This window comes from Pseudomonas sp. GD03903, from assembly GCF_029840045.1.
Classification (GTDB): domain Bacteria; phylum Pseudomonadota; class Gammaproteobacteria; order Pseudomonadales; family Pseudomonadaceae; genus Pseudomonas; species Pseudomonas pseudonitroreducens.
Map to the genome: position 1 here is coordinate 55934 of NZ_JAOCBT010000005.1, position 110065 is coordinate 165998.

General features: G+C 64.6%; 116 protein-coding genes, 1 tRNA gene and 3 pseudogenes (1 of these 120 only partly in view). 29 read left to right on the forward strand and 91 right to left on the reverse strand.

Translation table 11 applies throughout. The annotated features are described in order from the left end of the window. Window positions 1–4: 4 nt before the first annotated feature. Both N5C91_RS09185 and N5C91_RS09190 read left to right on the forward strand, forming a co-directional pair. Window positions 5–422: pseudogene (locus tag N5C91_RS09185) on the forward strand (structural protein P5). Window positions 423–1120: 698 nt separating this feature from the next. After that, window positions 1121–1492, forward strand: a complete 372-nt coding sequence (locus N5C91_RS09190) for a hypothetical protein (RefSeq protein WP_279829247.1) — start codon at window positions 1121–1123, stop codon at window positions 1490–1492. 120 nt (window positions 1493–1612) lie between these two features. On the opposite strand, the gene N5C91_RS09195 is transcribed toward N5C91_RS09190, so the two are convergent. After that, window positions 1613–1777: a hypothetical protein gene (locus N5C91_RS09195; RefSeq protein WP_279829248.1), complete on the reverse strand. Its 165-nt coding sequence runs from the start codon at window positions 1775–1777 to the stop codon at window positions 1613–1615. Between the two features lie 781 nt (window positions 1778–2558). Here N5C91_RS09195 and N5C91_RS09200 point away from each other — a divergent pair. From N5C91_RS09200 to N5C91_RS09225, 6 genes are all read left to right on the forward strand, one after another. Then, on the forward strand, window positions 2559–2822 hold the full coding sequence (locus tag N5C91_RS09200) for a hypothetical protein (RefSeq protein WP_236202093.1): 264 nt from the start codon (window positions 2559–2561) through the stop codon (window positions 2820–2822). Between the two features lie 523 nt (window positions 2823–3345). Further along, window positions 3346–3990, forward strand: coding sequence for a UvrY/SirA/GacA family response regulator transcription factor (gene uvrY / locus N5C91_RS09205; protein WP_017517075.1), 645 nt, complete (start codon window positions 3346–3348; stop codon window positions 3988–3990). Between the two features lie 2 nt (window positions 3991–3992). Further along, window positions 3993–5819: an excinuclease ABC subunit UvrC gene (uvrC, locus tag N5C91_RS09210; protein ID WP_236202094.1), complete on the forward strand. Its 1827-nt coding sequence runs from the start codon at window positions 3993–3995 to the stop codon at window positions 5817–5819. A gap of 33 nt (window positions 5820–5852) precedes the next feature. Continuing rightward, window positions 5853–6413, forward strand: a complete 561-nt coding sequence (pgsA, locus tag N5C91_RS09215) for a CDP-diacylglycerol--glycerol-3-phosphate 3-phosphatidyltransferase (RefSeq protein ID WP_279829252.1) — start codon at window positions 5853–5855, stop codon at window positions 6411–6413. A 68-nt stretch (window positions 6414–6481) separates the two neighbouring features. Beyond that, window positions 6482–6557: transfer RNA gene (locus N5C91_RS09220), tRNA-Gly, on the forward strand. 228 nt (window positions 6558–6785) lie between these two features. Then, the gene (locus N5C91_RS09225; protein ID WP_004350679.1) at window positions 6786–8717 is read left to right on the forward strand and encodes an integrase arm-type DNA-binding domain-containing protein; all 1932 of its coding nucleotides are present in this window, start codon (window positions 6786–6788) and stop codon (window positions 8715–8717) included. Window positions 8718–8916: 199 nt separating this feature from the next. On the opposite strand, the gene N5C91_RS09230 is transcribed toward N5C91_RS09225, so the two are convergent. Then, entirely contained in the window at window positions 8917–9573 is a 657-nt protein-coding gene (locus N5C91_RS09230; protein WP_003149848.1) for a substrate-binding domain-containing protein, read from the reverse strand. Between the two features lie 119 nt (window positions 9574–9692). On the opposite strand from N5C91_RS09230, the gene N5C91_RS09235 reads away from it, so the two are divergent. Further along, window positions 9693–9986: a helix-turn-helix transcriptional regulator gene (locus tag N5C91_RS09235; RefSeq protein ID WP_003149846.1), complete on the forward strand. Its 294-nt coding sequence runs from the start codon at window positions 9693–9695 to the stop codon at window positions 9984–9986. Between the two features lie 21 nt (window positions 9987–10007). Here the strand turns inward: N5C91_RS09235 and N5C91_RS09240 are convergent, their stop codons facing one another. From N5C91_RS09240 to ccmA, 16 genes are all read right to left on the reverse strand, one after another. Continuing rightward, the gene (locus N5C91_RS09240) at window positions 10008–10898 is read right to left on the reverse strand and encodes a LysR substrate-binding domain-containing protein (RefSeq protein ID WP_004350675.1); all 891 of its coding nucleotides are present in this window, start codon (window positions 10896–10898) and stop codon (window positions 10008–10010) included. Window positions 10899–10935: 37 nt separating this feature from the next. After that, the gene (locus N5C91_RS09245; RefSeq protein WP_003149844.1) at window positions 10936–11259 is read right to left on the reverse strand and encodes a hypothetical protein; all 324 of its coding nucleotides are present in this window, start codon (window positions 11257–11259) and stop codon (window positions 10936–10938) included. 31 nt (window positions 11260–11290) lie between these two features. After that, on the reverse strand, window positions 11291–12667 hold the full coding sequence (locus N5C91_RS09250; protein WP_004350672.1) for a dihydrolipoyl dehydrogenase: 1377 nt from the start codon (window positions 12665–12667) through the stop codon (window positions 11291–11293). A 42-nt stretch (window positions 12668–12709) separates the two neighbouring features. After that, window positions 12710–13516 (reverse strand): sulfite exporter TauE/SafE family protein, encoded by an 807-nt coding sequence (locus N5C91_RS09255; protein WP_004350669.1) that lies wholly within the window; start codon window positions 13514–13516, stop codon window positions 12710–12712. A 90-nt stretch (window positions 13517–13606) separates the two neighbouring features. Continuing rightward, the gene (gene dsbG / locus N5C91_RS09260; RefSeq protein WP_003149839.1) at window positions 13607–14380 is read right to left on the reverse strand and encodes a thiol:disulfide interchange protein DsbG; all 774 of its coding nucleotides are present in this window, start codon (window positions 14378–14380) and stop codon (window positions 13607–13609) included. Between the two features lie 2 nt (window positions 14381–14382). Next, on the reverse strand, window positions 14383–15219 hold the full coding sequence (locus tag N5C91_RS09265) for a TlpA disulfide reductase family protein (protein WP_004350666.1): 837 nt from the start codon (window positions 15217–15219) through the stop codon (window positions 14383–14385). After that, the gene (gene dsbD, locus N5C91_RS09270) at window positions 15219–17072 is read right to left on the reverse strand and encodes a protein-disulfide reductase DsbD (protein WP_004350664.1); all 1854 of its coding nucleotides are present in this window, start codon (window positions 17070–17072) and stop codon (window positions 15219–15221) included. Before dsbD ends, N5C91_RS09265 begins: the two co-directional genes overlap by 1 nt. 82 nt (window positions 17073–17154) lie before the next feature. Further along, the gene (gene ccmI, locus N5C91_RS09275) at window positions 17155–18036 is read right to left on the reverse strand and encodes a c-type cytochrome biogenesis protein CcmI (protein WP_003149835.1); all 882 of its coding nucleotides are present in this window, start codon (window positions 18034–18036) and stop codon (window positions 17155–17157) included. Beyond that, the gene (locus N5C91_RS09280; RefSeq protein WP_003149833.1) at window positions 18033–18488 is read right to left on the reverse strand and encodes a cytochrome c-type biogenesis protein; all 456 of its coding nucleotides are present in this window, start codon (window positions 18486–18488) and stop codon (window positions 18033–18035) included. Before N5C91_RS09280 ends, ccmI begins: the two co-directional genes overlap by 4 nt. Beyond that, complete coding sequence (locus N5C91_RS09285; RefSeq protein WP_003149830.1) at window positions 18485–19009, reverse strand: DsbE family thiol:disulfide interchange protein; 525 nt, start codon at window positions 19007–19009, stop codon at window positions 18485–18487. Before N5C91_RS09285 ends, N5C91_RS09280 begins: the two co-directional genes overlap by 4 nt. Further along, a complete protein-coding gene (locus tag N5C91_RS09290) occupies window positions 19006–20967 on the reverse strand; it encodes a heme lyase CcmF/NrfE family subunit (RefSeq protein ID WP_003149828.1) in 1962 nt (653 codons plus the stop codon). The genes N5C91_RS09285 and N5C91_RS09290 overlap by 4 nt, the downstream gene beginning before the upstream one ends. Before the next feature lie 3 nt (window positions 20968–20970). Continuing rightward, window positions 20971–21417, reverse strand: a complete 447-nt coding sequence (ccmE, locus tag N5C91_RS09295; RefSeq protein WP_003149827.1) for a cytochrome c maturation protein CcmE — start codon at window positions 21415–21417, stop codon at window positions 20971–20973. Then, window positions 21401–21592: a heme exporter protein CcmD gene (gene ccmD, locus N5C91_RS09300; protein ID WP_003149824.1), complete on the reverse strand. Its 192-nt coding sequence runs from the start codon at window positions 21590–21592 to the stop codon at window positions 21401–21403. The genes ccmE and ccmD overlap by 17 nt, the downstream gene beginning before the upstream one ends. Further along, complete coding sequence (ccmC, locus tag N5C91_RS09305; RefSeq protein ID WP_003149822.1) at window positions 21589–22326, reverse strand: heme ABC transporter permease CcmC; 738 nt, start codon at window positions 22324–22326, stop codon at window positions 21589–21591. Before ccmC ends, ccmD begins: the two co-directional genes overlap by 4 nt. A 12-nt stretch (window positions 22327–22338) precedes the next feature. Next, the gene (gene ccmB / locus N5C91_RS09310; RefSeq protein WP_003149819.1) at window positions 22339–23025 is read right to left on the reverse strand and encodes a heme exporter protein CcmB; all 687 of its coding nucleotides are present in this window, start codon (window positions 23023–23025) and stop codon (window positions 22339–22341) included. Continuing rightward, entirely contained in the window at window positions 23022–23645 is a 624-nt protein-coding gene (ccmA, locus tag N5C91_RS09315; RefSeq protein ID WP_003149817.1) for a cytochrome c biogenesis heme-transporting ATPase CcmA, read from the reverse strand. The genes ccmB and ccmA overlap by 4 nt, the downstream gene beginning before the upstream one ends. A 168-nt stretch (window positions 23646–23813) precedes the next feature. Between ccmA and N5C91_RS09320 the strand changes: the two genes are divergently transcribed. Beyond that, entirely contained in the window at window positions 23814–24482 is a 669-nt protein-coding gene (locus tag N5C91_RS09320; RefSeq protein WP_003149815.1) for a response regulator, read from the forward strand. Then, the gene (locus tag N5C91_RS09325; RefSeq protein ID WP_003149813.1) at window positions 24479–25864 is read left to right on the forward strand and encodes an ATP-binding protein; all 1386 of its coding nucleotides are present in this window, start codon (window positions 24479–24481) and stop codon (window positions 25862–25864) included. The genes N5C91_RS09320 and N5C91_RS09325 overlap by 4 nt, the downstream gene beginning before the upstream one ends. 153 nt (window positions 25865–26017) lie before the next feature. On the opposite strand, the gene lnt is transcribed toward N5C91_RS09325, so the two are convergent. From lnt to N5C91_RS09375, 10 genes are all read right to left on the reverse strand, one after another. Further along, window positions 26018–27553 (reverse strand): apolipoprotein N-acyltransferase, encoded by a 1536-nt coding sequence (gene lnt / locus N5C91_RS09330; protein WP_023120491.1) that lies wholly within the window; start codon window positions 27551–27553, stop codon window positions 26018–26020. 87 nt (window positions 27554–27640) lie between these two features. Beyond that, window positions 27641–29899, reverse strand: coding sequence for a cation-translocating P-type ATPase (locus tag N5C91_RS09335; protein WP_011517003.1), 2259 nt, complete (start codon window positions 29897–29899; stop codon window positions 27641–27643). Then, window positions 29880–30977, reverse strand: a complete 1098-nt coding sequence (locus tag N5C91_RS09340) for a c-type cytochrome (RefSeq protein WP_004350647.1) — start codon at window positions 30975–30977, stop codon at window positions 29880–29882. Before N5C91_RS09340 ends, N5C91_RS09335 begins: the two co-directional genes overlap by 20 nt. Continuing rightward, window positions 30961–31767 carry a c-type cytochrome gene (locus tag N5C91_RS09345; protein WP_023120493.1) on the reverse strand — a complete coding sequence of 269 codons (807 nt, stop codon included), beginning with the start codon at window positions 31765–31767 and terminating at the stop codon, window positions 30961–30963. Before N5C91_RS09345 ends, N5C91_RS09340 begins: the two co-directional genes overlap by 17 nt. 8 nt (window positions 31768–31775) lie before the next feature. Continuing rightward, entirely contained in the window at window positions 31776–32417 is a 642-nt protein-coding gene (locus N5C91_RS09350) for a cbb3-type cytochrome c oxidase subunit II (RefSeq protein ID WP_003149800.1), read from the reverse strand. Continuing rightward, on the reverse strand, window positions 32414–33970 hold the full coding sequence (locus N5C91_RS09355; RefSeq protein ID WP_003149798.1) for a cbb3-type cytochrome c oxidase subunit I: 1557 nt from the start codon (window positions 33968–33970) through the stop codon (window positions 32414–32416). The genes N5C91_RS09350 and N5C91_RS09355 overlap by 4 nt, the downstream gene beginning before the upstream one ends. A 518-nt stretch (window positions 33971–34488) precedes the next feature. Then, window positions 34489–36159 carry a bifunctional protein tyrosine phosphatase family protein/NAD(P)/FAD-dependent oxidoreductase gene (locus tag N5C91_RS09360; RefSeq protein ID WP_004350643.1) on the reverse strand — a complete coding sequence of 557 codons (1671 nt, stop codon included), beginning with the start codon at window positions 36157–36159 and terminating at the stop codon, window positions 34489–34491. A 48-nt stretch (window positions 36160–36207) separates the two neighbouring features. Next, a complete protein-coding gene (locus tag N5C91_RS09365; protein ID WP_003149790.1) occupies window positions 36208–37086 on the reverse strand; it encodes an MBL fold metallo-hydrolase in 879 nt (292 codons plus the stop codon). 187 nt (window positions 37087–37273) lie between these two features. Continuing rightward, the gene (locus N5C91_RS09370) at window positions 37274–37801 is read right to left on the reverse strand and encodes a rhodanese family protein (RefSeq protein ID WP_004350638.1); all 528 of its coding nucleotides are present in this window, start codon (window positions 37799–37801) and stop codon (window positions 37274–37276) included. A gap of 22 nt (window positions 37802–37823) precedes the next feature. Next, window positions 37824–38132, reverse strand: coding sequence for a metalloregulator ArsR/SmtB family transcription factor (locus tag N5C91_RS09375; protein ID WP_227492951.1), 309 nt, complete (start codon window positions 38130–38132; stop codon window positions 37824–37826). Window positions 38133–38284: 152 nt separating this feature from the next. On the opposite strand from N5C91_RS09375, the gene N5C91_RS09380 reads away from it, so the two are divergent. The 3 genes from N5C91_RS09380 (at window position 38285) to N5C91_RS09390 (ending at window position 40447) form a co-directional block, all read left to right on the forward strand. Beyond that, window positions 38285–39511, forward strand: a complete 1227-nt coding sequence (locus tag N5C91_RS09380) for an MFS transporter (protein WP_004350634.1) — start codon at window positions 38285–38287, stop codon at window positions 39509–39511. Window positions 39512–39587: 76 nt separating this feature from the next. Further along, window positions 39588–39965 (forward strand): carboxymuconolactone decarboxylase family protein, encoded by a 378-nt coding sequence (locus N5C91_RS09385; RefSeq protein WP_004350630.1) that lies wholly within the window; start codon window positions 39588–39590, stop codon window positions 39963–39965. 110 nt (window positions 39966–40075) lie between these two features. After that, a complete protein-coding gene (locus tag N5C91_RS09390) occupies window positions 40076–40447 on the forward strand; it encodes a DsrE family protein (protein WP_003149783.1) in 372 nt (123 codons plus the stop codon). A gap of 59 nt (window positions 40448–40506) precedes the next feature. Here N5C91_RS09390 and N5C91_RS09395 read toward each other — a convergent pair whose 3' ends face one another. Beyond that, window positions 40507–41331, reverse strand: a complete 825-nt coding sequence (locus N5C91_RS09395) for a crotonase/enoyl-CoA hydratase family protein (protein ID WP_276554013.1) — start codon at window positions 41329–41331, stop codon at window positions 40507–40509. Between the two features lie 234 nt (window positions 41332–41565). On the opposite strand from N5C91_RS09395, the gene N5C91_RS09400 reads away from it, so the two are divergent. Beyond that, complete coding sequence (locus N5C91_RS09400) at window positions 41566–42708, forward strand: AraC family transcriptional regulator (RefSeq protein WP_023120494.1); 1143 nt, start codon at window positions 41566–41568, stop codon at window positions 42706–42708. Window positions 42709–42755: 47 nt separating this feature from the next. Here N5C91_RS09400 and mobH read toward each other — a convergent pair whose 3' ends face one another. Then, a complete protein-coding gene (mobH, locus tag N5C91_RS09405; protein WP_004350623.1) occupies window positions 42756–44648 on the reverse strand; it encodes a MobH family relaxase in 1893 nt (630 codons plus the stop codon). Between the two features lie 315 nt (window positions 44649–44963). On the opposite strand from mobH, the gene N5C91_RS09410 reads away from it, so the two are divergent. The 3 genes from N5C91_RS09410 to N5C91_RS09420 all read left to right on the forward strand — a co-directional run bounded on the left by N5C91_RS09410 (window position 44964) and on the right by N5C91_RS09420 (window position 46668). Then, on the forward strand, window positions 44964–45590 hold the full coding sequence (locus N5C91_RS09410) for a hypothetical protein (RefSeq protein ID WP_003149774.1): 627 nt from the start codon (window positions 44964–44966) through the stop codon (window positions 45588–45590). Window positions 45591–45602: 12 nt separating this feature from the next. Then, window positions 45603–46235: an RES family NAD+ phosphorylase gene (locus N5C91_RS09415; protein WP_003149772.1), complete on the forward strand. Its 633-nt coding sequence runs from the start codon at window positions 45603–45605 to the stop codon at window positions 46233–46235. A gap of 73 nt (window positions 46236–46308) precedes the next feature. Continuing rightward, entirely contained in the window at window positions 46309–46668 is a 360-nt protein-coding gene (locus N5C91_RS09420) for a DUF3742 family protein (protein ID WP_003149770.1), read from the forward strand. Between the two features lie 15 nt (window positions 46669–46683). On the opposite strand, the gene N5C91_RS09425 is transcribed toward N5C91_RS09420, so the two are convergent. The 16 genes from N5C91_RS09425 to N5C91_RS09500 form a co-directional block, all read right to left on the reverse strand. Then, window positions 46684–48231 carry a conjugal transfer protein TraG N-terminal domain-containing protein gene (locus tag N5C91_RS09425; RefSeq protein ID WP_004350620.1) on the reverse strand — a complete coding sequence of 516 codons (1548 nt, stop codon included), beginning with the start codon at window positions 48229–48231 and terminating at the stop codon, window positions 46684–46686. A 15-nt stretch (window positions 48232–48246) separates the two neighbouring features. Next, the gene (locus N5C91_RS09430) at window positions 48247–48603 is read right to left on the reverse strand and encodes a hypothetical protein (protein WP_003149767.1); all 357 of its coding nucleotides are present in this window, start codon (window positions 48601–48603) and stop codon (window positions 48247–48249) included. Then, the gene (locus N5C91_RS09435; RefSeq protein WP_003149765.1) at window positions 48600–49994 is read right to left on the reverse strand and encodes an integrating conjugative element protein; all 1395 of its coding nucleotides are present in this window, start codon (window positions 49992–49994) and stop codon (window positions 48600–48602) included. The genes N5C91_RS09430 and N5C91_RS09435 overlap by 4 nt, the downstream gene beginning before the upstream one ends. Window positions 49995–50003: 9 nt before the next feature. After that, complete coding sequence (locus N5C91_RS09440) at window positions 50004–50954, reverse strand: TIGR03756 family integrating conjugative element protein (protein ID WP_004350617.1); 951 nt, start codon at window positions 50952–50954, stop codon at window positions 50004–50006. Beyond that, complete coding sequence (locus N5C91_RS09445; protein ID WP_004350615.1) at window positions 50951–51397, reverse strand: TIGR03757 family integrating conjugative element protein; 447 nt, start codon at window positions 51395–51397, stop codon at window positions 50951–50953. Before N5C91_RS09445 ends, N5C91_RS09440 begins: the two co-directional genes overlap by 4 nt. A 164-nt stretch (window positions 51398–51561) precedes the next feature. Further along, complete coding sequence (gene radC, locus N5C91_RS09450; RefSeq protein ID WP_003149760.1) at window positions 51562–52056, reverse strand: DNA repair protein RadC; 495 nt, start codon at window positions 52054–52056, stop codon at window positions 51562–51564. Window positions 52057–52231: 175 nt separating this feature from the next. Next, window positions 52232–52996, reverse strand: coding sequence for a thioredoxin domain-containing protein (locus N5C91_RS09455; RefSeq protein ID WP_003149757.1), 765 nt, complete (start codon window positions 52994–52996; stop codon window positions 52232–52234). A 24-nt stretch (window positions 52997–53020) separates the two neighbouring features. Beyond that, a complete protein-coding gene (locus N5C91_RS09460) occupies window positions 53021–55912 on the reverse strand; it encodes a conjugative transfer ATPase (RefSeq protein WP_011516996.1) in 2892 nt (963 codons plus the stop codon). Further along, entirely contained in the window at window positions 55912–56352 is a 441-nt protein-coding gene (locus tag N5C91_RS09465; RefSeq protein WP_003149753.1) for a TIGR03751 family conjugal transfer lipoprotein, read from the reverse strand. Before N5C91_RS09465 ends, N5C91_RS09460 begins: the two co-directional genes overlap by 1 nt. Further along, window positions 56333–57751 (reverse strand): TIGR03752 family integrating conjugative element protein, encoded by a 1419-nt coding sequence (locus N5C91_RS09470; RefSeq protein WP_004350605.1) that lies wholly within the window; start codon window positions 57749–57751, stop codon window positions 56333–56335. Before N5C91_RS09470 ends, N5C91_RS09465 begins: the two co-directional genes overlap by 20 nt. Beyond that, window positions 57741–58652 carry a TIGR03749 family integrating conjugative element protein gene (locus N5C91_RS09475; protein WP_004350604.1) on the reverse strand — a complete coding sequence of 304 codons (912 nt, stop codon included), beginning with the start codon at window positions 58650–58652 and terminating at the stop codon, window positions 57741–57743. The genes N5C91_RS09470 and N5C91_RS09475 overlap by 11 nt, the downstream gene beginning before the upstream one ends. Beyond that, window positions 58649–59341, reverse strand: a complete 693-nt coding sequence (locus N5C91_RS09480; protein WP_004350603.1) for a PFL_4703 family integrating conjugative element protein — start codon at window positions 59339–59341, stop codon at window positions 58649–58651. Before N5C91_RS09480 ends, N5C91_RS09475 begins: the two co-directional genes overlap by 4 nt. Continuing rightward, window positions 59338–59736 carry a TIGR03750 family conjugal transfer protein gene (locus N5C91_RS09485; RefSeq protein ID WP_003153632.1) on the reverse strand — a complete coding sequence of 133 codons (399 nt, stop codon included), beginning with the start codon at window positions 59734–59736 and terminating at the stop codon, window positions 59338–59340. The genes N5C91_RS09480 and N5C91_RS09485 overlap by 4 nt, the downstream gene beginning before the upstream one ends. Window positions 59737–59748: 12 nt before the next feature. Beyond that, entirely contained in the window at window positions 59749–60108 is a 360-nt protein-coding gene (locus N5C91_RS09490) for a TIGR03745 family integrating conjugative element membrane protein (RefSeq protein ID WP_003153634.1), read from the reverse strand. 16 nt (window positions 60109–60124) lie between these two features. Next, window positions 60125–60358, reverse strand: a complete 234-nt coding sequence (locus tag N5C91_RS09495) for a TIGR03758 family integrating conjugative element protein (RefSeq protein WP_003050225.1) — start codon at window positions 60356–60358, stop codon at window positions 60125–60127. Further along, window positions 60355–60738, reverse strand: a complete 384-nt coding sequence (locus N5C91_RS09500; protein ID WP_003090167.1) for an RAQPRD family integrative conjugative element protein — start codon at window positions 60736–60738, stop codon at window positions 60355–60357. Before N5C91_RS09500 ends, N5C91_RS09495 begins: the two co-directional genes overlap by 4 nt. Window positions 60739–60941: 203 nt before the next feature. Between N5C91_RS09500 and N5C91_RS09505 the strand changes: the two genes are divergently transcribed. From N5C91_RS09505 to N5C91_RS09540, 8 genes are read left to right on the forward strand one after another with little or no spacing between them, the layout of a single operon-like run. Then, the gene (locus N5C91_RS09505) at window positions 60942–61412 is read left to right on the forward strand and encodes a helix-turn-helix domain-containing protein (protein WP_003050245.1); all 471 of its coding nucleotides are present in this window, start codon (window positions 60942–60944) and stop codon (window positions 61410–61412) included. Continuing rightward, window positions 61409–61984, forward strand: coding sequence for a PIN domain-containing protein (locus N5C91_RS09510; protein WP_003153636.1), 576 nt, complete (start codon window positions 61409–61411; stop codon window positions 61982–61984). The genes N5C91_RS09505 and N5C91_RS09510 overlap by 4 nt, the downstream gene beginning before the upstream one ends. 17 nt (window positions 61985–62001) lie before the next feature. Beyond that, window positions 62002–62916, forward strand: coding sequence for an AAA family ATPase (locus N5C91_RS09515; protein WP_003050256.1), 915 nt, complete (start codon window positions 62002–62004; stop codon window positions 62914–62916). Further along, a complete protein-coding gene (gene cap8 / locus N5C91_RS09520; RefSeq protein WP_003153638.1) occupies window positions 62913–63383 on the forward strand; it encodes a type III CBASS phage resistance system CD-NTase-associated protein Cap8 in 471 nt (156 codons plus the stop codon). Before N5C91_RS09515 ends, cap8 begins: the two co-directional genes overlap by 4 nt. Then, the gene (cap7, locus tag N5C91_RS09525) at window positions 63380–63880 is read left to right on the forward strand and encodes a type III CBASS phage resistance system CD-NTase-associated protein Cap7 (RefSeq protein ID WP_003090159.1); all 501 of its coding nucleotides are present in this window, start codon (window positions 63380–63382) and stop codon (window positions 63878–63880) included. The genes cap8 and cap7 overlap by 4 nt, the downstream gene beginning before the upstream one ends. Continuing rightward, entirely contained in the window at window positions 63880–64782 is a 903-nt protein-coding gene (locus N5C91_RS09530; protein ID WP_003153640.1) for a CBASS oligonucleotide cyclase, read from the forward strand. The genes cap7 and N5C91_RS09530 overlap by 1 nt, the downstream gene beginning before the upstream one ends. A gap of 38 nt (window positions 64783–64820) precedes the next feature. Beyond that, window positions 64821–65546 carry a CBASS effector endonuclease NucC gene (gene nucC / locus N5C91_RS09535; protein ID WP_003050273.1) on the forward strand — a complete coding sequence of 242 codons (726 nt, stop codon included), beginning with the start codon at window positions 64821–64823 and terminating at the stop codon, window positions 65544–65546. A 9-nt stretch (window positions 65547–65555) separates the two neighbouring features. Beyond that, entirely contained in the window at window positions 65556–68180 is a 2625-nt protein-coding gene (locus N5C91_RS09540) for an AAA family ATPase (RefSeq protein ID WP_003153642.1), read from the forward strand. A gap of 40 nt (window positions 68181–68220) precedes the next feature. On the opposite strand, the gene N5C91_RS09545 is transcribed toward N5C91_RS09540, so the two are convergent. The 24 genes and pseudogenes from N5C91_RS09545 to merT form a co-directional block, all read right to left on the reverse strand. Beyond that, the gene (locus N5C91_RS09545; protein WP_003153644.1) at window positions 68221–68970 is read right to left on the reverse strand and encodes a TIGR03747 family integrating conjugative element membrane protein; all 750 of its coding nucleotides are present in this window, start codon (window positions 68968–68970) and stop codon (window positions 68221–68223) included. Beyond that, window positions 68967–71156 (reverse strand): type IV conjugative transfer system coupling protein TraD, encoded by a 2190-nt coding sequence (traD, locus tag N5C91_RS09550; protein WP_004350569.1) that lies wholly within the window; start codon window positions 71154–71156, stop codon window positions 68967–68969. The genes N5C91_RS09545 and traD overlap by 4 nt, the downstream gene beginning before the upstream one ends. Window positions 71157–71160: 4 nt before the next feature. After that, entirely contained in the window at window positions 71161–71709 is a 549-nt protein-coding gene (locus tag N5C91_RS09555; RefSeq protein ID WP_003109779.1) for an integrating conjugative element protein, read from the reverse strand. Further along, window positions 71706–72296, reverse strand: a complete 591-nt coding sequence (locus N5C91_RS09560; RefSeq protein ID WP_003109780.1) for a transglycosylase SLT domain-containing protein — start codon at window positions 72294–72296, stop codon at window positions 71706–71708. The genes N5C91_RS09555 and N5C91_RS09560 overlap by 4 nt, the downstream gene beginning before the upstream one ends. After that, window positions 72278–73015 (reverse strand): TIGR03759 family integrating conjugative element protein, encoded by a 738-nt coding sequence (locus tag N5C91_RS09565; protein WP_003098886.1) that lies wholly within the window; start codon window positions 73013–73015, stop codon window positions 72278–72280. Before N5C91_RS09565 ends, N5C91_RS09560 begins: the two co-directional genes overlap by 19 nt. Before the next feature lie 12 nt (window positions 73016–73027). Then, window positions 73028–73672, reverse strand: coding sequence for a hypothetical protein (locus N5C91_RS09570; RefSeq protein ID WP_003098888.1), 645 nt, complete (start codon window positions 73670–73672; stop codon window positions 73028–73030). Further along, window positions 73669–74268: a PilL N-terminal domain-containing protein gene (locus N5C91_RS09575; RefSeq protein ID WP_003098890.1), complete on the reverse strand. Its 600-nt coding sequence runs from the start codon at window positions 74266–74268 to the stop codon at window positions 73669–73671. Before N5C91_RS09575 ends, N5C91_RS09570 begins: the two co-directional genes overlap by 4 nt. A 138-nt stretch (window positions 74269–74406) precedes the next feature. Further along, complete coding sequence (locus N5C91_RS09580) at window positions 74407–76686, reverse strand: helicase-related protein (protein ID WP_004350563.1); 2280 nt, start codon at window positions 76684–76686, stop codon at window positions 74407–74409. A 136-nt stretch (window positions 76687–76822) separates the two neighbouring features. Further along, window positions 76823–77128 carry a hypothetical protein gene (locus N5C91_RS09585; protein ID WP_003116817.1) on the reverse strand — a complete coding sequence of 102 codons (306 nt, stop codon included), beginning with the start codon at window positions 77126–77128 and terminating at the stop codon, window positions 76823–76825. Between the two features lie 89 nt (window positions 77129–77217). Next, window positions 77218–77538 carry a hypothetical protein gene (locus N5C91_RS09590; protein ID WP_003116818.1) on the reverse strand — a complete coding sequence of 107 codons (321 nt, stop codon included), beginning with the start codon at window positions 77536–77538 and terminating at the stop codon, window positions 77218–77220. Window positions 77539–77588: 50 nt separating this feature from the next. After that, window positions 77589–78722: a DUF6094 domain-containing protein gene (locus N5C91_RS09595; protein WP_223224654.1), complete on the reverse strand. Its 1134-nt coding sequence runs from the start codon at window positions 78720–78722 to the stop codon at window positions 77589–77591. 40 nt (window positions 78723–78762) lie between these two features. Then, complete coding sequence (locus tag N5C91_RS09600) at window positions 78763–79410, reverse strand: hypothetical protein (protein ID WP_003116820.1); 648 nt, start codon at window positions 79408–79410, stop codon at window positions 78763–78765. A gap of 76 nt (window positions 79411–79486) precedes the next feature. After that, window positions 79487–79747 (reverse strand): hypothetical protein, encoded by a 261-nt coding sequence (locus tag N5C91_RS09605; RefSeq protein WP_003090124.1) that lies wholly within the window; start codon window positions 79745–79747, stop codon window positions 79487–79489. 16 nt (window positions 79748–79763) lie between these two features. Continuing rightward, on the reverse strand, window positions 79764–80171 hold the full coding sequence (locus tag N5C91_RS09610) for a hypothetical protein (RefSeq protein WP_003116821.1): 408 nt from the start codon (window positions 80169–80171) through the stop codon (window positions 79764–79766). Window positions 80172–80275: 104 nt separating this feature from the next. Next, window positions 80276–80617, reverse strand: coding sequence for a hypothetical protein (locus tag N5C91_RS09615; protein ID WP_003116822.1), 342 nt, complete (start codon window positions 80615–80617; stop codon window positions 80276–80278). Window positions 80618–80711: 94 nt separating this feature from the next. Then, on the reverse strand, window positions 80712–81401 hold the full coding sequence (locus N5C91_RS09620) for a DUF3275 family protein (protein ID WP_003116823.1): 690 nt from the start codon (window positions 81399–81401) through the stop codon (window positions 80712–80714). A gap of 94 nt (window positions 81402–81495) precedes the next feature. Continuing rightward, entirely contained in the window at window positions 81496–82323 is an 828-nt protein-coding gene (locus N5C91_RS09625; protein ID WP_003116824.1) for a DUF932 domain-containing protein, read from the reverse strand. A 145-nt stretch (window positions 82324–82468) separates the two neighbouring features. Further along, window positions 82469–83374 (reverse strand): DUF3577 domain-containing protein, encoded by a 906-nt coding sequence (locus tag N5C91_RS09630; RefSeq protein ID WP_003116825.1) that lies wholly within the window; start codon window positions 83372–83374, stop codon window positions 82469–82471. Window positions 83375–83684: 310 nt separating this feature from the next. Then, window positions 83685–84135: pseudogene (locus N5C91_RS31880) on the reverse strand (XF1762 family protein). Between the two features lie 141 nt (window positions 84136–84276). Continuing rightward, window positions 84277–84561, reverse strand: a complete 285-nt coding sequence (locus N5C91_RS09640; RefSeq protein WP_031629745.1) for a DUF3085 domain-containing protein — start codon at window positions 84559–84561, stop codon at window positions 84277–84279. Between the two features lie 45 nt (window positions 84562–84606). Continuing rightward, window positions 84607–85598 (reverse strand): annotated as a pseudogene (locus tag N5C91_RS09645) (Tn3 family transposase); the annotation flags it as partial. 24 nt (window positions 85599–85622) lie between these two features. Then, a complete protein-coding gene (merA, locus tag N5C91_RS09650; RefSeq protein WP_003098932.1) occupies window positions 85623–87311 on the reverse strand; it encodes a mercury(II) reductase in 1689 nt (562 codons plus the stop codon). Window positions 87312–87321: 10 nt separating this feature from the next. Next, window positions 87322–87609, reverse strand: coding sequence for a mercury resistance system periplasmic binding protein MerP (merP, locus tag N5C91_RS09655; protein ID WP_003116826.1), 288 nt, complete (start codon window positions 87607–87609; stop codon window positions 87322–87324). 12 nt (window positions 87610–87621) lie between these two features. Then, window positions 87622–87972 (reverse strand): mercuric ion transporter MerT, encoded by a 351-nt coding sequence (gene merT, locus N5C91_RS09660; protein ID WP_003116827.1) that lies wholly within the window; start codon window positions 87970–87972, stop codon window positions 87622–87624. 71 nt (window positions 87973–88043) lie between these two features. On the opposite strand from merT, the gene merR reads away from it, so the two are divergent. Continuing rightward, entirely contained in the window at window positions 88044–88451 is a 408-nt protein-coding gene (gene merR, locus N5C91_RS09665) for an Hg(II)-responsive transcriptional regulator (RefSeq protein ID WP_003098939.1), read from the forward strand. Window positions 88452–88712: 261 nt separating this feature from the next. Here the strand turns inward: merR and N5C91_RS09670 are convergent, their stop codons facing one another. From N5C91_RS09670 to N5C91_RS09710, 9 genes are all read right to left on the reverse strand, one after another. Then, on the reverse strand, window positions 88713–89537 hold the full coding sequence (locus N5C91_RS09670; RefSeq protein WP_003098941.1) for a hypothetical protein: 825 nt from the start codon (window positions 89535–89537) through the stop codon (window positions 88713–88715). Between the two features lie 288 nt (window positions 89538–89825). Further along, window positions 89826–90104, reverse strand: a complete 279-nt coding sequence (locus N5C91_RS09675) for a hypothetical protein (protein WP_003116828.1) — start codon at window positions 90102–90104, stop codon at window positions 89826–89828. 97 nt (window positions 90105–90201) lie between these two features. Further along, window positions 90202–90939: a hypothetical protein gene (locus tag N5C91_RS09680; RefSeq protein WP_003116829.1), complete on the reverse strand. Its 738-nt coding sequence runs from the start codon at window positions 90937–90939 to the stop codon at window positions 90202–90204. A gap of 83 nt (window positions 90940–91022) precedes the next feature. Further along, on the reverse strand, window positions 91023–91709 hold the full coding sequence (locus N5C91_RS09685; protein WP_003116830.1) for a hypothetical protein: 687 nt from the start codon (window positions 91707–91709) through the stop codon (window positions 91023–91025). Window positions 91710–91891: 182 nt separating this feature from the next. After that, window positions 91892–92284 carry a hypothetical protein gene (locus tag N5C91_RS09690; RefSeq protein WP_003116832.1) on the reverse strand — a complete coding sequence of 131 codons (393 nt, stop codon included), beginning with the start codon at window positions 92282–92284 and terminating at the stop codon, window positions 91892–91894. A gap of 21 nt (window positions 92285–92305) precedes the next feature. Next, window positions 92306–92518, reverse strand: coding sequence for a hypothetical protein (locus N5C91_RS09695; protein WP_003116833.1), 213 nt, complete (start codon window positions 92516–92518; stop codon window positions 92306–92308). Between the two features lie 337 nt (window positions 92519–92855). Continuing rightward, the gene (locus N5C91_RS09700) at window positions 92856–93167 is read right to left on the reverse strand and encodes a hypothetical protein (protein WP_003108988.1); all 312 of its coding nucleotides are present in this window, start codon (window positions 93165–93167) and stop codon (window positions 92856–92858) included. Between the two features lie 336 nt (window positions 93168–93503). Then, window positions 93504–94004: a signal peptidase II gene (lspA, locus tag N5C91_RS09705; protein ID WP_003098955.1), complete on the reverse strand. Its 501-nt coding sequence runs from the start codon at window positions 94002–94004 to the stop codon at window positions 93504–93506. Window positions 94005–94007: 3 nt separating this feature from the next. After that, window positions 94008–96920, reverse strand: coding sequence for a heavy metal translocating P-type ATPase (locus N5C91_RS09710; protein WP_003098961.1), 2913 nt, complete (start codon window positions 96918–96920; stop codon window positions 94008–94010). 91 nt (window positions 96921–97011) lie between these two features. Here N5C91_RS09710 and cadR point away from each other — a divergent pair, with 91 nt between their 5' ends. Next, on the forward strand, window positions 97012–97410 hold the full coding sequence (cadR, locus tag N5C91_RS09715) for a Cd(II)/Pb(II)-responsive transcriptional regulator (RefSeq protein ID WP_003098965.1): 399 nt from the start codon (window positions 97012–97014) through the stop codon (window positions 97408–97410). Between the two features lie 454 nt (window positions 97411–97864). Here cadR and N5C91_RS09720 read toward each other — a convergent pair whose 3' ends face one another. Next, entirely contained in the window at window positions 97865–98068 is a 204-nt protein-coding gene (locus tag N5C91_RS09720; protein ID WP_023657334.1) for a hypothetical protein, read from the reverse strand. 417 nt (window positions 98069–98485) lie between these two features. Between N5C91_RS09720 and N5C91_RS09725 the strand changes: the two genes are divergently transcribed. Next, window positions 98486–99121, forward strand: coding sequence for a cation transporter (locus N5C91_RS09725; RefSeq protein ID WP_003098972.1), 636 nt, complete (start codon window positions 98486–98488; stop codon window positions 99119–99121). A 723-nt stretch (window positions 99122–99844) separates the two neighbouring features. Here the strand turns inward: N5C91_RS09725 and N5C91_RS09730 are convergent. The 11 genes from N5C91_RS09730 to N5C91_RS09780 all read right to left on the reverse strand — a co-directional run. Continuing rightward, a complete protein-coding gene (locus tag N5C91_RS09730) occupies window positions 99845–101875 on the reverse strand; it encodes a DNA topoisomerase III (protein ID WP_003116834.1) in 2031 nt (676 codons plus the stop codon). A 283-nt stretch (window positions 101876–102158) separates the two neighbouring features. Continuing rightward, complete coding sequence (locus tag N5C91_RS09735) at window positions 102159–102599, reverse strand: single-stranded DNA-binding protein (RefSeq protein ID WP_003098976.1); 441 nt, start codon at window positions 102597–102599, stop codon at window positions 102159–102161. A gap of 73 nt (window positions 102600–102672) precedes the next feature. Next, window positions 102673–103200 carry a DUF3158 family protein gene (locus tag N5C91_RS09740; RefSeq protein WP_003098978.1) on the reverse strand — a complete coding sequence of 176 codons (528 nt, stop codon included), beginning with the start codon at window positions 103198–103200 and terminating at the stop codon, window positions 102673–102675. Beyond that, a complete protein-coding gene (locus tag N5C91_RS09745) occupies window positions 103197–103988 on the reverse strand; it encodes a PFL_4669 family integrating conjugative element protein (protein WP_003116836.1) in 792 nt (263 codons plus the stop codon). The genes N5C91_RS09740 and N5C91_RS09745 overlap by 4 nt, the downstream gene beginning before the upstream one ends. 429 nt (window positions 103989–104417) lie before the next feature. After that, window positions 104418–105656 (reverse strand): STY4528 family pathogenicity island replication protein, encoded by a 1239-nt coding sequence (locus N5C91_RS09750; RefSeq protein ID WP_003116837.1) that lies wholly within the window; start codon window positions 105654–105656, stop codon window positions 104418–104420. A gap of 3 nt (window positions 105657–105659) precedes the next feature. After that, window positions 105660–106220: a DUF2857 domain-containing protein gene (locus N5C91_RS09755; protein ID WP_003090097.1), complete on the reverse strand. Its 561-nt coding sequence runs from the start codon at window positions 106218–106220 to the stop codon at window positions 105660–105662. Between the two features lie 14 nt (window positions 106221–106234). Continuing rightward, a complete protein-coding gene (locus N5C91_RS09760) occupies window positions 106235–107914 on the reverse strand; it encodes a ParB family protein (protein ID WP_004350508.1) in 1680 nt (559 codons plus the stop codon). Then, window positions 107907–108176: a hypothetical protein gene (locus N5C91_RS09765; RefSeq protein WP_003050422.1), complete on the reverse strand. Its 270-nt coding sequence runs from the start codon at window positions 108174–108176 to the stop codon at window positions 107907–107909. The genes N5C91_RS09760 and N5C91_RS09765 overlap by 8 nt, the downstream gene beginning before the upstream one ends. Beyond that, window positions 108160–109035 (reverse strand): ParA family protein, encoded by an 876-nt coding sequence (locus N5C91_RS09770; RefSeq protein WP_003098988.1) that lies wholly within the window; start codon window positions 109033–109035, stop codon window positions 108160–108162. Before N5C91_RS09770 ends, N5C91_RS09765 begins: the two co-directional genes overlap by 17 nt. Before the next feature lie 42 nt (window positions 109036–109077). Further along, the gene (locus tag N5C91_RS09775; RefSeq protein ID WP_003090093.1) at window positions 109078–109290 is read right to left on the reverse strand and encodes an AlpA family transcriptional regulator; all 213 of its coding nucleotides are present in this window, start codon (window positions 109288–109290) and stop codon (window positions 109078–109080) included. A gap of 118 nt (window positions 109291–109408) precedes the next feature. Continuing rightward, a protein-coding gene (locus tag N5C91_RS09780; RefSeq protein WP_003098991.1) for a hypothetical protein crosses the window boundary here: on the reverse strand, window positions 109409–110065 show its 3' portion. Its footprint extends 90 nt past the window's final position; only the last 657 of its 747 coding nucleotides appear in the window; its start codon lies beyond the right edge, outside the window; its stop codon occupies window positions 109409–109411.

Genomic DNA, 110065 nt, shown 5'->3' on the forward strand with positions numbered 1-110065 from the left:
GTGAGTGGCGGCTACTCGCGGCGTGCGAAATAATGATCTCGGAAACATCGATTACACCTCGTGCAACGCCTGGCAAGGCCGGCTCGGTCTTGCGCTAGGCGTGACCAAGCCTCGCTTCTCCCGCTTCGCCCCCCGCCCCCGAGAAAGGCATCTACGCGCTGGGCAAACCGCTGCTGGCTTGCAGCGGCAAAAACGGCATGCCAGGTGTGGGCGGCCCAGGCATCGACGCCGAGCGCGAGAAGATCAGTCGCTGGGCTCCTGGCTACGAAAACGACACCGAGGCGTACATCGGAACTGAGGCCAAAGCCCTTGGCGGGCAGCGCAACCATGTTGTCGACGTCCGCCTGCTGACGACCCTGAGTGGCGTAGTGGTTGCGATCATCCGACACGAAAATGATGGTGTGACGTACCCGGCGATGTGATCGATGGGGTTGTGCGTGGGCGCTTCCACGTGAAGGGGAGCTGTCCTGATGTTGGCCGTCCTGGTGTTACTCGCCGACGGCGCGGGCCTGGGCGTTTGGCTGGCCGCTGAGTATTACTCACCACAATTCAATATTGCCCAGAAGTAGATCGCCGACGGCTCCGCTGCTGCAGCCAGTTGCATGACTACTCGCGAGGCCTTAGCCGCTGGAGTGGAGATCCAGAAACAGGCACTGGTCAGTCTGCTGGGGGCCGCAGCACAACCGGCGGATCGTGCTCGAGCACAGCGGGGGGCTGCCGAGGGTGGGGCGTTTGCTGCTGGGCGGGAAGTCCACACTTGGACTTCCACCACGCGCAGCTCAGGCACGGGCCTCTGATGCAGGGGGCCAGCACCACGGCAAGATCATCCTCACCGTGCTCGCTCCGGTGCCAGTTCCAGGCTGAATGCCTGACGTACCGCTGAGCATGCTTCGGGGCCTGCCGGCGTGCGCTCGATCTGTACTGCCTGGACGGCGATGCCGTGCAGGACCGCTCCAGTGGTGAAGCGAGCGTTTGCCGTCGGCTTGCTTCCCCAGGGCGCAGCGATCGACGAATAGATGTGGCCTCTGCGCGCCGAGCGAATGCAGCGCCAGGCCTACAAGATGAGGCTGGAAACGGCCGTTCAGGCCTGCCAGTAGGGAGATTGCTGTAAAAGTAAAAAGTGGTCAGCGATATCATCACGACAGTTACGACAGGTAATGCGGTGGAGTCCATTCCTGTCCGGCAGGTCGACGGCCCGAAACTAGGCCTGGGTGTACTACCTGGGTCCATACCCGCTGAGCTCGATGAAAATGGCGTGCGTGTTCGAGCTGTAGATGCAATGAAGGCCCAGAACAGTGCCGGCGCACCGGCTCAAGGCGGAAGCACGCAAGCCCCGGCGGGCGCTGCGATGAAGGTCGCGCTCGCCTATACCGCCGAGGACGCGGTGGTTGACCGTCATTGGATGGGCGACAGTATCGTCGACTGTGTCCTAGTGTCTCGACTTTTCCGCGTTCACCACCTTGGGCATCACGAGATCATCTGGACTGATTGATGAATTGATGTCTGGGTGGATTCGCTGGACCAAGTGCTACCCGCTCTGGATGAGCGACGCGGATCGGCAGGCGATGAGAGTTTGACGGTTAAAGTGGCTTGATCATTCCCCTGGGTACGGCTAGCGCTTGTCGCCGGCGCCGACCGGAATCACTTCGCGCAACTCAAAGAGCTCTTTCTCGTCGCGCATGATCTGCAGGCCAACAATATCGCCGGCGTATTCGCGGTCGAAACTACCCTCGCGCAGGCTCAGCTTCGGTGGCTGCCCGTTGATGTTGCCAAGCACGTCCCTCTGCAGGTCCTGATAGTGCCCTTCGGTCCAGATCGTCCTCACCACCTCACCAGGGCATGGTAGTAGCAAACCAGGCACCAGTGGAGCTCCCTTGTGCTGTTGTGCTCGGCATTCAACAAGTATGCGCCGAGCGCGTGGATGGCCTTCGCCTGCCGCTCTGAGAGGGAGATCAGCCCGAACTGGCAGGCCTCGTCAGCCTGTGCAAGTAAGTAGTGGTAGTGATCGTCAGTGCTGTAGAGGAAGGCAACTTTGTCGTACAGCGCGACTTCAGCAGGCGTCGCTGATCATCGATAATTTCGTGTCACTGGTATGTCGAACGAGTCAGGTGACATTAAGGGAGGTGGACAGGGTGCTCAGAGCGGACGAGAAGGGGCGAAAATCAGTTCCAGAAGGTATTTCGCGCCCTCAGTAATATCGGGTCTCGTATAGGGTTTATTTCCTGTTAGAATCGGAATGCTTTCACGGCTGAGCGCAGCACCTTTGCGGGATTTGTATGATGGTCTTGAAAGCCGCCGACGGGCAACTGTCCTAGAGTTCGAATCTCTACGCTTCCGCCACTATTGCAACGTTGAAAGCCCCGCACTGCGGGGCTTTCGCGTTTCTGCCGGAGGAAGTGCCTCGTCTCGGCCTTTCGTCCAATCAGGTATCGCGCAGATTGCGATTGCCTTGTACAAGTTGAACAACGTCAGAAAAGGCCGATCATCCCGATAGATGATTCTGTAGGACATTGATCCGCTCAGTTAAACTTCAAGTACCAACCTCCGGAAAATCCTGAATGAATCAAGTCGAAGATCTCGAGCGGCAGATGCGCGAAGCGCTGGGCGTTGCTCCGAAAAAGATCAAAACCACTCGGGAAGTCAGCAACCCCATGCGGGGCTACCTGATCGTTCTCAGTGTGCGTGGCGATAGTGGGCCCGCATTTCGTTTCGAGCATCGCTCGCGCTCGCTGAGTCGCACCGAAGCCATCCTGGAGGCGGAGAAAGCAGCGCGCAGCGCTGGCTACAAGCCCTGGGCACTGCTGGATGCCGTCGAGGCCTGAGGCCTGTCGATAAGGAGTTCGACGGTGACGGCTGCATCAATCCTCTGTGGAATCCTGTTGGTCGCCGGTACCGCATGGCTGGCGTTACGCAAAGCACGGCGAGCCGTAGGCAAGCACCAGGGGGACGGTTCCAGCTACGACTTAATCAACTCGTCTGTCGCAACTGACGATAGCGATTCGTTCCGCAGAGGCGATCACGCCGACTGTGGCAGTGCGGATACGGATTCGGGTGGTGGATGCGAGTCCGCTGGCAGCAGCGCCGATTGAGCGCACGATCGGTAGGGCAGTGGCTGCGTGATTGCCATCGATATTTCCAGAGCGGGATCTCTCCGGTACGGCCGTCCTAGACGTGCCAGCGGGCATCTGTCAGCATTTATTCCGCCTGTGCTGCATTTCTCTGGCGCTTGCATTTTGGCGAACGGCTTCCAAGCTAGGTCGTAGAGCCGCTTTCTGTTAAGGTTCGGCAATTGTTCGGGGCTTCTTTTGCGAGGCTCGTCATTCCATTCTGCTCAAGGGGTGCTGCGTGATTAAGGTGCTGGTGGTCGATGATCACGATCTGGTGCGCACCGGAATTACCCGCATGCTGGCTGATATCGACGGCCTGCAGGTTGTCGGGCAGGCCGACTCCGGCGAGCGAGGGCTGCAACTGGCTCGCGAGCTGAAGCCCGATGTCGTCCTGATGGATGTGAAGATGCCCGGCATTGGCGGCCTCGAAGCCACCCGCAAGCTGCTGCGCAGCCAGCCGGACGTCCGCGTTGTGGTGGTGACGGTGTGCGAAGAAGATCCGTTCCCCACTCGCCTGATGCAAGCCGGCGCGGCTGGTTACCTCACCAAGGGCGCGGCCCTCGACGAGATGGTCCAGGCGATTCGCCAGGTGTTTGCCGGCCAGCGCTACATCAGCCCGCAGATCGCGCAGAACCTGGCATTGAAATCCTTCGAGCCGGAGCGGAATGCATCGCCGTTCGACACACTTTCCGAGCGTGAAATCCAGATCGCACTGATGATCGCTAACTGCCACAAGGTGCAGAGCATCTCGGACAAGCTGTGCCTCTCGCCCAAGACCGTGAATACCTACCGCTACCGTATCTTCGAGAAGCTCTCGATCACCAGTGACGTCGAACTGGCGCTGCTGGCTGTCCGGCACGGCATGGTCGACGCCAGCAACTGATCATGGTGCAACCGTTCGATTCGGCGGCCTTCCTGGCGACCTGCAGCGGGCGGCCGGGCGTTTATCGCATGTTCGACGCAGACGCCAAGCTGCTGTACGTCGGCAAGGCGAAAGACCTCAAGAAGCGTCTCTCCAGTTATTTCCGCAAGTCCGGCCTGGCGCCGAAGACAGCCGCGCTGGTGGCGAAGATCGCCCAGGTCGAGACCACCATCACCGGCAACGAGACCGAGGCGCTGCTGCTGGAGCAGACGCTGATCAAGGAGTGGCGCCCGCCTTACAACATCCTGCTGCGCGATGATAAGTCGTACCCCTACGTCTTCCTGTCGAGCGAGGATCAGTACCCGCGTCTGACCATCCATCGTGGCGCAAAGAAGGCCAAGGGGCGTTATTTCGGCCCGTACCCGAGCGCCGGGGCGATTCGCGAAAGCCTCGCGCTGCTGCAGAAGGCCTTCTTCGTGCGGCAGTGCGAGGACAGCTACTACCGCAACCGCACGCGTCCCTGCCTGCAGTACCAGATCAAGCGCTGCAAGGCACCATGCGTCGGGCTGGTGAGCGAAGAGGAATACGCCGAGGACGTGCGCCACTCGATCATGTTCCTCGAGGGGCGCAGTAACGTACTGGCCGAGGAGTTGTCCACCAGCATGGAGCAGGCGGCGATGCGCCTGGACTTCGAAAAGGCCGCCGAGCTACGCGACCAGGTCCAGATCCTGCGCCGTGTGCAGGACCAGCAGAGCATGGAGTTCGGCACCGGCAACGTGGATGTGGTGGCAGCCATCGTAACGCCTGGTGGAGCTTGCGTGCACCTGATCAGCGTGCGTGGCGGGCGAGTGCTGGGTAGCAAGAATTTCTTCCCGCAGGTGGCGATCGAAGAAGAGGTGGGGGATGTCCTGCTGGCCTTCCTTGGGCAGTACTACCTCAGCCACCACGAGCGCGACCTGCCGAATGAACTGATCGTCAATGCCGTGCATGAGGACTACCCGATCCTCGCCGCGGCTATCGAGGAGTCCCGAGGTCGCCTGCTGGAAATCACCCCGCGGGTGCGTGGCACACGTGCGCGCTGGCAGCAGCTGGCAGTGACCAATGCCGAACAGGCTCTGGCGGCGCGTCTAGCCAACCGCCAGCATATGGCTGCGCGCTTCGATGCGCTGGGTGAGGCGCTGGATCTGCCCGAGGCGCCGCAGCGCCTCGAGTGCTTCGACATCAGCCACTCCAGCGGCGAAGCGACAGTGGCTTCCTGTGTGGTCTTCGGCCCGGAAGGTGCGCTGAAGTCGGACTATCGCCGCTTCAATATCGAAGGCATTACCGGTGGCGACGATTATGCTGCCATGCACCAGGCGCTGACCCGTCGTTTCAGTCGCCTGAAAGAGGGCGAGGGCAAGATGCCCGACATCCTCCTGGTGGACGGCGGCAAGGGACAGTTGGCGATGGCTCAGGAAGTGCTGCAGGAACTGGCTGTGGTCGGCCTGACCTTGCTGGGCGTAGCCAAGGGTGTCACCCGCAAGCCTGGGCTTGAAACGCTCTACCTCAACGACGCCGAGCACGAATTCACCTTACCCGCCGACTCGCCTGCGCTGCATCTGATCCAGCAGATCCGTGACGAGGCACACCGCTTTGCGATCACCGGCCACCGCGCCCGGCGCGGCAAGGCCCGGCGCACCTCGACACTAGAAGACGTCGCTGGCGTCGGGCCCAAGCGCCGCCGTGACCTGCTCAAGCATTTCGGCGGATTGCAGGAACTGGGCAGAGCCAGTATCGATGAAATTGCCAAAGCCCCCGGTATCAGCAAAAAGCTGGCAGAGCAGATTTATGCTGCCCTGCACAGCGAGTAGAATGCCGGCTCAACTCGAAGACCTTCCGACCCGATGAATATCCCGAACCTGCTCACACTGCTCCGCGTTCTGCTCATTCCGATCTTCATCCTGTTGTTCTATCTCCCGTTCCCGGCCAGCCACCTGGCTGCCAGCGCCGTGTTCGCGCTTGCCGCCGCTACCGACTGGCTGGATGGCTACCTGGCGCGTCGATTGGGGCAGAGCACGCCGTTCGGGGCCTTCCTCGACCCGGTGGCGGACAAGCTGATGGTCGCCACTGCGCTGGTGCTGCTGGTGGAGGAGCATGCGAACCTGTGGCTGACGCTTCCCGCCGCTATCATCATCGGGCGCGAAATCGTGGTATCGGCGTTGCGCGAGTGGATGGCGGAGATCGGGGCGAGGGCGCATGTCGCCGTTTCCAGCCTGGGCAAGTGGAAGACCGCGGCGCAGATGCTGGCGCTGGTGATTCTCCTGGCCAATCCGCCGCTGATGACGTTCTGGGTCCTGGTTGGCTATGCGCTGCTGATCGTTGCCGCGATCCTTACCCTGTGGTCGATGCTGCACTATCTGCTGGCGGCCTGGCCGCACCTGAACACGACCCCGAAAGAGAAATAAGTTTTTTTGAATCAAGGAGTTGACAGGCATTTCCAAATCGTTAGAATGGCGCCCGTCAACACGACAACGCGGGAATAGCTCAGTTGGTAGAGCACGACCTTGCCAAGGTCGGGGTCGCGAGTTCGAGTCTCGTTTCCCGCTCCAAGTTTTGATCTACAGACTTCCACTGACGTCTGTAAGTCATTGAAATTAGGGGCTTCGGCCCCTTTTTTCATTCCAGCCAAAGCCACGGAAATCCACCGACAGCCAGCGTTTTTGAGGCCAAAATTGAGGCCAGAGAATGCGGGTGGTGCCGGTTCCGGGTTGTTGCTGGGGTTGGATCGGGATGACCAGCAGCATTGAGCCTAAGTCTCACGACTTAGGAGTTTGATGATGGCACTCTCTGATCTGACCGTGCGGCAAGCCAAGGCCGCCAAGAAAACCTACAGCATCCCCGATACCGATGGCCTCGGCCTGGTGGTCGCCCCCACCGGCGGCAAATCGTGGCACCTGCGCTACTACTGGCTCGGCAAGCAAAAACGCATATCCCTGGGCAACTATCCCGAGATCGGCCTGCGCGAAGCCCGCACCTTGCGCGACGAAGCCAGGGCGCTCCTGGCCCAAGGCATCAACCCCCACACCGACCGCAAGCAGAAACGGCATGCGGTCAAGCTGGCCTCGGACTACACATTCAAGGCAGTCTTCGATGCTTGGGTCGAGCACCGCGCCAAGGAACTCAAGGAAGGCCGGAACAGCACACTGTCGCAGATCAAGCGGATCTTCGAGAAAGACGTGCTGCCCAGCCTCAAGCAGATGTCGATCTATGACATTCGCAGGCCGCAACTCCTGGGCGTCCTGGCGCGGATCGAGAAGCGCGAGGCCTTCACCACTGCCGAAAAGGTCCGGACCTGGCTGGGGCAGCTATTCCGCTATGCGCTCGTCATCGTCGAGGGCATGGAGGCCAATCCGGCCACGGACCTGGACGTAGTGGCCGAGCCCAAGCCCGCGGTGACCCATAACCCCTACCTGCACCTGCCCGAGCTTCCCGAGTTCCTCCAGAAGCTCAGGCTCTACAACCCGCGCGGCTGGCAAACCCAGCTCGGTATCCGCCTGCTGTTCTTGACCGGCGTGCGCACCGGCGAACTGCGGCTGGCGACCCCGGATCAGTTCGACCTCGACCGTGGGCTTTGGATCATCCCCCCGCAGATCGTCAAGCAGCTTCAGGACGAGATGCGCAAAGCGGGGAAGCGGCCGCAGGACGTACCGCCCTACATCGTGCCGCTGTCCCTTCAGGCCATCGAGATCGTGCGCTACCTCCTGGGGGTGATGCGGCCCGCCCAGCGCCACCTGCTGACGCACCGCAGCGAACTCAAGAAGCGCATCAGCGAGAACACGCTCAACGCCGCCTTGAAGCGGATGGGCTACGAGGACAAACTGACCGGCCACGGTATTCGTGGAACCATCTCGACGGCACTCAACGAGATCGGCTATCCCAAGATTTGGGTGGACGCGCAGCTTTCGCATTCCGACCCAAACAAGGTGAGTTCGGCCTACAACCACGCCAAGTACGTGGAACCGCGCCGCCGGATGATGCAGGACTGGGCCGACCGCCTCGACTTGCTCGAACAGGGCCAAGTCGAAGCGGCCAGCGCGCACCTCACTATCCACATCGAGGGCGTACCGGCCATGGCGGAGGAGGACAAGCCCGACGCCATCGTTGCAGCTTCCTCTGCGCCTCCCGTTCCGCCGGTGGTGGCCACCCCCATCGTCGTGACGCCGAACGAAGGGGGCATCACCTTCCAACGGTTGTCGCAGGTGCCGCCATCCCCGACTCATGCGCCAGAACCCGAGGTGTCGGCCATCCAGCGCGAGCGCGAGGAAATGCTGGCCATCTACGAATCGCCGAGCAGTCTGCCGGTGCCCCTGTTCGGCAAGTTGGCTGGAAAGTCCAAGGACCAGATCAACCGCGAGTTGAAGGCGGGCAAGCTGCTCTCCATCAGCCTGGGCAACCGGGGGCAGCGAGTTCCCGATTGGCAACTGGTGCCGCTCAAACACAAGCTGGCCCAGGTGCTCATGCGCCAGTACCCCCAGGCGGATTCATGGGAGCTTTACCGCATGCTGACCCAGCCACATCCCGACCTGGGTGACCGCGCGGCCATCGACATCGTGACGCCAAGCAATCTGGGCATGGTGGTACAGATCATCGCAGGCAGCGAGCCACATGCGAATGCTCCCGAGGTCGTACCGCCGCGGCCTATCTCCGAAGAGGTGCGCCAGAGTGTTCGCCGGCTGATGGAGAGCGCTGTCGCCTTGGACGGCGCATAGGGTTACAGCCCTCGCGGGGGCCTTACGGCCCCCGCGCTACATCTGCACCGCCTGCATGAGTTCGCTCAGCACGCTGTGCGGGAGCGAAGGACACGGCGCCGGTATGCGCCGTCGAGAAATCGAGCAGACGATCATGCATGTCCAGCAGATCGCCGGACGCCTGGCGTCTGCACATCAGGGAACGCTCAGCGCGGGCGCGCTATCGGGTATTCGATTGGACTGCACTATCCTTGGCTACCTGCATCGCTCTGCGCTCGAACCGCTCAGAAACCGCGTTAGTTCGTCCTTTGAGGCGCTGCAGATGAGTCACGACCTCGTAGGGCCCCTCGGCCAGCGGCCGGGCGGTGATCCCCCATGCATCAGCGCGCTCGATGCGCGATTGCGCGGTGATCCCGACACCATAGCCAGCGCCGACCCATAGCGCCAACATGTCGAACGAGGTCACATGCTGGACGCTCTGCCGGCTTAAAGACGGGAGGGATGACAGCCGCTGATCCAGTAGTGAGCAGCTTTCTGCCGGCCAGCGAAACACGGGGTAGTCCAAAAGTTCGGCGATCGTAAGCTTTGTCTGGGCGAGCAAGGGGGACCACAATGGCATGGCAACAGCGATGTTCTCGATCCACAAGGGTTGGCTTTTCAGAGACGGAGCGCTTACGGCCCGAAGCGACATTCCTGCGTCGTAACGACCTTCATCAATGCCCGTCACCAGGTCGTCACTTGATGTCTCAAAGAACGCGATAGTGATTTCCGGCTCTTCCGCGCGTTGCAGGGCGAGAAGCGAGGAGAAGCATGAGGATGGCACCCCAGGTGCTATCGCAAGCCTGAGATGGGGAAACTGGCTGGTGGCATCATGCATGCGAGCCCCCAAAAAGTGTTCTGGCCGAGTAGGTGAACTTGCATCGTGGTCAAGAGTGAAGTTTAACGCCGTTATCTTTAACGTGGTTAATTTTGGCAGATTGTTTGACGCTTCTGCTAATGCAGAAATCAACCATTCAGCCAGGCCGTCCTTCTGGCACAACAACGTATGAATCCGCAGCGGCGACAGCTTTCGGACAGGCCGTGCGCGCTGCGCGCGTCGCACAAGGAGTCGCGCAAGACGAGTTCGCATCTCGGGCAGGCATTTCGCGCTCGCACATGGGCAAGATCGAGCGTGGAGAGCACGTGCCCACGCTGCCCCTCATACTGAAAATTTCAGTAGCACTTGGGATAAGCGCGGCTGAATTGATGGCGGCCACCGAGCGCAATCTTCGTGCCGAAACCGATCTTTGAGGGTGTCTGCCAGCGGGGCCTTCAGCCGCTCGCAGAGTCACGTAGGCGAACGATGAACCGCTCCAGCGAAGCCGACAAATCACTGCTGTCGGCCCGCAGCAAGTAAGTCGTGATGACGGCTGAATCGATGGCCAGGGGACGGATCACCACGTCCGGGCGTTGGCAAACCGGAATCTTGCTCGCCGCGAGAAAGCCGATACCGTAACCAGCACCGACCAAGGTGAGCATCATGTCCAGCGAGGACACCTCCTCGACGACGTTCAACTTGTGCTCAAGCACCTGCAGCAGTCGTGTCAGTTCCCGGCAGTAGCCCTCGCACGCATGGGGATCGCACAAGACCAGTGGATGGATCCCGACTTCTTGGAGCGGGACCTTTTTGTGGGCGAGCAGTGCGTGCCGTGCCGGCACGGCAATGACCAATGGATCTCGCCAGATGGGCTCAGCCCGTATGTCGTCGCCGACGTCGGCCGTATGCGCGAATCCGATCATGAAATCCCCGGACCGCAGGCCGCGCAACTGCTCGGCCAGCGGAACCTCGGACAGCCGTATCTCGATCTCCGGCTCCTCCGCGCGGCACCGGGCCAGAAATGCCGACAGGCGAGCATCGATTGCCCCGTCGGAAATCGCGATGCGCAGACTGCCTCGCAAACCTGCTGCCACGGCCTGGGCGTTTTCGCGTGCCTGTTCGAGCACGGTGAACAATCTGCGGATATCTTGAAGAAAGACAACACCCGCCGACGTCAGCACGGTTCCACGGCGGTTCCGGTCGAACAGCACGACCCCTAGCTCGTCCTCCAGTTCTTTGATGGCACGGGACAAGGGGGGCTGTTCGATGTGCAGGCGCTCGGCGGCGCGCGTGAAATGCAACTCTTCAGCCAGGGCCATGAAATAGCGCAGATGTCGTAATTCCATGGTCTCAGCCCCCCCATGCCGAACCGGCAGTCGCGTGCTACGCCCGTATGTAGATCCATCCCGCTTGCTGCATGCGCGCCATCTCGATAACAGCAGGCCCGTCCAGTACTTCGAGCGGCTCTCTGTTGTCCCTGCCGATCCGCGAAAGTGTGTTCGGGCATACCCAGGTGAGCGCGTCGAGGTCGGAAGGTGCCGTGTCCAGGGCGGCGGCGACGGCTTGCGCGTTCGCAACGATGCGCACATCGGCATCGGGCGCCGCGCGCTTGAGATTGGTTGCATTGCTTCGCGCACGCTCAAAGGCTTCTGCCGTCGGTGCGTGGAGGATCACTTTCAATGTGGGGCGCTGGGTGTCTTGGGTCATGGTCGGTCGGTGGTGCAGTCAGAAGGGTTGTTCACGGGCGCATCTGCTGGGATGCGGATTTCAAGGCGCTTTGCAGCATCTCCTCGATGGAGGGGTGGTAGTACGGCATGGCCAGCAGATCGTTGACGGTCTGCTTCGCCTGGATCGCCCAAGCGATCAGGTGCGCCAGGTGCTCGCCTTGCGTCAGGAGCATGCTGGCACCGAGCAAGGCGCCTGAGCCGGGGTCGGCATAGATGTGCAGCAGGTTTTCCGGAGCACCAAGAATCTTGGAGCGCCCGTTGCCGCTGCCTTCCGCGGTGCCGACGACCGCGCCTTCCTGCACCGCCGCCTCGTAGGTCATGCCGACTGCGCACGCATCCGGGTCGGTGAACAGGATCGTGATCGGCACGCGCCGGGATGCGCCCGGCCAACTTTCGCCGCGCAAGCTCGCCAGTGCGGCTTGCGCTGCCATCTGACCCTCGTCCGCGGCCTCGTGCATCAGAGGGCGATCCGGCTGCACATCGCCTGCGAAGAAAATCGGCACCTGGGACGGCCCGCAGGCCTGCATGGTCGCGGGGTCGATGCTCGGTCGGCCAGCCTGATCCAAGGAGATGCCGGCCGCGGCGAGATCGAGCGCCTCGGTATTGGGTTGTCGTCCCGTCACGACGAGAAGCCGATCCACGAGCGCGTCGCGCTCGCCGGCGCGCATGCGCACCTGGTCGCCTTCAAGGCTGACTTCGACGGCGGCGCCCAACCACATCGGCAACTCGGTCTCGAACCTGGCGATCGCCCGCTCCAGGACATCGGGGTCCTGGATGCCGCCGATGGCGTCTTTCTGGTCTGCCGCGACCACCTGCACATCCAAGCGAGACAGGGCCAGGCCGAGTTCCAGCCCGATGGCGCCCAGTCCCAGGATTCCCATCCGTGCGGGCAGGACGCCCAGGTCGAACAGGGTATCGGTGGTCAGGATGCGGGAGGCAACGCCGTCGAGCGCTTTGGGGACCACCGGGCGAGAGCCCGTCGCCACGATGAAGGCGCTGGCCTCGATCCGTTGTTCACCTGCCTGCAAGATGCCCGGCGCGACGAAGCGCGCTTCGGCCATGATCAGGCTCTCGCCAGCCGCCTTGCGCGTGCGCTCCGCGGCGGCGCCGGCCAGCGCATCCCTGGTCTGGCGGGCGTGGGACCATAAGGCCTGCGGCCCTTGGGTCGATGGCGTGGCGCTCGCTGCCAGTGCCTTGGCGACCTTCCAGTGCATGCCGGCATGCAGGGCCGCCTTCGAGGGCATGCATCCGACGCGCGCGCAGGTCGTCCCCAATGGCCCCCGATCGATCAGAACCACCTGTTTGCCTGTCGCTTTCAGCGCATGGAATGCGGTGCTGCCAGCGGTTCCCGCGCCAATGATGGCGACATCTACTTTCCTTGTCTGCATTGAATTTTCCCGTCCACAATCAATTAATCGAACATCGGACCTCTAGCCAACATTGCGCATGAGCATGAGGGCCGCCACGGCCACGCAGGTGATCGAAAACACCCGCTGGAGCATCTTTGAGGGAATCCTGCGTGCCAGAACACGGCCGAGCGACATGCCCACGAGCGCCGTGAGAACGAATGTCCAGGCGGGCGCGGTGAGCGTCATGCCATGACTCCACGCGATGAACACGGTTACAGCGGACAGCAGCGCGATCACCATGAGCGAGGTCGCGACGATGCTGTGCATGCGCAGCTCGCTGAAATGCGCCAGAGCCGGGACGATGATGAATCCGCCGCCCACCCCCAACATGCCCGTGGCCAAACCGGAGACGATGCCGATGCTCCCCAGCGTGGTCGCTGTTCGCACGTTCCAGACGAAGCGGCCGGTGTCCTTGGAGATCTTGCAGACCCGGGCTGGCTCGTCAGCCAGATCGTCCTGCGTCTGGCTGCCGCGAGATGACATGAACATCCGGTAGGCCACCACGAGCATGATGGCGACGAAGATCAGGTTCAGCCATCGAGGCGAAAGCCAGTGGGCAAACTGCACGCCCAGCGGAGCCGTCACGGCGCCGGCAGCCGCCAACATCATCGCTGCCTTGTACCGAACTACCCCCTGGCGCAAGCCCTGCAAAGCGCCCAGGGTCGCCGCTGCTCCCACGGCGAGCAGCGCCACGGGCGCGGCCTGACGGATGTCCATGCCCAGGCCGAACACCAGCGCCGGCACCGCGAAGATGCCGCCGCCGGCGCCAGTCAATCCCAGCACGGCTCCGATGATGAGGCCCAGCACTCCACCCGTCAGCGAGAGCATAGTGAATGATCCTTTGTGCAATTTCCGTTGAGCAGCCTGAGATGCGGGCTGAGAGAAGCGGCCATCAGGTTCGGCGCCTGGGCGGCTGGTTCAGCGCGGCCCCAGCACTTCACCCAATTGCGCCCCTCGCGGCATGCCGTTGTACTTCTTGAGGATCCCATTGGGGCCGCGTACAACGATGCCGGGCGTCCCCCGGAAGCCGGTGCTCGCCATGAGTGCCAGGTTGTCATCGAGGATCTTGCGCACATCGGCAGGCACGCTCTTGGCTGGCGTAATCCCGCCCTGGCCAAACTGCCGCTCGTTCGTCAACAACGCCGCACTCCGGTCAGGCGCGCCAAGAATGGCCGCGGCTTTGGCCGGGCTGTCATCCTTGATGATGCCTACCAGAATGTGCCGCAACTGGACCTTGCCGGAATCCACCCAGGGGCGTGCAGCTTCCCAGAAGGCGTTGCAATAGGGGCAGTTGGCATCGCTGAAGGTGTAGATGACGCGCGGCGCATCTGCCTTGCCGTCCAGCACCCAGGTGGACGACTGCAGCTGCGACCATTCCTTGTCGCTGACCGGCTTGGCGGCCAGCTTTTCCAGGTCCGCTTCGTCCATTGGCTCGCCCTTGGCGTTCAGGCGAGTTCCCACGATGGCATTGCCATCGCTCGTGATGTACACGGCAATGGGCCGGTCACCCGCGACGGCAGCGAAGGCGCGCAGACCGCCGCCGACCTTGAATTCCTGCGTGACGGTCAGGCCCTGACCTTCCAGCGCCTTGAGGACGGCCGGCTTGTCAGCCGTCTCTGCCTTGCTGCAGCCGGTGACCACCATGAAGCTGGCGGCCAGCAGGAACGAAATGTGCGAGCGTTGTGCAAACATGGTTACTCCTTGTCTGTCTTGATCTGTTGGGCTGGCGCGAATCGGCGCGACACCGTGTGTTTGAGGCTGGCCATCGTGAGTTCGCCCAGATGGGTATCCACCAGGCGTCCTTGCTCATCGAAGAACAAGGTGGTGGGCAGGCCTCGCGATGCGACGGCCTGCATGGTCTGGGAAGCGGGGTCGAGCAGCACATCCTTGAGATGCAGGCGTTCGCTCTCAAGAAAGGCGCGGGCTTGCTGGGCGCTCTCTCCCTGGTTGACCATGACAAAAGCGATATCGGGATACTGCGCTTGTGCCTGCTCGAACACCGGCATCTCGCGACGGCATGGTGGACACCACGACGCCCAGAGGTTGAGCACGACGGGCCGCCCAGCATAGGAATTCAGGACGACTGGCTGTTCATCGAGCGTTGCGAGCGTCAACGCTGGCAACGGCGGTGCCGAGCGCTGCAGCAGAGCCAGTACGCCCCCGGTAGCAAACCAGGCTGCGAGTCCGACCGCAACTCCCGCCAATACAGGCCGGCGCAATGCCCGAACCGCACGGGTGCGCCACCAGATGAGCGCCAGCGCTGCCAGGACACCGACCCACCACGAAAAGCCTTGGTCGCCAATGGAAATCATGGACATCGGCGACTGCGCGTACTCTTCCCACCATTGCGCGATGTAGCCGAGGCGAGCCGCCACAAACCCCACAAAAGCGGCGTCCAGCAACATTCCGCCGGCCGCCTTGTACGGAGAGTCGGGCAACCGCTTGGCAACCATGCGCGCCACCGCCCAGGCCAGCAGGACGGCCAGGAAGACGGCAACGACTTGGACGGAGAACGGACCTACGCTGATCATCAGGAACCTGCCTTGTCCAAGCGCACCAGGAAGGCGCGGGCATCGATCTCACCGACGACGCGCAGGTCCCGGCGTTCCGTACCGTCCGGGCCAACCAGAATGAGCGTGGGCGGCCCCATGACACCCCAATGCTTGAGCAAGGCCTGATCGGTCGCATCATTGCGCGTCACATCTGGTCGCACGACCTGCATCCGGGCCAGGCGGGACGCGACGGCGGGGTCGCCGAATACGTTGCGTTCGATCACATGGCAACTGACGCACCAGTCGGCGTAGAAGTCGATCAGGGTCCATTGGCCGCGCGAAGCGGCCTGTGCCAAATGCGCATCCACGTCCTCGACCGATTTCGCCTGCAGGTAAGCGACGCCGCCCGCCGCCGGTGCTGGCGAAGTCGAACCACCGCGCAGGTGGGCCAGCGGCTGCAATGCCGATTCGCCGCCAGAGGCCGCGCCGACCAGCATCAGGATGGACCACAAGCCGGCGAAGACGGCGCCGGACCGCAGCGACCATGCCAGCCGATGCTTCGCTGCCACGGCCTGGCCCCACGCGATCAGGCCAATCGCCACCGACAAGACCCATGCGCCCCACAGAACCAGGCTGACCGTGCCGGGCAGGAAGCGCGTCAGCATCATCACGGCCATGCCCACCATGACGTAGCCGAATGCCACGCGCACGCGGTCCATCCACGCGCCAGGCCGTGGCAGGACCCGGGCACCGAACACGGCGATGGCCAGCAGGGGCAGTCCCATGCCCAAACCCAGCGCGAACAAGGCCATGCCACCGTAGACCGCGCTGCCGGTCTGCCCGATGTACAGCAATGCGCCTGCCAATGGAGCGGTCATGCAAGGCCCGACCAGAAGCGCCGAGAGGAAGCCCAGCGCCGCCGCGCCGGAGATGCTCCCGCCCGAGCGATCTCTACCGGCGGATTCGACCCGATTGATCAGCGCCGAGGGCATCTGCAGCTCGAACAGGCCGAACAGTGAACTCGCCAGGACCAGGAACAAGGCTGCAAACGCTCCGAGCAGCCAAGGCGATTGCAGTGTGGCTTGCAGGTTGGCCCCGGCCAAGCCAGCGGCCACGCCCACCGCGGCGTAGGTGCCCGCCATCGCCAGGACATAGGACAGAGAGAGGAAGAAAGCCCGCCGCGGCTTGGCCTGGCTGCCGACGACCATGGTGGAGACGATGGGGATCATCGGGAGCGAGCATGGTGTGAAAGCGAGCAGCAAGCCGAAGCCAAAAAACAGCAGTGTTCCCCACACGGGGCCCAATGCTGCTAGGCGCTGCGCTGCCGCTTGATCCTCTGCCACCTCGGTAGCTCCGCCCAAGCTGACTGTGTTGGTGGAGGTCAAAGCCGAACTCCGCTGTACGGAGTCATTGCCGGTCGGGGATGTGCCGGCCACCACTGCCGGCAATGCCACATTCATGGTCTGCGGCGGATAGCAGATACCTGCCTCCGCGCACCCTTGCCAATGCAGTGTCAGCGGGCCGGGGGCGGTGGCGGGAAAGCGCAGATTGAGGGCATCGCCCGTATAGATTTCCGTATCGCCAAAGAATTCGTCGTGTTTGGCTGTTCCTGCCGGAAGCGTCAGGCTGACTTCATGGCCCTGCGCATCGACCAACTTGATGGCATGGCGATAAACGTAGTAGCCATCGGCAACGTGTCCAGCGGCCGAGAACGAATCGCCCTGCTGCTGCACAGCGTCCAGCTTGAGAACTTCGGCAACGTCCAGAAATTGCCGCTCGCTGCGGCCCCAGGAGGGAAAAAGGCCGTCCGCCCACGCACTGCCGACCGCACAACCACACAGGAGAAAGATCGCTACGATGCGCCGATAAAAAGCCAAATCCGAGTCCTCCAAGCAAAGCTGCCTGGATCATGCGATGACCCGATTAAGCGAAACTAAAGGTCCCCCCAATGGCCCGTGGGGGACGGGGATGCCATCAAGGCTTTGCGCTTGGCTCTGGTGATCGACCATGGGCGAGTTCCGCCTGCTCCGTCCGGGCCCGTTCAATCCCGGCCGCGACGACTTTCGCCGCCTCGGAATCGGGGGGCATCATCCCGAGCAGCTTCTCCCAGTGCGCGATGGCCGTTTGATAGTCCCGGCGCTGCACCGCAGCAGCGCCGGCCAGAGTCAGAGGCAGGGCTGCATTGGGATCGAGCGACAAGGCGCGCTCAAGCAGACGAGTGGGCTCTCCCTCAAAACCGGAGCCACGGATTCTGGACAGCGACTCCGCGTACTCCGCCAACGCCTGTGGATCGTTCTGGACCAGCTCATTGGCGTGGGTGAAGGCATTGACGGCTTGCTCATGATCGCCGAAGTAACGGTAGGAACGCGCCAGCATGAGCCAGCCTCCAGGATCATCGGGGTGCTGGGCCAGCCGTGCCTGAAGAGAGGCCACCATTGCTTGCACATCGGTTTGCGTCGTCATGCTCGCGCTGCGAACCTGTGACGGGTCCGTGGCGGCCGGATTTCCCAGGTACGAATAGGTGAGCGCTGTCGCGATCGGCAGCAGAATGGCGACAGTGATCGCTGCCCGCTTGCTTCCAGCAGGCGGCCCCAATTTCAACGGAGGAGCAGCAGTTTCATTCAGCGCTCGCCGCTGAAGATCAGATCTTGCATCGGCCAATTCATTGGCCGACAACGTGCCATTGATGTGGTCTCTCTCCAACTCCGCCCATTGATCGCGCAGTACCGCGACGTTCACGCTTTCAGGGGCAACTTGGTCGCTCGCACCATGTCCCCCTCGCCAGAGAACGAAAGAAAGCCATATCGAGACGCCTCCCACGAGCACCGACGCCAGAGTCAGGAAAACGATGCTCATGTTTCGTCCAGTACATTGTGTGGCGGAGCCAGCAGCGCGTCCGCGTGTCTGCGCTCCTCTTCATTGAGTGCAGCATGCTTCGGCTTGCGGTTTCGGCTGCGCAGATTCATGACCAAGACCACAATGCCCAAGGCAAGCACCACGAACGGGCCAAACCAAAGCAACATCGTTGTCGGCTTCAAGGGCGGGCGATAGAGCACGAAATCGCCGTATCGCTCGACCATATAAGTCCGGATGTCGTCATCGCTCTTGCCGGCACGGATCTGCTCGCGGATCTGTTGGCGCAAGTCAGCGGCAAGATCGGCCTGCGAAGCTGCAATCGATTCATTCTGGCAAACCAGGCAACGTAACTCGGATGCAATGCCCAGCATTCGGTCCTCGGCCGCTTGGTCGCTGGCCCAGACCGGAGCCGTGAACAGAAAGAAAAACAATGCCACCCGCCAGAGAATCATTTCTCAAGCTCCCGCACCAGCGGCAGCAGCTCGCCGCGCATTTCCCCCGCGTCAATCGCCCCGGTGTGCTTGTAGCGAATGATGCCTGCCTTATCGATCACATAGGTTTCCGGCACGCCGTACACCCCGAAGTCGATGCCGACCGCCCCATGCGCATCGGAGACCGTCGTTTCAAAGGCATTGCCATTGCGCCGTAGCCAGGCGATGGCGTTCTGGGGCGTGTCCTTGTAGTTCATGCCGACCACCGAAACAGCATGCCTGCTGGCCAATTCGGTGATGACAGGATGCTCCTCAAGACAGGGCGCGCACCAGGAAGCCCACACGTTCAGTACCCAAACTTTCCCGATCATGCTCTCGGATGAGAAGGTCAGGTCCGGAGCTTGCAGTTGCGGAAGGCTGAAGCGCGGCGCGGGCTTGTTGATCAAGGGCGATGGCACCTCGCTGGGCTTGAGCGTCAGGCCCACTGCGAGGAACGACACCAAGACAAGGAATCCGAGCAGCGGCCATAGGAAACGGTTCATGATGCGGCCTCGGGCAATGGCGGAGCGACGTGTTGACGGCGAGGCTTCAGACGGTATCGACGATCGCTGATGGCCAAGCCACCGCCAAGCGCCATCAGGATGCAGCCGATCCAGATCCAGTCAACGAATGGCTTGTGGTAGACACGAACGCTCCAAACACCGTCGCCGAGCGGTTCGCCGAGCGCCGCGTAGACGTGGCGCAGTCCGTTTGCATCGATCGCCACCTCGGTCATCGGCATCTGCGAGGCCGGGTAATTGCGCTTTTCCGGATGCAGCCGACGCAAGACCTTGCCGTCGCGCGACAGTTCGATATCGCCTATCTGCGCCACGTAGTTGGGCCCCCGCGTGCTTCTGACGCCGATCAAAGTGAGGTCGTAGCCGCCGATGCTGACGGACTCGCCCTGGGCCAATCGAACGTCTCGCTCGGTCTCATACCCACTGACGATGGTCACGCCAGTCACGAATACCGCGATGCCCAGATGCGCCATATGCATCCCAAGCCAACTGCGTGGCTGGGCACGCAACCCGCCGCGGGTGGCGCGCATTCGGCCGAAGATGCCCGTCACCACCGACACCGCAATCCACGTGGCGAGCATCAAGCCCAACGCCGCAGAAGCTGACCAGTGCCCCAGCACGAACGGGGCGGTCAGGCCCACCAGGGGTGCAGCAATCATCGGCACGCGCAACTGCCTGAAGATGGCACCGAACTGGGCGGCCTTCCAATTGGCGGCGGGTCCTACCGCAATCAGAAGCAACGCGGGGATCATCAATGGCACGAACACCGCATTGAAGTATGGCGGCCCCACGGAGAGCTTGCCCAGGCCCAGCGCATCGACGAGCAGTGGGTACAGCGTACCGAGCGCGACAGCGCCGGCAGTGACGACCAACAGCACATTGTTGACCAGCAGCAAGGACTCCCTGGAGACCATGTCGAACCGTCCTCCCATGCCGACCTTAGGGGCTCGCCATGCGAACAAAGCGAGCGACGTGCCCACAATGACCGTCAGCAGAATCAGAATGAATAACCCGCGTCGCGGATCGGTGGCAAATGCATGCACAGAAGTCAGTACGCCCGAGCGCACCAGAAAGGCACCCAAAAGCGAGCAAGAAAATGCGCCGATCGAGAGCAGCACCGTCCAGTTCTTGAAACTGGCCCGCTTTTCCGTCACCGCCAAAGAGTGGATCAAGGCGGTGCCCACCAGCCAGGGGATGAACGACGAGTTCTCGACCGGGTCCCAAAACCACCAGCCCCCCCAGCCCAACTCGTAGTAGGCCCACCAACTCCCCAAGGCGATTCCGACCGTCAGATTTGCCCAGGCTGCGGTGGCCCAGGGACGAGACCAGCGTGCCCACGTCGAGTCCAGTTGTCCGGCAAGCAATGCAGCAATCGCGAATGCGAAGGCCACCGAAAATCCGACGTACCCCATGTAAAGCAGCGGTGGATGAAAGATCAAGCCGATATCCTGCAGGAGCGGATTCAGATCCCATCCATCTTGCGGTACCGGGAAAAGTCGCTCGAAGGGATTGGAGGTCAACAGGACGAACAGCAGGAAGCCGGCCGTCACCAGGCCGAGCACGCCCAGAACGCGCGCCACCATGGCATCCGGAAGCTGTTTCGACAACCGGCTGACCGCATAGGCCCAGCCGGTCTGCATCAGCAGCCAGAGCAGGAGCGAACCCTCATGTCCGCCCCAGACCGCGGCCATTCTGTAGCCCAGCGGGAGCTGAGAATTGGAGTTTTGAGCGACGTAGGCGACCGAGTAGTCCTTCGCGACAAAGGCCCAGGTGAGCGCGGCAAAACCGACCATCACCAACAGGAATTGAGCGCGTGCAGCGGGGCGGGCGAACGCGATCCAGGTGAGGTTGGCTCGCGCCGCGCCGGCCAGGGCAAGAACACCTTGAGCGAGTGCCACGAACAAGGCAGCGATGAGGGCGAGGTGGCCGATTTCTGGAATCATGGGTCAAGGCTTCCTTGAAGCCGGCTTCTTCTGGACTTCGTCCAGCGCATGCTGGGCCTCGGGCGGCATGTAGTTCTCGTCGTGCTTGGCCAGCACCTCCTCGGCGCGAAAGAGGCCGGCACTGTCCAGCCGTCCTTGAACAACCACCCCTTTTCCTTCACTGAACAGGTCAGGCAAGATGCCCGAATACGTGACCGGGATTGCTTTGACCGTATCGGTGATGACGAACTGCACGGCAAGCTCACCACGCTGGCGCTTCAGACTACCTCGTTCCACCATGCCGCCGACTCGAAAGGTGCGCTCCAGTGGTGCCTCCCCGGCACTGACCTGCGAGGGCGTGAAGAAGAACACAAGGTTGCTCTGAAAGGCATTGAGCACCAGCGCGGTGGCGATGCCGAGGGCGGATAGCCCGGCGACGATGAGTGCGATGCGTCTATTTCGTGGCTTCACGCCGCGCCTCCTTGCCCAGCAATTCCGACTGGATGCGCCATAGCGCTGCTCGGCGCCGGCGCCGGAGCATTCGGCATTCAGTCCAGAGCAACACCACCGTCGTCAGGACGGATCCCCAAACGTACACGCCATATCCGCCCATCGCCAGGAACTCACCCACACTGGCCCAGTTCATCGCTTCACCTCCTCGATGTCCTGCAGCCAGCCGGCGTGATGTTCGCGTTCCAGGATGATGCAGCGCACACGCGCCAGCGCCGCCGCAGCCGTGTAAGCCCAGGCCGCAAGAACCATGATCAGCATGCCCAACAACATGACCGTCGCCATGGAGGGCGAACGAGTCAGCGATACCGAGGCGCCCTGGTGCAAGGTGTTCCACCACTGCACGGAGAAATAGATCACAGGGATGTTCACCACGCCGACCAGTGCCAGCACGGCGCCTGCCCGGTCGGCACGGCGACGATCTTCGATCGCCGACTGGAGTGCGATGAAACCGATGTACAGAAACAGCAGGACTAGTTCAGAGGTCAGCCGCGCATCCCAGACCCACCAGGTTCCCCACATCGGCTTTCCCCACAAGGCGCCGGTCCACAGAGAAAGGAAGGTGAACAGTGCACCCGTGGGGGCCAGCGCCGAGGCCATCATTGCCGACAGGCGGCTGTTGAACACCAGGCCAATGCCGGCCCAGAACGCCATCGCCAGATAGATGACCATGGACATCCATGAAACCGGCACGTGCAGGAAGATGATGCGATACCCCTCTCCCTGCTGGGCGTCGGTGGGTGCCAAGAAGAACCCCACATAGACGCCCGCGAGCGACAGCGCCGCGGCGGTCACGCCGAGCCAAGGGACGAGCTTCCCCGCGAGTGGGTAGAACGCCTTGGGAGATGAAAACTTGAACCAGTTGACCATACGCTTCGCTCCTCAGTACTCCAGTGCGATGCGCAGCGATGCACTCGCTGCGAATGGCGTGAAGAACGCCGCCAAGACGAACACGGCGGCGAGCAAAGAGAGGTTGGCCGACGCTCCCTGACCGATGATCGACGCATCGACCGCGCCGGCACCGAAGATCAGCACCGGGATGTAGAGCGGCAGCACCAGCACAGCAACGAGGACACCCCCTGCGCGTACGCCCAGCGTCAGCCCCGCGCCGACGGCGCCGATGAGGCTGAGCACCGGCGTACCGATAACGAGCGATGCGGTCAAAATCCAGAGGGACAAGGCAGGCAGGTCGAACTGCAATGCCAGCGCGGGCGCAAGCAAGGCCAAGGGCAAACCGGACAACAGCCAATGCGCCGCGATCTTGCCGACGACCAACATGGCCAACGGCGCTGGCGACAGCATCATCTGCTCCAGCGTGCCATCGGCGTGATCCTGCTCGAACAGGCGATTGAGCGAAAGCATGCTGGCCAGCAACGCCGATACCCACAGGACGCCCGGAGCGATCCGTCGGAGCATTTCGCGCTCGGGGCCGATACCCAATGGAAACAGACTGACGACCACGACAAAGAAGCAAAGAGGTATCAGCGCGTCTGACCTTCGGAGCAAGGCGAGCTTCAAGTCCCGGCGCATCACGACAAATACCGGATTGGCAACGAGGGGCCGGCTCATGCCCCCATCCGGACGGTCTGAGAAGTTTTCAAGGCCAGCTCCTGGTGACTCGTCAGAACGACCATGCCGCCGCGTGACTGGTGCCGATGGATCAGTTCACCAAGCCATCGCGCACCGAATTGGTCCAGCGCTGTGGAGGGCTCATCGAGAATCCACAACTTCCTCCTGTAGAGGAGCAATCGAGCCAGGCTTGCACGACGCTTTTGGCCTTGTGACAACATCCGGAACGGCAAGTGCCTGTGCTCGGCCAAGCCAACTTCGTCCAACGCTGATTCCACGCATTCCGTGGTGACCGGCTCACCAGCGATGGCGGCCGCGGCAAGCAGGTTGTCCAAGGCATTCAGGTCTTCTTTGAGTCCAATGCCATGGCCGTTGTAAACCAGTTCGCGTTGGTATTCACTCCACTGGTTGCGCAGCGGCTTTCCTTTCCACAAGACTCTGCCAGCAGCAGGCGTAGCGAACCCTGCAAGCGTTCGCAATAGCGTGGTCTTCCCGCTGCCGTTCTCGCCGTGCACCGACAGGCACTCGCCCGGCACGATCCGGAAAGTCAAATGGTCAAACAGGCGGCGCTCCCCGCGAACGCCCGCGAGATCGAGAGCTTCAAGCATGGGCCGGGTCATAGTTCATGCACATGGGCATCCCTGGAAGGTGCGCCCTCAAGGGGCAATCTTCAAAATCATGTCTTCTCCCGATTAACTGAGAATTAGCGGGAACTTGCGTCCTACCTTGCTGTCATTTCTGGCCTAACATGAGCGTGTCAAACAAGCAAATTCAGGTTGGTAGGCGCCATGCGAATACTGTTGGTGGAAGACGACAAACTGATCGGACGGGGGATCGTGGCCGGTCTGCACAAGCACGGCATCGCGGTGCATCACGTCGGCACCGCAGAAGAAGCCGAAGCCACGCATGCGGAAGACACCTTCCATGCCCTGGTGCTCGATCTCGGGCTGCCTGACCGGGACGGCATGGAGTTGCTGGCCAGCATGCGGGCCGTCGAACCTCAATTGCCCGTCCTGATCCTCACGGCGCGGGACGCCATCGAACACAGGCTCAAAGGGCTGCATGAAGGTGCCGACGACTACATGATCAAACCGTTCGACCTGCGTGAACTCGCAGCCCGGTTGCATGCGCTGGTCAGACGCACGCAAGGCCGTGCGGCCCAGGTCATCTCGGCCGGTCCCCTGCGGCTGGAGCCGGAGAGCGGGCTGGCCTGGTTCCAGGGCGAGCCCGTCTCCTTGTCGCGCCGCGAGGTCGATCTGCTGGCCCATCTCGCCAACGCCGATGGCCGGTGGGTCCCGCCCGACATGCTCAACGAGCGCTTGTACGGCCTCGGGGAAGAGATCGGCAGCAACGCGCTGAATGTGCATATCCACAACATCCGCCGCAAGCTCGGCGCCGAAGCCATCGAGACGGTCCGTGGGCTCGGCTATCGGCTGGGCTGGAGGCTTGCATCATGAGCCTGCGGCTGCGCGCCGTTCTGATCGCCGGCATTTCGCTGTTGGTTCTGTGGGGCGCTGCCGCCGGCTGGATGATGCGCGGCGTTCATTCCAATCTCGACCGGACCCTCGACGGTCGTCTTGCCATGTCGGCACGCATGGTGTCGGGGCTTCTTGAACGCGCCGCGCTGGCTCCGAATGCAGCGTCCAACGACTTCACCGAGGCGGTGCGCGTCAGCGGCAAGGAGGGCATCGCATGCGAAATCCGGTCTTTGCAGGGAGAGATCCTGGCACGAACGACCACCGGACCTCACTCGGAGTTCGAGTCACTGCCGGCCGGCTTCAGCACGCGGGACGTTTTGGGACATCAGTGGAGGGTCTACGTTCTTCGTGCCAATGGCTACCAGATCACGACGGCGGATCGCGTGGATCAGCGGGATATGCTGATCAACGAATTGCTAAGCGTGGCTGGCGTGCCCTTCTTGATTGCCTTCCTGGGCGGCCTGGCTGCCCTTTGGATCGGCATCGGACGGGGGCTCGCCCCCCTGGAGGCTCTGTCGCAGCAATTGCGCGACAAACACGCGGACGACACGTCCCCGATCGCCGTCAACCATTCACCCTCGGAACTGCGCCCGGTTCTGGACGCAATGAATGGGCTTCTCAAGCGCCTGGCACGGACACTCGCCAGCCAACGGGCATTCACCGACGCCGCGGCGCACGAGCTGCGCACGCCGTTGACCGTGATCGATACGCACCTGCAGGTGGCCCGGATCAGTGAAGGCGACGAGGTGGCGTCCTCTCTTTCCAGTGCAGAGGAAGGCGTGAAGCGGCTGAGGCGCACCTTGGACCAGATGATGATACTGGCCCGCGCCGAGACGTCTGCCGACAAGGCGGATGGTTGCACTTCGGTGGTCGCTTCCGTCGGCGGCGTGCTGGAACAGTGGAAGGCCGCAGAAAAAGAGCGCTTGTCGTTGAACGTCAGCGGCGAGGACATCGGAACCCCGGTGCCCAAGTCGATGCTGGAAACGGCGGTTCGCAATCTGGTTGACAACGCGATGCGCTATTCGCCGCGAGATACGGCCATCGAGGTGGGCGTGTTCCTGGATCCGAATGCACAGCAGTGTGTGATTAGCGTGTCGGACCGTGGCCCCGGGCTGACTGCCGAGCAGGCATGCCAAATTGGCCAACGTTTCTGGCGCGGTGATCAGGGCCGAAAGAGCAAGGACGGGGCGGGCCTGGGCATTTCGATCGTTCGGGCCATTGCAGAGAGATTTGGTGGGGCCCTGAATCTCGAACCCCGGGAAGGCGGAGGCCTGGTTGCGAAATTTCTCGTGCCCACCGACCCCGCACCCAAAAAAGGTCAAGCTAGGCCTGCAGGGCGTGGCTTGGATTCAAAACCGTAGGTTCGGACCCTGCCAGGGATAGCGCGGTCACAGCCAATGGACGCAGGCGTGCTGATGTGGTTCGCCTTCGTTCGATCCAGCGCCTGACTTCGGAGTAGGCATCCGCCAGGGATCAGGCGCATGGCGGTGCTCGTGCGGCTGCCGCTCTTGCGACTACCGTGGGGTCGGGCGCCGTACGAGAGCAGCCAATACTATCCCTACCAGCAACAGGACCGGCTGGTCGCCATAGCGAACATACGGCGTCAGGCCGCTCATGCCTTGTACGGTCGCGGACAACACGCCCGGCCGATGTGGCGGCAGAGCGGCAACGACCCGTCCTTTCGGATCGATCGAGGCCGTGATGCCTGTATTCGTGGAGGTCACCATAGGCCGAGCGGTCTCGATGCTGCGCAACCGCCCGATCTGCAGATGCTGGCGAAGCGCCCAGGTCTGGCCGAACCAAGCGAGGTTGCTCAAGTTCACGAGCACGCTCGCGCCGGGTCCTGCGCCTGGGGTCGGCAGGAGCGACGGGAGCAGCTCGGAACCGAAAACATCCTCGTAGCAAATGTTGAACGCCAAATGCTGATCATTCACCGAGAATGGTCTCTGGACCGGGGCTCCACGATCGAAGTCACCCAGCGGCATTTTCAGCATCCGCGTGAACCACTCGAACCCAGCCGGTACATATTCGCCCCAGGGCACGAGGTGGTGCTTGTCGTAGCGTAGCGGCACGGAGGCGTCGACAAGCTGCTGCAACGGCGTGCCGGAGTCGAAGCCGATGGCGCTGTTGGTGTAGCGCGAACTGCCGTCGGCCGCCATGCTGTGCAAAGGGACGCCCATCGCGATCGTGCTGCGCTGGTTCGCCGCTACGTCGAGCCAGGTTTTCCAAATCATCGGGTCGAGCTGGTCTTGGAATACGGGCACGACGGTCTCTGGCAAGACGATCAGGTCCGGATGCGGCTCTCCGGGGCCCGGTGGCTGTGCGGCCAGCCGCAAGTGACTGGCGATGCCGTCTTCAAGCAGGGTCGGGTCGAACTTCTGCGATTGATCGATGTTTCCCTGCACTAGCCTCAGATGCAGCGGCTCGCCTTCGGCCGTCGACCAATCGAGGCGAGTAAGTGTCCATCCCGTGGCGATCAGGATCAGCACCGTCGCCAGCAAAGACACGTTCGAGCGCATGGAAGCCGCGGCCGGACGCGACAGGAACGCCACGGTCCCCGAGGCGCACGCCGCGAGCAGCGCGACGCCATGCACGCCCAGCAACGGCGCCCAGCCGACCAAGGGGCTGTCCACATGGGCGTAGCCAATGTTCAGCCACGGAAAGCCCGAGAACAGCACGCCGCGCAGCCATTCCGAGGCGGCCCAGACAGCTGACCAGACCAGCACTTGTGACAGCGCTGCTCCCCGCCGAGTGCGAGACTGCAGCCACTTGCTGATCGCGCAGGCAAGAGCGGGAAACAGCGCGAGAAAGGCAGACAGCGCCACGACGCTCGCACCGGCCAGTGGCGCGGACAAACCACCGTAGTCATGGATGCTGATGAACAGCCAGTACAAGCCGACCGCAAAATTGACGAAGCCGAACGCCCATCCGCGAAGGAATGCCTGCCGGCCGCGCTCGGCGGCAAAGCTGGCGCGTGCCAGCACCGCCAGCGCGAGGATTTGAACGATGGGCAGCGACCACTGGGGCAACGGATCCGGGGCGAACGTCAACGCATGTGCGCTACCGGCAAACGCCAAGGTCGCGGCATTTCGCCACCGCGCAAGCCTGCTCACAGCCTGAGCATTCCAGTGCTCCTTTCAGGACGCAGCCGGCTTGGCCTGCATCGACTTGTCACAGACGACGCGGCCCTGCAGCAGCCTGCAGGTGTTCAGGAGCACCGACGCGCTGCTGGCCAGCATGGCGAGCGCGGCGGCAAAGGGCGTCACGCCTGCTTCGAACAGCACGACAATCACGGCGAGGTTGTACACGACGGAAAATGCGAGATTCTGCCGGACGATGCGATCAAACTTGCGAGCCAACTCACGGGTCTCGACGACAGCGCCCACGCTGCCGTGCGCGATCACCACCCCGGCTGCGGAAACAGCCACGGAACTCGATCCTGGGATGGCGATTCCGCAGGCTGCCTGGGCCAGGACCAGGCCATCGTTGGCGCCGTCGCCCACGAATGCGACAGGCGCTGGGCTCTTTGCCACGATGTCGGCTTTTTCTTCCGGAGAGCAATCGGCCTCGACCCGGTCGAAGTCTATGCCCAGGTCAGCCGTCAGGCGTTCGGACGCTGCGCTGGAATCCCCGGTCAGCAACCAGAGTTTCAATCCCTGCGCACGTAACCGCTGCAGTGACGAACGGGCGTCGTCGCGAGGGGCATCCTGCAGACGCAAGGAGCCGAGCCAATCCCGGCCATTGGCTACGTGTACCAGCCCTGGCAGGCCATCTTCCGGCGGCATGCCCTCGACTCCCGCGGCGAGCAGCCAATGCCTTTCACCCACCCACACGGTCTCGCCGCCGGGGACATGCATCGTCACGCCTTTCGCGCACGCCGTCACCTGGCATCCGTCGGGCTCGCACGCGCTGCTCATTCCAGACTGCCGGGCCGCGAGGACCACCGCGTGTGCAATGGGGTGCGCGACGCCGGCCTCGGCCCTTGCCGCAAGGTCGATGAGGTCCTGTTCGGCCCCCCCGTGCCGCGTCTGGATGCTGACGATACGCATCTGACCGCACGTCAATGTGCCGGTCTTGTCGAACGCCATGATCCTTGCCCTGGCGAGCGCTTCGACGCTCGCGGAGTCTCTCAGGAGGACGCCGCGCCGCGCGGCCTCGCGGCAGGTAAAGGCGTAGGCCAGCGGCATCGCCAGACCGACCGCGCAAGGGCAGGCTGCGACCAGAAGGCTCAGCGCACCGAGCAACGCCTGGTCTGCGCTTGAGCCGTTCCACAGGTAATGGACGAAGGCGAGCAGAGATGCCGTCACCACGACCGGGAGCAGTATCCGGACGAAGCGCTCGGCCGTCTCGGACAACGACGAACGAGCGCCAAACAGCTCAAGCATGCGCAGGCCGAGCACGTCCAATCGTCGGTCCCCCGCACCGGCGGTCACGTGGACCGTCAGAGGTCCGCGCAGGTTCACGGACCCGGCGAAGACCCGTTCGCCAGGCTGAACGCTGCGAGGCGCGGACTCGCCTTGCAGCAGCGAGAGATCGACGGCCGACTGTCCCGCTACGACGATGCCATCGACCGCGATGCGCTCGTTGGCGCGTATCAAAACGGTATCACCGGGCGCGAGCTCTGCCAGCAGGACGGTGCTCTCGGCCTTTTCGCCGCCGGCAGAAGTCAGCTTCGTCGCGGTTTCCGGCGCAAGGCTGCGCAATGCTTGTACGGCAAGTCCGCTCTCCTGCCGGGCATGGATTTCGATCAATCTTCCGATCAGCAGAAAAGTGATCAACATGGTGGCGGCGTCGGTGTAAATCGCCACGGACCCCATGGCCAGGGACCCGACCGACACAAAGAGGGAGCCAAGGACAGCAACAGAGGCAAAGACGTCCATCCCTGCGATCCCGGCGCGCAGCGAACGGGCGGCGGCGCGGTAGAAATCCCACGCCGAATATCCGACGACGGGAAGGCTTGCTACGACGCTGGCCCAGGCGATGACGAGCGCCGCCGCCTCGTCGGCGTTCAGGTAAAGCACCCATGAGCCCAGCATGCTCCACATCCCGAAGACGACCGCGACGGTCAACTGCAAGCGGATCTTCCTGGCCTGCCGCTGCAGGGCCGCTTCCAGCTCGTCGCTGCCTTTCAACGGGGACAGTGCGTAGCCCAGACCCTCGGCCTTTCGCAGCAGCAAGGGGAAGTCGATCGACTCCGGGACCCAGGTCACCAGCGCCGAACCGGAGGTGAAATTCACCGTCGCCGAGACCACGCCGGGCACACGCTGCAGGACGCGCTGCAAGGCCATCGCACAGCTCACGCACCAAAGCCCGTCTACGAAAAACACCATCCGGCCCGCCACACGGGCCTGCTCATAGTCGAAATCCCCACCGGAACTACGGTCCGCTCTTGGCATCCGTTCCAACCCCAAGCAGTTTTCCGCCCACGACCTTCCCGTAGTAGCTTTGCTCACCTTCGTGGTATTTCTCCAGCGCCTCAGCCACGGTTCCGGTCTGGCGTGTGTCCTTGGGGCGTTCGTGGCTGTTGATGAATGCCGCCACGTCCCAGGCCTCCTGTTCTGTCAGACTGTATGGCTTTCCAAGCGGCATGTTCGCCCAGATAAAGCCCGCTGCAGTATCGATGCGGGCCATGCCGGCGCCCCAGTTGTACGACTCGGGTCCCCAAAGCGGGGGAAATCTCATCTTGCCGTTTTCCTCCCGCGTGCCCTGTCCATCAGGACCATGGCACAGTGCGCAATTTTGTTGATAGACCGCCAGACCTCGGCCCACGTCGTAGTCGTCCTTTGGTTTCGGCACCTTGGGATAGAGCGCTCCGCGCGGCTTGTTGCCGGCGGGCAGCCCATCGGCCATCCAGGCCATATAGGTCATGAGATCGCGGTACACATCGCTGCCAGCGGGCGGCGGTTTCCCGGAGGACGACGCCTGGGCGTTCATCGAATAGGTGAAACAGCCCATGATCCGGTCTTCGAGCGTGCTGATGGTCCCGGTCTTGCTGCGAAAAGCGGGGTAGGACGCATAGGCCGCCCACATCGGTGCGGCATTCTCTCGCCGTCCCGAGTCGAGGTGGCAGTTCGCGCAGGCCAGCGAATTGCCCACGTGGTCTTTGACCATGGCGCCAGTGTCGGTGAAGATTTTCATTCCTCGCCGGATGGCATCGCCATAGGGTCCTTTCGGAATGTCATCCTCCGCAGGCGGGAGGTAGTAGCCGTCCGCACCGACGGGCATACCGGGCGGAGACGCCTTGGCGTCTTTTGCGTAGGCCTTGCGAGCAGCTTCCATATCTGCTCTCGAATAGGGCGCGGCCGAAGGAATCGTGACCGTTTTGCCGCTGATCGCGCTGTACAGATACCCCATCACGCCGCTCTCGTAGACGCCGTAACCTGCCGAAAACAGCAGGAGACCCAGCGCCGCAGCATAACCGGCACGCCGGAGTGTCCCCGTGTGCGCAGAGCGGCGATCACCGTTGTTCGTCATGATTGCCTCCTTTGCTGCCCGGACGCAAAGATCCGAAATACTGAGCCACATCGCGCATGTCTTGGTCCGACATGCGCGACGCGATGTCATCCATCAAGGATTGCGGCGAATTGTGGCGATGGCCGCCTTTCCATGAGACCAACTGGTGGAAGATGTACTCGGGCTGCTGACCCGCCAGCGCAGGGAAATGGCCGCCGACACCCTCACCCTGCTGGCCATGACAGGTCACGCACGCCGGGATATCCTTTTTCCAGTCGCCCGTTCGGCTCAGTGCCTCTCCACGCGCCGCGTCTCCGCCCAGATCGACGGGCGGCCCGGCAACGTGCGGCAGCGCAGCGTAATAGGCCGAGACTTGCCCGATCTCCTCGGCGCTCATTGCACTGGCCACGTACCGCATGGACTCGTTGGGGCGGCTTCCGGTAGCGAAGTCGTGGAGTTGCTTCGCGATGTAGGCTTCGGACAGGCCGGCCAGCGCGGGCGTCAGCCCCGCGCCAGCACCGTGGTCGCCGTGACATGACGCGCAGGCCCAGACGATGTCGTTGCCCTGAAAGACGAGCACCGGCGCGTCATCGGGAACTGCGGGCGCCTGCTGCTTCGGCGCAACGGTCCCGCCAATCGCCGCCCCGCGATTCGGCGCCAGGTCGGCGATGTAGCTCAAAGCGCCCCAGATCGCCAGCGCCAGGAAGATGGCCAGCACAAACAAGGGAATGGGACGCGATTGCTCCCAGGGGTCGAATGTCGGGTCTACGTCTTGAACACGACGCCCCTTGCCGCTCAGCTCGGATTTCATCTCGCCCCTCATTGACGCGGGCCCTTCTGAGTTTTCGGATCGTAGCCACGATCACGCAATGTCGCCTCTTTGGCGCTGACGGGGTAGGAACGGTCCAGGCTCAACAGGTACGCGACCAGGTCGAGCGCCTCCTGTCGGGCCACCACCACTTTCCCGTCCGCGGGACGGTACTCCTGCGGCAACTTGACCACGACCTCGCCGGGCGCGGCCTTCTCCTTGACCTCGAAGAGGAAGGGGTACGAAGGCATGATGCTCCAGTCGAAGATGGCCCTGGGCTGGTACAGGTGGGTCAATTGCCAGTCCCGGCTCGGCAGGCGCACCCCGACATTCAGCAAATCGGGGCCGGTGCGCATCGTCCCGAGCAGTTGGGGAGCGTCGTAGGCGTAGTCGCCCGGCGTGGACGGCCTTCCCCAGCCCCGGGCCTGATCCGCCAGCGTCTGGCCACTCGAACGAGGCTGCTGGCTGTGACAGTAGACACAGCCATTGGCCACGTACTGCGCACGGCCTCTTAGCTGTTCGATCGTGTAGTTCTGCAACTGCGCAGGTGCCTGGACCGTACGGACCTGCAGGCCGGGGAGCACCACGAGCATGACGGTCGCGAACACCAAGATTCCGACAGCGCCGACGAACAATGGAATCAGCCGGTTCATGCGTCACCTCGCCGTTTCGACCAGAGTAGGGCCATCGCATGGAAGGCAAAGACGAAGTGTCCCAGCGTCATCATGCCGCCGCCCACCGATCGACCTTCGAGATACGGCACGATGTTGCGGGTGATGTCAGCGAAACTGGTCTGTGGATCGAGCAGCGACATGCCTTGCAGGAAACCGCCGATGGTCAATGACAGGAAATAGATCAGAAAACCCAGGACCGTCAGCCAATAGTGGATGGCGATGAGTCGCGGACAGGGCCAGTTCTTGCCCGTCAGGTAGGGCAAGAGATAGTAGAAGGCGCCGAACAGCACGATGGAGACGAATGCGTAAGCTCCCAGGTGCGCATGCCCCACCGTGTAGTGCGTGAAGTGGGTGATCGAGTTGATGGCCCGTACAGCCTCCAGCGATCCCTGGAAGGATGCGGCCGTGTACATCAATGCGCCCGTGGACACGAAGCGCAGCGCCATGGACTCCTTGAACGCCCAGAAATTCTGCGCGACCGTCACGTGCTGATTGATCGCCACCGCGATGACAGGAATGAACATCATGACGCTGTGCACGATCGACAGCGTGACCACCCACGTCGGCACGGGCCCACCGATCAGGTGATGAATACCCACCTGGCTGTAGAACAAGGCAAGGCCCCAGAAGCCCAGCAGCGAAACGCTATACGAATAGATCGGCTTGCCGATGATCTTGGGAATCAGGTAATAGGCAGCACCCAGCCCCAGCGGTGTCAGCCAGAGGCCAAGCACGTTATGCGCGAACCACCAGTTGGTGGTGGCTTGCTGCACGCCTGAATGCAGGCCCGGGATATTCGCGATGAAGAACAGAATGGGGAACCATGCCAGTCCCGCGAGGTAGTACCAGCCGCTGACGTAGATGTGGTGAACGTTGCGTTTTCGGGTCGTCGCGATGGCGGACCATGCGATGAAGAAGCCGCCGAGGGCCAGGACGATGTCGATCTGCCATGGGATTTCGAGCCACTCCAGGCCGTCGCTCCATCCATTGGCAATGGCAATGGCACCGGCCGCCACGCCGAGGGCCCACAGCACCGCGCCCACCATCGCCATTGCGGGCCTTCGCAGGGGCGTATGAAACATGCGAGGGATGATCCAGAGCGCGACCGCTATGCCCCCTGTGGACAGCCAGCCGTACGCGACCAGATTCAGATGGACGGTGCGCGCGCGCCCGAAGGTGGTGAACGCCTGACTCGCCAGCCAGTCGGGCCAGTGCAACTTCAGCGAGGCGATCATCCCGAACAGCGAGCCAACGATCAGGAACAGGAAGGAAGCGATGGACAGGACCAGTACGACGTTCCGACCCGGGGCGTCGACGCCGGCACGCAAGGCGTCGAATCGATGCTCGGCCGCCCCTTCATCGAATGAAGATGGATCATCCGGGGAGCCGGCCTCGCCCTCCAGAAATATGGTCGAAGCCTCCTTCTTTCCCGCATGGATCTGGCGCGTCACGATGGACCAGATCAACGCGCCCAGAGCCGCCAGCGAGACGATAAAGCTCAGAGCAAGGAGAAACCCTAGGCTTTCATTCATGGGCGCTCCAGAAATGGCGCGCAACCATCCGAATTGGTTCCGATGCCAACCACTGGTGTTGGCGATAGTGTTCCATCAGGGCTTGCCTCAGCATTGTTTTTATGAATGTCGCATGTGAATCACGGGAATGATGGTCAGCCTCGATTAAGCGAAAGTTAAGAGTGTTTTTCGAGGTGCCCCGCGCTCTTTGACCGTGGACTGTCTGGATGGCGAGATCCAAATACAGTCGGCCCGGATATTCGAATCGTCGTGACGCGAAGGTCTCGGCCGCCTCGCGGCAGACACCGGCGCTGCGCCTGGGGTCAGCATCGGCAGGGGGCGGGACGATCGCTTGTTCGCCTAGTGCCAGGAAATCACAGTGGACGCACGTATCCGTTATAACCACCCGCATCCCGAAGGACAGTCTCCCCTGGCAGGGATAGCCGCTGTTGAGGCTCGGAGGGCCGAATGCCGCTCCTCCTTTCGCCCGCACTATGAGCGTCGGTTTCCCATGTCCCGGCGATGACGCATGCGGCGGCTCACCCGTCCGAGAGGACAGGATGCGCGAGCCATTCGCGGCCCTTGAGCATGCCGTCCCAATAGACCGGCGGCAGGATGCGTTCCTTCAGCAGCCACGCCAGCGATGACGGCCGCTTGCCGTCGATGAACCATTTCGGAAACGAAGGCGCCAGCTTGCCGCCGTAGGCAAATTCCGCCAGCACGATCTTGCCGCGCTCGACAGTGAGCGGGCAGGAGCCATAGCCGTCATAGCTGGCCAGGCGCGTGGACCCGCTCCGGGCGGCGAGCAGGTTGTGCGCGACCACCGGCGCCTGCTTGCGTGCGGCCGCAGCAGTCTTGGCATTGGTGGTGTTGGTGCAGTCGCCGAGTGCGAAGACGTTGGCGTACTTCTTGTGGCGCAGGCTCGACGGGTCCACGTCCACCCAGCCCGCAGCGTCCGCCAGCGGGCTCACTCGGATGAAGTCCGGCGCCTTCTGTGGCGGCACGGCGTGCAGCAGGTCAAATGGACGGGTGACGCGCTCCTTGGTGCCGTCGGCGTTCGTGCGGATGAAGGTGGCTTCATGCGCTGCGCCATCGACGGCCACGAGCTGGTTGCTGAATTGCAGATCGATGCCATAAGCCTTCACGTACTCCATGAGCGCGGGCACGTAGTCCGGCACGCCGAAGAGCACGCCTCCCGCGTTGCAGAACTCGATGTGGATGTTCTTGAGCACGCCCTGCCGCTTCCAGTGATCGGCCGAGAGGTACATCGCCTTCTGCGGCGCACCCGCGCATTTGATGGGCATGGGCGGCTGCGTGAACAGGGCCTGGCCGCTCTTGAGGTTCTGCACCAGTTCCCAGGTGTAGGGCGCGAGGTCGTAGCGGTAGTTGGAGGTGACGCCGTTGCGGCCCAGTGTTTCAGGTAGGCCCTCGATGCCGTTCCAGTCGAGTTTCAGGCCCGGGCAGACCACGAGCTGCTGGTACTTGACGACGCGGCAGCCATCGAGCACGAGGGCGTCGCGCTCGGGCTCGAACGCGGCGACGGCCATCTTGATCCACTTGACGCCGCGCGGAAGCACGCTCGCCATCGTGCGCGCCGTGTGCGCAGGCGGAAAGATGCCCGCGCCCACCATCGTCCACCCCGGCTGGTAGTAGTGCACATCCGCCGGGTCGATGACGGCGATGTCCGCGTCCGGCTTGCGCGCGAGCAGGCTGGACGCCACCGCGATGCCCGCCGCGCCCGCGCCGACGATCACGATGTCATGCGTGGCGTCCACGACTTCGGTGGGTGTGCGCCCGCCGTTGGCGATGCGCCGGGCCACGCCGGACAGGTCGTAGCCGGCACCGCGCGCGGCTTCGAGGATGGAGGCCAACGGCTGACGCTGCGCCTGGCTCAGCGCCCACAGCGTGGCCGAGCGCGTGCCGGTGCGGCAGTAGGCGAACACCGGGCCGGGCAGTTGCGTCATCAGCGTCCCGAAGGCCTGGGCCTGCTGGTCGGTCACTTTGCCGGACTCGACGGGCAGGTAGGTCGCCGCCATACCCAGTGACTGGGCGGCCTGCTCGATTTCGCTGAAGCCGGGCTGATCGCCCGCTTCTCCATCGGGCCGATTGCAGATCACCGAGCGGTAGCCAGCCTCGGCGATGGCCTGCAGGTCGGTGGCAGCGATCTGGCCGCTGACGGCCAGTCCCTGGTCCAAGGCTTTGATGTCCATGAGGGTCTCCTGCCCGGAAATTGTCCTTTCAGCCGGTCGGTGCCGCTCTCAGAGGGCATCGATGGGAATCTTGAGGTAGTGGACGCCGTTGGATTCGGCAGGCGGCAACTCGCCGGCCCGCATGTTCACCTGCACGGAGGGCAGCAGAAGCACGGGCATCGCCAGCGTGGCGTCGCGCTGCTCGCGCGTGGCCGCGAAGTCATCCTCGCTGATGCCGTCACGCACATGGATGTTGTGCGCACGCTCCTCGGCCACGGTGGTCTTCCATTGAAGCTCGCGCCCCCCGGGGCGGTAGTCGTGGCACATGTAGAGCACGGTCTCCGGCGGCAGCGACAGCACGCGGCCGATCGAGCGGAACAGTGTGCGCGCGTCGCCACCCGGAAAGTCGCAACGCGCCGTGCCATAGTCGGGCATGAACAGCGTGTCGCCCACGAAGGCTGCGGCAGGCGCTTCAGGTGTGGCGTTGTCCTGGACCAGATAGGTCATGCAAGCGGGCGTATGGCCGGGGGTATGCATGGCCCGCACCTGCAGCGTGCCGAGCATGAAGGTCTCGCCGTCGTCGAACAGACGATCAAACTGCCGGCCGTCACGCGCGAAGGCCGGCTCGGCGTTGAAGAGCTGGCCGAACACCTGCTGTACGGTACGGATGTTCGCCCCAATGCCGGTTCGGCCGCCCAGGCACGAATGGAGATACGGCGCGGCGCTCAGGTGATCTGCGTGCACATGCGTCTCCAGAATCCACTGGACGCTCGCCCCCAGTTCCCGCACGCGCTCGGCCATGCGGTCCGCGCCGGCGCGCGAGGTGCGGCCGGATTTAGGATCGTAGCCGAGCACGCTGTCGATGATGGCGCACTGACCGCTTTTCGTGTCCAGCACGATGTAGCTGAAGGTGCTGGTGTCCTCGTCAAAGAAGGGTTCGATCTTCACGGTGTCTTTGCCTCGCTGAATGTATGACCCGTCTGTTGTCGCCCAAGCTCCCTTGATCGGATGTTTGTGGGTCGTTCTCACATGCCAGATGGTGTCCGGGTCGAATTAACTCAAAATTAAAAACTTGCCGTCGCATGTTCTTGCCGACCGGCGGCCGAGTGAAGAAATCGCTTCCCCACCCGTAGACTCAGCCGGCCAGCGCGCGGCGGTTCCAGGGCATGCGCATCAGCACGCGCGCGAGCCCACAGAACCCCGAGACACCGGCGAAGACCAGCCCCGCGCCCACGAAGCCCGAAAGCACATGGAACCATGGCGAAATCGTGGCGCCCAGCACGGCACCCAGCACGATCAAGGACCCCGCAACAATCTGCACCTGCCGTTGCAGCTCCAGGGGTTGAGAGGCGTCCGCCACGACGGGCAGGCCGGCCTTCTTCCAGGCGTCCAGCCCGCCTTCAAGCACGTAGGCCTCGCAGGCCGTGCATGCCCCCAGCGTCGGGGCGTTCACCCGCGTCCGGTTGCCCGAGCGGCAGTGGAAGATGATTGCCGAAGCGCCGTCGAGCGGCAGGCCGCCGCTTCGCAAGCGGTCCATCGGCACATGGCGTGCCTGCGCGATGCGCTCACGGGCATGTTCGTCCGCCGCACGGATGTCCACCAGAACGGCACCCTGGTTCATGAGTTCGCTGGCAGCTTGGGGCGAGATGGATTTCAGGGACATGGCAATGGCCTCCGAGGGTGGATCAGGGACAGAAGATGGCCTTGAGCGTGGCGATGAGCTTGGCCACGTCGGGGTTGTCGATACGGTAGTGCAGGGTCTGCGACTCTCGCCGATAGGTCACCAGGCCTTCCTCGCGCATCTTGGCCAGGTGCTGGGACAAGGCGGACTGGCTCAGCGCCACGTTTTCGTGCAGGGCACCGACGGTCATCTCGCCATGCTCGATCAGCAGGCAGAGAACGAGCAGGCGATGCTCATTGCCGACCGTCCGCAGCATGGCCGCAGCCTTGGCCGCGCCGTCCTGTAGAAACGACTGGTCTTTCTTGTCAACCATCATGGCAGCTTGTATTTAACATGTATCTAATTTAGCATAAGCTAATAAAATATCAAGGCACTTCCTCGAAGGCAGGAAGTGCGGCAGGTCTTCCTGCCGGTGTTCTCATGCTGCGGCGTGGGTTCGCCTGACACCTCATTCCTGATTCGTTCATGACGCCACCTGCTTCGCTGCCACCGCCCGCTGCGACAGATGCCCGCCGCAATGTGGGCCTGCTGATGGCCGCCCAATCGCTGGGCGGCGCCGCGCCACCCATCATCATTTCGCTGGGCGGCATCGTGGGTCAGATGCTGGCCAGCAACCCTTCGCTGGCCACACTGCCGGTCAGCCTCTACAACCTGGGGCTGGCGCTGTCGACCATCCCTGCGGCCCTGCTGATGCGTCGTCTGGGCCGGCGCGCGGCCTATGCGTTGGGGGCGCTGCTGGGTTCGGTGTCCGGGCTCATCGCCGCATTGGGCGTCCTGTGGGGCAGTTTCGAGACCTTCTGCGTGGGCACGGCGATGGCTGGCTTCTACGGCGCGTGCGTGCAGAGCTACCGCTTCGCGGCCAGCGATGCGGTGCCGCCGCCGCAGCGCGCCACCGTCATCTCGCGCATCATGATCGGCGGCCTGATCGCCGCGGTCATCGGCCCGCAGGTCGTCATCTGGACGCGCGACGCCTGGCCCATGGCGCCGTTCGCTGGCAGCTTCCTCGGGCAGGCGGGCCTGGCGCTGCTGGCCTTGCCGCTGCTGCTGATGCTGCGCATGCCGCCGCCCCAGGCGTCCGCCGTCGTGGGCGCGGCGCGCCCGCTGGCAGTGATCGCGCGCAGTCCAGGCTTCGTCGTGGCCGTCACGGCGGGCATCGTGTCCTACGGCCTGATGGCTTTCATCATGACGGCCGCGCCGATGGCCATGGTGGGTTGCGGCCACACCGTGGGCGAGGCGGCGCTGGGCATCCAGTGGCACGTGCTCGCCATGTTTGCGCCGAGCTTCTTCACCGGCCACCTGATCGCGCGTTTCGGCAAGACCGCCATCACGGCGTGCGGACTGGTGTTGATCGGCACCTCTGGCCTGCTGGCCCTGGCCGGCCTCGAACTTCTGCACTTCTGGGGCTCGCTGATCCTGCTGGGCGTGGGCTGGAATTTCGGCTTCATCGGCGCCACGGCGCTGGTGACCGACTGCTACACCGCGCCCGAGCGCGCCAAGGTGCAGGCACTCAACGATTTCCTGGTGTTCGGCACCGTGGCCGTCGCCTCGTTCGGGTCGGGCCGGCTGCTGAACACCTCGGGCTGGGAAACCATCAACGGCCTGATGCTGCCCCTCATCGCGCTCGTGCTGGCCCTGCTGGGTTGGCTGGCTTGGCGCAACCGCCGGCAGTCGGCGGCGGCCGCTGCGCCATGAAGCCGTCTGGGTCCGGTCGAGCGTGCGGGTCAACCCGGTTTCATATTCGATGTTCCAAAACCATGAGGAGTTCGCGATGACGACAAGTTACCGGCAACTGACGCAGGACGTGGTGGCTCACCTGGCGCCCCTGCACAAGGGAGTGCCGCAGGTCATGAAGAGTTTTGGTGAGATGGGCAAGGCAGCGATCGCCGACGGCGCACTCGACGCCAAGACGAAAGAGCTGATCGCGTTGGCGATCGGCGTGGCCGCGCGGTGCGATGGCTGCATCGGCTTTCATGCCAAGGCATTGGTCAAGCTCGGCGCGACGGCTGCGGAGGTCCATGAGGCCCTGGGCGTGGCCATCTATATGGGAGGGGGTCCGTCGGCGATGTACGCATCGAACGCGGTGGCCGCCTTCAACGAGTTCGCGGCGCTGTCCAGCATTCCGGGCGCGCCGGCCAGCGCCCCGTAGCCTGGGCCCGGTCCGTCGTGCGGCGCCGCGGACCGCCTGCATCCGGTGCCAGAGCTTTGCACCCTCCAACTCGCATCCCCACAGTCGCTGTTTATCACAAGGACCTAGCCATGCAGACCACCGACTTCGTTGCGACCATTTTTGACGGAAGAAGCAATCCCAACAAGGTGACCGTGACCTTCATCATGGCGCTCAACGCGCTGCTCAAGGGACATACGGCGACCATCATCCTGATGGTGGAAGCCGTGGAACTGGGACAACCCGGCGCGGCCGCTGGATTGGACATCGGCAAGCCTTTCGAACCCGTTGCCGATCTGCTGGAGAAATTCTTGGAAAAGGGAGGTCGCATTGCCATCTGCGGCTCGTGCATGATCCACAACGGTATGACCGCCGCGCAGATGGACCCGCGTTTTAGCGTCATCAACGCACCCGATGTGGTGGAGTTGCTGATGGGCGCCAGGGGGTCCTTGCAAGTGACCTGAGCCCAGCCATGACGCGGTCGCGCATCGCTGGCCGAGGCCGGTAGCGCGCGTCTTGAAGATCAAGCATTCAGTTGGACCTTGTGCGCCTTCTTGTTCACGAAATCGCCCAGGCGCTCCTGCACATCGTCACCCTGCTGGATCATGGCCATCACCAGCCCCTCGGTGAACAGCCCGTCCGTGGCCGACATGTCGGCGATGCGGCTGATGGCGCTGACGATGGCGTAGTTTGAAAGGGGCGCATTGCCCGCGATCTTCTTTGCGAGGGTCAGGGCGAACTCGGGTGCGGGCGTGTCGCCTTTCGCGATGTCGCATACGTAGTGGGCCAAACCCAGTTCGCGGCCCTCCCGCGCATCGAGGACCCGTCCGGTGAGCATCATCTCCACCATGCGAGGGGCGGAGATGATCCGCGCAGTGCGCACCGTGGCGCCGCCGCCCGTGAAGATGCCTCGGGTGCCCTCGGGCAGTGCGAAGAAGGTGCGGCTGTCGGCAACGCGCACGTGGGCTGCGCTGGCCAGTTCCAGCCCGCCGCCCACGACCGCTCCCTGCAGGCAGGCGACCACGGGAATGCCGCCATGCTGGATCTTGTCGAACGCGCGGTGCCAGCCCTGGCAGACGCGCATGAACTCGACGCCGCTGCGTGCCTTGTCGTGATGTTCCTTGAGGTCCAGGCCGGCACAGAAGTGATCGCCCTTGGCCGTCAGGAGGATGGCCCGGATGTGGCTGGGCACCGCTGAGAAATAGGCGTCGATGGCGGCGATCGCTTCCTCATTGAGCGCGTTGCGCTTGTGCGCCATGTTGAGCGTGACGATGCCGATGTTGTCTTGTTCGGAGGTCAGCAGAATGGGCTCGGACATGAAGTTCTCCTTGCAGTGGGTCATGAACATGGTGGTCTGCGGCGGGCAGGTCGATATGCTCGGTCCGGCAGGCATCGGCCGCCTCGCCGCTGCGGTGACGGCATGGCCCGCACTGAAGCGGACCATCCGTTCAAGGCCGAGGATCTATGCCAATGTTGCCAATTCTTGCGCACTGAGCCTGGCCTGGGCGCGAAGTGCAGAGAGACCGCCGGAATCGCGGTCGAACCTCGCAGCCGATACTATTGAGGGGCCTTTACCTTTTCCATGCCCGTAGATTACTTACCGGGGATGCTGGGCTCAATTGCCAATAGCGCCGTGAAATTTGCAAAAACTGACAATCTCGTCAGGCCGCCAAGAGGACTTCCTGCGAGCCCAAATGCCGTCGCGGCGGCCACGGTCTCATGCGATCTGGTGGAGGACCTGCTGCGCAGCCTGCGCTCGCTGTGCTCGGACCAGGCCCTGGATCGCTGCCTGCAGCAGGCCGGCATCGTGAAGGCATTCATCAGCCACCCCGGCTCGCGTCTGACGCACGATCAACTGGTCGGGCTGTACCGACGAAGCGCCGCTGCCACCGGCGATGAAATGATGGGACTGTGGAGCCGGCCCATACGGACCGGCGCTTTGAAGTACATCGTCCGAGCGGTCATGGACGCGCCAAGCATCGAGGTAGCGCTGTATCGCTTCACGCAGGTCTGGAACCTGCTGCTGGACGACTACAGGCTGAGTCTCACGAAGGCAGACGCCTCCTTGCGCTTGGAACTTGTCCCGCGGTCTTCCAAAGCGGGGGGGAACCGATTCGGGCACGCACTGATGCTGAAGCTGACGCACGGCATCGTGTCATGGCTCGCCGGCCGAGAGGTCCCGGTGCGCAGTGTGGCCTTCGCTTTTCCACGCCCATCATTTGCAGCCGACTATTCGATCCTGTTTCCGGCCCCGATCGATTTCTGCGGACCCCTCTCTCAGATCACCTTTCACGCCGAACTCGCAAAGGTCCGGCCGAAACGCAGCGCGTCCGACGCGCGCAGCTTCCTGGAGCGGGCGCCGCGCGACTGGATTTTCACCTCCTACCACCAGCACGCCCTCCGGCTGAAGGTGCGTGAGCTGCTGCATGTGGATCTCGGACGGACGCTGGACGATGTTTCCAGCCGGCTGCACATGTCCTCGCGGACATTGATGCGCAAGCTGCAGCAGGAAGGGCTGTCGTTCCAGGGCATCAAGGATGAGTTGCGCAGGGATCTGGCCATCCTCCACCTTGTGCGCAACGACAGCTCACTGGAGGAGATATCCGATGCTTTGGGCTTCAGTGCCCCTGCCGTCTTCCACCGCGCGTTCCGCCACTGGACGGGTATGACCCCCGGACGATACCGGGCGGCGCAGCAGGGCATTTCCCATGGGGTTACGCTCTGACCTGTGCACCGAAGAGCGGGCATCCGGACCGCGCCCACTGGATATCCTCATTTCGCAGCCAGCGAGACTTCACGCCCCGCCTCCTCGTTGAAGAGGCACAAGTAGGGGTTGTTGGGCGGCACTCGCTCGAACAACGCACCGGGCTGCGTCAACAGGTAGCCGTGCAACTGCCGCGATTTGCGCGGCCCTGAGACGTGACAAGTCCAGATGTTCAGGCCGCTGGCCTGCTTGCGGTGCGCGGCCAGCTTCTCGAAGCGCTTTTGTGCCCACTGCCACGGCTCCAGTTTTTCCTGGCGGGCAATGGCTGCCAACTGCGGATGCTCTTGAGCGTATCGCTGGAACACTCCTGGGCTGACCAAGTATGCGGTATCGCTGACGGTATGCACGAGTGCCTTCGCGTCATTGATGATGAGCCGACGCGAGGCAATCCCCTGTTTCAGCCATGCCATGAAGTGCTCGCCAGATGGCTGCACCGTTGTCGCTGCTGGTGTGGCCGCGGGCGCCGGTGATGAGGGTGAAGATGCCACGATCGATGGTGGTGGTGCTTCAGGGCGTGTGGCAGAGAGTTCGGTGGGGATGGTTGACTCATCCTGCTGTGTGGCGGACGAATCGCCCATTCCTACCATCGTCAGCAGATCCTCCATGACGTCGGGCATGGCCTCAGCCAGGGGGGCGATAATTGGGTCAGCAGCGCTGCCGCCTTCCCATGGCGGCGATTCCTGACCTCCTGGGGTCGGTTTCGCCGCGACCTCCGGCGACGATGCCGCAGCGGCGTGCTTCTCGACAGGTGACGTGTCGATCGCTACCGTCCCGGCGAACGGCGCCGGTCGCTCGCCAGCCTCCCAGATCAGCGCAGGTGCGAGGCGCAGCAGCGTGAATGAGTGGGTCCAGCCGGCGTTGCTGGTCACGGTCGCCCGCCAGACCGCCTTCCCGTCCAGTGTGGGCTGCAACATGCCGTGGTCCTGCAGCACGTTGAAGACGGCGGTGTTGTTCGCAGGGATGCCATCGATGCCCTGCGATAACAGGTGCGCGCGCAGCTTGTCCGAGACCGTCTTGCTCACCAGCCACAAGGCATCCTCGGTGAGCCAGCCATCGGAGGCCTCGGGCTGATTCAACTTCAACTCTTCCTTGAGCAGGTAGCGCAACCCGTCAAGCAGCTTGCGTTGCAGCGCGTGCTTGGGCGCGGCCATGGCGCGCGCCGGATCGCCGCCCAGTTCCTGGGCCACGGAGGCGCGGTCGGCCTGCACCACGAGTTCGCCCAGCACACCGGCATGCTCGTACTGGCCGGCCAGGACGTAGAGCAGCGGTCCCCACAGGTCGCGATAGTCACTGAGCCAGTCCAGGAGTTGGGTGTCCAGCAGTTGGCGGTAGAGCAAGCCCGTCGCCGCGCTGTGCAGGCGGTATTCGCGATCGTCGCGGTAGCGGAAGCGGTACGGCTGGTGCAGCGGACCGTACCACGGGTGCCACAGCGAGCCATCGGCCAGTTCGACGTGCAGATCGACGGCGATCTTGCCGATGTCGTGCAACAACGCGGCATAGGCGACCGCAGCAGTCCAGGCTTCAGCCTGCGCAGCTTGGTCCTCGGGGCTTGCGCCGATGGGAAGCAGATGGGACTGCCGCAGCTTGAGGGCATAGGCAACGATCTCCAGGCCATGGTCGAGCATCCCGCCCGGGTACGCATGATGATGCGATTCGGAAGCCGGGAAGGCCTGAACCAGTTCGGCGTAGCGCTCCAGCGGCGCGCGGTACAGGACGGCGAACTGCTTGCGCGACAGAGACGTGCGCTGCCAGATGTGCTCCAGCAGCTTCTGCCGACGCGGGGTGGCCAGCAGCGATGCGGCCGACTCGGGCCGCATCAACCCTTTCGGGAGGTCGGATGCGGGTGGTGGCGTTGGAGCGGTAGCGACCGCGGGCCGTTTTCGCTGGAACAGGGAAAGCATGTGGGTGTCCTGATGACGGGCCGATCGGGAGGCCTTTTGGCCTTTTCGAGGTAGGGCCTTTCCCCTTGCACCCCGTTCCCTTGCCATTTCGGCCCTCTGGCCTTTCACCGTTTCGGTATAGCGGGGCACGGGATGCGATTCCAGCGTCAATGGGGAACTCGGTGGAATGGATTGGACGGCGAGCCGGTGCTGGTCGCGCTCTATGCTGAGTGGACGCCGCTTCCGCCGGGCAGGTTCTCGAAAGGCGACAAAGTTGACAAAAGCGACAATAGAGACTAGAGTGAATCCTGTCTCAAACCTGCCTGGGAGATCACCATGCCCAATGCCATTGAATTCATTGCCGATCGCCTGCCGCGCGTCACGGTGGAGGATGTGCGCCGCTTCGCGGATACCGTCGAAATCCGGGATGCGCCGGCTTTCGCGGCCGAGTTGCAGGCTTTCATTCACGAGCGCGTGGAGGCGGTGAAGCTGCCCGCCAACTTGGACGGAGAGACGGTGGGGCAGGCCCTGGCACGCAAGGCGGCCGCGCTGCGCACCGAAACGCGCTGGGCACCGACTGAAACCGACGTCCAGCGAGGCCGCGCCGTGTTGCTGGAAGCCTTCAACCAGCCGCATAACCTGCCGATCCCCGAGTACGCCAAGCTGGCGGACAAGTCGCGCCAGCAGATCTACAAGGACATCCTCGCCCGTCGGCTGTTGGCGCTGAACGTGGGGCCGCGCGGTCAGAAGCTGCCCGACTGGCAGCTCGACCCGGTAAAGCAGCAGTTGACCCAAACCGTGCTTCAGGAGGTCGAGGGCATCGACCCCTGGACGATCTACCGCGCGCTGTCCGAACCGCTCGAAGGCTTGGGCGGCCGCTCGCCGGTGGATGCGGTGACGCACAGCACGATCGATGACGTGGCCGATGCCGTGTTCAACGTACTGGGCGTTCAGGTGCATTGAAGCGAGATCGCCATGAGCCACGAGCTGCCTTCGTTCCTGATCGATGCCGGTGAACTGCTCCAGCATGTGAGCCGCGTCGTCTATCGGGGCAGCCCGCTGTACTATGGCCGCAGCAGCACCAATCGCTACGATGACCCGGCGCGGGCCTACGGCGTGCTCTACCTGGGGCGCGACCTGCCCACGGCGCTGATGGAGTCGGTGTTTCATAAGCACCAGTGGCTTGCGGACACGAAGCGCTCGATCGCGCTGAAAGAAGTCCAGGCCCGGATGGTGCGCGCAGTAGGCGTGATGGACGATGTGCTCTTGGCCGACCTCACGGCGCCGGGCGTCATGGCGGGCTACTTCGGCCTGAACCTGGAGCAGTTGGCCAGCCGCGACTACACGCACACGCAGCAAGTGTCCGCCCAGGTGCATGCAATTCTCGGAGACGACGGCCAAGCGCTGTTCGACGGGGTGCTCTATCCGTCGCGCAACAACTATCCCGCCAAGAGCATCGCCCTGTTCGAGCGTGCGGCAGCAAAGGTAGGCGTTGTCGATGACATCGACCTGGTGGACCATGTGGACTGGCCGCACTTCGTTGCCACGTATCGCGTCGACGTGGAGCCTGACCCCGGCCCGGTGGAACCGGATGACGAAGCGTCATGAAGCACTTTGAAGCCCGCAGCAGAATGAAATGGACCAAATTGGAATAGGCATCCCTCAGTAGCAGGAGACGACCATGAGCACCACGACCCGCATCAGCACTGCGGAACGCCTCGGCCGCGCCCTTGGCCGCGGGTGGCGCGCCTATGCGCGCAGCGAACGTCGGGCGTCGAACTGGTTGGTGTCCAAGGGTGTGCCGTTGGCTGCCGCCGCCGCGCTGCTGTGGGCCGGCAAACTGGCTGTCCTGGGGCTGCTGCTCTACGTTGCTTTCTGGCTGGCGTTGCTGCTGGTCGCGCTGGTGTTTGTGGCCCGGGGGCACGATACCGTCGAATGGGAGCCGCCCGAACCAGAGTGGCGGCACGGGCACGCCGGTTTTGGCCTCTATACCCACGATGAGTATCGGATAGATTCACATGATCCATCTGATGAGACCTAGCGAAGAAGCAAGGCACTACTTCCTCTTGCTGGGTGTCGATGCCCACTTCATAGCGCCGCCAAAGGCCATGTCGGCGGCTTTGCCGCCGGCCGCTTTGGCGCCTGCCGTACCAGCAGCAAGCCCTTGCAACATGCCCCCCACGGCGTAGCCCGCCCATCCCAAGGCGGTTACCCAGAACAAGGGCAGCACGATGAACATCGTCGCCATGACGAAATTCAACAGCATGTCTCCGAAGGCATTGTTGAGGCCCATGACCGGATCGAAATTCGTATGCGGCCGGTTCCATCCCCAGCCCCATCCGTAGAGCGCGTCCAGAATGGTGCTGTCGATCCAGCGCGCGAGTTGGAACCAGAAATCCACGAAGAACAGCGCAAACTGCACCACGCTGACCGTCACGAGTGTTTTCAGGTTGTAGGTGCTAACCATGAGCACCACCGGAATGCAGACAACCAGCGCCATCTTCAAGAGCGCCAGCACCATCGGAAGAGCCTGGCGCATTGCATCCATGGAGGGGAAGTAGCCCAGCGAGCCTACCGCCAGTCCTACGTCGGCCGCCGCCCGGGTGATGATGTTTGGGTCGGTCATTTCGATCTGGCCACCGTAGTCCGTATAGACGCTGCCTTGGTTCAGCTTCTGCTGTCGCGGTGACGCGATCGCGCGGATCACCGAATCGTCCACCTCGGCACGGCTCAGGAAGCCAGCCCAGCCCGCCAGGCGATTGAGCAGGCTCGGGTCCACCTGACCCAGCAAGCGTGCCCGCAGTCCATTGCTGCCATCGGCCCACCATTGCCTGCAGGTCGGATAGCCGCCGCCGCTGGCCACCTGCGCAAGCCCTGCGTCGCGCGTGCTGTCATAGGGCCAGTCCTCGCGCGGGGTGCTGGAACGGTATGTGTCGTAGTAGCCGTTCGTGTCCGTGAAGAAGCGTGAGCCGATCCAGGTTACGTCGTGCAGCTGCTGCTCATCGAGTTGAGGCCGCTGCATGAACAATTTCGCCCGCGCAGCCCCATAGCAATCCCGCGAGAAATCCGCTACTTCCTGAGCCAACACTGGGTCGTCAATGCGAGTCGCGTCGATCTCCATGCGCATCTGCCGCAGGTCCGTGCCGCACGGGATCGCTGCCACTGAAGCGCCCGTGACGGCGCGCGAGAGCGCGTGCATGAACGCCCACCACACCGGCACCTTCGCCGACTGGTTGTTGATGGTGCTGAAAGATTGCGACCAGCCGGTATTCGAGGGCTGCGGCACACTGACCTGGCATTGCGCCGAGCGCGAGCTGTCGTACTGGATGGTGTTGAGGTCCACGTCGATGAACGGGATGCCCGCGAACATCACCACCACGATGGCGACGAAGACCCGGTTCTCGATGCGGGCGGCGCTCAGCACGCCTTTATTGCCCTCGTCGGCGCCTTCTGCACGGGCCTTCAACCACTCCTGCACGATGATCGCCACGAAAGGCAGCGCGAAGACGCCGCTGGATACCAGCACGGCCCAGATGCCGTTGTTGACGATCCAGGACACCAGCGTAAGGTAATACTCCAGGTAGTCGGTCGTGAACAGAGTCATGGCCCGAATCTCCTCTCAGCCCTGCATCAACAGGCTGGCTTCCAGCGCCACGATGGCGACGACGCCTGCGATCTCGGTGCGCACCAGGCGGTGCCGCGCCTGGGCGTCGTCCTCACGTACCAGCAGCCGGCGGCGCATCCAGATCCACCCGTACACCGTCGCCCCGTATAGACACAGCCGCCACACGAATAAGTAACCCGCAGCGGCGGCGAGCCACCGCTCCCAGCCGGCAACGCTGCCGACCAGGTAGATGCCGGCGATGTTGGCCGCGACCGCGGCGGCAACGATCAGCACCGTCCACAGCAGCGCCTTCGCCGCGCGCCGGCTGAACAGCCAGCGCAAGGGGCGCCAAGTCATGCGCGCCGCGCTCATGGCCTGGCTCCTGGATTGCCCTTCTGCAACTGGTCGAGGCGGTCGGGTACCGGATCACCCTCGTAGATGCCGCGCGAGCCTGCCGCGCGCGTACCGTGCCGCTGGATGATGGCCATCGGTGAGTTGTTTGCCAGCTCGCGCCGAAGCTCCAGCTCCGTCTTCAGGTTGCGGATCTCCCGGTCGAGCGTGTCGCTCTCGTGGTTCACGGCCTTGACCGCGAGTTCGTTGGCTGCGACGTTGGGCTCCTTCTTGCCCGTGAGCAGCGTGCGCTGGAGCAGCAGCGCTTTTTCCAGCACCGACGACAGCGCCACCTCCGACGCGAGGCGCCGCGCCAGAAGGTCCTGGTCCGGCTCGTCGCGCAGCGCCTCGATCACGCCACGCGTGATTGGCAGCGACGTGCTGCCAGCCTCGCGCAGGTTCTCAAAGGTGGTAGTGCGCGTGCCGGAAACCAGCTCCTGAAGGACCTCCAGCTTCGCCTCGTACTCTTCCTGGATCAGCGGCGTCAGCCCGACGCCGGGCACCGTCTCGGTCTTGGTGCAGGAGTCGCAGGTGCGCTGCACCTGCTCTCCGAGGACCCGCGTGGCCCATTCGGTCGCCTGCTGCGGCGACGTCCAGGTCTGGCAGGACAGGCTCGCACAACTGGCGGACGCGATGGAGGATGTGTCCGTCACGCCACGACCGTTGACCAGGTTGTAGCCCGCGCGGGTGACGTCGCCGACCACCCGGATGGCGGACTGGCCTGCGCCACCAGCATTGCTGCCACCCACCCAGGGCACGCCGTCGTTGCCGCGGCGCGTCTCGGCCTGCTCGACGGCCGACACGGCATCGTTGCTGCCAACCGCGTCACGCAAGGCCATGCCTTCGGCCATCTGGCTCCAGCCAAGCTGGCCACCCGCTGTCTCGGCCATCTTCTCCGCCATGGCGCGGCACGTCAGCTTGGAGCGGTCGAAGTCCAGCCGCGCCTGCAGCACGCCGTTGGTCAGCAGGTTGTACAGGCCCGGATCGGCGCGCTGAATGATCAGCGCCGGCAGGGACGCTACCGCGCTGGTGGCGCTCTGGATTACGTTGCTCATGATCTGCTGAAAGCCGTTCGTGATGCCGTTGAGCTGATTGCGCAGCGTGGTCTGGATGCTCATGTCGCCGCAGATCAGGTTGCTGTTCCACCCCACACCGACCCCGATGGAGCGCATGCCGGCCGCGCGGCCCATGGACACCGCGCTGCCGCCGCCGATCGAGTACATGACGTCATCGCCAATGACGGGGCCGCTGTTCTGGTATCCGACCTGTGCCCACGCCAGGCCGCAGACCAGGGCGAGCGTGCCGGCCAGTGCCGTCGGGCGCAGCAGGCGGCACGCCTTGGTGGACAGGTTCTTCGGTTCAGGACGCTTCATCGTGGCACCTCAGAGGAAATCGACGCTGCCGAGGAACACCTGGCCCCGGCGTTCGCAGCACGCATACGGACGCCACAGCGCCCACGCGTAGTCGCCTTGCTGGGCTTGGGTCAGCGTGCCGCTGTGGGGGAACACCACGCAGGTGTTCGACAGGCGCGGCGTCAGTTCCTGCCACTTGCCGGTCGAGGCATCACCTTCCATCAGCGCGCCGGCCGGCCAGTAGCCATCACGCGCGTTGGCGAGCAGCGGCTGGTACACGTGCAACTGCCCGCGCCGCGTGACGACGTCACCGGCGCGCTGAGCCACGACCGCCCCGGATTTGTGGTCGTCGGTCTGGTGCAGGAAGCCGCCGCGCGGATAGACATTGCCCCAGAGGTTCATCGTGGTGCGCGCACCGACCTCGCGCCGGCCCGGGATCAGCGCCTCCGGGTAGGCCATCTCGGGCACGTTGTAGCGCCAGGCCAGCGTGTCCAAGGTGCTGAGCAGATACGGCATGAAGGCCGTTCCCGCGCCTTGGCAAAAATAGCCCGAGGACGAGGCGAACTGGTTGAACACCTCGCCGCCGGGATGGCCGATGACATCGGCGTTCTTGAATTTGGCGAGGTTGTTTTCGTGGTCTTCGTTGGTGGTGCCGTCGCCGCCTGCCTGGGCCGAGGCGTTCGGCATGCTCATCGCTCGCACTTCGACCCAGGGGTTCTCTCCGGTGTTGCTGTAGCTGGAGACGACCGCATCGGGGACGTAGTGCCGGACCTTGGTGGACGTGCGCACCGAGCAGCCGCCATAGGTGCAATACAGCCAGTAGCAGATGCCCACCACCCGGTACTCCAGGCAGTCCGGCGACATGACGGAGGACACGATGGTGACGGTGTTCAGGGCGTAGCTGCCCGTGGCGCTGACCAGCAGCAGCGAGGCCACGGCGACGCGCAGGCGGCGCAGCAGGTCGAATGGGCGATAGGTCACGGTTGCCTCCTCCGGTGCTGCTCGATGCAGGACACGGCCCGGGCCACGTCAGGCTCGCCATAGACCACATAGCGTTGGTCCACCACGACGGCCGGGATGGTCGTGACACCCAAACTCCATGCGTCGGTGATGCCCTGGTAGGCGGTGCCAATGCGGCGCTGAAGGTCGGTGCCGCCTTGGTTCAGGCGTTGCCGGACGATGGCTGCTGCGCGCTCGGGGTCGGCTGGCAGATCTGCGGAAAGCTCTGCTTCGAGCCCGGATGCCCGGTCCAGCTCGATCAGCCGCTCGCCGCCCATGGTCTTGACCGGGTGGCGGCTGTCGGTGACGACCACCACGTCGGCGGCGAACGCGGCCGGGCTGAATGCCGCGAACGACGCCGGCAGCACGATGGCCAGGCCAAGGGTTCGCCAGCCTGGTGCGAACCGGGTAAAAGCTCCTGGCATGTCTTGCACCCCGGAAGTTGATCAGGGCCATAGTCAAACGCCGAACCCCATGCGGCCCCAACAAACAATGCGCATCGCGGCCACCCCGCATACCTGCTTGTGTCGCCGCGCAGAAAAATGCGGAGGCCGAAGCCTCCGCGCTGATCAACGAAGCAGTACAACCCTTACAGCAGGCCGGACTCCGCAAAGGAGAACGGGGCACCCTGGCCGACGATGATGTGGTCCAGTACCCGCACATCGATGAGCGCCAGCGCGGCCTGCAGTTGCTGGGTCAGCATGCGATCCGCGCTCGACGGCTCGGAAATGCCCGAGGGGTGCTGGTGCGCGAAGACCACCGCGGCCGCATTCAACTGCAGAACACGCTGCACAACGACACGCGGATAGACCGAAGTCGCGTTGATCGTGCCCCTGAACAGCGGCTCGTAGGCCAGTACCTGGTGCATGCTGTCCAGGAACACAGCGACGAATATTTCGTTGGGCTCGGCCACCAGCTTCACGCGCAGGTAGTCGCGCACGGCCGTGGGGTCGAGGAGTTTCGGACCCGCTTTGAAAACCCGCTTCTCCAGCAGCGCAATGGCTTGCTGGATGATCCAGTCCTCGTGCTGGGCAGCGATGGCGGAAAGCGACTCCAGGCAGGAGTCATTGACGACGAAAGACATGGCGAACCTCCAAATGGTGAGATCGGAGGGCGCGCGCCCGGGGAGGGCAAGCCCTCCTGGGGAACGAACAAGGTGCATCCATCACCGCGGTGGCGGTGATCGTTCGCGGCCAGGATGCGAGGCGAACGGGTTGCGGTCAGCGCAGCGGACTGCGCCGTAGCCTTGAAGACCGGGGCTACCTGGGCATGTCGCCGACGACGTCGGCAGGCATTTCCGATGTGGGTATGGCGGCGGGATCGCCGGCCGCGAGCATGTCCATGGCCGACAGCAAGGCATCGCCCTCGATCGGGCCCTGCAGCAGGATCGCCTTGCCGGTTTCGCGATCGTGCAGCCGCAGCGATGGCGTGGCGATCACGCCGCTGTTCGTGGCTTCCGCCGTCTGGGCGCGGATCGGTGCATCGGGCCGCTCGCTCGCCAGACACTGCTCGATCGCTGGAGTGAGGTCGGGGTAGCGCAGCCCTTCAGGCAAGCCCTGGCCGTCGCTCCGCGTGTGGGCATAGACCCATTCGACGGCCTGCCAAAAGGCGGCATGGCTGCCGGCTTCGCCCGCGCATTCCGCCAGGCGCGCTTCGGCGGACGCGGCTGGCTCATGCGCGGCCAACGGCAGGTGGTGCCATTGCAAGGTCACGTCCGCATTGCCGGCCACCCAACGCTTGAGCACTGGAAAATAGGACCGGCAGAACGGGCATTCGAGGTCCGCGTAGAGCGTCAGCGTGAAACGCCCTTCCGGATTGCCCATCTGCCACGGAGGCCCAGCCACCTGCGTGTCGCTGACTGGCGCCGAAGTCTGAGGTGTGGACCCGCCTGGCGAACGTGACACGAGCCAGATCAGCAGCAGCGCAACCAGCACCGCGGCCAATGCCCAGGGCCAGCGGAACTGCCAGCGCCGACGACGGAACGCCTGGACCTGCATCGGAATGGATGGGCGTTTCTGTTCCATGGCGTTCTCCGGTGTACGGCAGATTCAGGGCAGGTCCAGGGCCGGCGACTCGATGCCGCGTGCCCGGTCGATCTTCTCGGCCACCTTGAAGGCGGCATCCAACTCGCTGACGCCGTGCTGCTGCATGAGCTGGTAGCGCTCGGCCTTCTCTTCGGGTTCGGTCTGCGCGAGCGCGAGATACAGGCTCGGCGGCACGGCGCGGAAGAGCACCTCCATGCTCTTGGAGAGGATGACGCCCTCGGTGAACTTGCCCGCTTCCTTGCGTGCCGAGAGCATCAGCGCTTTCTGCGCTTGGCTCAGTTCGCGGAACCGCGCGATCTTCTCCACTTCATCGGGGGGCATCGACAGGCAGATCCACCACTCGATCATGTTGAGCATCGGCTCCGCGGCGCGCGGTAGGTCGTCAATATTTTGTGTAGCTAGCCAGTACCAGGCCCCCAGCTTGCGCCACATTTTTGTAATTTTCACGGTATACGGCGCGAGCAGCGGGTTCTTGGTGATCACGTGGCCTTCGTCGGTCACGTTGATGATCGGGCGGCCGAGATACTGGTCACGCTCCGCGATGTTGTTCACCGTGCTGATGAGGCTGATGTACGCGATCGAGAGCTGCGCGTTGTAGCCCTCGCGGGCGTAGGTCGCCAGATCGACCAGCGTGATGTCGGCCTCGGGCCACGGCGTGCCGTCGCGGTCGAACATCTCGCCGTCCGTGCCTTGGCAGAACATGTCCATCGCGTCCGCCATCTCCAGCAGCCGCACGCGCCGCATCTCGGGCAACGTCGGGTCCTGGCCGCGGGTGCGCAGCGCATTGCGCACATCGCGCGTGAGCACAGTGCGCTTCTCTGCCACGCAATGTTCGGCCGCGTCGAGGATGCACTGGCGGATCAGCGAGCGGTCGGCCCGCGTCATCCGCGCTTCTTCCTTGTCTTCGCCGCCCGTGATCATCAGCCGTGCCGTGATCTCCAGCTCGCCCAGCACGTCGCGCTGCTCGTCCGCCTCCATGGCCGAGGCATCCGGTGGCAGGTCTTCGTCCAGTGCATCGGCATCGAGCGTCTGCACGTCGCTGGGCGTTTCGATCAGCCGGCGTGCGTCGGCGAACGGCGCCAGGCTGATGCCCGAGCCGGGTGCCAGCTTGACCCGGTTCACGGTCAGCCCCAGGCGCCTGGCGAAGTCGCTGAACAAGCCGAAGCTGTTGCCGGCTTCCACGATGAAGAGGCGCGGCCGATAGATCGCGGTGACCTGGTTCAGCAGGTTGTTGAGCGTGGCGCTCTTGCCCGAGCCCGTGGGACCGAACAGGAACAGATGGGCATTCATCTGCCGATCCAACCTGTTCAAGGGGTCAAACGTAATCGGGCCGCCTCCGCGATTGAACATCGTGATGCCGGGGTGCCCCGTGCCCTGGGCGCGGCCCCACACCGGCGACAGGTTCGCCGCGTGCTGGGCGAACATCAGTTGCGTGTACCACCGGCGCCGGTCCTTGCCGGGGTTGTAGCAGCACGGCAGCCAGCGCAGGTAGCTGTTGAGCGGCGCCACCTCGTCGTCCTCGCGCACCGGCTGCAGGCCGGCGTTGAGCATCACGTTCGCGAGGTCCAGGCCGCGCCGATCCAGTTCCGCCTCGTCGCGCCCGCGTAGGTAGAACGCCAGAGTGCCCCGGTAGAGCTTGTGCGCGCTGCCGATCAGGGAGCGGGCTTCATGCACGTCCTTGAGCGTCTGCTCCGACGCCAGCGTCTCGCCCACAGCTTTCTTCGCCAGATGGTTGAGGTCCGATTCGAGGACGTCCTGCGGCGTGGCCACCATGGTGAGACACATCAAGGTGTCCTCGGGCATCTGATCGAATAGCGTGTTGATCGCGTCTCCCTTGCGGGTCTCGCCGGTCAGGTGCCCGGTGCCGGGCGGCATGCGCAGCCGGTCGGTGATCAGCACGCGGTGCGGCATGCCGTCGAAGTACCAGGCCCCTTGCGCCACGTCCGAGCGCGGCTGCCCAAAGAACAGCCGCTGGCTGAAATCCCGCCCGCTCGCCAACTCGATCTCGCCGGCCTCGCTTTCCTCGGTACTGTCCGGATAGCGCGCCAACGCGTAGAAGCGCTCCCGGTCCTCCACCCCAGGGCCGAGCAGCGTGGGGCGCGGGTTGAACCATCGCAGCAGCCAGTCGTGAACGTCCGCTGCAACCATGCGCCGGGCCTGGATGCCGGCGTTCGCCAGGCCGCCGCATAGGCGGTCGCAGACGATGCCCAGCATCTGCTCGGGTGTCTGGCCGCGGCGGTTTGCCTGTCCCTGTCCGCTCGCGCGGCGGTACACCACCATGCGCACACGCCGCGTCTGCCCGCGCCAGCGCAGCCGCGTAACCACCGTGTCCTCGAACAGGCCGCCGGGCTTGGCCACAGCGCGCAGGTGGTGGCCGAAGAAGCGCAAGTAGAACTCGGTGAACGCCGAGCCGCGCGCACGTGGCTGCACGTAATCGCGCAAGGTCTGCATGTACTGGTCGAAGCTCGGTTCGTCCTGGGCATAGAGCTGGAGCACCCACGGGTTCTCGTCCAGTTCATCGAAACTGTCCTGAAGCGCGTTTTCCAGGGCGTCGCGGGCATGCGCGAGCCAGCCGGGTTCCCGGCCTTCGGTGCCCAGCGGCACCAGTTCGTAGAACGCCGCCACCGATTGGCCATCCTCCAGGAGCATCGATTTCGACCCGGGCAAGAACTCCACCCAGGGCAGCAGTTCCACGAAGGACGGCGCAACGTCGTACAGCGCCTGCTCGTCGGCCACGGTCGCTGGCTTGCGGCCGTGGACTGCCGAACCGGGTTCGGGGATGCCGGCCTGGCGCAAGGCCTCGACGTGGCGCTGCCAGCTGTCCGGCTGCTCATCGCTAGCCGGGCTACTGGAGCCGGCGCCGGCCAGCTTCGGCCATGGGAGTTTCCACCGCATCAGTAGTCCTCCACGCGCTCGCCCGGCATCGCGTACTGGATGCGCTGGTAGAGCGGGAAGACGGTCGTGTAGCCGGGCACCGGCACGGGATCGGTGCCGGCCAGATGCGGGTACACGTACATCACGAGATCGGGATTGGGCAGGCGCTGGAACTGGCGGTGGACCTCATTGCGCGCGGTGCGCGTGTAGCGCATCTGCTCGACAGGTGCGGCCTGCACGTCGGCGTCGGTCAGGGGCCGACGCAGGCTCTGGCGCGCATCGAGCAGCTGGCGGCCGGCGTTCCGTCCGGCTGCGCCACCGCCGTCGCCGGCCTCCTGCTGCCAGATGTCCATCATCGTGCGGTCACCGTGGGTCAGCAGCTTTTCCTTGCTGGTGGCGCAGCCGCCGAGCACCGCGACGGCGAGGGCCAGCACCAGGCCCTTAATCGAGTTCGAGAGCATGGCTTTCTCCTGCGCGGTGATCGACCTTGCGGCCTTCGGGATCGAAGTCGATGGCGAGCGGTTTTTCGAGGTGGACGGCGACCTTGGCGCCGGGCTGCACATAGACGGCGGCGAACGCCTGGCCGTAGAGCTTGTTGACCCAGGCCGACATGTCCCGGACACCGCCCGCGAGAATCTGGCCGACCGCTTCCTGGCCGGTGATGCCCACGGTGCCGATGGAGCCGTCCGAGCCGACATAGGACATGCGGCCGCTGTCGCTCTCGATGAGCGAGGCCACGCCGGCACCGGCCGCGGTGATCAGGGCCTGCGAGCCGAGGTACTGCTGGGCGTTGCTGCGCCGCTCGCCGCTGACGCAGGGGATGCCGTGCGGGTCGCTGATCCAGCCCAAGCCGTCGCGTTGCTGGTTGTTCTGCTGGTTGCCCTCGCGGTCTTCGGGGATCGTGCGGATCGTGCCGTCGTTGAAGACGAACGTGATGCTGCGCACCTGGCCGCGCACGCACGAAAGCGTCCAGTCGCCCGATGCGGTGCCGCTGAACACGGCGCCGGCCACGTCGGGAATGTCGATGCCATTGGCGGTCAGGTTGTCCGGCCCGACCAGGACTTTGAACGGATAGGGATCGTTGACCGTGCCGTCGATCGGCACGCGGCCGATCAGCGCGGTCATGGCGACCGAACCCATGAGCGTGGAGTTGGTCGGCACGGTATAGACCGGCTTGGCACTCTTGACCCCAGAGGCGCGGGCGCCCGCGTTGGCCACGGTTTCCGCGGTGGTTTCGAGCGTGCTCTGCGCCGGGCCGAAGCTCGTGGGGAAGCTCATTCCGCCGCTCGCGCCACGACCGCCGTTGCGCCCCTCGGCGGGCTTTGCGTCGTCCGGCTCGACCCACCGCACGCCGCCCTCCATGCCGGCCTCGTCGCCGCCCTGCAGCCCCAGGCCCACGGGCAGGTCCGCATGGCCGCCGCCGCGCCCGCCGATGCTGTCCAGGCGCCGCTGCAGGTCGGCGAGCAGCCCTTCGGTCTGCTGGCGCGCGCTGGCCGCCTGCTCCTGGTCGCGGCGCAGGTTGGACCGCTCGGATTCGAGCGCCGAGTTGATGCGCTGGTCGATGGAGTTCTCGCGCTGGCGCAGTCGCTGGTTCTCTTCACGCTGCGACTTGTTGTCCGAGAGCGCGGTCTGAAGCTCGGTGCGCAACTGCTTCACTTGGGCAACGAGCGTCGCCACGGTGTCGCGCGGGGTGTCGCCTTCGATGCCCAGCGCCTTCATTTCCTCGGGCGTGAGCTGGGCGCCGTTGTCCGCCGCGGGTGGCGCCGTGCTGCCTCCACCCGAGAACAGCCGGATACCGACGAACAGCACCAGGATGGCGACAGGGATCATCAGCCACTTGAGCAGGCCGTTACTGCGCATGGCGGGCCTCCTTGGCGTTCTCGTCGCCGTCCGGCTGCGGCAGATGCACGGCAGGGTCGAAGCGGTGAATCGCCGGCAGCAGCGACTGCGCGAGGCCGCGGCCGCCCGTGACCAGGTAGAGGACGGTCGTGTCCTCGGGCGTGCCGCGCGGGCCCAGCGCCTCGTGCTGGAAGGTGGCGGTGAGGAAATCGCCTTGCAGCACGCGCGGGTCGAGCGCGACCCAGTCGGCGCCGGTGTTGGTAAGGCGCACGGCAGTCACCCATTGGTCTTCCAGGCGCCACGACGCGAGCGCGACCGCGCGCACCGGCAGCGTTGGCATCAGTGTGTCCAGGTCGAGGTCGCGGGGCAGGTTGACCCGCATGACGCCCGGAAGCGGCTCGACGGTGCGCAGCGGTGCGTAGAGGTTCTGCGCGGCGAAGCGCGTCAGCACGACAGGGACCGGAGTTTCGCGCCGCGCGGTCCGCGCACCTGCCTGGCCCTGGGCGCGTGCCGGGGCCTCGGCACTGTCGGCCTGCTCGCCATAGCGTCCCGGTGCGCTGTCACCCTCGACGATGCGCACCGGCTCCAGCTCGGCTTCCCCGTCCTTGGGCGGTTCGGCTGCGATGTCCAGCAGGATCAGCGCGCCCGTGTCGGCGTCCTGCAGTTGCAACCGCGTGGGCTCGATCGGCTCGCTGGCGCGCAGGTACACCGCGCCACCCGCACTCTGCACGCGCAGGCGTTCGCCCACGCCCGCGGGCACGCCCACGCGCACGTTCCGGTCGATGAACACGATGCGTTCCTGACCGACCTTCAGCGGCACTGCCAGTGGCATGCGTTCCCAACGCAGGATCTCCACCGCCTGGGCGACGGGTGCCGCGGCCACGGCCAGTAGCCCCAGCAGCGCGAGTACAGGATGCTTCATGGGGTGTTTCCTCCTTGAGGCGCTTGCGGAGACAGGCCACTCGACGCCGGGCGCGCCGGCTCCGGTGCACTGATGCGCTGGGGCGCGCCTTCGTAGCAGTCCAGCGCCAGGCCGAACGGGTTGCGGGCGGGATCGACGTCCACCCGCGTGACCTTGATCGGATAACGCACCAGGGCGCGCTTGACCTGCTCGGCGCCGTAGTACTCGTCCGCCGTGATGTCCAGCGTCACCACCCAGTCGCGATCGGACACGGTGCGCACGCGCGCCGTGGGGTCGTCGCCATAGCCGCGGCCGGGAATCTCGTAGATGCCGCGCACGCGCTGGCGTAGCTCGCCGGTGGAGCGGCGGTAGTCGTAGTCCGCGCGAAGGAAGGCCTGGCAGGACGGGGTGAGGTACGGCGAGAGCGTGTGGAGGTTGCGCGAGTAGTCTTCTTCGCCATTGGTCGGCCAGCGGTTCAGCGTCTGGAACACGTAGAACGTGAACGCATAGACCGATTCGGGCGGCACTTCCCACCACTTGCGGGTACTGCCAGAGCGCAGGTCGGGCGGGACGTGGATGGTCAGGTCGCGCGGCGCGCTCCACCAGCCGCCGCCCATGACCAGGGCGACAATGACCAGCGCGCCCGCGCCCAGGCGCAAGGTCTTGATGTGCGCCTGCAGGTGGGCGATCTCGTTCTTGAAGCGACTCATCGCATGCTCCTGCGGGTGGACCAGAAGCCCGAGCGCGAGATCAGCACGTGGCCGCCCACCCAGCCGGCCATCAGCGGATGGCCCGTTGCGATGCGCCACTGCAACTGCCGATAAAGCCAGGTGTCGGGGCGCCCACGCTTGAGGCGGCGCAGGATGCCGCCGCCGATGAACACGCCCAAGGCCACGCCCAGGACAACGAACGTCGGTGCGATGGCGATCGTGCGGAACACCCACGAAAGCGGCGCGCCGACCAGCAGGCCGGCGGCGCCGGACAGGCCGCAGCAGATCCACAGCTCGTCGGCGGTGAGGCCGCGCACGACAACGGGATGGCGGTTGAGCCGGTGCGGAAGGAACGTGACCGTCCCGTCCGCACGGACGTGCTGCTGCTCGGACATACCGGCCTCGCCTTACAGGATGCCCGTGGCTTCGGTGAGCAGCCAGATGCCGATCACGAGCAACACGGCGCCGATGGCGACCGTGAGGCCGAATTGGCCCCACGTCTTGCGGCCGGTGTGGATCTCCGCGTAGGTTCCGTAGGCGTGGTAGCAGACGCCGATGAACATCGACGCCACCACCAGCAGGGCCACGAGCATGATGATGTCGTAGCCGTAGTTGCGGATCGTCTCCATGATGCCGTTGCCGGTGCCGCGCGTCGGGTTCTCCAACTGCGGCAGGCCTTGCGCGAACGACAGCGCGGGCAGCGCGGCGGCGCCCAGGGCCATGGCGGCGCGCTGGGCGAGACGGGAAGTGAGGATGCGGTTGTGCATGGTCGGGCCTTTCAGGTCAGGACAGAAGGAAGAAACTCAGGACGAGGTACATCGCGACGAAGCGGATGCAGACGCCGAGGAACTGGCGCTGGTTGAGGCGGCTCTCGGACCACCCCACGTAGGCCGTTCGGATGGCCCAGACGCCCCACACGAGCAGGACCGCGAACACGACGCCGACCAGGACGGTCGCCATTGCGGAAGGCGCGATGCCGCTGTTGGCTTGAAATGCCGAGACCTGGGCGCCGTTCATTGCTTGCCCCCCGCAGTCGTCGCCGGCAGCGGCTCGGCCGCCCGCTCGGTGCGGTAGTCGCCGGCCAGTTCGGAGGGGTCGCGCGGCTGAGCGCGCGATGGCGTCAGGTGAAACTGGATGCCGGCGCGAACGCGCGCCAGGTCAGCCAGCAGCCGCGGGTAGTCGAAGTGGTAGCGCTCGCCCGGCTGGATGGGGGCATGCGCGGCGCTGTCCGCGACGGTGCGCTCCAGCGCGTCGAGCTGGCGCAGTGCGGCGACCAGCTCCTGGCGCTGTGCCGGAGACTCGGCCAAGGCCATCTGGGACTGACCCAGCAGGAGGGCCGTCACGAGAAAAGTGGGCACGCCGCGATGCGCGGCGCGCAGCCAGATCGAAGCCACCATCGCGCCATTCCTGTGTGATCAGCAATGGGGTGATCGTGGAGATCAGGGCTGTTTTAGGCCGCAAACAATAGGAACTGGCGGACGACCGGATTGGGCATACCGCGAGCGAACCTACAAAAGCCCGGGTGGAGTTTCGATTATTGCGTTTTTCGAGTGTTTCGAATATGATCGGCTCTGCAACCGTTTTCGCTTAGGAGCTACCCATGACCACCGCCACTGCCCAATCCAAGATGACCCTTCCCGCCGCGGGAGAGGTTAAGGCAGCCGTCCAGGGTCAACGTGCCTTGGCGGCTTACCTCGCAACCCAGTTCGAGACGCAGCACATCCAGATCTTTGATGACCACAAACAGGCTCATCAGGTGGAACTGCCTACCTCGGCTTTACGCCTGCTGGTCGACATCCTGGCCGAGTTGGCCGATGGCAATGCAGTAAAGGTGGTGCCCGTCCATGCAGAGCTGACGACCCAAGAGGCGGCGGACTTGCTCAACGTGTCCCGTCCCCATTTCGTCAAGCTGCTAGAAGATGGGGTGTTGGCATTTCATCGCACCGGCAAGCACCGCAGGGTGAGGTTCGCCGATCTGATGCAGTACAAGGAAGCGCGCGAGCGCGCCAGTGAGCAGGCGATGGCCGAACTCGCTCAGCAGTCGCAAGAGTTGGGAATGGGATACGAATGAGGCATTCCCCATTCACCGCCGTCTACGACGCGTGCGTTCTATATCCCGCGCCACTGCGGGATTTCCTGATGTGGCTCGGCCTGTCTGGCCGCTTCCGGGCGCGGTGGAGCCAAGCCATTCATGAGGAGTGGAAACGCAATCTGTTGATCAACCGCCCCGATCTCACCCGGGTTCAGGTCGACAGGACGTCGGATCTCATGGACAGGGCCATTCCGGACGGCTTGGTGGAGGGCTACGAAGCGCTCGTGGCAGGCCTGACATTACCCGATCCGAACGATCGGCACGTCCTGGCTGCGGCGATTCGCTGCGGTGCGAGCGTGATTGTGACGTTCAACGAACGTGATTTCCCGAACGATCTGCTGGCTCCGTACGGCATCGAATCGCAGCACCCCGATGAGTTTGTGGACAACCTGCTGGATCTGGATGCGGCCGCCGTAGTGTCGGCTGCGCAGCGCCAGCGTGCCCAACTCAAGCATCCGCCGATCGATGTGGACCGCTATCTCGAAATCCTGCTGCGCCAAGGCCTTGTGCAAACGACCAAGGTGCTGGCGACCTATCGCACCATTCTCTGACCCGCCGAGAGCCACGGATGACCAAGAATCCTTCATCAGACGCCACTTTGCCGAAAGGCATCCATCGAAGCTGGAAGCTGCCGGATAAGTCGCTGGGTGACTTGTGGGATTCGATCGTGATGGACGAAGCCATCAAAAAACAGTTGCTGTCACAAGCGATCGTCAACTTCACGGTGCGCCCCAAGGTGGAGCGCACGGTACTCCCCCTGCACGGCGTGATCTTGTTGGTCGGCCCGCCGGGGACTGGGAAGACCTCCTTGGCACGGGGCTTGGCGCATCGTGTGGCCGAATCTTTTTCTTCTGCGAAGTTTCGATTGCTGGAAGTGGAGCCTCACACGCTGACGAGCTCTGCAATGGGAAAGACTCAACGCGCCGTGGCAGACCTGTTCTCGCAATCGATCGCAGAATCCGCAGCGGCGGGCCCGACGATCGTCCTTCTGGACGAGGTCGAAACGCTTGCGGCTGATCGAGCGAAGCTCAGCCTGGAAGCCAACCCGGTTGATGTGCACCGGGCCACCGACGCGGTGTTGGTGCAGTTGGACATGTTGGCCGAACGCAACCCGCATCTGCTGTTCGTGGCCACCAGCAACTTCCCACAGGCCGTCGACAGTGCCTTCCTATCTCGTTGCGACATGGTGATGGAGGTGCCACTGCCCGGCAAGGATGCCTGCAAGCAGATCCTAGTGGACTGCCTGAATGGCCTGGCAAAGACATTTCCGGGGATTGGCAAGCTTTCCTCGGCTCACCAGTTCGACGCGTGCGCTGGCGAGTGCGTCGGATTGGATGGTCGGGCCATTCGCAAGGTCGTAGCCAACGCCCTCGCGGCCGACCCGCAAGTGGCTATCGATCCGAACAAGCTTTCCGTAGAGCACTTGCGCAGTGCGATACGACAGGCAAAGCAAATGCGCCTTCAAGGAGGGAAGCAAAAATGACCACCGTTGTCAGCCGGACGTTTCGCAGCTCGCCGCACCGCGATGCGTTGCAGACATGGGATGCCATTGTCGAACTGCTCACTCAGGGCAAGGACGGCACGGCTCGCTCTGAACTCAGGGCCGTGACGGGCGTGGCCGCCAGCTTGATCGCCGACCAGGCACCCAAGAGCGCGCCCATCGTTGCGACATGCGATGGACCACGGACCAGGATCTACTGCCTCTTCGACGAAGACGCGATCTATGGTGATGATGCCAACGAAGAAGTCTTGGGGTTCGAGCCGTTGAAGGGAGACTGGGGAGTCTCGCTGCCGTGTCCGAAGGAGCAGCTCGGCTGGGTGCAAAGCGCGCTCAAAAAGCACAGTTCTCGCATCATTGCACGGGACTTGAGCCAAGGAATTGCCACGCAGGCGCAGGCCGATGCTGGGCAAGCGCTGTCGCTCGACCTCGGAGGTTTCCTCAAGTCATGAGCACCGTCGCCACCTACTCGTACACGCACTCGGTTACCTATGTGACCGACAACATCCTCAAGAGCTTGAAAGACATCATCCTGCTCAGTGGGCTGGACCCTGAGCACTTTGCGGATCGCTGGGAGAGCAATACCCGAGCCATCAAGACGTGGCTCGGGACCGGTGATCTGCGCAAGGTGATTCTGGAGATCTACAACCCGGCAACCGACAAGCTCGTGACCCGATGGGATATCGACATCGTGTATGGGTGGTCCGATGGCGACGGCAGCTTCTGGACAGATACCGAGCAGTTGAAGTACGCGATCAAGAAAGCTGGGCTGCTGCCATCGCAGGCCAAGTACAAGTTAATGCTCGATACAAAGCCAGGGCGACCTGATGTGGAGGGATGGAGCAAAGGAAGTTATCGCTCGACGGATGGAATGGTCAAGCAGAGCCTAGGCTCGACTGTCGAACACAGCGGCCTGGCGGGTCAGGCCGGATATTGGAGGCAACGCTGATGCTGTCGATCGATGAAGCTTTTCGCAAGTTCAAGTCGCGTCTGGAACTCAACGAACGCGAACAGAAGAATGCCTCGCAACGCCAGAACGAAGTGCGGGACTACCTGCAGACCAAGTTCGGCATTGCGCGCAGCTTCCTGACCGGTTCCTATGCTCGATACACGAAGACGAAGCCGCTCAAGGATATCGACATCTTCTTCGTGCTGAAGGACTCGGAGAAGCATTACCACGGCAAGGCCGCATCGGTAGTGCTGGATGATTTCCACTCTGCATTGGTGGAGAAATACGGTTCGGCGGCCGTGCGCAAACAGGCGCGCTCGATCAACGTGGATTTCGGTGTTCACATCGACGCGGAGGACAACACGGACTACCGGGTGGTCAGCGTGGATGCGGTGCCCGCATTCGATACCGGCGACCAGTATGAGATCCCCGATACGGCGTCCGGAAAGTGGATCAAGACGGACCCGGAGATCCATAAGGACAAGGCGACCGCAGCGCACCAAGCCTATGGCAATGAGTGGAAAGGTCTCGTGCGCATGGTGAAGTACTGGAACAACAATCCCAAGCACGGCGATCTGAAGCCGGTGAAGCCCTCGTTCCTGATCGAGGTAATGGCCCTTGAGTGTCTTTACGGCGGCTGGGGAGGATCGTTCGATCGCGAGATCCAGTCGTTCTTTGCCACGCTTGCCGATCGAGTTCATGACGAGTGGCCGGATCCCGCCGGACTTGGCCCGGCGATCAGCAACGATATGGATGCCGCGCGCAAGCAGCGCGCGCAGCAGCTGCTGTTCCAGGCGAGCCAAGACGCAAGCATCGCCATCGACCACGCGCGTCGTGGTCGCAATATCGAAGCGCTTCGCGCCTGGCGCGCACTGTTTGGCCCCAAGTTCCCACTGTCCTGATTCCATCGGCTTCCATACACGTCCCATCGAGGTACAGCATGTCCCAGTGGTCGCTTTCCCAGCTCCTGTCGTCCCTGCATGAGGACATCCAGCAGCGCTTGTCCGTAGTACGCAAGACCTTCGGTCACCCGGGTACGAAGGGGGATGCGAGCGAGAACGTCTGGATCGACATGCTGGATACCTATCTGCCCAAACGGTACCAGGCGGCCAAGGCGCATGTGGTGGACAGCCTGGGGAACTTCAGCCAGCAGATCGATGTGGTGGTGTTTGATCGGCAATATTCGCCTTTTATCTTCACCTACGAGAACGAGACGATCATTCCAGCCGAAAGCGTGTACGCCGTTTTCGAGGCCAAGCAGACGGCTGACGCGGGGCTTGTGGCCTATGCCCAGGAGAAGGTCGCCAGTGTGCGCAGGCTGCACCGCACGAGCCTGCCGATCCCGCACGCTGGCGGGACCTACCCAGCGAAGCCGTTGATTCCGATTCTGGGTGGCTTGCTCACCTTCGAGAGCGAATGGAGTCCTGCATTGGGTCCATCCATGGACAAGGCGCTGAACGCAAACCTCACCGAGGGGCGTCTGGACATCGGATGCGTTGCCGCCCACGGGCACTTTTTCTATGACCAAGCCAGCGGCGCGTACAGCTACACCAACGAAAACAAGCCGGCGACCGCGTTTCTTTTCAAGCTGATCGCGCAGCTTCAGTTCAGTGGAACGGTCCCCATGATCGATGTGGAGGCTTACGGTCAGTGGTTGACCAAGTGAGGGGGCGCTGTGGCAAGCATACGTTCGGAGTACCACCGGTTCCTGGCGCACTTGGCGCAGCGGCACGTGCACGACGACGTGCGCCGGCTGGCGCACCTGGTGCTCGATCACCTGCAGCCACTGGCCGAGGTCGGTGCTGCACGCCGGGGGCGCTCCACGCGCTTGGCGCCGCTGGCCATCGCGCATCTGGCGCAGATGCCTGTCGCCTACGACGGGGACGCGCGCGGCCCCGAAAACGGGCCGGCGCTCGGGCGACTGCACCAGCTCGAAGTCGGGCCGTTTCGAGGATTCATGCGGCAGGAGACGTTCGACCTCAGCCATGACATCACCTTGGTCTACGGTGCCAACGGCACCGGCAAGAGCAGCTTCTGCGAAGCCTTGGAAGTGGCGATGCTCGGTTCGATCAGCGAAGCGCAGGCCAAGCGGGTCGACCAGCGGACGTACTGCAACAACGCTCGCCTGCGCCGCCACGTCGCGCCAGTCCTGTCGTCTACGGCGGCGGGCGAAGCGCAGGCCGTCCAGCCCGACGAAGCTGAGTATCGCTTCTGCTTCATCGAGAAGAACCGCCTCGACGATTTCGCCCGAATCGCCGCGCGGACCCCGAGCGATCAGCGCCAGCTCATCGCCACCCTGTTCGGCGTGGACCAGTTCAGCGAGTTCGTGCGCGGCTTCAACCCCTCGCTCGATCAGGACCTGATGCTTGCCGGCGTGCAGGCGGCGCAGCTGGCGCAGCGTCGCCTGCGGTTGGCGAACTCCGAACAGACCATCGCCGCCTACCCGCAGAAGATCGCAGCGGTCGAGGGCCTGGAACAAGCTTTGGCGCAGCGCATGTCACCTGGCGCGACCTATCAAGCCTGCGTGGACTGGCTGCTGGGTACGCCGCAGCAGCAAGGACGGCTACCGTATGTCCAGGCTCAGCTGGACGCCAACCCGCCTGCCATTCACGAGGTGACCCAGGCCCGCCTGCAAGCGTTGCTGGCAGAGGCCTACCGCGTCCAGGGACTGTGGCAAGCGTCTTCCGCGCAACTCGCGGCCCGCGCGGGCGAGGTGTCGTACGCGAAGCTCTACGAGGCCGTGCAAGCGTTGGCGGACGGGGCGACCGCGTGTCCGGCATGTGGAACCGGACTGGCCGCTGTGGCACAGGACCCGTTCGCCAGGGCGCGAATGGGCCTGGAGCAGCTCGCGCAACTGGCCGTCCTGCAGCAGCAAGAGGCCGGGCATCGGACGCAGTTGAGCGAGGCGGTCCGAGCGCTGTGGGACGAAATGCGCCGCGTGGTGGCGGCGGCTGGGGTCGCTTGTCCTGCCGAATCGCAGGCCGCGGGCCTGCCACTGCTGCCTCCCACGTCGGCGGGCAATTGGCTCGGCGGCTGGGTGAATGGGGACCAGCGCGCCTGGCAAGCCCTCTTACGGATCGCACAGATCATCGAAGGCTTCGACGCGCAGGCGCGCGACGTGCATGCCCAGCGCGGCGCGATGGCCCAGGAGCGGGACCGCCTGCAACAGCATCAGCTGGAGATCGAACGGCTGCGGACCATGCGCACGACTGCGGATCAGGAGCTGGCGGCCGCCCGCCAAACCGTGGCCCAATTCGACGACGCGAACCGCGGCCTGATCCAGGCGGCCACGGACGAAATGCCGGTGGTGGTGCACCATCAGCGGGTCAAGGCCGCCTACGACGGCTTCCTACCCGAGATTCAGGCATACCTGACCGCTCTGCCGGGGGTTCTGCTACAGGGGCTGGGAGACCAAGCCCGCCATCTCTACAACGCATTCAACCGGGCCGATCCGCCCGGCGATCTGCTGCACGCGCTGTGGTTGCCCGTGGCCGAGAACGGCAAGATCGAGGTGGAGTTCGCCGGCGAGCCGGGCGTGCGCTACGACGCGTTGATCGTCTTCAGCGAAGGGCACATCAAATGCTTGGGTCTGGCGATTCTGCTTGCCAAGAACCTCGCGCAGGGCTGCCCCGTGGTCATCTTCGATGACGTCGTCAATGCGATAGACGACGACCATCGCGATGGCATCTGGCGTACCTTCTTCGAGGACGGTTTGCTCCACGGCAAGCAGGTTATCCTCACCTCGCACGCAGAGGAGTTCCTGCACCGCATCCAGCAGGAGTTGGGCGTGCGCCGCGCCGCGGCCATCAAGCGCTACAAGTTTCTCCCGCATCAGGGAGAGCACGAACTGCGGGTCGACAGCGACCCGCCAGCGAAGAACTATGTTCTTCTGGCCCAGCAGGCGTTGGCGGCTGACGAGAAACGCGAGGCACTGCGCCAGGCCCGGCCGGCGCTGGAGAGTCTGACGGACCGCCTGTGGACGTGGCTGGGTCGGCGGGCGGACGGCCGGATCGACATCAAGCTGAGCGGGCCCCGCGCGCCTTGGGAGCTGAACAATAAATGCACCAAGTTGCGGTCGGCCGTCGAGCGTATCGCGGCGCAACATGCGGGTGCGCCGGATGCCGTAGGGGCGTTGGTCAGGCTGCTCAATGTCAGCGGTACGAGTATTGAATGGGGTTACCTCAATAGCGGTGTGCACGACGCTCAGCGCGATCATGAGTTCGATCGGGCGACGGTAAGAACGGTCGTCGAGGCGGTTACGGCGTTGGATGCTGCTCTTGATACCCTGCAGAACCGATGAACGGCACACGGCTTTGCAGAGCAGTGCCGCCCGTGTCACCTCATAAGTACTTCTTGAAGCTGCCTGCGGTCAGGCTGACTGCCATCCCCAGCAACGCCGCGCTGGGCAGCAGGATGACCAGAGGATGCACCGCTATGGGCAGTGCGAGATAGGTGACCCAAGGCAGCACGGCCAACGGCATCAGGCTGGCCTTCGCGCGGTGGTAGATGAAGCCGGATTCGCGGCCCGCGCCGAACCGGCGCACATCCCGTCGCACCAGGCCGTCGATCAGGCCGACGAATGCTGCAGTGAGGATCAGCGGCAGCGTGAGTACCAGGACCAGCAGGCGCACCAGGAAGGTGAGCGTCGTGAAGGCCGCAGCGATCAGGTAGCTTTCGGCCCAGACATAGACTTGGCTGATGTAGTAGCGGAAGTTGCGGCTCTGCCCGTGGCTGGCCGCGCGGGCGCGCTCGGCGGTCTGGCTCATGCGCTCCAGCAACCCCGAGCGCACGAACACCCACTCGTACCCGGTATCCACCAGCTCGTGCGCCGTGCGCCCGGGCTCCTGCACCACCACGCTGCGCGTGAAGTGGTTGGACAGGTGCCCGAGTTCGTACTGCAGCATCTGCTGGGAGTGGCGCCAGCCCTGGTCCTTCCAGAACAGGTGCATGCCGACGCACTCCACCACGATCGAGAACAGCAGCGAGCCGATGAGCACCCCGAGCAGCCGGAACGGCAAGGTGATGGTGCCGACGATCAGCCCCTGGCGCTGGTTCTGCTCCCGCTGCGCGGTCGAGGCGGCATCCTTCATGGTGCGGCCTCGCCGGTGCTGTCGTCGGCGCCGGTGGCCACCGCGTCAGGCTCGGCTGGAGCGGCGTCATCCAGCAGGTCGTCGGGCAAGGCTGCATGCGGCAAGGCTGCGGAACTGGTGAACTCCCACCACTGCGTGGCCTCGCTGTAGCTCTGGCGCATATACCCGGCCAGTTGCTGCAAGTCCGTCGGCATCACTTCATCGGGGTCTGGCGCCGGAAGCGGCATGCGCACCTTCCAAAGCTGGCCGCCCTGCAGCAGCGCGAAGCATTGGCCCTTGGGCAGACCGACGACGTGTGACGGCTCGATCATCGGCACGCTGGCCATGCTGATGCGGTCCTGGGTGTTCGACGTGAAGTCCGTCGCGCCGCGGATGTCTGAGCTGTCCGTCGCGCCCGAGACGATGGTGGTCGTATAGACCTCGACCTTCGGCAACTGCCTCGTCAGCAGTTCCGCGGTGGCCGTCTCGCGCACGCGCAACATGAATAAATTGTTGAAATTCCCGATCACTTGGCCGGCCTTCGCGCGGTTGCCGATGCGGGCCTCGATGTCCGAAAGCGTTTGCGTGTAGGCGGTGACTTGCAGGCCCGCGCCACCGCCCTTGTTGATGAGCGGAATGAACTCGTCACCCATCAATTCATTGAACTCGTCCGCATGCACGTTGATCGGCACGCGCGCACCAGCCGATGCGCCCGGCAGGCCATCGTCGATTCCGTGCTTGTAGATGTGCCCAGCCACCGAGACGAGATCGCTGAACATCGAGTTGCCGACCGCTGCGGCGACCTCCGCATCGGACAGCGCGTCCAAGCCGACATAGACGACGGCGCGCTTCCTGATCACCTGCATCCAGTCGAAGATCGGGCGCGGGTCGGCCAGGTCGGAGTAGTTCGGCGCCAGGAGCTGGGCGATCTTGCCGCTCGTGAGCTTTTCCAGCAGCGGCAGCAGCGATGCAACGATCTTGTCGAAGTAGGTCTTGTCGTAGCGCACCGCCGAGCGCAGGCCATCGAGCACAGGGTCGTAGTTGCGCGCCTGGGAGAGGTATTGCTCCAGCGCCACCACACGCTTCTCGCGCCCGATCATGTTCCTTGGGATGTTCTTCTCGTTGAGCTTGGCCTCGATCTGGACGATCACCTCCCAGGCCTTGGGCTCCGTCTTGGCAAAGTAGTGCTGGGCGTACTCAATGAACAGCGCGTCGATGTTGATGACGTGGCGCTGGATCAGCATGTAGTCCGGGCGCTGCCCCAGTTCCACCAGGGCGCGGGCGATGATGTTCACGAAGCGCCATGCGAACTCGCGGAACGCCGCGCTGTTGCCTTCGCCGGAGAGCTGCCCCGCGATGCGTGTCGCCACTTCCGAGATCCGACCGAAGCGGCCCACGGCGTTGTAGCGGGCGCTGATTTCCGGCCAGCCCAAGTGGAAGATGTAGAACTCGCCTTCGCGGCCAGCGCGCTGGGCTTCGACGTACATCCGTTTCAAGAGATCGGCATCCCCCTTGGGGTCGATGACGATGACGACCTCATGCTCGCCGGCAGCATTCCTGCGACGGATGTCCTGCGTGACGAACAACTCGGCCAGGCGCGTCTTGCCCACCCGCGTGGTGCCCAGCACCAGCGAGTGCCCGACGCGCTCGCCCAGCGGCAGGCTGACGTCCACTTCGTCGGGCTCGATGCCGTGCAGCCTTGGCAGGCCGCCGACAGGCGGCAACGGGCGCACGGGGTTGAAAGGCGCGTCCCAGCCGGTGAGCTTCGGCAGGCGCGAGAGCGGCAATGGCGCGAACTCCAGCCGTTCCTCCAGGCGCCTGGTCAGCCGGTAGGCCGGCGTCGGCTCGACGTAGCGGCGGAACTCGGGCCGGTACGTCTGCATCAGCCGATGCGTGTGCTTCTGCTCCCAGAGAAAGCCGCGCCCCACGAATAGGCGCTGCTGGCTGACCGGCACGTCCTTGCTGGTCATCACGTAACGCGGCAGACGGCGGATGTTGCGCCGGTAGCGCAGGATGATGCGGGCATCGCGGTAGCGGATCGCGCCGTAGGCGCCGAACGCCAAGGCGCTGCCGATGCCCATGGCCGGGCTCAGCGCGAGCGACCATGGGGCCACCAGGCACAGAAACGCGGCGCCTGCACACGCCGCGACGGTGTATAGCTCCACCGCTGGGCGTAGCAGAACCTCGACCGGCTGTTTGCCCGACATGGCTTCATTGCTCGATGCCGGTGGCCGTGATCAGCGCCGGGTAGTGCCGCAGGCCCAGGCGATCGGCCAGGTCGTCGCCGGCCACGGGCGCGAGCGGCACGCCCGGCACCAGGGCGCGCAGCCGCGCCAGGCCCTGCGCGGTCTCGACGTTGACGACCAGGCCGACCGCGCCACGTTCGCGCAAAGCGGCGGCGCGGCGCTGCAACCAGGCCCGGGAAGCCTCGTCGTCGCCGATGACCACGAACGGCCGCAGGCCGGGCGCTTCGATCACCCGTCGCGCGACGGTGCCGGGCGTGAGCTTGGCGCTGCGCACCGGCAGCATCGCGGCTTCGTCCGCCCGTGTGGCAGGAACCTGGGGCGTCGGGATGGACGGCCGCGCCGGTGCGTTGGCGCGCGGCTGGAGATTCAGGGCTTCGTAGTACGGCAATGCCGACGTGCCGCCACGGTCCTCGACAACGATCAGTGGCTCGCCGGCACGCGAGGCCAGCGGCAGGCCTGACAGCAGCATGAGTAGGCCCGTGAACGCGAGATGGGCGGGATGGGGTTTCGTCATGGGGAGGTCTCCTGGCGCGCCGCGAGGACCGCGGCGGCTGGTCGCGTGCCCTGCACGCGGGCAAGGTGGCGCGACACGCTGCGCCGATAGCGGGCGGCGGGCTCGCCGCCTGCGGGGCGGTGGTAGCGGCCGATCGCCAGCAGCCAGTCCTCGCCGGGGGTGTGCTGCTCCTTCAGGATCTCGGCGGCAACGGCCAGGTTGCGATACGGATCCAGCAGGTCGCACGCGCCGGTAAAGCGGTGCTTGTGGTAGCCGAGGTTGATCTGGCCCAGGCCCGCATCAATGCGCGTGTGCGGCGTGGCGCGCATCGCCTGCTGCAGGCCAGCGCAGGCGTCGGCGCGCGTGGCGAAGCGGCGCGACTGGCCGGCGACGTTGAGGGACCACGGCCACGGCACCAGGCGCCCGTTGCGCCGGATGCCGCTCTCCTGCAAGGCCACGGCGTAGAGCACGGTCGAGGGGATGCCTGCGCGCTGGGCGGCAAGCTGGTAAGCCGGTGGCGGAACCTCCTGGGCCAGGGCGGCAACGGCATACAGGCCGGCAGTGAGCACCAGTGCGCGCAGGGGCATGGCTACGGCTGGCGCTGCCATTGGCCGTTCACTTCGCGCACGGCGGCGGGCAGATCGCCGGGCAGGCCCAGTGACAGCCAGCGGCCGCCGTCGTGGTTGAGCGTGATGCTGCCGGCGCGCACGCGCGCCGGGTCGATCTGCGCGCGCTTGGCCCAGTCGCGGATGCGCGCGTCATCCTGGCGGCTGCCCACCATGTACAGGTCGAACTCCGCGCCCGAGGATTGCAGGCGCTGCACGAGCTGTCCGCAGGCTGCGCAGCCGTCCTTGACGAACACCGCCATGCGGCCGCTGCCGCGCAAGGGACTGCTGGATGGGCCGGCGCCCGGCTTGTCGTCGGGCAGGTTCACGCGCTGCATCCCCGGATTCAGGCGCTGCCAGGCCTCGTCGTAGGCGCGCTGGTAGGCGAGCAGCTTCTCGACGCGGCGCGCTTCCACCTGCACCTGCAGTTCCGCATAGCGGCGCCGTTCTTCGTCCGTGCGAGCTTCGATGCCCAGGGCGGACAGCGGGTCCAGGTTGGGCGAGTAGATACCCAGCGGCCCATCCATCAGCTCGCGGTAGCGTGCCCATTCTTGTGGCTGCAAGCCCCATTCGGTTGCCACCCGGTCGTCCAGCACGCGGGCGGCCAGCGGGCGCTCCTGGCTCTGTGCGTTGCGCGCCGAGGTCGTTGCGGGCTGCTGCGCCCAGGCGGGCCATTGCGACGACGCCACCAGGACCGCGAAAAGGAGGATCGACGGCTTCATGGGGTGCTCCGGTCAGGGAATCGCCACGCGGCGGGTCTGGTTGCCGGCCTGGAACACTGCGGTGTTGCCCTCGATCGCCTGCAGGCGCCACGGGCCGACCGCATCCCCGGGCAGCAGCACCTGAAGTTGGGCGGGCGTGAAGTCCCCGATGCTCGGCGCGACGGACACGCTGCGCTGGCCGGCGCGCAGTTCGGCGCCGACGACGCGGAATGGCAGCGGCGGCAGCTCGGTCTTGGAGGCGGCGGACGTGCGCGATGCGCGCCGCTGGGCGGGTGCGGTGGCACGCGCGGCGGCTTGGCGCGCCTTGATCTGCTCGACCTCCGCGCGCAGCGCCTGGAGGTCGTCGGCCGCTGCGTAGCCACTGAGAGATTTCTCGACCTGGGCCGCGCGTGCTTCCAGAATCTGGCGGGTGTCTTTGAGGTCAGCGTCCGTCGCGACGGCCGGGCGCTGCTGGATGGCCTCGATCGTCTCGGCCAAGCCAGTTGCCTGCGCTTCCAGGCGTTGCAGGCGGGAATCCAGCCGCTCCTGGTCGGCCTGGTCGCTGAGGGCCTGGTAGCCCAGGGCCGCCAAGACGCTGAGGAAGATCAACCAGAGCCACATCAGGCTCTGCACCACCACGGCGGCGGTCGATCGCTGGGCAGGTTGCGGGGCGTTCATGGCTGGCCTCCCGAAACCATGGGTGCCAGCGGGAACGTCTGCACCGCCTCGGTGGCGGGTGGCTCGGATGGGGACTCGGCGACCGCGCGATCGCCGGGCCGCTCGAAGCAGATTTGCCGTGCGCGGTCATCCGCGTGCAGTTCCCAGGCCGGGCCAGCCAGCGTGAGCAGCGCATCGCGCAAGGTCATGGGGCCGAGGTGCAGGTGTACCGCCGGCAACGGCAGCGCGTACAGCTCGATCACGGCATGCGCGGTCTGGCACAGGCCATAGCCGCTGCGTTTGAGCACGTGCCGAAGCCCATCCCCGACCGTGGCGCGGGCATCCTCGGGCATGGACACGTCGATGGTCTGCAACAACAGGTCGCGCTGCGCCGCCATGGGTGCCAGTTCGACCAGTGTGTAGCGGGCGTAGCGCACGACCGGGATGTACTCGGAAGCCTCGGGTTCAGGCGCGGCCAAGACTTCCGCGATGGTGTCGGGCGCGACCGGCGCAGTCGTCGTCGCGCAGCCACCGGCCAGCACCGACCACAGCAGGCCGAGAAATCCCGCCAGAAGGCGGCGTTCGGGATAGTGAAACCACGGTGGAGAGGGGCACATAGCTCGGCGTCCTGAAACATCCAGCCCTCACCATCGCCGCTCAGGCCGCGAGCGGCAGCAAACAATGCGAACCAGGCAGCGTCCGATTTACCGGGAGCGGCAAAAAAAACGGCCCCGAAGGGCCGTAAGTGGAACGTGTCATGCGGCGACAAGCTGCCGGGCCAGTGCGACCTCGACGGAATCACCGTCCTGGTTCAGGACATCGAGCCCGGATTCGGGCACGTCGCCCGAGGTGGACTGCGAGACCATGATCTTCTTGGCCATCAGCTCCAGGCAGGTCATCTGCGAGGAACCGGCGTAGCCGAGGTAGATCACACGCACGGGCTGCTTCTGCCCGATGCGCCAGGAGCGGCGTGCCGCCTGCTGGAGCGAGTACACGTTGTAGCCCGACTGCATGAACACGATCGTCGGGAACTCCAACAGGTCCAGCCCCGTCTTGACCAACTCGGGGTTGGTGATGAGCACGTCGATGCCACGGTCCAGTTGCTCGGCGATCCAGTCTTCGCGGCGGCTGGCATCCACGCTCGCGCGCAGCACCGCCACCTTGAAGCCTTCCTGCTCCAGCAACACCTTCAGGCGCGACGTGGTGTCGCGCGTGCCGGTATAGACCGTGTAGGCCAGGACCTTGCGGCCCTGCGCCTTCTCCTCTTTGCAGATGTCGATCAGCTCACGCTCCTTGGGGCTGATCTCGAACTCGTTGAACTGAGCCGGGACAAACGCCAAGGTGTTGCGCGTGCGCGGATGCACCACGGTCTCCGACCGGAAGCAGCAATCCGGCCAGGCCAGCAGCACGTTGAGGACCACACCCAGCAAGGTCGTATCGCGTCGCGCCAGAGCCTGTTTCAGCTCCGCGGTCAGCCGACCCGCCAGATCGCGGTAGGCCGCGGCTTGCGCCGTGTCCATCGCGACTTCACGGAACTCCTCGTCATACGGCGGCAGGACGTTGCCACCGATGTCCTTGAGCTTGAGAAAGATCGTGAACGGCAGGATGCAGCGCAGCACGCCCTTGGGGCCAAACCCCGGGGCCTTGACCGTGCGCACCGATACCTTGGTGCCCTTGGCCGTCTTGTGCGCCGTGCCGGTGCTCTCGGAGTAGATGTCCTTCAACACCCCGTGATCGCGCATGAACGCCATCGCAGCCGAGGTCATGCTGCCGCTCGTGGTCGGGCGGTAGCCGTCTTCGATCATCCGCCCCGGAAGGGCTCGGAACAGCAGGTGGAACAGGTCGTCCCCGTAGCCGCCCATCAACGTGCCGGTCAGCAGCAAGGTCTTGCGAGCCTTCGCCGCCAGCACGCCCATGGCCTGGCCCTGGGCACTGCCCCCGTTCTTGTACTCATGTGCCTCATCGGCGATGAGCAGGTCGAACGTGCCTTGCGGCAGGTAGCGTTTGATGAACTCGGACGGCTGATAGCCGCCCTCGCCAAAGCCGAACTCCATGTTGGCCATCGCACGTTCCATGCGCGTGGCCTGACGGTCGGAAAACACCAGCTCGCCGTTGCCATCCATGAGGTTGATGAACTCATGGATGTTGTCGCCGAGCATCGACGCCAGGAACCCGTCACCGAACTTTTGCATCAGCTTCTGCGCGGTGACCTCTCCGATGGTCGGTATGCGCTTTAAGGCTTTGAGCACGGCCGAGGACTGGTCGCTGCCGGACAGACTGCGCGGGCGGATCAGTGTCCACAGGGGCGCGGCGCAGTGGCCGCACTTCCTGCGGCACTCCTCGGCTTGGAGCGCGATCGGGTTGACCGGCTCGCCGTCGAGGTCGGTGATGACCGTGCCGCAGTCCGGGCAGGCCGCCACGTCGCCGTGGCGGGTGCGCCGCGTGGTGAAGACAGGCTTCCAGTGAAAGCCCATCCGCATCCTGACGCGCCCCAGGACGAAGAACTCCTGGCCCGTGGGCTGCACGCCCAACTGCTCGCGCAGCTTGATGAGCTTGACGAGCGTATCCGGCCCGTTGAGTACCCACACCTTGGCACCGGCCACCGTCTCCTGGATCTCGCGCCGCCACTTGTAAACCAGGTGGGGCGGCGACAGCACCAGAGTGCGGCGATAGCCTTCGGCGTTGAGCACGGCGGCCGTGGCAATGCCGACGGTCGTCTTGCCGCAGCCCATCTCGCCATTGACGATCGCAGCACGTTCGCCACGGTCGATCAGCAGCTCGGCGGCGGCGTGGACGACTTCGGCCTGGGCTGGGAACAGCTTGCGCTTGAGGCTGGCGACCACCAGTTGCCGGTGCGCCTGCGGTTGGCCGGTATAGACCGGCGGATTAGCGCTGTTGAGGGCGTCGAGTAGTTCGTCGCCGAACTCGCCGACAAAATCCTGAAGGCTCAGGGTCAGAGGGGAAGATTCCGCGTCGAGCAGTTCGCCCTGTACGGGCGCGGATTCAGCGGCAGTGGTTTCGAGATCGAGGGACATGGTGATGCTCCAAAGAAAAATGGGGCATGCACCACCCCCAGCGGGGCAATGGCATGCCCCGTGGTGGGAAGAGAATCGACGCGTGGCTGAGGGTGGTTGAAGGTGCTGGCCTGGGCGGCCCGCAGGTGAACCGTGCTCAGTCTTCGGACGGAAGCACGATGACGGTTGCGCAGCGCTGCGAATCGGTGACGATGCGAATGGCGAGCCCCGGATGGATCACGTAGTGCGATTCCAGCGACGCGCCCGATTGAAGCGCGCTGCTGTTCGTCTGCCATTGCTGGATGTTGACGTCGCCCCAGTCGCCACGGGTGTGGCGCCTGAAGTACGGGATCGGGTCCAGGCGACCCGCGCGGACCAGGCGGTCTACACCTCTGCTGAAGATGAGCGCCCCGATGGGGAACGCCAGCCGCTGGCAGTAGGTTTCGATGCGATGCGATGCCATGGGCTCCTCCTTGATGAGTCATTGAGCCACGACACCCCTGCCGGAGTGAAGTGGCTCCGTCAGGTGGATGAGGATGACGATGTGGGGCCTCAGATCAGGTCCCGCTCTTCGGGAAGCTGGACCACCGTGGTCTGGTGGTCCTCGCTGGTCTTGACGATCAGCGCCAGGTCCGGCGTGATCCTGAACTGCGAGATCATTAGGTTGTCCTGTTGGATCGCCACGTCGTTGGCTTGGCGTGTGGCCTCATCGATCTCGCCCCAGTCCCCGCGCACATGGCGCTGGACATAGGCCAAGGGGTCGATCAGGCCTCGCCGGGCCAGCCAATGCACCTTCTCGCTCAACTTCAACGTACTCGGTGCGAACAACGGTTGCTTGTGCGGCGCAGGCCGCTTGAACGGATTGGGGATCATGGTGTTTCTCCTTCGAGTTGGTACAGCAGGACGGCAGCGCGTCCGGTGGATCAGCGAATGGTCAACACCTCGCCCCGTGTCGCGGAGCCAGGTGTCATGTCCCACGCGCGGATGACGGGAACGAACTTGTCGGTGAGGATGCGGGTCTCGGCGATGGAGCCGTCTTCGCGTTCGGTGAACTCCCGCTGGAGCGTCTTGTCCTTGTGGGTGTCACCTTTGACGACGAGCACGCGCCCGGTCTTGGAGCGCACAACCCCCGAGATCGCACCCGCGGCCAGAGCCAGGGCGAGATGCCAGCGGGACAAGGCCCGCGCCGGTGGACGCAGCGATTGCTGCGCAGCCCCCAGGTGCGTGTCCTGCGATGGCCACAAGCCTTGCAGCCTGCCAACCTCATCGGCGAACTGCTCGGGCTCCATCGTCACGCGGAAGAAATGCTCTGGCTCGGCCGGGCTGGCGGGGACGATGTACGGCAGGAACGGCCACTCGCTCGGCAGTTCCTCGGCTTCGACTTCGCCTTGCCCTACCTGCAACAGCAGATTGCGCACGGCCTTGACGCCATCGGGCACCTGCTCGCGCTGGCGCACCCGGCGTCCGAAGATCACCACCTGCTTGAACTGCGTCTCCACCGCTCGGTAGATGCGCAGGTCCGTGTAGTGGCGCGTCAGCCAGCCGACCAACTCCGCGTCGAGCACGTAGCCGGGGACGATGAAAACCAGCACGCCGCCGTATTGCAGCAGCGAGAGCGTGCGCTGGTAGAACAGCTTTTCAAGGCGGGCACGGCCCTGGCCCTGATAGCCGATGTTGCCGTTGACGTCCTTGGACAGGTCCCCATACGGCGGGTTGAGCCAGAGCAGCCCGAAGGACTGCTTGGAGACCATCGTGTCCATCAGGTCCGCGTGCAGGCAGTGATCGACCAGGCCGCGGGCATGGCGCGCCCGCTCCGCGTCGAACTCGACGGCGAACGCCTTTGCCTGCTCGCGCCCGAGGGCATGGGCGGCTTCGGCGATCGCCACGCCTTCGCCGGCGCAGGGATCGAGGATGCACATCGGCCCGTCGCTGGGCATCAGTGCGTTGAGCGCTCTTTCGAGCGTGGGTTCGTCGGTCGGGAAATATCCGTTCTTGACGAAATTGCGGGCGAGCCGCGGGAACATGAGGGCCATGGAAGTCTCCTGGTTGGCGGGGATGAAACACGGAAGTACGCCAAGGCGTGCCTCCGAGGGTGGGTCAAGCCGCTACCGCTTCCGGCGTCCAAATCTTGGCCGGATACGGATAGGCGGTGAGCGCGTCGCTGCGGATCAGGGAGCCGAGCGCCAGGGTCAGCGCCGGCACGTCGATGGCGAGCCGATGGCCTTCCAGCGGCCCGAGGGCGAACGGAAGGCGGGCCAGCATCTCGCGGGTTTGCAGCAGTTCCAGCACGGTCTCGCGCCAGTGATCGAGCAGCGGCAACGGGCAGGTGTCCCGCACCAGCATCCACAGGCGGTCAAGCCTGTGGGCGCTGTCGCGTGGCAGCAGTGCCAATGCGCTGGCGTTGGCCTTGTCGGGCTTGACGCAGCGCCGGTCGAACAGCCACACGTTGGACAGCGAGCCGAACAGCGTCCGCCGGTACGCGCGCGTGATGCGCTTTTCCAGGCGATCGACGTTGCCGATGAATACCGGGACGCTGCCGCCCTGGTCGGTGATGACGTGGAACTGGTCCAGTCCCTGCTCGTCGCGCCCGAGGGTCAGGCGAGCGAGGAACTGCTGGACGGCGGTGTCCCGCGCCCAGATGGACAGGAAGATCAGGTTGCCCTGGTCATCGCCGACGCAGGCGTCGGCCATCACGTCCGGGCATTCGTCGATGCGGTACAGCGTGGAAGAAGTGTTTGCGGGCATGGTGGTGTCCTCGGATGAACGGGAACAGCACCGCCCGCTGGGGCAAGTACTGCCCCAGGGGGTGGAAGAAAACCGCTCAGTCCGGCTCGAACTGCCGGGTGTGCGGGTTGAAGTGAAGCGGCTCGTCCGCCGAAGTGATCGGCGTGAAGCCTTCCAGGTAGATGTTGTTGAGGTACTGGTCGCGGTAGGTCAGTGCCTGCCGTGCCTGGTCCTCGGTGAGGCCGTTGTCGATGAAGTACGCCAGCATTTCCTCGTCGGAGGACACTTCGTCGTTGGACAAACTCCCTTCAACGAGTGCCAGCAACGAGGGCGGAAGCGTTGCCAGGATCGGGTCCATGTCGGTTCCTCCTGGCTCAGGCCATCGACGCCGCGGCGGATGCCGCGGATGCCGTGGGTGTGCGCCGCCGGGCGTGGTAGGCGCGAACGCCTGCACGCCAGTCGGCGGACTGCTCCGGTGCGAGGTCCAGATAGGACAGCGGGCACGTGTAGTAGTACGGGTGCATGGACTCGTCCAAGGACTTGTAGCCCCACTGGCCGCCGCTTCGTTCAAGCAGATCGCAGCGGATGTAGCGCAGGGACTGGCCCGGTGCGAGATCACGATGCACGCCTTCGACCTTGGCGGTCACTTCGGCGACGGACCACAGCACGTTGCCGCGCAGGGTGTGAGCGATGACCTTGACGCTGGCGCGCTCGGTCTCTTGCGGTGCGATCAGTTCCGCGATCAGTTCGGACCGCGATTGGTTTGAGAAATACCAGCCCATGAGAGGCCTCCTCGAAAAGTTGAGCTGAAGGCCTCCCCGTGGGGAAGAACCCCCAGCGGGTGATGGAATGCCGCATCTGCGGCGAAGGAACCTATGCGTCGCCCTCAATCCCAGTCGTCATCGTCTCGATCACAACCGGCCGGGCAGTAGCCGAACTCGATCCCGTGCGAGCAATAGCCATGCTCCGCATTCCAGTCCTGGGTTTCCTGCCGTTCGGCAGGTGTTGCGTAGTCCCATTCCTGGGCCGCGATTTCGAGAGCCTGAGCACGTTGCTCATCCGGCAAACGATTGGCCTGTGCGTCGATCGCCGAACTGAAGAGCGTCACGTAGTGGTCGTAGGACAAGCCGCAACCGCGCTGGGCGTGTGCGGCGGCCGCTTTGCAAAGGTCCCGCCACGCGGGTTCATCCAGCGTTGAACGCGGGGTATCGCAAGCGATGGTGGACATGATGGAGACCTCCAGAAAATGGCCAGGGCCTCCCCCGCATGGGAAAGGAACCCCGGCGGGTGGATGAAGAACACCGCGCATGCGGCGTCTGCGATCACGCAGGTTTTGGTTCGGCCTGGCGGCTCCACTCCTGCGTCTTGAAGTCCAGCGCGTAGCCCAGCTCGCCCAGGCGGGCGATCTGCGCGCGCAGGGTGCGGCGGTCGATGGTCGAATCCAGTTTCACGGACTCGCCCAGCGGCCACAGCAGGCCGAAGAGCGCGGCGTCACCGTCTTCGGTGCTGCCGGGGGCAGCGGCCGTAGCAGGCGGTGGCGCATCCACGCCGAAGGGCGTGGTATCGACCAGCGGGTCCGCGGACGCCTGCACGGGTGCGGGCTTGGCGGGCCTGGACGCTTTGGTGGGCTTGGCCGGCGTTGCCGCAGGCTGCGCCCCTTGCTCTTCATCGAGCGGATCGACGTCCTGGGTGGCGAAGCTGCGGGCTTCGTCGCGGCTGAGTTTGTCGATGCCGTTGAGCGTCATGCCGTCGAGGCTGGCACGGATCTCGAACCGCATGCCGCCGCCGACCGGATAGGACTTCGGGAAGATGTACCTGATGATGAATTCCCCGTCGTACTTGCCTTCGGGGTACTGCTCCAGCTCCGGGTCTTTGACCTCGAAAGTACCGAGGTGCGTCGCGAGGCGGCCAACCGTGAACGGGCCGTTCTTGCCGCGGATGGTACGCAGCGTGAGCTGGCCGGGGACGACGATGGGCGCAACAGATTTCTCGGAAGCCGATGGGGTTGCCATGATGGTTCTCCTGATGATGAATGACGGGCCGCCGACGGCACCCGGTGGATGAGAGGAAATGGCCTCGCCCGAGGTGGGCGAGGTCCGCGTGGCATCACGCCTTGAGCTGGCGCATGCCTTCGGCCAGCAGCCACAACGCCCGGTTCAGGCGCAGGTTCTGGTCGATGCCTTGCACCGGACGGGTGCGCTGATTGCGGCCGTTGGCCGTGCGTCCGTTCAGGCCCCCTTTGACTAGGTTCTCCTGGACGCGGTTGAAGACGGCCCACAGGTCGTTCTTGCGGTCGTCCCATCGCCGAGGGGCCAGCAGTTGGCTCTCGGTGACAGGCGTGGACTTGGCCGGATCGTCGTACTTGAGTGCGAGCGCAGAGTTCGCAAAGACCTCCGCTTCGCCCTCATCGAGGGTGATGGTGCGCATCGCATCGCGCGCGTTATGCACGCGCTCGAAACCTTCGAGGACTCCGTAGGCACCTTCGATCACCTGGCTGGCCACGTCGCCCTTGTGGGGAACGCGGATGTCTGCGGTGGTGTCACCGCAAACCAGGCCGTTGTGGCAGACGAACCGGAACATGCCGGCGAGCATCTGATAGCTGCTCGTGCCGTCATGGCTGTTGAGCAGGATGATCTCGTTCGCCTCGTCGCCGTTGATCTGGCTTGCATGGCGAAGTCGGATGAGGTGCTTCGTGTACTCGCGCCGGTCTTCGTTGCGCACGCGCGTCTGACACACCATGAAGGGCTCGAAGCCCTCCTGGCGCAGCTTGGTCAGCACGGTCGAGGTCGGTATGTAGGCATACCGATCGGACCGGCTCCCATGTGGAGCGTCGGCGAAGATCGACGGAACGACGGCACGAATGCGGTCGTCCGAGAGTGGGCGATCAGAGCGCAGGATCGGGGATTGCGGAGCAAAGCGGGATACCAGAGACATGGCTGATCTCCTTTGAGAAATTCGACAACCGCGTGGCCGTGAGACCACGCGGAACTCGGGGGATGAAATGCGCAAGCACGCGTCCTGGGGACGCGGCGTACGTGGGGAGGAAAAGCGACAAGGCCCCGTGAGAGGCCGTGCCGGATCAGAACGAAGCAGCCAATGCCGGCTCCTGCTCCTGGACTTGCGCCTCGGGCTCGCGCTCGGCGGGCTCGGTGGCCGTGTCGATGGCATCGTCGGCTTCGGACGCGGATGCGTCTTCGGCCGGCGGCGCCTCGGCTTGCGCCTGGCTCGTCGGATAGACCTGGGTGCCGTCGATCTTGATGAGACCGATGTGGACCAGCGTCGATTCCAGGCTGGCGGCCGGTTCCCCGGCGTGCTCACCCTTGGTGCGGATGTACGGATCGATCTTCATGTCGTTCAGACGGAAGGCGATCAGCACCTTGCGGTCACCCTCGACGGCCTGAACGCACCGGCGAACCAGGTGCTCGGCTTCCGGGGTGGCGACGATGGTGTCGAAGTACCGATACTCCGGTTCATCGACAGGCCCGGCCAGTGCCGCGACGGTGCAAGAGAGGAACGAGTCGCCAGCTTTTGGGGTGACGTCCTTCACACGATTGAGATAGCCGATGCCGCGGGTGATCAACTCGTGCTGCTCGATCGAAGCCAGTTCGGCCCGGTCGATCAGTTCGGCCTTGAGCAGTCGCGCCTTGAGGGACGCGGCGGCCTGACCCTTCTGCTCACCCTTGTCGCGGATGTACACATCGCCCCACAGGTCACCGAGGCGAAAGCGCACCAGCGGGCGCTGCTTGGGATCGTCAACGCCGATGTAGCGCTGAACGAGCTTCTTGGCCTCGGCACCCGAGACCTTGACGTCGAAGTAGCGGTAGCTGGGGTCCCGGGCGGGGCCGACCAGCGCGGCGATGGTGCATGCCAGGAAAGGCTGCGCACGGCGGCCGCCCCGGACGGGCACTTCACGGACACGCTGGATGTAGCCGATGCCCGAGGTGTGGAGGTCGAAATACGATTTCTCGTTGGACGTGGTGTTCATGGTGAATCTCCATTGGGATGAAGCGGAGACACACCGGCCCACGCATGCGGGGAAGGTGCGTGACCCCGCGGTGGGTTGATAAGGCGAAAGCATCCGCCACCAGAGGCTGGTGGCCGCTCGCGGAAGGATGCGGTGCGAGCTGGCTCGGTCACGCAGTGGGAACTGCGCCGCAACCTCGAAGACCGATGGTTGCCTGGCATGTCGCTGACGACGTCAGCAGGCATGGGGCCAGCATGGCGGGGCCTCGCGCGCGCGGCAGCAATCAATCGGCACCCGGGCGCTTCCCTTTGTCCGCGCCACCCGGCGCCTGTCACAGGCACTTGGCGCCGCGCAGGTGCTCGGGGGTATCGGCGCGCGGACGGCCGGGACGGCTCCAGGCGCCGCCACCGCGCGCGCCGATCAGCCGCCAGCCGGCGGCGCGCAGGCTGGCGCCACCTTCGTCGGGCATGGTGTAGGTGAGCAGGCGTATGTAGCCCAGCGCCCTTGCCGCCTGCCAGGCCGCGCCGTAGAGCTTGCTGCAGGCGCTGGGTGTGCCGTCGGTGCACAGCCGCGTGACTTCCAGCGTCCAGGTGCCGCGCGACCGGGCGGCCGACAATGGCCACGCCGTGGATCAGGTCGCTGTCGCTCAGCGTGACGGCCAGGGCGAACTTCGCGCCCTGGACCGGGCGGTGGTGGCGATGGTGCGACAGAACGAATGCATTGGCCGTGCGCAGCGACACCGGTAGGAGGTGCAGCCTCGGCGAGGTCGATGGCGTGTTCATGCGGTTGTCTCCGGTGGCATGCCGGCGTTGTGGCCGGCGGGGCGTGCCTCGGCGGCTGGAGACAAACGCGCACGCGCGGCGATGGCGGCGGTGCGAACAAAAGAAGGCCCCCGATGCGGGGGCTGCGAGGCGGTTGCCGCGTCAGGCGGGAGGCACCACTGCTAAGGACAGGTGCGTGGCGGTGGCGGAAAGCACGAGATCGTCCGCCGAGTGCTGGAGGCGCGTGAACAGGCCGTCCTTCGGGTCGAAATACTCCGCGAAGTCATCGCCGCCCAGCTCGCGGCCGGCGAGGTGCCACCAGTCATCGAACGGGTCGGTGTCCGGGTTGCATCCGACGGCGTAGGCGAGCAGTGCCTGGCGCCCATCCGGGCGACGCTCCCCACGCTCGGCGAGGAAGTACACGCCCTGATCCTTGACCAGGACAATGCGGCACTGATTGGGGACGTCTCAGAAAACGGAAAAAATCGTACGCTAAGCCGGTTGCAGCGGTCGTAGCGGCCTGAACTTGCCCGCGCCGATCTTGGCGCTGCTGCGCCAGAGGTAATCGCCGGTCAGGTTGATGTGCTCCCAGCCCAGCGGCGACAGGTACTGCAACAGGGCGTCATCGACAGTCTGGCCGTGACCGCGTAAGGCGTTTGAGGCCCGTTCCAGATAGACCGTGTTCCACAACACTATGGCCGCCGTCACCAGGTTGAGGCCGCTGGCCCGGTAGCGCTGCTGCTCGAAACTGCGGTCGCGGATTTCGCCCAGCCGGTTGAAGAACACGGCGCGGGCTAGCGCGTTGCGGGCTTCGCCCTTGTTCAGTCCGGCATGCACGCGGCGGCGCAGCTCGACGCTTTGCAGCCAGTCCAGGATGAACAGCGTTCGCTCGATGCGGCCCAGCTCGCGCAGCGCCACGGCCAGGCCGTTCTGGCGCGGGTAGCTGCCGAGTTTCCTGAGCATCAGCGAGGCCGTCACCGTGCCCTGCTTGATCGAGGTGGCCAGCCGCACCTTGGCGTTGATCGCCTTGCCGGACGCCTGGAACTGCTGCTGATGCTTGTGCTTGGCAGCGTTGAACAGCTTGCCCAGGATGCGGTCGTGCAGGTCGATGATTTCGTCGGTGACGGTGGCCATGCCCTCGATGGCGAGCGCACCAGGGTCGCGTAGCGGCGCTGTGCCTCGAACTTGGCCAGATCGGCGGGCGTCATCTGGCCGCCTTCGCGGGCGATCTTGAGCAGGCGGTTCTGGTGCACCGACCGCTCGATGCCGGAAGGCAGGTCGAGCGCCTGCCAGGCTTTGAGGCGCTCGATGTGTTCGAGTATGTGGCGCGAGTTCGGCTTGACGGGCGACTGGCGCAGCCAGGCCAGCCAGGTCGTCTTGCCGTTGTCGTGGCGCTTGAGCAGATCGTCGAGGCGGTGCCGGTGGGTGGCCGACAGGGGATCGGACAAGGCCGCGTAGATGCGGCGGTTGGCGCGGCTGTAGGCGTTCATCGAACACCTCCCTTTTCCTCATCCGGCGCAACAGGACAGTTGCTTCACGTCCTTGTTGAAGGTCTGCGCCGCGAGCTTCAGTCCCTCGACCATGGTCAGGTAGGGGAACAACTGGTCGGCCAGCTCCTGCACGGTCATCCGGTGGCGGATCGCCAGCGCGGCCGTCTGGATCAGTTCGCCCGCTTCCGGCGCGACCGCCTGTACGCCGATCAGCCGCCCTGAGCCAGCTTCCGCCACCAGCTTGATGAAGCCGCGCGTGTCGAAGTTGGCGAGCGCCCTCGGCACGTTGTCGAGCGTCAGCAGCCGGCTGTCGGTCTCGATGCCGTCGTGGTGCGCTTCCGCCTCGCTGTAGCCCACGGTCGCCACCTGCGGATCGGTGAACACCACCGCCGGCATCGCCGTCAGGTCCAGCGCCGCGTCGCCGCCGGTCATGTTGATCGCGGCGCGCGTGCCGGCCGCCGCCGCCACATAGACGAACTGCGGCTGGTCGGTGCAGTCGCCGGCAGCAAAGATGTGCGGTGCGCTCGTGCGCATGGCGCGGTCGATGACGATGGCTCCCTGCGCATTGACTTCGACGCCTGCCGCTTCAAGGTTCAGGCTGCGCGTGTTCGGCGCGCGACCGGTGGCGACCAGCAGCTTGTCGGCGCGCACTTCCCCCTGCCCGGTGGTGAGCACGAATTCCCCGCCCGCATAGGCAACGTGGCTCGCCTGGGTGTGGTCCAGCACCTCGATGCCCTCGGCGCGGAAGGCGTCTGTTACGGCTTCCCCGATGGCCGGGTCTTCTCGGAAGAACAGCGTGCTGCGCGCCAGGATCGTGACCTGGCTGCCCAGCCGGGCGAAGGCTTGCGCCAACTCGACCGCCACCACGGAGGAACCAATCACGGCCAGCCGCTCGGGGAGCGAGCTGCTTTCCAGCGCCTCGGTGGAGGTCCAGTGGGGTGTGTCCGCAAGGCCCGGGATTGGCGGAAGCGCCGGGCTCGCGCCGGTGGCAATCAGGCAGCGGTCGAAGTTCACCTCGTGCGTGCCGCCGTCAGCGGTCGCCACGGTCAGCGTGCGCGTGTCCCTGAACCGGGCCTCGCCGCGCAGCACGGTGATGGCCGGAGTGCTTGCCAGGATGCCTTCGTACTTGGCATGGCGCAGCTCCTCGACGCGGCCTTGTTGCTGGGCCAGCAGCCGCTCGCGCAGTACAGCGGGCGCTGCGGCCGGCAGGCCAGCATCGAACGGGCTTTCGCGGCGCAGGTGGACGATGTGCGCGGCGCGGATCATGATCTTGGACGGCACGCAGCCGACATTGACGCAGGTGCCGCCGATGGTGCCGCGCTCGATCAGCGTGACGCGGGCGCCTTGCTCCACGGCCTTCAAGGCAGCCGCCATCGCCGCGCCGCCGCTGCCTATCACAGCCACGTGCAGCGCTTGTTCACCGCCAACATGCTTCGTTTCGCCACCGAGCCAGCCCAGCGCCTTGTCTAGCAGGCCGGCAGGCTTGTTCGGCGTGTCGGTAAGCCGTGCGCGATAGCCGAGCGTGGCCACTGCGGCAACCAGCGGGGCCACGCTCACGCCTGCATCCGCCTCGATTTCGGCCTGCCGCTGCGGATAGGACACCGAGGCCGCGCGCACGCCGGGCACGTTCGTCAAAGCCTGCTGGACGTGCTCGGCGCACGACGTGCAGGTCATGCCTTCGATGTGGAGGGTGATCGCCTCGGCCATGATTACGCCCTCACTGCTTGACGCTGGACGGGTAACCCGCGTTTGCGGTGGCCTTGGTCAAGGCGTCGGCATTGGTCTTGGCCTCGTCGAAGGTGACGACGGCCTCCCGCTTCTCGAAGCTGACTTCGGCCTTCTCGACGCCGGCGACCTTGGACAGAGCCGTCTTGACCGTGATCGGGCACGCGGCGCAGGTCATGCCGGGCACCGACAGGGTGACGGTCTTGGTGGCAGCCCAGGCGGGCGCGCTTAGAGCGGCGGCCAGGGCGATGAGGGTGGTGAGGGTGGTGAGTTTCTTCATGGTGATCTCCTTTCAGTAGAACAGCGGCAGGACGTAGGGAAACGCGAGGGCAACCAGAACCAGGGCGGCCACGATCCAGAAGATCACCTTGTAGGCAGTCCGCACTTGGGGCACGGCGCAAACGTCGCCGGGCTTGCAGGCATGGGCTGGTCGGAAGATGCTGCGCCAGGCGAAGAACAGCGCGATGAGCGCTGCGCCGATGAAGATCGGCCGATACGGCTCCAGCACGGTCAGGTTGCCGATCCACGCGCCAGAGAAGCCGAGCGCGACCAGGACAAGGGGGCCGAGGCAGCAGGCCGAGGCGAGGACGGCCGCGACGCCGCCGGTCGCCAGTGCGCCGCAGCCGTTCTTGGGTTCCGACATAAGGTTCTCCTTCCGGGACTTCGCTTGATGCTGTAACGTTACTTCCGTAGTCAACTACGGAGTCAAGCGCCATGGAGAACGCTCAAGAGAATCTGACCATCGGGGCCTTCGCCAAGGCAGCCCGGGTCAACGTGGAGACGATCCGCTTCTATCAGCTCAAGGGCTTGCTACCCCAGCCGGAGCGGCCCTACGGTCGCATCCGCCGCTACGGGCAGGCGGACGTGGCGCGGGTGAAGTTCGTGAAGTCAGCCCAGCGCCTGGGATTCAGCCTGGATGAAGTCGGCCAGCTCCTGAAACTGGAGGACGGCACCCATTGCAGCGAGGCGGCCGAACTGGCTGCTCACCGGCTGGCCGATGTGCGCGCACGCATGGCGGACCTCACGCGGATGGAAGAGGCCCTGTCGACGCTAGTGAGAGAGTGCAACGCGCACCATGGCAATGTTTCCTGCCCGTTGATCGCAGCTTTGCATTGCTGCTAAAGGGCCCACTTCGGCTCTTAGCGTACGATTTTTTTCCGTTTTCTGAGACGACCCCTGATTGGCGATGGCTTCGGTCAGCACGGGGCGCAGGTCAGCGCCTTTGAATCGCAGTGACATGGATGAAATCTCCTGTGTGGAAGAATGAGAAAGGCCTCCATCCGATGGGATGAAGGGCCTGTAGTGCACGCGGCCGGAACGGCTGGAACGCCGTGGCGGATGCCTCGGGTCAGCCGCAGGACCGCCCGGTTTCGCTGCGGGGCGTCATGCCGGGACGGCCTGGCGCTTGCGGGCCGCTTTCGCGTCGAGGATGCTCACGTCGATCTGGCGCCAGCGCCCGTCGTCGATGAGCCTCTCCAGCACTTCGCCGAGCATGTCGAAATACACCTCGTCGTGCCGATCGACCAGTTCGACCGATTCACCGTTCTGACGGTGCAGTTCCACCACGTAGGTGTCTCCGCCGCGGTCGTAGAGGATCGTCACCCGGCCCTCGAACTTCGCGGTCGAGACCGTGAAGCTGATCGCCGGCGGGGTCTCGATGATCTTGGAGGGCGTGGGATCGACCCAGGTGAAGTCGCGGGCACCGGCATCCACCAGCATGTGGGTGATGCGCCGGAAGCGATCGGGGGCCGGCATCTCCTCCAACTGCTCGATGAGCTGGCCCAACTCCATGCACTGCGGCGTGGGAATGGGCAGCTTGGCCGGCGCCGAGCCGAGGATGTGCCTCGTGATGGTGTACGGCGTGCCGTCCGAAGTCTCCTCGGTGATGACCTCCGGCGTGTCCGCGCGCAGTCCGTCGAAGCGACGACGGGCATAGGGTTGGACATGCACCTTGGCGCCTTCGGCAGGAACCGTGGTCACCAGGCTGGGATCGAGCACCGCGAACTCGGAAGGCTTGAGCTTGACGACGATGGCATCGTCGGTCGCGGCGACCACCTTGCCGTCGAAGGGTTGGGGGTCGATGGCGAAGCCCAGCGTTGAGGACAGCGGCTGATCATCGAACACGCGGTACTTGAACGACCGCACGTTGCGGGGCACATGGCCTGCGACCAGCGAAGGCATCATGGATTTGATGAGGGAACGATCCATGGGGAAACTCCTTGAGGAAAAACAAGGGATTCCCCGCCCGCAAGGGAGAGGTCCCTTGTGGGTGGCGTGGATGGACGCGGTAGGTCCGTAGGAAGAAACGACCAGCACGGTTTCCCGCGCTTGCAGCCTCGAAGGTCTCGACTGCCTGGGCATGTGCCGGCAACGCCGACGAACATGGGGCAAGCATGGCCCTGGGGCGGTCTGCCTGCCCGCAGGAAACGGCACCGCACCACAACCGTTTTCCTGTGCTGCGGGCAAGAAAAAGCCCCTCGAAAGGGGCTGGAGGAATCAGGCTTGGTACACGAAGTAGTGCTCGCGCTGACGCGGAAAGAACACGTGTTTCCACGTGTCGCCGCTTGTGTTGCCACCGTCGAAGACGACCATTTCGTAGTCGTCCACGTCGGTGTCCACCAGGTCGGCGCTGGCGATATGGCGCATGTGCAGCGTGCCGCTCATGCGCTCGAATACCAGGATCTGGCCGATGGCATCTTCCTGGCTCATGGCGTTGACGCAGGCTCCGAGTTGGTGCTCGAAGTCGGATGCGGGTGTGATGAGGTCGGGGAACATGGGATCGCTCCTGTGAAAGTGCGCCGGCCCGGCTCTCTGGCGGGAGACCGGGCCGGCATGCGGTGAGGACAAGGAAGGCCGGGGATGTGTGTGGCAGCTATTCGCCGGCCAGCGATAGGCCCGGCAACACGGGTGCGTCGGCATCGAGGATGAGGATGCGCACGTCGGCCTGGCCGGCCAGTTCAAGGATCTGTGCCAGCTCGTCCGGCATGCCCTTGCTGCGGTGCTCCTGCCGAAGCTGCTCGGCGGCGATCCCCTCGACGTCCTGCAGGTGCTGGTCCGTCCAGGGCGTGGAGATCAGCTTGACGCCGATCGCCGGGCTGTAGGGAATCCGGAACGCGATGAACAAAAAGGCCTCCGGCGTCGCGAGGTCAGCCAGGTTGGCCAGGTACTGGCCGGTTTCGCGGCTGATGTGCGCGCTGCTGATTTCCCAGCACCGGCTGTAGTAGCCGGTCTCGAAGCTCAACCGCTGCACGACTTCCCGTGCGGCCTCGGCCGAATAGGTGTCGCCAATGTGGACGGGGCGGCCGTCGAAGTCGTCGCCGTGGATCGCGTACACCACGGCACCCACCATGCCTTCGCCGCTGCCCCCTTCAGCCGCGTCGCATTCGGCGATCAGTGCGGCGCCGACAGGTTCGGTGCCAGTCCTGACCACCGCGAAGTCGCTGGTGATGATGCAAGGAGAAGAAACCAGCGCCGCGTCGCAGAGGTGCTGCTGGCTCGGGTGGATGTTTCGCCAAACATGCGGGCTTCCGTCCTCGTAGCTGATGGACAGCGTGCGGACGATTTTCAGATTCCAGTAGCCGCGTAGAAAGGGATTGGGATTCTGGGACATGGGATTTCTCCAACAGAATAATGATGGAGCAAATCCCCGCCACCGGGAATTGACCCCGGTGGGTGGAAAGAAAGGAAACAGCGTCAGGTGACGCTGATCGTTGGCGTTTGGGCCAATCGCTCGGCGACGCGCCGGCGCAAATTCATGCGGAATGGCTCGTCGCTGACGCCCGCCAGCAGATTGATGGTCTCCAGCGCGATCAGGGCCGAAGCCTCTTCGATGTCGGCGGCCACAATGGTCTTGCGCAATTGGTCGCCGAGCTGGAGGGCCTGGGAGGAGGAGCTGATGAAGCGGACCTCGCGGCTCAGGTAGCAGCCGTTGCCGCCGAACTCGAACAGCCGCGGCTTGCTGCAGTACCAGCAGCCCTCGAACTGGATGGCGGTCAGGTGGTGCCCGTCATCGAACCGGGTGGCGATCAGAAACAATGCGTCGAGATCGGCGGTGTCCTCGAACGAATGACGGTCGATCAAGTTCCCCAGCTCTTCGTCCTCATCGGCACGGAAGTGCACGGCGAGCAGTTCGAGCAGCGGCGGGATCGACAGCCCTTCGTCGTCCGGCATCGGAATACCGAGTTGCGTGGCCAGGTCTTCCAGGCCATCGAGCACGTCCGGCCATTGCGGATTGGTGGTCTCGGCGATCTGGGCGATGTAGGCCTGCCCGTTGCCGGGGTGGCTCTCGTCCAGCGCGAAGGCGCCGAACAGCGCCTGGATGACGGGCGTCACACGGTCGAGCACGAGAACGCCGGTGGCTTCGTAGTAGTTGTTGGCCATGAAGGCTCCTTTCGATGAATGAACGGAGCCAGCCCTTGCGGACGATGGCATCCGCAGGGGAAACCGCCTGATGCCGGATGGCGCTGGGCGGGGAGAAAACGCGAGGGACATGGCCTCGAACGAGGCGCATGTCCCTCATGGGGTCCCGTGAACGCAGTGATGAAGGTGTGCCAGGGACCGGCTCACCAACCGCTGTAGTTCAGCAGCAGGTCGGCGATCACCTGGCGACGTTGCAGATCGAGACCATCGAAGTCCGACAGTCCTTGGAAGTGGCAGCGCTTGAGCATGGCACCGCCCTCGCGCGCGTTGTAGAAGCTGAACATGGCGGACAGGAACATGCGTTCCCCGCTGCTCAGGACGCCGAGTGCGTCGTTGGCACGCAGCATGTCGGGACGCAGATCCCACTTGCTCTTTGCCTGGTTCAGGCCTTCGCGCGTGCCGTCGCCAAACCATTGCGGGCCTGCGATCTCGACGCCGCGCTTCCAGACCTCGAAGAAGGCTTGGGGCGCGGCGGCGAAATGCTGCTCTTCCCGCATGATCTGATCGACGACTTCCTGGGGCAAAAGCTGGTTCATGACGTGGTTCCTCCAGTTGGATCAGGGTGTGGCGAGCTGGGACCAGCCGCCTCTTTCGAGGGCACGTTGAGCCGCGGCATAGCTGCGGAAGTACTGGCAGGATTCCCGCGAAACGGGACCTTCTGTATCGCGCGTGCCGATGTAGTGGCCGGCGGCGCTATGCAGGATTTCGAGCGGCAGGAACTTGCCGCAATGGATCAAGGCCAACTGGCCGAAAGAGGCTTGCTGGGACATGGACGGGCTCCTTGGAAAAAGCGGGGCCTCGTCCCTCACGGGATGGCAGCTCCCGCACGCGGTTGAGAAAAAAGCATCGGCGTCACGGGTGACGCGCGTCCGCAGACTCGATGCGATGGCGGACTGGCGGGTAGCGCGGAAAGAATCCGCGGCAGCCTGGAAACTCTGGCTGCTGGCATGGTGCTGACGAATCAGCGACACATGCGGGCAGCTTCATGCGCGAGGCGAGCCGCGTCAGCCGGAAATCGGCATTTGCAACAGCCCCGATTGGCGAACGCGGAAAAAAGAAAGCCCCGCAATAAGTGCGGGGCTGTCAGGAGGATGAGGCGAAACTGGGTCAGCGAGGCCTGTCGCCCAGTACATGCTGCTTCCACAGGGCGAATGCCTCGTCCGGTCCCAGCTCTGCGAGGATGACGATGGGCTGGCCCCGACGGGCACGCAGCGATGCGAAATACGCTGGCCGGTCGGCGATGGCGTTGAGCTTGATGCCCTTTAGGAACAGCAACTGGCGGGGGCGAACTTTGGTGGTAACGCAGGCATGATTGCGCTTGTTTGGGGCAAAAGGGCCAGCGAAGCGGGCGGACACGGCCAGAAAACCGCGACGAACTACTTGTACTTGCCAGGCGAGGCGAACGGGTGACATCAGCATATCGCTATGCGGTAAAGAAGACCGTCCTAAAGCTTGCAGGATCCCGGCATAGCTTCATCATCACCTCTCCGTGACGGCTCATTGGAACGAAAAAGGCCAGCATCGCCGTGATGGACTTTCATAATTGCCAGGTCAACTGGCTTGCGTGCTGTTTATTCACAGCAAGGCATTGCGACGTCGTTGCAGCAATCGCCGCCATCGCAACAGGGCGTTGCAGCAAAAGCGGCGGTGGGCGCTAGCATGAGGGCCAAGCCGCGGCCGCTCATGCTGGGGGCCGTTCTCTTCAGATTGGTGTCCTGCACCGTGTGCATTGCGAATTTCCGGATCGTCCCAATGTCACTGGGACTCCTTTGTGGCGGCCGGGTTCTCCACGCTCATGAACGACTGGGCCACCAGCGCGATCGCCCCGCCCACGATGGCCATGTCAGCGATGTTGAAGGCGGGCCAGTGCCAGCCGTGCAGGTGAAAGTCGATGTAGTCGATAACGTGCCCGCGCGTGGCGCGGTCGAACGCGTTGCCCAATGCGCCGCCCAGAATGAGGCTGTACGAAAGGCCTTCCGTTTTGCGCAGCGGCCGGGAGAGCAGCCATGCGAGCCATGCCGATATTGCGAACGCGATCGCCAGAAAAAACCACCGCTGCCAGCCGCCCGCGCCAGCAAGGAAGCTGAACGCCGCGCCGGGATTGAGAGCGTGAACTAGGTTGAAGAATGACGCCACCTCGTGCGACCAACCCAAGGGAGTTGTCGCGTCAATGTAGCTCTTAGCTGCCTGATCGCCGGCGAATATAACGATCGCGAGTGAGTACCACTGCGTCTTGCGAAGAGATGGTTCATCCATTGTTCATGCCGCCTTGAACTTCAGGAGGCGCAGCCCATTGACGACAACCAAAAGACTTGCCCCCATGTCAGCGAACACAGCCATCCACATGGTGGCATGCCCTGTGAACGTCAACGCAAGGAACACCGCCTTGATGCCAAGGGCCAGAACGATGTTCTGCGTGAGGATCGCCGCAGTGCTACGCGACAGCCGGATGAAGGCGGGGATCTTGCGCAGGTCGTCGTCCATCAGGGCGACGTCGGCTGTTTCGATCGCGGTGTCGGTGCCGGCCGCGCCCATGGCGAAGCCGATGTCGGCACGGGCGAGCGCGGGCGAATCGTTGATGCCGTCGCCCACCATGCCCACCTGGCCCTCGCCGCCGACCAGGCTTTCGATGGTCTTGAGCTTGTCTTCGGGCAGTTGGTCACCACGGGCTTCAGAGATTCCGACCTGGGCAGCGATGGCCGCGGCCGTGTGCTGGTTGTCCCCCGTCAGCATCAGCGTGCGCACACCCAGCGCCTGCAGGTCGGCCACCGCCTCACGGCTGGTTTCCTTCACGGTGTCGGCCACTGCAAAAATGCCGAGCACGGTCGCATCGTCCATCAGCAGGATCGCTGTCTTGCCTTGGCGCTCCAGGGTCTCCAGCCGAGCCTGGAGCGTCGCTTCGCTCAGGCCCAGCTCCTGGGCGAGCCTGTGGTTGCCCATGTGCAACATGCGCCCGGCGACGCGGCCGCGCACGCCGCGGCCAGGCAGCGCCGCGAAGTCGTCGACCTCGTGCAGCGCGATGCCGTCACGGTTCGCCTTGCGGGCGATGGCCTGAGACACAGGATGGTCCGAGCGTGCCGCGAGGCTTGCGGCCCAGGCGGCAACTTCCTGCGCCTCGCCGATCAGCGGCACGAAGTCGGTCTGCTCGGGCTTGCCATGTGTGAGTGTGCCGGTCTTGTCCAGGGCCAACGCCTTGAGCTTGCGCCCGCCCTCCAGGTAGACGCCACCCTTGATCAGGATGCCGCGTCGGGCGGCAGCGGCCAAGCCGCTGACGATGGTGACCGGCGTGGAGATGACCAGAGCGCAGGGGCAGGCGATCACCAGCAGTACCAGGGCCTTGTAGACCCAGTCAAACCATGCGCCGCCGAAGGCGAGCGGCGGCACGACGGCAACCAGCACGGACACCGCGAACACCGCCGGCGTGTAGACGCGGGCGAACTGGTCGACGAAGCGCTGCGTGGGCGCACGGCTGCCCTGCGCGGACTCCACGGCATGGATGATGCGCGCGAGCGTCGAGTCGCTGGCGCCTGCGGTCACCTTGTATTCGAAAGAGCCGGTCTCATTGATGGTTCCGGCGAAGACCTGGTCACCTTCGGCCTTCTCGACGGGCAGGCTCTCGCCGGTGATGGGCGCCTGGTTGATGGCCGATCGACCCGAGGTGATCAGGCCGTCCAGTGCGATGCGCTCGCCAGGACGCACGCGGACCACCGCGCCCTTTGCGACCTCCTTGGCCGGCAGCTCTGTCCATGAGCCATCGGCCTGCCGCACGGTCGCGGTCTCGGGCGCCAAGTCCATCAGCCCCCGAATGGCGTTGCGGGCGCGGTCCAGCGACTTCGCCTCGATCACTTCCGCCAACGCGAACAGGAACATGACCATGGCGGCCTCCGGCCAGTGGCCGATCGCCATGCCGCCGGTGACCGCGATGGCCATCAGGGCGTTCATGTTCAGGTTGAGGTTCTTCAGCGCGATCCAGCCCTTCTTGTAGGTGCTGAGGCCGCCGGTGAAGATCGAAACCAGTGCCAGCACGATCACGGCCCAATGATTGCCGTCGTTGACCCAGTACACGCCTTCGGCGGCCACCGCCGCAACGCCCGAAACCGCCATCGGCCACCAATTGGTCTTGTGCGCGGCCACCGGGGCATCGCGCGGCTCATCAGTCCTCTGGACCTCGGCTTCCATGCCCAGCGATTCGATGGCTTCGACTGCCGGCTTGATCGCGTCGGGTGTGTGCCGAACCGTGAGCGTGCGCTGCATCAGGTTGAAATCCATTCCCTGCACGCCCGGCATGCCTTGCAGCTTGCCGCGGATCAGACTTTCCTCGGTCGGACAGTCCATCTTCGCGATGCGAAGTACCGTGGTGGCTGTCTGCATGTCCTGCCGCGCAGCCTGCATTCCAATGGAAGCAAGCGCCTTCTCGATCGGCGCTGAGGTCGCCAGCGTGTGCTGGACTCCCAGCACACGCTGCATCAGATTGAAGTCGAGCGCGGTCACACCCGGCAGCTTGCCCAGCCGGTCGCGGATCAGCGCTTCTTCCGTCGGGCAATCCATGTTCTCGATCCGGTACGTCACCCGCTCGCCGATCGGCGGCGCGGAAACGGCAGCGGTTGGTTGCTGCTGCAGGGCCGAGGATGGGATCACAGCCGCGGCTTCGATCGGCCCCGTGTGGCCGAAGGTCTGCTCCTTGGCGCGCATGCCGATCGAGGCCAGGACCTGCTCCATCTGCGCGCGTGCCTGAGCGAGGTGTTTCACCGACAGGGTGCGCTCAGCGAGGTCGAAGTCGAGGTCCTGAATTCCCTCGACTGCCCCGAGGTGCGAGCGGATGAGTTTCTCCTCGCTCGGGCAGTCCATGTTCTCGATGCGGTAGGTGGTCGACACGGCGGCGTCTCGGACAGCCTGAGCCTTCATGCCCACCGAATTCAGCGCTTGCTCCAAGGCATCGGCCGAGACTTCGCGGTGCGAAATGGTCAACAAACGCTGCGGAAGATCGAACAGGAGCCGCTCGACACCGGGCATGCCCTCCAGCGTTCGCCGCACCAGTGCTTCCTCATTGCGGCAATCCATGTTGCTCACGTGGAAAACGGTGGTTTCAGTGCTGGCCTGCTCACTGGCGCACGCCGTCTGTTGGCCATTGCCGCCGGAGCAGGCGCATGGGCTGGAAGGTTCTTTGTTCATAGATCGCTCTTCATTGACAAGGTTTTCCCCGGATGCCATCATTAGAAAACCTCTAGTAGATATAGAGTCAAGTTTTTTATAGGAAGCAACCATGATGCGGATCGGTGAACTGGGCAAGAAGGCAGATTGCTTGGTGCAGACCGTGCGCTTTTACGAGTCAGAAGGCTTGCTGCCCGAGCCTGCACGTAGCGAGGGCAACTTCAGGCTCTATGACGAAGTCCATTTGCAGCGCTTGCTGTTCATCCGCCGCTGCCGGGCGAAGGACATGACGCTGGATGAGATCCGTCAACTGCTGAACTTACGGGATCGGCCAGAGTTGGGCTGCGGCGAGGTGAACGCGCTGGTCGACGCTCATATCGCGCAAGTGCGGACCAAGATGAAGGAATTGCGCGCCTTGGAGCGCGAGTTAATGGATCTGCGACGCTCCTGCGATAGCGCCCGAACCTCGCGCGAGTGCGGCATTCTCAACAGCTTGGCCGAGCCCGCCTGAAGCTCGAGCGTGTCATCGGTGCTGGAAGTGATCGGGTCCAGTTCTGAGAGCCACGTGCCGCGCTCCATCATGCGAAAGCGCGCGATTCTGACGTTTTGAGACGGCGTGCGACCGAGGGCGTGGCCCACAGGAGCCAGCGCGAGCCGGACGACCTGCGCGCCGCAATCTCCGCCACCTTACGGGTTCTCCAGGCCAGACCGAGCATCGCGGCGTGGCTGCGCAGGTGCAGGTGCAGGCCAAGGTAGCAGTGCGCCACGACGCGGCCCGACTCATGGGCACGCCACGCAACTCGCGATCGCTTCGCAAGAAGCCGCAAGGCCCGACTCGCGCAAGAATGCGACGTGGGCAAGATCGTATAGCCAGCAGCGCAAGCGTTTGCCGCTGCTGGCCGGCTCCGGAAGGGATAGACAAGCTGCGGGCCGTAGTCCATTGGAAAGTCCATCTTTCTTGAGTGTCACTCTTTGGCGCCCAGCGTGTGCTTTTGCGACCGGAAAGCGCTGAACAAGTGGCCCCCGGGCATCCAGAAATCGCCGTAGTTGACTTGGGCGTCTTCGTGCTCACGCTTGTGATGCCAGCGATGGGCTTCAGCCACCCCGATCAACAATCCCAACGGCCCGACCCGGTATCCCAGATTGGAGTGCTGGAAGGCCAGATGCACGACCAAGAAGCCGAGCCATGCGCCGACGGCCAACCACAGCTTGGAACGCCGCTACTGGCTCAACGGGGAGTGGAAAGGCCGCCCGCCCTCTAGCAAGGCGGCACAAGCGAGCGCGACGATCACTGTGAGTAGCTCCGTCGGAAAAGACGGCCGGCCGGTCGCGAGCTCGCCGAAGAGCACAACCGCAGTGGCGCCACGGATCAGTGGATAGCAGCCATACCGGATGACAGTCGCAATGAAGGGGGCGCATTGGTGCTCATCTGTTCTGTCCTAAAGCTCTGACTGGATTGGAAAACCTTCTAGCTACGGTAGAGTCAAGGGCGTCCGGGAAGACCCTGTGGCAAGTTCGTTGCATCTGCGCCTTGACTCTCCAGCCGCTACAGGCTTCAGCATCCATCGATTTGGAAGGAACAATGCATGGCTGAAAACCACAGAAATCACGAAAACGACGAGTTGGGCCGCCTAGATGCGAGCGATGCGAAGGACCGAAAGATTCTTCTGACTGTGTTGCTGATCAACCTGACGCAGTCCGCCGCCGGCATTGCCCTTGGCATCTGGGCTGGCTCTACGGCGCTGATGGGCGCCGGGTTGGACAACCTCGCCGATGCGTCGGTCTATGCGGTTAGCCTGTATGCCGTCGGTCGTGCGGCAACGGTCAAGGTGGGCGCGGCCCGCTTGTCGGGTTTCTTGCTAATCGGCCTGGCCGCGCTGCTGCTGTTGGAAGTCCTACGCCGCTTCGCTGGAGGGGAAGAGCCTGTCGGCCCAGCCATGATGGCCATGGCCGCGCTGAACGCGGCTTTGAACCTAGTGTGCCTCAGACTACTGCGCCGCCATCGCGGGGAAGATGTGAACTTCAAGGCGTCAGCGATCTTTACCAGCAACGACTCCATCGTCAATGGTGCGATTGTGCTGTCCGGGGTGCTGGTGATGGGGTTCGGGTCGAACATCCCGGATCTGGTGCTGGGCGTCATCGTGGCCGCAATCGCAGCGAATGGGGGGCGGGAAATCCTGCGCGAAGCATCGGAAACAGCTCGCCGTAAGGCGGGCACATAAGGCATGTTTTCGCCCAGTTCATCCCGAGGTTTACCTCTGCAAAAGAGGTAGTCCAGCCTTTGGGCTACGGCCTCGGCTGCAGCCGAGCGTACCATTGGCGATGGCCGCGCGATAGGCGGGCATGCCGTTCTCGACCTCCGTCTGCCGTACAGCAGCGGTGCGCAAGGTTGAGGGTGCATGTCGTCTCTCCTGTTCGTGTGGCCCAGGCCAATGGCCGGGCCGGGACGTTGATGGGCAGGAGAATGGCGCCGAAGGCCCAACGGCCTTCGGCTCGGGAGAAAAGAGGAACCACCCGTGGGCTGATTGGCAGGCCCGGTCGTCGCTAGAACCGTCTGCTCATCAAGCAATCACACCCGGCCCATGTCGTGGCTGGGGCCGGCATCGTCTGGCGCACATCCGCGCACAAAGGGAGCCCGTTTTTGCACCGGCGGGCACCGGCACCGATTACCGCTGACCACGAAGGGTCTCCCGGTGGCTCGTGCAGCCTGGCAAGCCACCGGGAGACCCTTCGCAGAGGGCGGAAGAAACGCAGATCAACAGAACGCGCGTGGTGCGGCTCGCAGAGAAGCTACCTTCAGGTCCCGCGGCCGGGGACGGCTGGGCGGGACGCGCACACGGATCAAGAAGGCGTTGCGCGCTGGGCGTCCCGCAGGGCATGCGGCGGAGTGCGGGACAGGGGCCACGCCGCCGAAGGCGGGCACGGCTCACGGGGAACGGGGGCGGTCAGGAGCCTTTGCGGCCGCTACGGCGCGGGCGCGAGGCGCCGCGCTTGGAGCTGCCGGATTCGACTGGCAGCGTGCCTTTGCAGTCCGGGTAGCGGCTGCACGACCAGAACGGGCCGCTCTTGCCGCTGCGCTGGCGCGTGGGTGCGCCGCACTGCGGGCATGCCGGCCCTTGGGGAACCTTGATGGACAGGGAGGCGCTGCCGTACTGCGCAATCAACTGCGAAATCCACGCGGCCTGCTTGCCGATGAACACGTCCAGGGTGAGCTGTCCGGCCTCGATCATGTCGAGCGCCTGTTCCCAGACGGCGGTGGTGCCAGGGTCGGCAATCGCCGCAGGCACGGCATCGATCAAAGTGAAAGCCGCATCCGAGGCGCGGATGGCGCGCCCCTTCTTCACGAGGTAGCCGCGAGCGATCAGGCCGCCGATGATGTTGGCCCGCGTCGCTTCGGTGCCGATGCCAACCGTATCCTTGAGCTTCTGCTTCAGGCGGGGATCGGACACCAGCTTGGCGACGCCTTTCATGGACTTGACCAACTCGCCTTGCGTGTACGGTTTGGGCGGCAGCGTCTTGAGTGCCTTGAGATCGACGTCGGCCACCTGGCATGCCAGGCCCTCATACAGTTTCGGCAGCGCGGGCAGCACCTGGGCGCGGACCGCAGTATCGCCCTCGCCATCACCGTCTTCGGCCTGCGGCTCGGCGAGCACCTGGCGCCAACCCGGGATGACAACCTGCTTGCCCGTGGCCGCCAGGTTCTGCCCCCCGCACGAAAACTTGGCCACAGTGCGGTCGAACTCGTGGTGAGGGAGGAACTGCGCCAGGTAATGCGACCGGATGAGCCTGTACACGGCCAGTTCCTTCTCGCTCATGGCGGAGAGCTTCGCCGGTTCGAGCGTCGGGATGATGCCGTGGTGCGCCGTGACCTTGCCATCGTTCCAGGCGCGCGAGCGCTGCGAGCGGTCGAGCTGGCCCATGATCGAGCGCAGCGAGGGATCGGTCTTGAGCAGGCTGTCGAGAACGGTGGGCACTTCGGCAAACATGCTCTCGGGCAGGTAGCCGGAGTCCGAGCGGGGGTACGTCGTGGCCTTGTGCGTCTCGTACAGGGCTTGGGCAATCTCCAAGGTTTCCTGCACGTCCAGCCCAAGCTGCTTGGAACACACTTCCTGCAAGGTGCCCAGGTCGAACGGCAGCGGCGGGCCTTCGCGGACACGCTCAGTCTCCACCGACACGACGTGGGCACTGCCCGCAGCGCGGATCTGCTGCATGGTCTGCTGTGCGACCGGCTGCCGCAGGCAGCGGCCTGCGTCGTCGGTGCACGCATCGGGTGGAACCCATTGCGCGGCGAAAGTCGAACCGCCTGCGAACAGGGACACGGCGATGGCCCAGTATGGTACGGACACGAAGCGCGCGATCTCGCGGTCGCGGTCCACAACGAGCTTGAGCGTCGGGGTCTGTACGCGGCCGACCGACAGCACGCCGTCGTAACCCGCCTGTCGCCCCAGCACCGTGAACAGCCGGCTCAGGTTCATGCCCACGAGCCAATCCGCACGGGAGCGCGCCAGCGCCGAGTGGTACATCGAAAGCGTCTCGGCCGAAGGCCGCAGCTTGCCCAGTGCCGCCCGAATGGACGCATCGTTGAGCGCCGACAGCCACAGGCGTTCGATGGGGCCGCGGTAGCCGCAAAGCTCCACGATCTCGCGGGCGATCAATTCGCCCTCGCGGTCGGCATCGGTGGCGATAACCAGGTGAGTCGCCTTCGCCAAGAGCGCCTTGACGACCTTGAATTGCGTGGCGGTCTTCGGTTTGACCTCGACCCGCCAGTGCTGGGGAATGATGGGCAACTGCTCAACGGACCATCGTTTGAGCTGCTCGTCGTAGGCCTCGGGCGGCGCCGCCTCCACGAGATGGCCGATGCACCAGGTGACCGTGACGCCGGAACCGTTGAGGCAGCCTTCACCGCGCTGCGTGGCGCCGAGAATCCGGCCAATGTCTTTGCCCTGGGAGGGCTTCTCGCACAAGAACAGCCGCATATCCGTCCATCCCGATTCCTGTTGTTCATGGAGTTGCTGGGATCGAGGATGCCGAGCGCAGCCCCTGGCAGCAGCAAACAAGCCGCATGCGGCAGCGACCGCTTTCACGCCGATGAAATGGCGAGTGCGGGGAAGGTGCGTGGCCGGAAGTGTGCGGGCCGAGAGCCGCGATTTCCGGGAGCGCGCGTGGAACTCGGTGGACGTTGGTGGAGCTATCCCCTGGGGATAATTCGCAGCGCATGGAGGGCGGCGAAGCACTGCGGCAGCCGCCCTCCATGCCCGATCACTTCCTGCGCTTGGTCTCTTTCGGCGCCGTCGATTCCTGGGTGGCCTGGGGCTTCGGCTCTGCCTCCTGTGGCTTCGGGCTGAGGGCCACAGACTCGATGCGGTACGGCAGGATGCCGACACTGCGCGCGTTGACCTGCCAAGTCTCACGCGGCTGATCTTCGTTGTCCGTCCAGGGGTCGCGCTCCATGCGGCCGACGACCAGCACCCGCATGCCCTTCTGGTAGAGCTGCTGCCAGCGGTCGGCGTCGTGGTGCCAGAGTTCCACCGGCGCCCAGAAGCCGCCGCGGTCCTCGAACTCGCCGCCCTTGGTGGGGACGGGGTTGTCGAAGTACACGTTCAGCCGGAGCAACCGGCGAGGATCGTCGTTGCCATTGGGGAATTCGCGGTACTCGGGAGGCGATCCGATGTTGCCCTCGCCGATGAATTGTGTGCTCATGTTGGAATCTCCGTGGTGGTTGAAATACCCGTGCCTCGTTGGGCTCGGGCGCGTGCTCGGATGGCAGGCGCAATCACCGATCGCGCACTGCGGCAGGAACGGACGCGAGCCGGCGCAGGTAGGTGTTGTCCGCCTGCGCGGCCTTGCTGGCGCATTCCTGTGCTTGCCTGCCCAGGGTGTGCAGCAGGCTGATCTGCATGTTCAGCATGACGCGCTGCAGTTCGATCTCGTGCAGGTCGTGCAGCAGGTTGACCGGCGTGCTGGGGCTCGCCATCAGCTCCTGCCACAACGCCACGCCCATGGCCGATCGATCGTGCTTGCGCCAGCGAAGAAAGGTCGTGCCTGCGCCAGTGGTCTGCTGGGCCAGCTCGACGGGAAGCAGGTGGAAGGGATGCCCGCACGCCTGTGGCAGCACCTGTCGCTGCGCCAGGGCAATCAACTCGTCGCGCATGGCGAAGCACTGGCTGGCCCAGGCCTCGAAGTCCCCTTTACCTTTAAAAGGCTTTAAAAGGCCTTTTAGAGAGGCCGCGTGTTCCAGCCGCATGAAGGCTGGCTGTTCCAGACGACGGAAGTAGCGCGGTTCGCGGTTCGGGTCGCTCATGCCGGTTCGTCCTCGCCGGCGGCTGTGGACTTGGCCTCGGCCGAATCGGCGGCAGCGCCTTCGTCGGTGGGAGATGCGGCTGCGGCAGCGCTATCACCACGCTGTTGCAGACCACGGCGCACGACGGGCGGCGCAAACTTCGAGCGGCGCATGCCTTCGAGCACGTCCTGCGGCAGTTCGCCGAACTTCTCCAATGCTGCCCGAGCTGCGGCGTTCTTGGCCGCGAAGTCGTCGCGGGTGCAGCCCGAGTAGCGGTATTGCTGGGCCAGGCTGAACAGGCTGCGCAGCGCGTGGGCACCTTCGTTGAGCCAGCGCTCCAACGTCGAGCGATCGATCAGCGCGGTGTGGTGGGCGAGGATCAGCTTGCGGGCGATGTCGTCGTAGTCGGCCAGCAGATAGACGGCGGCAAAGCCGAGCTGCGCGTTCACGAACAAGGGGAGCTTCACCGGCTGCACGTTGAGGTTCTCACCCAGGCTCAACGCCGCAGGCACGCCGGCCAGTGCCTGGTCAACCTGCTCGCGCAGCGATTGCAACGTGGTCCTGGTCTGGTCGAGCTTTTCCTCGATGCGCAACATCCACCAGTCGCTGTACGGGTCGTCCTGCTCCGAGCCGCGCTTCATCTTGTTCATCACGGCGATGTAGCCGTTCAGGCCGACGATGCCGGGTCGCCCCTCGGCGGCGGCGCGGCCATGCCAGATGCGCGAGGCGTGGTGGGTGTGCAGCGTCAGCGACATCGCGCTGCGCAGGGAGCCGAGGTTGAGTTGCAATGGTTCGTTGCTGGTTGCCATGGTGATCGCTCGCTGGTGGACAGGGAGCCGCCAGCATCCGCATGCAGCGGAAGGCAGTCAGTCAACAAACCGAAATGAGCCGACCCCCGGTTCTGTGCGCGCTGGCGGCGCAGCGCGCAACGGTCCCCTGGGGACCGCTCCGCAGATGGGCACTCACATCGGCGTTCCCGTCCTCGGTTGTTGACGGTATGCGTGCTGCACCGCACGTCGCGCTGCCGTTCGACACGATCCTTCGCCGCGCAGCCGTCCCCAGGGGACCGTTCCGTTGAGCGCCATGGAGGTCTGCTTCATGGTCTTGCATGCGCTCTACTCAGGTTTTGCGCAGCATGTCGCGCCGTCGCCCGGCGCTTCACCGCACAGCCGTCCCCAGGGGACCGTTTCTGCCGACCGCCATGGAGATCTACTTCACGGCTTTGACAAGCCCTGTGCTCAGGATTTGCGCAGCAGATCGCGCAGGCGCTCGATGTGCTGCCGGGCCACCTCGGGCGGCACGACGTTGCGCGGCGGCTCGGTTGGTGGCGCTCGCGCCGCCGATGGTGTTGGCGGTGCCGGGCCGGTCTGCTTGGCCCAGGCATTGAACTCGCCGCGCATGGCGCGCTGGATGATGCCGAACAGATAACCGGCGGGGTTGCGGATGCCATGCTTGCCGCACCGTGCGGCCCATTCGTCCAGCACGGCCTGCCGCAGGGCAGCGTCCACCTGCTGCAACGCCATCTTGGCTCCGGCCTGCTGTTCCGCCTTCAGTTCCGCGAAGCGCTTGGGCCATTGCAGGTCGCCCAGCGCACGCGCCTGCGCGGTAGTACGTACTTCATCAATACGACTACTACGTACTGTACGGTCCTGCTTCGAATTCCGAAGAGCGCCGTCTGGCGCGGGTTTCGGCCCTGCTTCGGATTCCGAAGATGGGCGATCGCCATTCCGAAGAAGGCTCGCGGGCCCTTCTTCGGAATCGTGGACCGCATCCTCCTGTGGATAACTTTCGGAGGCGGTGATGCCCTGGTCGGCCAGGCGCTCGGCGAGCACTTGCAGCCGCGACGGCAAGGTGCGTCCGGACAGCATCGGGTCGTCCGCGATCTCCTGGAGGGTGTTGAGTCCCACCACCTGGACGGCCTTGGCCGAATGCCCCAGCGACTGGCTGACCAGGGCCAGGTAGTCGGCGTCGAGTTGCATCGCCTCGAACGGCGTCAGCGGTTCGTCGTGCAGGACGTAGAGGTTGCCGAGGATGCGACCGGTCTTGGGGTCGCGCCGTCGTCGCACGAGGCTCAGCCAGCGCGTCAGGCGCAGCAGCGTCAGCGCCCGCGCCACGGTCTCATGGGAGGCCTGGCCTGCGCAGGGCATCGACGCCAGCCAGGGGCGCAACTGCTCATAGGTGGGAAATGCCGTGACGCCATCGTCGTTGAGCATCAATCGGAACACCTGCCAGGCGTTGCGCTCCAGCGGTGTCAGGCGGCGGTCGAGGAACAGCCGCCGCGGCACGCTCTCGTGCCGATTGCCACTGAACAGGAAGGCGTCGCCGGACGTAGGAGGCGTGGGCGTTGGAGCAGGCAGGGACGCGGGAGCGCCAGAGCTGGACTTGGGCGCGAGGTCCTTCAGCGCAGCGTCGAACAGGTCGGCGAGTGCGATGGGGCCAGGGCGCTGGGCTCGTGGGGCGGTGTCGTCCACGGCCATGGCCTAGCCCAATCCCTGATCGACCCAGTTCCTGATCGCGGCCCAGACCACCGAGAGCGGCAGCGACATGCCCTCGGCCAGGTCCATGGCCGCATCGAGAATCGAGGTCTCGTCCTCCAGATCGACGTTCCTGCTGCTGGTCACGGCTTTCCATTGCCGCCACAGTTCGGTGTCCTGGGTCTCGTCCAGGACGGGGTGGCGCCCCTTGCGCTTGGGCAGGCCGAGGATCTCCCGCCGCAGGGCGACTTCCTGATGGGTCAGGCCATAGAAGCGGCTGACCATCTCCGTGCTGGCCCCCAGCCGCAGCATGCGATCGACCGTGGCGATTTCCTTCTCCACGTCCTGTGCCTGGTTGAGCAGGCGCTGCAGCACTTCGCGGTTGACCGTGACCGAGCACCACGAGACGCTGGCGTTGGCCAGCACGCTGATCAGCGCGGGGTGCTTGAGCGCATCCAGCTCGGCCTCGCCGAAGCCCATGGCCTTGCAGCGGCGCAGTTGGCCGTTGCGAAGGTCATACAGCGCCTGGGCAATCACGGCCTGGTTGAGCGGATGCGATGTGGACATGCGGCCTCCCTCGCTCACGTCCCGGGCGCCGTGGTGCCGGCTTCCAGGTCCAGCAGACGCCGGGCGAGGCGCAGCAGCCGAAAGAGCTTGACCAACGCCGTGTCGCTCAAGCGCCTTGCGCCGCTGCCATGGCCTTGGCTCTGGCCGTGCAACAGGGTCGGCAGGTCGGCGGCGAGCTGCGCGCCGTCCAGGCCCGCTTCGGCGACGGGCTGACCCGTCAGGGAAGTGAGCAGCGTCAGCACCGCGCGGCCGAGCGGCGACGGGGCTTGGCCGCGGGCGCGGCACGCAAACCCGATGCCATCGGCGCGATCCTCGATGCACTCGTCCAGGCCTGCCTCCCCGGCGATCTCGCGCGCGAACTGCGCGATGTGGATGCGCAGCCGATCGGGCGTGTCCAGGCCGGCGTCGATGTACCAGACGTCGGAGATCGGATAGAGTCCGCCGGCTTGCACCGGGATGGACTGCAGCACGCTCGCCGAGAAGTCGGGCGGCAGCGCATCGCCCAACTGGTCGGCGACCATGCGCTGGATCGATTGGAGCCGTTCTGTCGTCGGTGCTGGCGAGACGATGTGCTCGCGAAGCAGATCGCCCGGTGCGGCCGGCTGGCTTCCCGTGGCCGCTTCGCCAACCGCCGTGTCGTCGTGGCGCAAGGTGGGCTCGGACGCCGGAGGGCTGGCGGGTGGAGGACCGGCCGCCGCTGCAGGCGTGGCGATGGACGATGCTGCGCCCGGCGGAGTCGGCGTGCCGGCGGTGGGCGAAGGCAACGCCGGCTGCGCCGCAGGTGGCGTCGGGTCACTGACCAGCGCCCGGTGGCGGCTTTCCGATTCGGTCAGGTCCAGCGCCAGCACGTCGTAGCCGATGCCCAGCAGCTCGGACATCTGGCCGATCAGCTCGTCTTGCACGCGCTGCGGCGCGAACTCGTCGCCCTGCGTGTCGAACTGCGCCAGCACCTCCTGAAAGAAACTGTCGAAGTCCAGCGGCAGCGAACGGTCCTTGGCGTAGTGCTCCCAGGTGCGTTTGCAGGCCGTGCGCATGACCGACAGCCGCTCGACCTGGTGGCGCCCCAGGCCGCCATAGAGCACAGTGGGAATGGCGGGCAGCAGGTAGCGCACCGCGTCGGCCATGCGGGTGATGTGCGACCGCTGGACGGGGAAGCCATCGGCCGCCAGGCGGCGGGCCAGTTCCGACTGGCTCAGGGCGGCGCCGCTCTCCTGCTCGTAGAACTCCCGTGCTTTCTCGACGCCGAGCGCGCGCTCGATGAACGTGAGGCCGCCGCGCAGTTCGTTCTCGGCAAGATGCCCGGTCAGCGCGACGATTTCACCGCGCTCCGGCCATGGTCGGAACAGGCACGATATGCGGAAGAAGCGTTCTTCCTTGGTCTCCGACCAGAGTTCGCGCAGGATCGCCAGTCGCGTGTTGCCGCCGTTGCGGATGATGTAGTGGTCCTCGCCGGGCCTGCGCGTGATGGCCGGCGCCGCGTCCAGGCCGCGCTCGCGGATGGATGCCTTGATTTCCTCGTAAGCCGGGTTGCGCTTCATGCGCGGGTCATGGTCGTAGGGCCGCAACTGGTCCAGCGTCACGACCATGGGCGTGTCCGCGATCGGGTCGCTCAAGGCCGTAGCCGCTGGGCCGCTGCGCTCGAAGCCGGCCGCGAGCAGCTTGCCTGCCATGTCCTGCGAGGTCATGTCAGCCATGGCCGCACCCCTCGCAGTCCCCACGACCGCCGGCCGGCGCCATGCGGGCCTCTCGCTCGGCGCGGCGGATCTGCGCACGGGCGTTCAATTCGGCCCGGTGGTCACTCGCTGTCGAACTCGTGTAGATCGCCGCGCAGCCGGCCTTGGTGAACTTGAGGTGCCCGCCCGGCGTGCGCTTGACGTGCCAGCCCTCACCGACCGCGAACTCGATCAGGGCGCGCAGCCGCTTGTGGCCGCGGGCCAGCTCATGTGCGTTCGCCATGGGGCCTCCCAGGATCAAGAGGTCGCTGCGGGCGGCCGGATACTTGAGCCAGTCGGTCCTGCCATTGCGGGAACAACTCGCTGGCGAGCGCGCGCATCGTGTCGAGCGCGGCAGGGGCGACTCTGCCGGGCGGCTGGCGGTGCTCGACCCGATGCACCGGCAGGCCGCGCGTTGCGGCACGTGGATACGCTTCTATGGCCGGCACGTCGGTGGCGAGCACGCGGATGCCGGCGCTGTCCTGGAACAGGTCGCGCAAGGCCTGCTGGATCAGCCGTGCGTTGGCGGACACCGGGTGGACGCGGTTGATGAGCAAGTGCAGCGGCGGCGGTTCGATGCCCAGGTGCCGGTACGGCGCAATGTCTTCGAGCAACTGCATGGTGCCGCGCCGCAGCTCGCGTGCCGCGAGGATCTCCGGCGTGACGGGCGACAGCGCGAGATCGGAGGCGAGCACCGCCATCTCCAGCAGCACGGAACGCGCGCCCTGGGTGTCGATCAGCACCAGGTCGTAGAGGGGAGCAAGTGCTGGCAGCAGATGCCGCAACCGCAGGCGGCCATCCGGCGCATGCAGCAACAACGTGTTCAGCTCGCCCCGGTGGTCGTCGGACAGCACCAGGTCCAGGCCCGCGATGATCGTGCGGGACACGAGCTGGCCAAGGTCGCGCTCGTTGAAGGCCAACAGCTCATAGATGCCGCCCGGCGCGCGCTGGGTCAGTTCGTAGTAGGAGGACAAGGTGGGCTGCACGTCGAGATCGAGCAGCAGCACGCGCAGGCCCGCGTCCGCGGCGAGCCCGCCCAGGTTGGCGGCCGTCGTGGTCTTGCCGACGCCGCCCTTCGTTGAAATGATGGACACGACCTGCATGGCGCTCTCCGGCTGGGAATGGGAAGTCCGCGGGAGAGCGGGTCAGGTCCGGTGGTTGAGGCGCTCGGCGATCCACTGGTCGATTTCGATCGAATCCCAGCCGACAGCGCGCACGCCCAGGCGCAGCGCCTGAGGGAACTGGCGCTTCTTCATCAGGTTGTAGATGTGGGCGCGTTTGAAGCCGGACTTCGCTTCGACTTCATCGAGCCGCAGGATGCGGCGCTCGTTCGGCGGGAGTACAGGGGTCTGCGACATGGCGGTCACTCCTGAACGCTCGGTGGCGTTTGTTGGCGTGACCTCTATTCAATAGACCTGGCTGCGGAAAGACATTGCAAATGCAATCTCCGCGATTGCACATACAAGCTGGATAACCTCATGCGCTTGCGCTACGAACGTACCTCTTAGCGTTGGCGAACTTTCCGTTTAAGGTGCGCTCAGTGATGCCCATGGTGCCGCCGTAGTGGGCGACCAATGCAGAGACAAGGGCCTCCTGCGTTTTGAAGCTGGAATAGGGCACGCCTGAAGGCGACTGGCTCAGCATCAGCGTCAACATCCCTCCAATGATGTTGAGATAGGTCGTTTCCGCCCGTTCGCTGATCTCGCATTGCTTGGATGCCAACAGCACCGAGGATTGCTTGAGTAGCGTGTCGTGCTGCTCCTGCAGTTCTCGCATCTCACGTCGGGCTTGTTCAAGCGCGGCCTGAAGGGCCAGCCGCTCCACGAGGATCGCCTGTCCTGTTTCCATGGTGATGAAAGGATGCGCCATGCGTTCGCCACGGCTGAACAGAAATCCTGGCCGGTGCTCGGGATAGTGGGTGCGCATCCAGCGTTTTAGATCGACATGGCGAACAGTCAGATCCAGAGAATTGAGCAGGTTCGGATCATTGAGCGTGATCCCGTTCTTGCCGTAGGGCAGCTCTCCGTTGAGGATGCCGTCATAGATACGTTCCGAGTGCAGCCGGCACTCATTCCATCGAGGGCAGTTCAGCGACCGAGGCAGGACACGCGGTGACGCGATCGTGGCCAGGAT

What these genes read in the sequence shown, in the direction of transcription:
- N5C91_RS09200 (WP_236202093.1), top strand. Translation starts at nt 2,559, where the DNA reads ATGAATCAAGTCGAAGATCTCGAGCGGCAGATGCGCGAAGCGCTGGGC.
- uvrC (WP_236202094.1), top strand. Translation starts at nt 3,993, where the DNA reads ATGGTGCAACCGTTCGATTCGGCGGCCTTCCTGGCGACCTGCAGCGGG.
- pgsA (WP_279829252.1), top strand. Translation starts at nt 5,853, where the DNA reads ATGAATATCCCGAACCTGCTCACACTGCTCCGCGTTCTGCTCATTCCG.
- N5C91_RS09225 (WP_004350679.1), top strand. Translation starts at nt 6,786, where the DNA reads ATGGCACTCTCTGATCTGACCGTGCGGCAAGCCAAGGCCGCCAAGAAA.
- N5C91_RS09230 (WP_003149848.1), bottom strand. Translation starts at nt 9,573, where the DNA reads ATGCATGATGCCACCAGCCAGTTTCCCCATCTCAGGCTTGCGATAGCA.
- N5C91_RS09235 (WP_003149846.1), top strand. Translation starts at nt 9,693, where the DNA reads ATGCAGAAATCAACCATTCAGCCAGGCCGTCCTTCTGGCACAACAACG.
- N5C91_RS09240 (WP_004350675.1), bottom strand. Translation starts at nt 10,898, where the DNA reads ATGGAATTACGACATCTGCGCTATTTCATGGCCCTGGCTGAAGAGTTG.
- N5C91_RS09245 (WP_003149844.1), bottom strand. Translation starts at nt 11,259, where the DNA reads ATGACCCAAGACACCCAGCGCCCCACATTGAAAGTGATCCTCCACGCA.
- N5C91_RS09250 (WP_004350672.1), bottom strand. Translation starts at nt 12,667, where the DNA reads ATGCAGACAAGGAAAGTAGATGTCGCCATCATTGGCGCGGGAACCGCT.
- N5C91_RS09255 (WP_004350669.1), bottom strand. Translation starts at nt 13,516, where the DNA reads ATGCTCTCGCTGACGGGTGGAGTGCTGGGCCTCATCATCGGAGCCGTG.
- dsbG (WP_003149839.1), bottom strand. Translation starts at nt 14,380, where the DNA reads ATGTTTGCACAACGCTCGCACATTTCGTTCCTGCTGGCCGCCAGCTTC.
- N5C91_RS09265 (WP_004350666.1), bottom strand. Translation starts at nt 15,219, where the DNA reads ATGATCAGCGTAGGTCCGTTCTCCGTCCAAGTCGTTGCCGTCTTCCTG.
- ccmI (WP_003149835.1), bottom strand. Translation starts at nt 18,036, where the DNA reads ATGAGCATCGTTTTCCTGACTCTGGCGTCGGTGCTCGTGGGAGGCGTC.
- N5C91_RS09280 (WP_003149833.1), bottom strand. Translation starts at nt 18,488, where the DNA reads ATGATTCTCTGGCGGGTGGCATTGTTTTTCTTTCTGTTCACGGCTCCG.
- N5C91_RS09285 (WP_003149830.1), bottom strand. Translation starts at nt 19,009, where the DNA reads ATGAACCGTTTCCTATGGCCGCTGCTCGGATTCCTTGTCTTGGTGTCG.
- N5C91_RS09290 (WP_003149828.1), bottom strand. Translation starts at nt 20,967, where the DNA reads ATGATTCCAGAAATCGGCCACCTCGCCCTCATCGCTGCCTTGTTCGTG.
- ccmD (WP_003149824.1), bottom strand. Translation starts at nt 21,592, where the DNA reads ATGAACTGGGCCAGTGTGGGTGAGTTCCTGGCGATGGGCGGATATGGC.
- ccmC (WP_003149822.1), bottom strand. Translation starts at nt 22,326, where the DNA reads ATGGTCAACTGGTTCAAGTTTTCATCTCCCAAGGCGTTCTACCCACTC.
- ccmB (WP_003149819.1), bottom strand. Translation starts at nt 23,025, where the DNA reads ATGAGCCGGCCCCTCGTTGCCAATCCGGTATTTGTCGTGATGCGCCGG.
- ccmA (WP_003149817.1), bottom strand. Translation starts at nt 23,645, where the DNA reads ATGACCCGGCCCATGCTTGAAGCTCTCGATCTCGCGGGCGTTCGCGGG.
- N5C91_RS09320 (WP_003149815.1), top strand. Translation starts at nt 23,814, where the DNA reads ATGCGAATACTGTTGGTGGAAGACGACAAACTGATCGGACGGGGGATC.
- N5C91_RS09325 (WP_003149813.1), top strand. Translation starts at nt 24,479, where the DNA reads ATGAGCCTGCGGCTGCGCGCCGTTCTGATCGCCGGCATTTCGCTGTTG.
- N5C91_RS09335 (WP_011517003.1), bottom strand. Translation starts at nt 29,899, where the DNA reads ATGCCAAGAGCGGACCGTAGTTCCGGTGGGGATTTCGACTATGAGCAG.
- N5C91_RS09340 (WP_004350647.1), bottom strand. Translation starts at nt 30,977, where the DNA reads ATGACGAACAACGGTGATCGCCGCTCTGCGCACACGGGGACACTCCGG.
- N5C91_RS09345 (WP_023120493.1), bottom strand. Translation starts at nt 31,767, where the DNA reads ATGAAATCCGAGCTGAGCGGCAAGGGGCGTCGTGTTCAAGACGTAGAC.
- N5C91_RS09350 (WP_003149800.1), bottom strand. Translation starts at nt 32,417, where the DNA reads ATGAACCGGCTGATTCCATTGTTCGTCGGCGCTGTCGGAATCTTGGTG.
- N5C91_RS09355 (WP_003149798.1), bottom strand. Translation starts at nt 33,970, where the DNA reads ATGAATGAAAGCCTAGGGTTTCTCCTTGCTCTGAGCTTTATCGTCTCG.
- N5C91_RS09360 (WP_004350643.1), bottom strand. Translation starts at nt 36,159, where the DNA reads ATGGACATCAAAGCCTTGGACCAGGGACTGGCCGTCAGCGGCCAGATC.
- N5C91_RS09370 (WP_004350638.1), bottom strand. Translation starts at nt 37,801, where the DNA reads ATGTCCCTGAAATCCATCTCGCCCCAAGCTGCCAGCGAACTCATGAAC.
- N5C91_RS09375 (WP_227492951.1), bottom strand. Translation starts at nt 38,132, where the DNA reads ATGGTTGACAAGAAAGACCAGTCGTTTCTACAGGACGGCGCGGCCAAG.
- N5C91_RS09380 (WP_004350634.1), top strand. Translation starts at nt 38,285, where the DNA reads ATGACGCCACCTGCTTCGCTGCCACCGCCCGCTGCGACAGATGCCCGC.
- N5C91_RS09385 (WP_004350630.1), top strand. Translation starts at nt 39,588, where the DNA reads ATGACGACAAGTTACCGGCAACTGACGCAGGACGTGGTGGCTCACCTG.
- N5C91_RS09390 (WP_003149783.1), top strand. Translation starts at nt 40,076, where the DNA reads ATGCAGACCACCGACTTCGTTGCGACCATTTTTGACGGAAGAAGCAAT.
- N5C91_RS09395 (WP_276554013.1), bottom strand. Translation starts at nt 41,331, where the DNA reads ATGTTCATGACCCACTGCAAGGAGAACTTCATGTCCGAGCCCATTCTG.
- N5C91_RS09400 (WP_023120494.1), top strand. Translation starts at nt 41,566, where the DNA reads ATGCCCGTAGATTACTTACCGGGGATGCTGGGCTCAATTGCCAATAGC.
- mobH (WP_004350623.1), bottom strand. Translation starts at nt 44,648, where the DNA reads ATGCTTTCCCTGTTCCAGCGAAAACGGCCCGCGGTCGCTACCGCTCCA.
- N5C91_RS09410 (WP_003149774.1), top strand. Translation starts at nt 44,964, where the DNA reads ATGCCCAATGCCATTGAATTCATTGCCGATCGCCTGCCGCGCGTCACG.
- N5C91_RS09415 (WP_003149772.1), top strand. Translation starts at nt 45,603, where the DNA reads ATGAGCCACGAGCTGCCTTCGTTCCTGATCGATGCCGGTGAACTGCTC.
- N5C91_RS09420 (WP_003149770.1), top strand. Translation starts at nt 46,309, where the DNA reads ATGAGCACCACGACCCGCATCAGCACTGCGGAACGCCTCGGCCGCGCC.
- N5C91_RS09425 (WP_004350620.1), bottom strand. Translation starts at nt 48,231, where the DNA reads ATGACTCTGTTCACGACCGACTACCTGGAGTATTACCTTACGCTGGTG.
- N5C91_RS09430 (WP_003149767.1), bottom strand. Translation starts at nt 48,603, where the DNA reads ATGAGCGCGGCGCGCATGACTTGGCGCCCCTTGCGCTGGCTGTTCAGC.
- N5C91_RS09435 (WP_003149765.1), bottom strand. Translation starts at nt 49,994, where the DNA reads ATGAAGCGTCCTGAACCGAAGAACCTGTCCACCAAGGCGTGCCGCCTG.
- N5C91_RS09445 (WP_004350615.1), bottom strand. Translation starts at nt 51,397, where the DNA reads ATGCCAGGAGCTTTTACCCGGTTCGCACCAGGCTGGCGAACCCTTGGC.
- radC (WP_003149760.1), bottom strand. Translation starts at nt 52,056, where the DNA reads ATGTCTTTCGTCGTCAATGACTCCTGCCTGGAGTCGCTTTCCGCCATC.
- N5C91_RS09455 (WP_003149757.1), bottom strand. Translation starts at nt 52,996, where the DNA reads ATGGAACAGAAACGCCCATCCATTCCGATGCAGGTCCAGGCGTTCCGT.
- N5C91_RS09460 (WP_011516996.1), bottom strand. Translation starts at nt 55,912, where the DNA reads ATGCGGTGGAAACTCCCATGGCCGAAGCTGGCCGGCGCCGGCTCCAGT.
- N5C91_RS09465 (WP_003149753.1), bottom strand. Translation starts at nt 56,352, where the DNA reads ATGCTCTCGAACTCGATTAAGGGCCTGGTGCTGGCCCTCGCCGTCGCG.
- N5C91_RS09470 (WP_004350605.1), bottom strand. Translation starts at nt 57,751, where the DNA reads ATGCGCAGTAACGGCCTGCTCAAGTGGCTGATGATCCCTGTCGCCATC.
- N5C91_RS09475 (WP_004350604.1), bottom strand. Translation starts at nt 58,652, where the DNA reads ATGAAGCATCCTGTACTCGCGCTGCTGGGGCTACTGGCCGTGGCCGCG.
- N5C91_RS09480 (WP_004350603.1), bottom strand. Translation starts at nt 59,341, where the DNA reads ATGAGTCGCTTCAAGAACGAGATCGCCCACCTGCAGGCGCACATCAAG.
- N5C91_RS09485 (WP_003153632.1), bottom strand. Translation starts at nt 59,736, where the DNA reads ATGTCCGAGCAGCAGCACGTCCGTGCGGACGGGACGGTCACGTTCCTT.
- N5C91_RS09490 (WP_003153634.1), bottom strand. Translation starts at nt 60,108, where the DNA reads ATGCACAACCGCATCCTCACTTCCCGTCTCGCCCAGCGCGCCGCCATG.
- N5C91_RS09495 (WP_003050225.1), bottom strand. Translation starts at nt 60,358, where the DNA reads ATGAACGGCGCCCAGGTCTCGGCATTTCAAGCCAACAGCGGCATCGCG.
- N5C91_RS09500 (WP_003090167.1), bottom strand. Translation starts at nt 60,738, where the DNA reads ATGGTGGCTTCGATCTGGCTGCGCGCCGCGCATCGCGGCGTGCCCACT.
- N5C91_RS09505 (WP_003050245.1), top strand. Translation starts at nt 60,942, where the DNA reads ATGACCACCGCCACTGCCCAATCCAAGATGACCCTTCCCGCCGCGGGA.
- N5C91_RS09510 (WP_003153636.1), top strand. Translation starts at nt 61,409, where the DNA reads ATGAGGCATTCCCCATTCACCGCCGTCTACGACGCGTGCGTTCTATAT.
- N5C91_RS09515 (WP_003050256.1), top strand. Translation starts at nt 62,002, where the DNA reads ATGACCAAGAATCCTTCATCAGACGCCACTTTGCCGAAAGGCATCCAT.
- cap8 (WP_003153638.1), top strand. Translation starts at nt 62,913, where the DNA reads ATGACCACCGTTGTCAGCCGGACGTTTCGCAGCTCGCCGCACCGCGAT.
- cap7 (WP_003090159.1), top strand. Translation starts at nt 63,380, where the DNA reads ATGAGCACCGTCGCCACCTACTCGTACACGCACTCGGTTACCTATGTG.
- N5C91_RS09530 (WP_003153640.1), top strand. Translation starts at nt 63,880, where the DNA reads ATGCTGTCGATCGATGAAGCTTTTCGCAAGTTCAAGTCGCGTCTGGAA.
- nucC (WP_003050273.1), top strand. Translation starts at nt 64,821, where the DNA reads ATGTCCCAGTGGTCGCTTTCCCAGCTCCTGTCGTCCCTGCATGAGGAC.
- N5C91_RS09545 (WP_003153644.1), bottom strand. Translation starts at nt 68,970, where the DNA reads ATGAAGGATGCCGCCTCGACCGCGCAGCGGGAGCAGAACCAGCGCCAG.
- traD (WP_004350569.1), bottom strand. Translation starts at nt 71,156, where the DNA reads ATGTCGGGCAAACAGCCGGTCGAGGTTCTGCTACGCCCAGCGGTGGAG.
- N5C91_RS09555 (WP_003109779.1), bottom strand. Translation starts at nt 71,709, where the DNA reads ATGACGAAACCCCATCCCGCCCATCTCGCGTTCACGGGCCTACTCATG.
- N5C91_RS09560 (WP_003109780.1), bottom strand. Translation starts at nt 72,296, where the DNA reads ATGGCAGCGCCAGCCGTAGCCATGCCCCTGCGCGCACTGGTGCTCACT.
- N5C91_RS09565 (WP_003098886.1), bottom strand. Translation starts at nt 73,015, where the DNA reads ATGAAGCCGTCGATCCTCCTTTTCGCGGTCCTGGTGGCGTCGTCGCAA.
- N5C91_RS09570 (WP_003098888.1), bottom strand. Translation starts at nt 73,672, where the DNA reads ATGAACGCCCCGCAACCTGCCCAGCGATCGACCGCCGCCGTGGTGGTG.
- N5C91_RS09575 (WP_003098890.1), bottom strand. Translation starts at nt 74,268, where the DNA reads ATGTGCCCCTCTCCACCGTGGTTTCACTATCCCGAACGCCGCCTTCTG.
- N5C91_RS09580 (WP_004350563.1), bottom strand. Translation starts at nt 76,686, where the DNA reads ATGTCCCTCGATCTCGAAACCACTGCCGCTGAATCCGCGCCCGTACAG.
- N5C91_RS09585 (WP_003116817.1), bottom strand. Translation starts at nt 77,128, where the DNA reads ATGGCATCGCATCGCATCGAAACCTACTGCCAGCGGCTGGCGTTCCCC.
- N5C91_RS09590 (WP_003116818.1), bottom strand. Translation starts at nt 77,538, where the DNA reads ATGATCCCCAATCCGTTCAAGCGGCCTGCGCCGCACAAGCAACCGTTG.
- N5C91_RS09600 (WP_003116820.1), bottom strand. Translation starts at nt 79,410, where the DNA reads ATGCCCGCAAACACTTCTTCCACGCTGTACCGCATCGACGAATGCCCG.
- N5C91_RS09605 (WP_003090124.1), bottom strand. Translation starts at nt 79,747, where the DNA reads ATGGACCCGATCCTGGCAACGCTTCCGCCCTCGTTGCTGGCACTCGTT.
- N5C91_RS09610 (WP_003116821.1), bottom strand. Translation starts at nt 80,171, where the DNA reads ATGGGCTGGTATTTCTCAAACCAATCGCGGTCCGAACTGATCGCGGAA.
- N5C91_RS09615 (WP_003116822.1), bottom strand. Translation starts at nt 80,617, where the DNA reads ATGTCCACCATCGCTTGCGATACCCCGCGTTCAACGCTGGATGAACCC.
- N5C91_RS09620 (WP_003116823.1), bottom strand. Translation starts at nt 81,401, where the DNA reads ATGGCAACCCCATCGGCTTCCGAGAAATCTGTTGCGCCCATCGTCGTC.
- N5C91_RS09625 (WP_003116824.1), bottom strand. Translation starts at nt 82,323, where the DNA reads ATGTCTCTGGTATCCCGCTTTGCTCCGCAATCCCCGATCCTGCGCTCT.
- N5C91_RS09630 (WP_003116825.1), bottom strand. Translation starts at nt 83,374, where the DNA reads ATGAACACCACGTCCAACGAGAAATCGTATTTCGACCTCCACACCTCG.
- merA (WP_003098932.1), bottom strand. Translation starts at nt 87,311, where the DNA reads ATGGCCGAGGCGATCACCCTCCACATCGAAGGCATGACCTGCACGTCG.
- merP (WP_003116826.1), bottom strand. Translation starts at nt 87,609, where the DNA reads ATGAAGAAACTCACCACCCTCACCACCCTCATCGCCCTGGCCGCCGCT.
- merT (WP_003116827.1), bottom strand. Translation starts at nt 87,972, where the DNA reads ATGTCGGAACCCAAGAACGGCTGCGGCGCACTGGCGACCGGCGGCGTC.
- merR (WP_003098939.1), top strand. Translation starts at nt 88,044, where the DNA reads ATGGAGAACGCTCAAGAGAATCTGACCATCGGGGCCTTCGCCAAGGCA.
- N5C91_RS09670 (WP_003098941.1), bottom strand. Translation starts at nt 89,537, where the DNA reads ATGGATCGTTCCCTCATCAAATCCATGATGCCTTCGCTGGTCGCAGGC.
- N5C91_RS09675 (WP_003116828.1), bottom strand. Translation starts at nt 90,104, where the DNA reads ATGTTCCCCGACCTCATCACACCCGCATCCGACTTCGAGCACCAACTC.
- N5C91_RS09680 (WP_003116829.1), bottom strand. Translation starts at nt 90,939, where the DNA reads ATGTCCCAGAATCCCAATCCCTTTCTACGCGGCTACTGGAATCTGAAA.
- N5C91_RS09685 (WP_003116830.1), bottom strand. Translation starts at nt 91,709, where the DNA reads ATGGCCAACAACTACTACGAAGCCACCGGCGTTCTCGTGCTCGACCGT.
- N5C91_RS09690 (WP_003116832.1), bottom strand. Translation starts at nt 92,284, where the DNA reads ATGAACCAGCTTTTGCCCCAGGAAGTCGTCGATCAGATCATGCGGGAA.
- N5C91_RS09695 (WP_003116833.1), bottom strand. Translation starts at nt 92,518, where the DNA reads ATGTCCCAGCAAGCCTCTTTCGGCCAGTTGGCCTTGATCCATTGCGGC.
- N5C91_RS09700 (WP_003108988.1), bottom strand. Translation starts at nt 93,167, where the DNA reads ATGCTGATGTCACCCGTTCGCCTCGCCTGGCAAGTACAAGTAGTTCGT.
- lspA (WP_003098955.1), bottom strand. Translation starts at nt 94,004, where the DNA reads ATGGATGAACCATCTCTTCGCAAGACGCAGTGGTACTCACTCGCGATC.
- N5C91_RS09710 (WP_003098961.1), bottom strand. Translation starts at nt 96,920, where the DNA reads ATGAACAAAGAACCTTCCAGCCCATGCGCCTGCTCCGGCGGCAATGGC.
- cadR (WP_003098965.1), top strand. Translation starts at nt 97,012, where the DNA reads ATGATGCGGATCGGTGAACTGGGCAAGAAGGCAGATTGCTTGGTGCAG.
- N5C91_RS09725 (WP_003098972.1), top strand. Translation starts at nt 98,486, where the DNA reads ATGGCTGAAAACCACAGAAATCACGAAAACGACGAGTTGGGCCGCCTA.
- N5C91_RS09730 (WP_003116834.1), bottom strand. Translation starts at nt 101,875, where the DNA reads ATGCGGCTGTTCTTGTGCGAGAAGCCCTCCCAGGGCAAAGACATTGGC.
- N5C91_RS09735 (WP_003098976.1), bottom strand. Translation starts at nt 102,599, where the DNA reads ATGAGCACACAATTCATCGGCGAGGGCAACATCGGATCGCCTCCCGAG.
- N5C91_RS09740 (WP_003098978.1), bottom strand. Translation starts at nt 103,200, where the DNA reads ATGAGCGACCCGAACCGCGAACCGCGCTACTTCCGTCGTCTGGAACAG.
- N5C91_RS09745 (WP_003116836.1), bottom strand. Translation starts at nt 103,988, where the DNA reads ATGGCAACCAGCAACGAACCATTGCAACTCAACCTCGGCTCCCTGCGC.
- N5C91_RS09750 (WP_003116837.1), bottom strand. Translation starts at nt 105,656, where the DNA reads ATGGCCGTGGACGACACCGCCCCACGAGCCCAGCGCCCTGGCCCCATC.
- N5C91_RS09755 (WP_003090097.1), bottom strand. Translation starts at nt 106,220, where the DNA reads ATGTCCACATCGCATCCGCTCAACCAGGCCGTGATTGCCCAGGCGCTG.
- N5C91_RS09760 (WP_004350508.1), bottom strand. Translation starts at nt 107,914, where the DNA reads ATGGCTGACATGACCTCGCAGGACATGGCAGGCAAGCTGCTCGCGGCC.
- N5C91_RS09765 (WP_003050422.1), bottom strand. Translation starts at nt 108,176, where the DNA reads ATGGCGAACGCACATGAGCTGGCCCGCGGCCACAAGCGGCTGCGCGCC.
- N5C91_RS09770 (WP_003098988.1), bottom strand. Translation starts at nt 109,035, where the DNA reads ATGCAGGTCGTGTCCATCATTTCAACGAAGGGCGGCGTCGGCAAGACC.
- N5C91_RS09775 (WP_003090093.1), bottom strand. Translation starts at nt 109,290, where the DNA reads ATGTCGCAGACCCCTGTACTCCCGCCGAACGAGCGCCGCATCCTGCGG.